The following is a 99,949-nucleotide window of genomic DNA, read 5'->3' on the forward strand; positions in this document are numbered from 1 at the left end:
CATGGTCAGGTCGATGACCACCAGGTTCGGGAAGATCACCAAGTTGCGGGCGCCCTCCATCCTGTCGACCCAGGCGTCGCCGTGGATCTGGCGCAGCCGCCCGAGCCGCTCGGCCTTCTCCCGCCGGCCCTCCTCCGACAGCGGCCGGCCGAACGTGTCGAGGGCGGAGACGGCCCCGGCGATGACGGCGTGGCCGTTGCCCAGGTCGATCGCCGAGGACTTGCCCAGTGCCGAGCCGTCGAGGCTGCCCCGGGCGGCCTTGACCATCTCGAAGTAGCGCTGATGGGCGGTGACCGCGTGGTAGCCGTCGTAGCTGTTCTCGACGAGCAGCTTCCAGTTGGCCCGGACCGAATACTCGTGGGTGCCCTCGATCACCTGCATGCCGACCTCGGACTGGTCACAGATCAGGTCCAGGTATTCGGCGGCACCGGCCAGGTAGGTCTTCAGGTCGACGATGTCGGGGTCGAAGGAGACGAAGACGAACCCGCGGTAGGAGTCGATCCTGGGGGCCGCGGTGAGCGACGGGCGTTCGAAGTCGGGGCCGTAGGACTGGTCGCCGGGCAGCGACACCATCTCACCGGAGATCGAGAACGCCCAGCCGTGGTAGAAGCACGTCATGAATCGGGCGTTGCCCTTCGGCTCCCGGCAGAGAAGGGCACCGCGGTGCGGGCACGAGTTGATCCAGACCTTGATCTCACCCTTGTTGTTCCTGGCGAAGATCAGTGGCCGTCCACCGACCGAACGGGTCTTGAAGTCGTTCGGCTTGGACAGCTCGGACTCGTGACCGACGTACAACCAGGTGTGGTTGAAGATCTTCTCTTTCTCGAGCCTGAAGACCTCCGTGTCCACCATCACCGACCGGTGGACCCTGAATCGCGGTTTGGTCCGGTCATCGTCGATGTACATGGAAACTCGATTCTCCAATCGTGCTCCGGGCTCGGCGGCGGTCATTCGTTCGCCTGCCGCCGTGCCCATGCCAGAGCGAGCTCGGTGGGTCGCGGGACGACCCGGAGGTTCAGCCACTCCATCGCCCTCTGCCAGGAGTCGAAGGAGGCCGCGTGATCGACCGCGTCGCGATCGTCGAGGTGCGGCCACGCCGACCCGTCCGCGTAGCCGACCACCCGCGTGTACACCGGAGCGTCCGCGCGCAGCCTGCGCCGCAGATCGGCCAGCGTGCCGGCGGCCTGTGTCGCGGTGCCGGCGAACAGTCCCAGCCAGGGGACGCGCATGACCGCGGGCCGGTCGAGCAGATGGAGCGCGTGAGCGGCGACATCGGCCGCCGCCGACGAGATGCTGACGACGGCGCCGAGATCGAAACCGAAGGCCGCGGTGAGGGCCACTCGCGCGCCGGTGCCGTAGCCCAGGACCCCGACCTGCTGGTGTTCCCAGCCGCGCTCGGCGAGAACATCGAGCAACGCGCCGATGTCCGCGCGGTGATCCCGCTCCGCCGTGTCGCCGTCGATCTCGGCGACCAGCGGTTCGTACCCCTGCATGAGCAGGTCGTTGGCGACGGCCTCACTGTCCGGGCCGAGGTCGCCCGCGTCGCACAGGACCAGCGCGGCACCCCGGAGGGCACCGCCCAGATGGATCTGTTCGGCCCGGATGGTCCGGGTCCCGACGACGACCGTGCGTCGCGCCGGCTTGATCCGGATCAAGGCGTCCACCTTCGAGGCACTCCTTCGCTCACTCTCCCGGCAGCGGCGGGAGGATCTCGCTGACGTCGTCGGAGAACGGCGACGACGTCACTCTCGCAGTGCGCGGCGTCCCGTTCCATCTACCGTCTCAGCGGCCGGAACTCTGCGGCGAACCGGTGTCCGCTCCCTGTCCGAGCGGGGCGCGGCGCCCGGCAGGTGCCAAGATCCTCATGGCCCGGCACCGGCGCGTGACCTAGGCACCGTGCGGGTTCCAGGGCCAGTACTTGGCCGTGGCGCCCGCGTCGACGGTGATGTTCGTTCCGTTGATCATGGCGGACTCGTCCGAGGCCAGGAAGACCACCGTCGGCACGTAGTCATCGGGCACCGGAAGCCGATGCCACGGCATCAGGCCCGCGAAATCCATCGTGTAGTCGCGGGCCGAGGTCGCCTTGATCTTCGCCGTCCTCTCGATGCTGACCGGGTCGACCGGTTTGGTCGCCGTCGGGGTGAAGGCGTTCACCCGGATGCGGTGCTCGGCCAGTTCCATCGCCGCCGACCGGGTGAAGTTGATCAGACCGCTCTTGCCGGTCGAGTACCCGATGTTGCCCGGCTGCCCCTGCCATGCCGCCGTCGACAGCACGTTGACGACGCTGCCCGGCGAACCGGCGGCGATCATCGCCTTCGCGGCGGCGCGGGTGAACAGGAAGGCGCCGGAGAGAATGACGTCCAGCTGACGCCGGTACTGCTCGATCGGCATCGTCAGGATGCCTTTCTGGTTGAACAGAACGGCGTTGTTGACGAGGATGTCGACCCCGCCCCAGTTCGAGACCGCCAGGGCGACGGCCTCCTCGCTGTGCGCCGGGTCGGTGACGTCGCCGGCCACGGCCAGCGCCTGCCCCCCGGCCTCGACGATGCTCTTCGCGCACGCCTCGGCGGTGTCCGCCGACAGATCCGTGCAGACGACCTTGGCGCCCTCGGCCGCCAGCCCGCGGGCCAGCGCGCCGCCGATGTTCGGGCTGGCACCGGTCACGATCGCGATACGTCCCGCCAACCTGTTCACAGGATGATGCTCACCTTTCCCTGCGGGCGCAGCGTGTCGAGGTCCAGGACCGCCCGTCGCTCGATGAAGACGAAGCCGTGCTCGGCGTCGCGGCGCAGCACGTGCCGGTACCGGCCGACGTAGGTGTCGAACACCCCCGGGCGCGTGCGATAGATCGCGAAGTTGGCGTGCACCGTCAGCCGGTCGTCGCCCTCGTCGACGGCCCGGATGTTGGTGATCAGCCGCCGCGTCTTCGAATGCGGGTACTCGGCGTGCGCCGACCGGGTCAGCAGCGAGTTCACCCGCTGCTCCAGCAGGAACCGGTCGTCCTGCACCAGGAACAGGTGCCGGCTCGGATCTCCGTCCGGCAGGTCGGTTGAGGGCACCAGGTAGCGGCATTCGAGGGCGAAACGCCCGAGCCACTCGTGCAACCGCCATTCGTCGAGCAGATCGGCGTCCTGGAACAGGTACCGCTCCACCGCGCGCAGCTCCGCGTCGGAGACCGGGGCAGCGGCCGGCCTCACGGTTGTCGTCTCAGTCATGGGATGTTCCTCCGCTCAGCGGTAGACGGCGAACGCCTTGTTGGAGTTGAAGACCTCGGTGGTGACGAATTCGCTCCACCGCAGCTCCAGTCCCAGCTCCGACATGGCCCCGAGCAGGCAGAACCAGTTCAGCATCTCGTGCTGGCCCGCCGCGACGACCTCGCCGGTGGTGGCCGCGCGCCAGGTGTCGTAGTCGCCCGCCACCATGGCCTCGTAGAGCCGCAGGTCGGCCTCGGTGTCCGGACGCAGGTGCCAGTCCTTGTCGTTGAGGAAGGCGTGCGACCAGCTCGACGAGGCGACCAGCGCCACTCGCCGACCGCCGGCGCGCACGGACCGGCCGACGGCCCGGCCCAGCTCGAAGCAGCGCAGCGGCGACGGCCCCGGCGGGTCCAGGTCCTCACCGGCGTTGATGTCGGCGAAGCGGGCGATGCCGCCCTGGCGGGCGATGACGTGCTCGCCGTAGCAGTTCACCGCGATCGGCACGATCGGGTACGGGAACTCCTTGCCGACGTTGTCCCAGTCGAGGAAGAGCTGGGTGTTGGCGAAGGCGTGCGGGAAGTTGATCCCGCTACGTTTCTCGTACGAGTAGGCGATGTCGAAACCTGAGTTGATCACGTCGGTGACGAGCCGCTTGGCGAAGTCCGGCCGGCCCCGCATGACGAAGCTCTGGCCCTCGTCGGGCAGGCCCCACGCGTTCGGATGGTTGCGCTTGCGGAGCAGCGCCAGCGGGTCCACGACGGTGTCCTGGTAGGCCAGCACGCAGAACGACGGGACGACCTCCTCGCGGAAGTTCTCGTACTGGTCGTCGCCCCAGACCACCATCACGTCCGGCCGGAACTCGTCGAGCTCGGCCCGGATGCGGTCGAAGCCGGCGCGCAGCGCCTCACGGTGCCCCTGCGCCGCGGCGGCACCGGCGTCGTCGCCCCATTCACGCCGCGCCTGCTCGGACCAGTTCTCCGGATCCTTGCGGTCGGCCGGGATGTCGGGGTCCTTCAGCGTTCCGCGAAGCAGGCTCGCCATGTTCGCGTTGTCCGTGGCCACCATCGGGTAGTGGGTCATGCCCAGACCGATCACGTCTGCCATGTTGAATCCTCTGCGAGTCGGGAACGCGGACCGCCCGGGTCGCGTACGGACGGCCGGTTGTCACGTGGGGCCATGCTCCGGGGTTCCTCGGCAGCAGACCACTTCACGTTCTGGTGTCCGGAACCCATCGAGGGTCATCGAGGGTCATCGAGGGTCAGGGCCTGATCGGCACGTACTGGACCGTGCCGAACCCCACGGACGCGTCGGAGTGCACCTCGGCCAGGAAGTTGACCAGGCCGCGGGTGCTGCCCTGGAAGGTCTTCTTACGCCCGGCCGGAACGTGTACGCCGCGTGGATGGGTGAAGCGGCGCACGACTCCGTCGCCGACGGCGATGGAGTCGGCCGCGGTGAACGCCGGCCTGGACGCGACGGCGTTCGTGCGGACCCGGTAGTCCGGGAGCACGTGCACGATGCCGGTCTCGTCGGCCTCGATGAAGTAGCTGCGCCAAACCCCGTCGTAGAGGGCACAGCTGGAGGCGACGAAGCGCCGGGCGCCGTCGAAGACCATCGGCGTCCAGAAGATGTCGTCGATCCTGATGTCGCGCGGACCCCACGTGTGATCACGCACCAGCAGCCCCGACGCCTCGGTGACCGTGTCACCGCTGAACAGCCTGCCGGTCCATTCGGCGCCGGCCTGGTAGTGGTTCGCGACGAACCAGATGCCCATCTCGCGGGCGCCCGGATCGTCGGCGAACAACTTGGCGGCGAGTTCGGAGACGAAGACCGGGTGGTGCCGGGTCGTCAACTCCACGTCGAAGCCGAATGGCACGTCGCCGTCCTGGGTGAAGTACCAGCCGTCGGCGTCCGGCCCGACGAAGCCGCGGCCTTCGTAGCGCAGCCGCCATCGCCGGAACGGTTCGACGACCTCCACGGTGAGCCCGGGTGAGGCGAAACAGTCCTCACCGGAGCTGTGCGTGGTGGTGGTCGTGGAAACGCCGCCGACGGTCACCCCCGCGCGTACGTCCAGGGTCCCGTCCCGGGCGACGTGCTGCAGGTGCAGGCTGAGGCCCTCGGTCAGCGCGGCGTTGCCGCCGTAGAACGCGTAGTTCTCCTGCCAGGAGCCCTCGCCGGGAACGTGCGCGAACTCGTCGGCACCGGTCAACTCCGCCATCACCTCACACCCCCTTCGCGTTGATCTCGTCGATCAACGTGATCGAATCGTGGTCGAGCAGGGTCTGGCCGAGTCGCCGCACGAGGCCGGCGGCGCGGCGGCGGGCCCGCGGGTTGTCCGTCTTCAGCGAGCCGCAGACGACCACCCCGTAGGAGAAGAACAGCAGCGTCGCGAGCCGGTGCTCCTGCCAGGCCTGTTCCAGGCCGTAGGTGACCCCGTGCCGGCCGAGGGCGGCGCTGTAGACGCCGAGCAGATCCTGCTCGTGGCGTCGCCGGACCTCGGTGTCCATGCAGTGGGTGACCAGGTACGACACGTCCTGGATGCCCTTGGCCCGCATGATGCCCTGCCAGTCGAGGGCGACGAACGCGTCCGGGTGTCCCGGCGGGCCGAACATGAGGTTGTCGAGCCGGAAGTCGCCGTGCACGATGGTGGCGTCCTCCGACAGCCAGGTCTGCAGCGACCGCAGGGCTGCCAGATATTCGTCACGCATGCCGCGCAGCCGCTCCGGCAGCAGGTCGCCGAAGTCGGCGATCATCGTGGCCCAGCCACTCTCGACCTTCGCCGCGATCGACGGCCCGTGGCTCGCGTCGTGCCGGGCGAACGTCCGATGCAGCACCGGATCCTGAGTGCGCCAGTACCGGGCGTGCAGCGAGGCCACCGACTCCAGGGCGAGGGCGGCCTGCTCCACGGTGCACCCGGCGACGTCGTCGCCGGGGATGTGATGCGGGAAGTCCTCCATGACCAGGACGAACCGGGCCCCGTCGTCGTCGATCTCCCGGTGGTGGCACCGAGGTGAGCGCAGCGGGCTGTCGTCGCCGATGGTCTCGTAGAAGCGGAACTCCCGCTTGTACGTCGACATCTCGACGGCCATCTCGATGCGCTTGGGCAACGAACTGGAGAGCTTGACGATGACGCTGTCCGGCCCGGTGCCCGACTCGGACGGGCCGTAGTCGAGGTGCACCCGCGCCACCTGGGACATCTCACCGACGCCCTCCCCCAGGGGTTGGACACGCACACCGGTCGGCGGCGAGGCCACCCCGTCGGCGGCGAGGATCGGGGAAAGCCAGCCGGCCGTGACATCGGCGACGGTCGCCGGCGAGAGGGCGGCATCGTTCTTGAGGTTCATCAGACGTACCTCCATCGCAACAGCACCCGCTCCAGCACGCTGATCACCGCGTTGAGTATCAGCGCCATGACGATGAGCACGAGGATCGCGGCCACCATCGCGGACGGCTGGAAAGCGTTGCTGGACTTCTGGATGAGCGTGCCCAGCCCGTCCTGGGCGGCCATCATCTCGCCGACCACGGCCCCGAGGAACGCGTACGGCACCGAGATCCGCATGCTGGTCACCACCCAGACCAGGCTGGACGGAATCGTGACGCGCCGCAGGATGAGCATCCGCGAGGCGCCCAGCATCTTCAACGCGTTCACGAGGTGCTGGTCGACCTCACGGACACCCTGGTAGGTGTTGTTGAAGACGAGAAAGAAGACCAGCAGGGCGGCGACGGCGACCTTCGACGCCTCACCGATGCCGAACCACATGATCAGCATCGGCGCGAGCGCCAGCTTCGGGATCGTGTTCGCCGCCATGACCAGCGGCCGCAGGATGTCGCCGAGGATGTTGCTGAGGCCCAGCGCGAAACCGGCCAGGACGCCCAGGGAACAACCGATCGCGAAACCGTACAGCGTCTCGCGCAGGGTGATGACGGTGTTCGTGAGCAGCGTGCCGTCCTCGACCCACCCGACGAACGCGGCCCACGCCTCACCGGGGCGGCCGACGTAGAACTCGTCGACGATGGCGAGCCCTTCACCGGGACGACCGGCGAAGACCTGCCAGGCCAGGATGAGCAGTGCCAGGACCCCGATGTTTCCGGCGCCGACGACCAAGGCGCGCGGCGTGATCCGTTCCCGCACCCGGGTGCCGATCGTACGGCGCTGTGAAAGCTTGCCGGGCTCCGCGACCGGCGGCCGGCCGGCGGGCGCCCGCGCCGGTTCCGCCTCCTCGGCCGGCGCGACTCTGCCTTTCATTCGTCCTCCTGAGCCGTGTGGTCCATCCGGTTCCACAGGTCCTGCCACAGCTCGCCGAAGCCCGGGTCGGTACGGAGCGACGTGAGGTCGCGCGGCCGGGGCAGGTTCACCTCGGTGCGGTAGACGATCCGGCCGGGACGCGCCGCGAAGACGACGATCTCGTCGGCGAGCAGCAGAGCCTCGTCCAGGTCGTGGGTGACGAAGACGATCGTCTTGTCACCGGCGCTCCAGGTCTCCAGCAGCTGCGTCTGGAGGCGCTGGCGCATCTGTGCGTCGAGCGCGCCGTACGGCTCGTCCATCAGGATCAGTGACGGCTCGTAGGCGAGCGTACGGGCCAGCAGCACCCGCTTGCGCATGCCGCCGGAGAGCTGCGACGGGTAGAGGGTACGGAAACCTTCCAGGCCGACGCTCTCCAGTGCCCGCTCGACGCGTGCCTTGCGCTCGGCCTTGCCGTAGCCGCGTACCCGCAGCGCCAGTTCGATGTTCGACTCGACGGTCGACCACGGGAGCAGGGTGTCGTGCTGGGTGATGTACCCGGCACCGGTGTTGACGCCGCCCAGTTCCCTGCCGTCGAAGTACACCTGGCCCTCGGTCTGGCGCAGGAGCCCCGCGAAGACGTTGAGCAGCGTCGACTTGCCGCAGCCACTGGGCCCGACGAAGCATACGAACCGCCCGCGCCGGATACCGAGGCTGACGTTCGACAGCGCCTGCACTTCGTTCTTGCCTCGTTTGCCGAATTTGACGGAGACGTTCTCGGCGCGGAGGAAGTTCTCGTCCCCGCCGGCGCCCGATGTCTGGGCGCCGGCGGTGGTGGTCTGCCGCGTTCCGGTGAAGGACATCTCCTATTCCGTCCAAACACCGTCGGCGAAGGTGAGGGTCGACGGCTTGTCGCTGGAGATTTCGTAGATCGCCTTGTTCTTCTCGAAGTAGTTCTCGGTCATCTTGGCGTCTCCCTCGTAGTTCGCCTTGACCATCTCGAACGACTCCTTGACCGACGCCGCGTCGTTCTTCGGCGAGAACGTCAGATACGCCTCAGCGGCCTTGGAGGGGTCACCGGCGAGCAGCTGACGGGCCTCGTTGAGCGAGGCGAGGAACTTCTTGACCGTCTCGCGGTTCTGCTCGACCCACGGACCGGCCGCCATGTAGGCGATGTTGCCCGCGTCCCAGGCACCGGTCTCGGCATAGTCCGCCGGGCCGAGCCAGATCGCGCCGTAGTCGTTCTTGACCGGATTGAGGCCACCGGGCAGGCCGGTGTAGATCGCGTCGACGCGCTTGGCCTTCAGACCGGAGTCCAGGCCGGCGGGCGAGCCCAGGGCGACGAAGCTGTTCTCACCGAACGGAACCTTGTAGTGCAGCAGCAGCGCCCGCAGCGACGCCTCACTACCGGGACCGCGGGAGGCGACGCCGAACTTGGCGCCCTCAAGCGCCTTGATGCGCTCCTCGACCGAAGACGCCTGGGTGACCCCCTTGGCCTCCTGCGCCTTGACGAAGTCGCTGTTGACGAGCAGGACGCCGTTCTGGGTGTTCGACGCCCGGGCGACGGCGACGACGTCACGATCGCTCGCGGTGCCGAAGAAGAGCGCGGAGATCGCCCCGCCGACGATGTCGGTGTCACCCGTGACGGCCGCCTGCACCTGGGTGCCCGAGTTCGCGATGTAGGGGAGGAACTCGACGTTCAGCCCGTTCTTCTCGAAGTAGCCGGCGCTCTTGGCGGTGATCACGTCGGCGAAACCGGTGGTGTCCGCGGCGAGCAGCAGCCGGACCTTGGTTTCGCCGGCGGCACCGGCCGCACCGGTGGCAACCTCGTCATCGGAGCCGCCACAGGCCGCCAGGGTCACGACGGCCAGCAGACCGGCCGTGAGGATTGCTGAGACTCTCTTACGCTTGAACATCCGCTGCCTCACATTTGGAATCGGGGAGCTTCTCACCGCTTCGCGCGGCCCTGCCCCGAGTCGCGTACTGACTTGGATTTCCGAACCTCGCCCCAGGTTCTTTGTCGCCTCTCGGAGGTCGACGGGACCGCGCTGCGCGAGCGCCCCCTGGACCACTTGGGGGGACACTAAGATGACCGAATACGCACAGCCACCAGAAGTTCCGGGCACTGGAACATCGGCGTCACCGGCCCGACACAGCCTCTTGACCGGGGCTGACGTGTCAGAGGGCAGCCTGCTACCACGCCCGGGAAACCTCTCCTCCGGATCGCGGAAACACCACGGGCGCGGCTCTGAGCGCGCAGGTCAGCGCACCGCGCCGGAACCCGACGCCTTGATGATCGACGCGGTCGACACCGGGGCCGTCTGGAACGAGCCGATGCCCGCGGAATCGCCCGAGCGCACGTGCCCGACGTGGTCGACCAGGCCCCAGTTCGGCAGGCCGTTGACGTCCCAGTTACGGGGGGCGCCCATCACCCGGACGACGTCGATGTCGAAGCGGGTCACCCGCTCGTCGCGTACCGCGAGCGAACTGGCGTCGGTGAACACCTCGCCGTGGGCGGTGTTCTGCCGCACGAGGTAGTCGGTGTAGACGTTGACGACCTGGTCGTCGACGGCTTCGGCGGCGAAGCTGTACCAGGTGTCCTCATAGCGCTTGGTCAGCGCGGTGAGGAAGCGCCGCCCGCCGTCGAGCACGACCGGCGTCCAGTATCCGGCGTTGCTGCGGAAGCGGCGTTGGCCCCACGAGTGGTCACGCCACATCAGGCCGCTCGCCTCGATCTTCCGGCCGCCGCTCCACACCGTGCCCTTCCACACCGAGCCGACCTCGTAGTGCTCGGCGACGGTGAAGATGTTGGTCGGGTCGACCGGGAACAGCTCGGTGGTGATCGGCCGCCAAGAGATCGGCGCACAACGGGTGCCGATCTCGATGTCGAAGCCGAACGGGGAGTCCCCCGCCCCGGAGCAGAGCCAGCCGGACTCGTCCAGACCGACCCGGCCACGGCCGTCATAACCGAGTCGCATCTTCTCGAACGGCACGGCGATGTCGACGTCGAAGCCGTCGGCGCCGAAAGCACTGCTGCCCGCCTGCTGCCTGACCGTCGAGGTCAGCACGCCGTCGACACACGAGGCGGCGCGCACGTCCACGAGACCTTCGGCAGGGATGTGCTGGAGATGCAGGTAGACCCCGTTGCCGAACGCCTCGTCCCAGCCGTGGAACAGGTAGTTCTCCTGCCAGGCCTCACTTTGGGGGGGTTCGTGGATCGACTCGTCGGCGGGAAGCAGCATGGATGGTCCTTCGGTTCGTGGTGAGTGGTTCTGCCGTGCTGGGAGCGCTCAGAGCAGATCCCAGGCCTTCCAGTCGTCCATCGCCGTCAACGCGCGGTCGACCAGTCCCTTCTTGCGCGCGATGGCGCGCGGGTCCTTGTTGTTCATGCCCCCGGTGATACCGACGACGATGGAGAAGATGAACAGCATGGCGAGGCGGTAGTGCTCCTCGGCCTCGTCACGGCGGTAGTCGACCCCGGCGTCGTTGAGGGTGCGTACGTAAAGGTCGATCAGCTCGCTCTCGGCGGCGCGCCGGTCGTTCGTGGTCATGCTGTGGGTGACCAGGTAGGCGACGTCCTGGACGCCGCGGCCGACGACACTGCCCTGCCAGTCGAGCAGGACCACCGGATCGGGCCGGCCGGATCGGCCGAACAGCAGGTTGTCCATGCGCAGGTCGCCGTGGACGAAGGTGACCGGTTGCCGCGCCATCAGACGCAGCAACCGGGGGAAGGCCTGGACGTACGCCTGCTCGTAGGCGCGGACCTGGTCGCCGAACCGCGCCTCATGATTGGCGATCATGTTCGGCCATCCCTGGATGACGGCCCGGTGGCGGTTGGCGGCGAAGACGCCGTCGTGGCGAGGGACCCACGCCAGTTCGGGGCCATCGGTGCGGTTCCAGAACGCGGCGTGGACCTTGGCGACCTCGGCCACCGCCAGGGCCGCCTCCCCCGGCGTGCAGCCGCGCACCTCGTCGCCGGGAATATGGTCGGAGAAGTCCTCCAGGACCAGGCAGTAGCGGGCGCTGTCGTCATCGACGGCGGCGAGGTAGGCGTGGGGCACCCGGGCCGGCACATGCGCGGCGAGTTCCCGGTAGAAGCGCACCTCGCGCTCGTAGAGCCGGATGCTCCGGGCCCGCTCGCGGTGGTGCTCGTTGTCGGTGGCGAACTTGGCGATGAGGCTCACGGGTCCGCCCTGGTCTCCGTCGGCGTAGCCGAGGCCGACACGGACGAGGGTTCCCATCTCGCCGACCCCGGACTTCAGGGGGGTCGTCTCGAACGCCACCGGCGCCGCCGCGTCCGGATGGTGTTCGCGGAGCAGCTCGGCCAGCCAGGGCAGAGTGATCTCCGACGAGGTACGGGGGAACGCCATGTCATCTCCTCGCAACGTGCTGCCGGGTGGCTCCCGGTCAGGGTGCGGGCAGTGCGTGCCAGGCCTCAAGCCACCGTTCCGGTTCCCGGAACGAATCCGCGAGGGCCGGTGAGCGCGGTGGTCTCACTCATCCGGTGCTCCCCGCGTCGTCTCAGCCGGTTATCTCAGGAAGTCCGCCATGTACTCCTGGAAGCGGGACTTGGTCACGGCCGACGCCTGTGCCCACGACTCGAATTCCAGCACCGTGTCCAGATCCGCGGCCTGCGACATCTGGACGGCCCGCTTCAGGTCCCGCACCAGCGCGGGGTCACGCCGCGCGTAAAGCCGGGCCAGGCTCGTCGCCTCGGCCAGCGGATCGTCCGCGAGCCGGGTCGCCAGGCCCGTCTCGTACGCCTGCCCGGCGTCGAGCACCTCCGCACCCAGCAGTGCGCACATCGCCCGCCCGGTCCCCATGCTGCGGGTCAGGAACCAGCTCGACCCGCCCCCCGGGTGCAGCCCGATCTCGGCGAAGGTCAGCGCGAACTTCGCCCGCGGGCCGGCTATCACGATGTCGCAGGCCAGGGCGATGTTCACGCCCGCACCTACCGCCACCCCGCCTACCGCCGCGATCGTGGGGATCGTCAGATCCTTGATACCGAGGAACGACGCGTACACCCGCTTGAGGTCCTCGCGGATCTCCGCCGGTCTCCGGTCGATGTCTCCGAACATGGTGTTCAGGTCGGCGCCGGCGCAGAACGCCTTGCCCGCGCCGCTCACCACCAGCGCGCGGGCCTCGTCGTCGGCGGCCACCGTCCGGACCGCCTCCGCGATCTCCCGCAGCATCGGCAGGTTGAGGGCGTTGCGCCGCTGCGGCGCGTCGAGCATCAGGTGCCGGATCGGGCCGTCGGCCGTGAGCTTCGTGAACTCGGTCATCGTTCTTCTTCCTTCTCTCTGCTTCTCTGTCGGACGTCCGCCGACCAGCGGCCGGCGCCTCCCGTCCAGGCGGGAACACCTCCGGCGCGTACCGAGGCCACGTCCAGGTCGTCGGCGTGGCGCAGCACACCCTCATCACACAGCCTCACCGCCGTGGCCACCGCCGCGTCGACGAAACGCCTGCCCAGACCTGCCTCCTCCTCGGTCACCACCGGCTCTCGCGCGAAGGGGGCGGCGGTCAGCGGCGCGGGCCGCAGTCCCGCCACGACCAGCGCCCGCTCGATCACGGCCGGGTCGGTCCCGGCACGGCGCGCCTCGTCGGCGGCGGCCCTCACGGCCTCCGCGACGCGACCTCCGAACCCCTCGCGCTCCCCGTCGGCCAGCGGCACCGCCAGTGCTCCGGTGCGCGCGAGCCGCGCGACGACGTCGTCGACCGGTTCGTCCGCGGCCGCGTACTCGATGACGTATCCGCCGTCGCCCAGGCGGTCCGGGGCTATCCAGAGCACCGGATCACCGGCGGGCGGCTCGACGCCCGGCTCGGCGACGGTGAGCACGACGTTGCCCTCCTCGGCGCGCAGCCGGGACAGCCCTGCGGCGTCACCGTCGCTGACGACGGCCACCGACGCGATTCCGCCGGCGGCGAGTGTCCGGCGGCCCACCGGCCCGGCGACCACCAGCACCGGTGTGCGGGCCGGTGCGTTCCCGGCTGCCTGACGCAGCCGCGATCGGGTCCGGACCGTGTCGAAGAAGGCCACCGCGATGGTCGCCCGCGCCGCGTCGGAGACGACGAGGTCGGCCAGTCCCTCGCTCTCGGCACGCAGGGCCGTGTCGACGTCGGCACTCGCCGCGATGGCCGCGACCTCGCGGATGGTGGCGACGGCGGGGGCGAGGTCGCGCGCCGGTTGCGGCACGACCGGGTCCTCACCGGCCTCGTCACCGAACGCCGCCGGTCGGCCCCGGTCCCACGGCTGGGTCGCGTCGGGGTTGGCCAGAATCCAGGCGCGGGCCTTCTCCAGCGCCTCGGCGCGCGAGGCGGCGAGGTCGTCGATCAGGCCGAGTCCGTGAGCCTGGCGGGCGTTCAGCCTGGTGCCGCCGACCAGCAGTCGCAGGGCACGCGGCAGGCCGATCAGCCGGGTGGTACGGGTGATGCCGCCACCTCCCGGTAGCAGCCCCAGCGTCACCTCGGGCAGCCCCACCATCACCTCGGTGGAGTCCAGCGCGATCCGGTGGTGGCAGACCAGGGCGAGTTCCAGGCCACCGCCGAAGGCGCCGCCCTCGACGAGCGCGACGACAGGGCGTCCCAGCCTCTCCAGCCGTCGCATCCGGGACTTGCGCAGTTCGAGATCGTCGAGGAACGCCTGCCGGTCGGCGGGGCCGATCCGGACGAGCCGTTTGAGGTCGCCACCGGCGAGGAAGCCTTTCTTGGCGGAGGTGAGCACGACCCCGATGACGGTGTCGCGCTCGGCCTCCAACCGGTCGATCACGGCCGCGAACGACCGGATGAACAGCTCGTTGAGTGTGTTGACCCTCTGATGTGGGTCGTCCATGGTGAGCGTGACCACACCATGGTCGTCGCGCTCCCAGCGGATCGCGGTCTCGGCGGTCAAACCGCTGCGCTCCTTCCCGTGCCGACTCTGAGGTGAAACACCGGCCGGATCGCCGGACGGACCGCTGGACGGGCCGTGGGACGGGCTTGATCTCACCGCCCCGCAGTCCGGATCTCTGGACAGTCCGGATCTCAGGACTGCTCGACGAGCGACGCGATCTCGGGGCGGTTCTTCGAGATCCCGGCCGCGTCGGCGGTGGCGCGGGTGATCCGGCCGTCCCGGAGAAACTCCAGGAACAGCGGGTTGAACAGATCTGGGCGGTCGGTCTGCCCCTGGTGACCGCACTCTTCCGGGTAGAAGAACTGGATGTTCGGCAGGACCTTCTCCTGCTCATAACCCCACTCGACGGGGGTGAGCACGTCCTCGGTGCCATAGAGGTAGACACCGGGGATGGTCAGCCGGTCAAGGCGGCCCCGGGTGGTGAGCCTCGCGGCGATGTTCTGGTCCTGCCACGGGATACGCCGGCCGTACTGCAACACGCTCGGCCAGAGCCGGGCGTGCGCCTCACGGTGCCGTTCCGCGGCGGCGTGGCGCATCTTCAGCAGGTCGTCGCTGATCGCCGCCTCGCGGTGGATGATCGCCCCCATGAGGGCGCGCATGCCCTCCTCGGTACCGTCGTACTTGGGGATCGCGACCTTCGCCGGGGGCTTGACGGCGTCATCGGGCACCACATCGCCGACGTCGCCGGCGATCAGCGCGAAGCTGACGACTTTCTCCGGGTGCGCGACCAGGTAGTTGACCGTGTTCATGCACCCCATCGAGTTTCCCGCGAGGTGGAACCGGTCGAGGCAGAGCGCTTGGACGAACTCGTGGACGAAGTCGACGTGGCTCTCCAGGCCGGTGGGCCGGTGCTCCTCTCGGGTGTCGGACAGCCCGAAACCCGGCATGTCGGGACAGTAGACCCGAAATCCATTCTCGCCGAGGAACGGCGCCATGAACCGCCAGCCCGCGGTGCCGGAGGAGCCCGGCAGACCTCCGTGCAGCAGGACCACGGCAGGACCGGTGGTGCCGGAGGTCATGTAGTGCGCCCGTGCGCCACTGGCCAGCCGTACCCAGCGGCTGTGCATGCCGGGAACCTCGATGATGCCTTCCTCTGTCAGTGCCATCTCGTTGTCTCCTCTCGGTTGCCCGTCGCGTGATCCGCCGCCTCGCAGGGGGTGGGAACACGCGTGCGACATGGTGGGGCGCCGCCGATCGCCGGTCGGCGAGGCGATGCGGGTCGGTGTCAGAAGGGCGCGTCGAGCGCGTCGAGCGGTGTGCGCGCCATGACGGCGCGGCGTAACCTCATCAGCAGCCGGGGGTCGTCGACGACGACGGCCGCCACGACCGTGCCGTCCTCGTCGGCGTAGACCGCCGCGGCCTGGTGGTCGTCGGCGGCGGTACGCACCCGCACCGCTCGTCCGAGGCCGGGTCGGCCGACGATCTGGATCCGATGGCCGTACTGGTCGGACCAGACGTACGGCGGCCGCACACGGGGCGCGGGGGCACCGGTGACCGCCGCCGCGACGATCTCGGCGTGCTCGTTGGCGTTGGTCCAGTGTTCGATGCGCATCTCGACGCCGTACATCGGGTGCGGCCACCGGGCGACGTCACCGGCGGCGTAGACGCCGTCGAAGCCACGGACCCGCAGCCGCTCGTCGCAGACGACGCCGTCGTCGACGGGCAGCCCCGATGTGGCGAGCCAGCCGGTGGCCGGGGTCGCGCCGACGCCGACGACGACGAGGTCGGCCGGCAGGGTCCGGCCGTCGGCGAGGGTCACCCCGGTCACCCGGCCGGTGCCCTCGAAGCGTTCGACCTGCGTTCCGGTCAGCAGGGTGACGCCGTTGGCCTCGTGCAGGCCGCCCAGCAGCGCCCCGACCCGCGCGCCGAGCAGATGGGCGAGCGGCACGGGCTGAGCCTCGACGACGGTCACGTCGGCGCCGTGCGACCTCGCCGCGGAGGCGAACTCGGCCCCGATGAATCCGGCACCGATCGCCACCACGTGCCGGGCCGCGGGCAGCGCGGCGCGCACGGCGAGGGCGTCCTCGACGGTGCGCATGGTGTGCACGCCGATCAGTCCCTCGGCACCGGGCAGCGTTCGCGGGGAGACACCGGTGGCGATCACCAGGATGTCGTAGCCCAGTTCCTCGCCGGTGTCGGTGACGACGACGCGGGCCACCGGATCAAGCGCCACCGCGCGTACCCCGACGCGCAGGTCGACGCCGAGGGCGTCGAGTTCCTCGGCGCCGAGCAGGGGCACCGGGGCGCCGTCGGTCTCCGGCAGGATCATGTCCTTGGATACGGGGGGCTTGTCGTACGGAAGGTACGGTTCGGCCCCCACGATGGTGACGGGGTCGGCGAATCCGGACTTGCGAAGGCTCTGTGCGGTTCGCACTCCGGCGATCGACGCCCCGACGATCAGGATTCCCATGGCGGACATCGTCGTGCAGGGCACGATGGCCGGGAAGTGCCGGTGCCAGTCACCGGAACCCTCAGCACTGGACGTAGACCTTGCCGTCCTCGACCTGGACCTCGTAGGTCTTCAGGCCGATGGTCGCGGGCAGGCACAGCGCCGCACCGGTACGGATGTCGAAGCGGGCCATGTGCAGCGGGCAGACGATCTCGGCGCCTTCGAGGTCGGAGTCCTCGCCGAGCGACCATCTGTCGTGCGTGCAGACGTCGTGGGTGGCGTAGAACTCGCCGTCCTCGGTGCGGTAGATCGCGATGGGCTCCTCCCCCGCGCCTTTCCACGTCATGGACGTCCCCGGCTCCAGGTCATCGACACCACAGGCCAAGCGCCACTCCATCAGTCCCCCTTGTCGCCGCTCACGGTCTACTACGCCGCCGATTGTCGGGCACCACGGGTGCCGACTCCGACAGCGTGTCCCGGCAACCGGAACATCCGTGCCGAAGAACCCCGTCCTGGGCTGCTTCAGTAGTCGCGGGGGAACCAGTGTGAGTGACCGTTGGCCAGACCCATGCGGCAGGCCGCGGCGATCCGGGCGGTGGTCTGCCGCAACGCGCCCTCGACCTTGAAGTCGAGCCGGGTGGCCGAGTCGTAGGCGACCGATACGGCGGCGACGGCGGCGTCCTGGACGATGACGGGAACGGCCATGCAGGCGACACCGGCCTGCGACTCGTTCGATTCGTGCGCGCTCTTCTCGGCTCGGATCTTACGGAGCTCGACGAGCAGTTCGTCGATCGTGGCGACCGACGCGGGCGTCAGCCGCGGCAGCGGCGTGGGAAGGAACGCCTCGAGATCCTCGAAGTTCTCCCACGCGAGCATCGCCTTACCGATCGCGGTGCAGTTCGCGGGGAGTCGCGCGCCGACCCGGGAAACGGTGACCGGCGAGTTCGCGGACGCGAACTTCTCCAGATAGACGACGTCGAACTGGCGCAGCACGGCGAGGTGCACGGTCAGCCCGGTCCACCGGTGCAGTGCCGCGAGGAACGGCATCGCCTTGTCCCGCATGCTGCCGGCCGGCGTGATCACACCCATCTCGAAGAGACCAAGGCCGATCTTGTAGCCGCGCCGGTGCTGCTCGATGGCGCCCAGGTCGATGAGGCGGGCGATGATGCGGTGCACCGTGGATTTCGGCAATCCGGCCGCACGCGCGAGTTCACTCAAGGTCATTACTCGGTCGTCGGCGCTGAAAGCCCGGAGAATATCGAATGCCTTGGTGAGAATGGAAGGGGAATCCCCATCGACGGGATCCACCGATTCGAATTCCGCCATCGGCACCCCCGTCGAGCTTGATCCGGCCTGGTAGAGCTACGCCGAGACCCTTTTTCCACAAAATCCCGCATTGTTTCCTACATGTTTCGTGGAGGATAACACAGTCACAGCGGATCTTGCGGAGAGTGTGACGCACGTTACCCGGCCCCGGAGAGATTCCGGTGGTTGGAACAAATCTCCGCAACCGATTTCCGGATGCCCTAACATGCCCGGATGTAAATGGATCAATCAGCAGTGCGACCCTCGGGAGCCGAACCGTCTCCCGGCGACGACCATCGCCTGCTCGCGCCCGCAGCGGAGGAGGCACCATGGGGCAGGAACGCCGGCCTACTGTCGACGTCCACGCGCACTTCCTCCCGGGGCACCTGCCGGGCTGGCCGGGCGAGACCGCGGGACCCCCGTGGCCACGCCTTCGGACCGGCGACACCGAAGGTCAGATCCTGATCGGCGACTCGCTCTTCCGGCGCGTACGCCCCAGCCTCTGGGACGTCACCGAACGCCTGCGCGAACTCGACGAGGCCGGCATCGACCACCAGGTCATCTCCCCCGTACCTGTCACCCTCGTCTACGACGCCGAGCCGGAACCCGCGGCCCGTTACGCCCGCGCCCTCAACGAGGCCCTCGCCCGGACCGCCGGGGCCTCCGGCGGGCGGCTCACCGCCTGGGGCACCGTACCGTTGCAGGATCCCGCCGCCGCCGTCAGGGAACTCGAACACCTCTCCGGCACGCTCGGACTGACCGGTGTCGAGATCGGCACCACCGTCAACGGCCTCGAACTCGACGATGAGGCGCTGACCCCCTTCTTCGCTGCGGCCGAAGCCACCGACACCATCGTGTTCGTCCACCCGATGGACGGCGGCGGCGGCGCCATCCGCCGACGCGGTCAGCCCTACGACTTCGGCCTCGGCATGCTCACCGACACGGCGATGGCCGCCGGAGCGCTCATCTTCGGCGGGGTCATGCAGCGCTTCCCCAGGCTGCGGGTGATGCTCTCGCACGGTGGCGGCACCCTGCCCTGGGCCTGGCCCCGGCTGGCCAGGGGCGCCCGCCTCGGCGACGTCGACCACACCATCGACCTGGCCGCCACCATCCGCCGGTTCTGGGTCGACTCGCTCACCTTCGATCCCGGGCACCTGCGTCTGATCATCGACCGGTTCGGTGCCGACCGGGTCATGACCGGCACCGACCACCCGTTCATCACCCGCCAGATCCATACCGCGACCGAAGACATCGAGACGGCCCGTCGCGACGGGACCATCACCGACGACGAGTCAGGCGCGCTGCGCTCGGCGAACGCGGTGGCCCTGCTCACCGGGCGGAGCGGTGATCGCCTCAACAGCGGACTCGACAGTGGAGAAGAAACACGATGACGCGCGATGACGTGACCGTGGTCGGCGGTGGCCCGATCGGGCTGCTCGCCGCACTCGGCCTGGCACAGGCCGGCATCCCCGTGACCGTCCTGGAAGCCGCGAGCAACGTCGTCCGAGCCCCCCGTGCGATGATCATCCACTGGTCGGTCCTCGACGGCCTCGACCGGCTGGGCATCCTCGACGACGTACTGAGCGCCGGCCTCGTCCAGGACTCCTGGTCACTGCGGATCACCGCCACCGGCGAGACGTTCCGGTTCGACCTCGGGGTCCTCGGCGACGAGGTGAACCGGCCCTTCAACCTGCACCTGGAACAGGACCGGCTGGCCGAGATCCTGCTCAGGCATGCCACCAAGCTGCCCAATGTCACCGTGCACTGGGGCAGCCGGGCCACCGAGGTGACCCTCGACGAGCACGGCGCCACCATCGTCGCGGGCGGCCCCGAGGGGAATCTGCGACACCGCACCTCCTGGGTCATCGGGGCGGACGGCGCCCACAGTGTCGTCCGGCGCGGCATGGGCCTCGGCTTCCCCGGCATGACCTGGCCGGAAAGCTTCGTCGCCACCAACATCACCTACGACTTCGCAGGCCTCGGTGTCCAGCGCTGCACCGGCATGATCGACCCGGTCGACGGCGCGCTCGTCGCCGAGATCGACGGTGAGGGCCTGTGGCGCTACACCTACGCCGAATCGCTGCGCCTGCCCGTGGAGGAGATCGCGCAGCGGATTCCCGCGGCACTGAAACGGGCACTGCCCGGCGGTGACGACATCGAGGTGCACGCCTGGTCGGCGTTCCGTATGCACGAACGGGTCGCCGACCGCTTCCGCGTCGGCCGGGGCATACTGGTGGGCGATGCCGCCCACGTCACCAACCCGTCGTCGGCGGTCGGCTTCGCCGGCGGGTTCTTCGACGTGTGGACGCTGATCGAGACGTTGACCCGGGTGATCATCGACGCCGACGACCCGGCCGTGCTGGACCGCTACTCACAGCTGCGCCGCCAGGCGTTCACCGAGCACGCCTCACCGCTGTCGTCGGAGTTCAAGCAGTTCGTTTTCAACATGGACGATCCACGACGGCTCGACCGGGAGGCGCAACGGTTCCGGCGCGTCGTCGGCGATCGGGACCTGCTGCGCCGCTTCCTGAAGGCCGGCTATGACACGAAGACCCCGACGTTGAGGAACTGACCGGCGCGACAACGCGAATCGGCCGGTTCCCCAGGGCGGGGAACCGGCCGATTCGCGTCGCGCCGGGTCAGCCCCGAGCCTTCTTGGCGAAATCCTTGGCCACGATGACGCGCTGGATCTGACCCGTGCCCTCGAAGATGTCCAGGATCTTCAGGTCGCGGTACCACTTCTCCAGCAGCAGTTCGGTGCTGGTGCCCTCCGGCCCGAGCAGCTGCATGCAGCGCCGCACCACCCGCTCGGACGTGGGCGGGCCGAACGCCTTCGCCATCGACGCCTCGACGCGGTTCTGCAGGTCGTGCTGCCGCATCCACTGGGCGTACCGGTTCAGGTGCCGGTTACGCGTGAGGGCCGCGGCCATGCCCTCCAGCTCTCGCTGGATCAGCGACCAGCGGTCGGCGCGGAACCCCAGCCGCTGCTCGTGCAGCAGCTCACCGGTCAGGTCGAGGGCGGCCTGCGCCACCGTCGTCGACAAGGCCGAGACGTTGGGCCGGTTCTGGTTCAGCACCGACAGCGCACTGAGGCGGGCGCCACCGGCGCCGTTCGCGCCGGCCGACGGGTCGTGGCCGAGCCGGTTCCCCAACGGCACGACGCAGTCCTCCAATCCGATCTGGGTGGTCTCCCACGCCCGCAGACCCAGCTTGTCCTCGTTCTCCTTGAGGATCACCAGGCCGGGGGTGCCCCTTTCGATGACGAACGCCTCGGCCGAGGCGATGCCCTTCTCGGGATCGGTGACGGCGAACGCCACCACGTACTCGGCGGACGCGGCGTGGCTGCAGAAGATCTTCGAACCGTTGATGACCCACGAGTCGCCGTCACGGACGGCCCGGGTCACCAGCCCACTGGTGTCGGAGCCCGCGCCCGGCTCGGAGAGACCGAACCCGGTGACGCCGCCACCGCGCACCACCGGCTCGTACCAGCGGTCGATCTGTTCCGGCGTGCCGAGCAGGCTGACGACGACGTGGCCGATACCGCCGCTCACGTAGCTCTGCGCCCACGTGTCGCCGTAGTTGAGGCCCTCGTACTGGGCCATCACCCGCATCAGCTCACCGTCGGGGAACTTCGGCAGGTCGTTGTCACGGCCTTTGGCGACGTGCTTACTGATCTTCACCGGGCAGGTCTCGAAGATCTCCCGGTAGTTCGCGGGCGGCCGATGGTCGGTGTCGGCCTGGCGCGCGTGCGGCCGGATCCGGGCCACCGACCATTCCTTGAGCTCGCGCTCGTAGCGCTGCAGCTCCGGGCTGAATTCAAAGGCGAGCGTCACTGTGGTTACCTCTCAGACCGCGGGCGCGAAGCTCGCGAAATACGGGTCGGCGTCCAGGGTCGACAGCAGCGCGGCGGCGCGGTACCACAGCTCCGTCGGGTGGTCGGTGAGGAATCCGTGGCCACCGAGCACCTGGATGGCGTTGCGGGTCGCCTCGGTCGCCGCGGCGTGCGTCTCGTTGACGATCCGGCCGACGTCGGCGAGTGCCTTCTCGCGCCCCTGGTCAAGCCCGTTCGCCACCGACAGCAGGCCCAGCCGGGCCGCGTCGAGCCGCATCTGGTCGTCGACGAGGGTGAAGGAGATTCCCTGGAAGTCGAAGATCGGCCTGCCGAACGCGATGCGCTCCGTCGCGTACTTCGTGGCGTACTCCCGGGCCCGGTTCGCGCCACCGAGCGCCACCGCCGGCGCCAGCAGCCGAGTCCGGGCGACGGCGAACGCGAGTGACCGCGCGTCGGCGTCCACGCCGCCGAGCAGGTCGTCCGCCGCGACGAGCACATCCAGGTGGACCCTGGACAGTCGCGCCGCGCTCAGCGCGATGTGCGAGGTGCCGGAGACACGCTTCGTGTCGACGCCCTCCCGGTCGAGGCCGACGACGGCGGCGCGCAGACCGCCTCGCGGATCCACCCCGACGACGAGCAGTTCGGTGACGCCGTCGAGCAGCGCCACCGCGTACTTGGTGCCGCGCACCCGCCAGCCGTCGCCTTCGGCGGTGATGGTGGTGCCGTACTCCTCGGGCGGCAGGCCGTGGCGCTCGTAGAGGGCCGGGGCGGGCGCCGGACGCGCCCCGTCCGCGACCCCGGCGAGCCAGCGGTTCCGCTGCTCCCCGGTACCGGCGGCGTCGATGATCAACGTGGAGCCACCGGCCAGGACGGCGGTACCCACGATGCCCGGGTCGCCGTAGGCGAGGTTCTCGACGGCGCGCAGCTGCGTGACCGCGTTCGGAGTGCCGCCGAGATGCTCGGCCACCGGGGCGGTGAAGCCGAAGTCGCGCAGCCGGCGCCAGAGCCCCTCCGCGATGACGCCGGTCCTGTCCACCTCACGTGCCGCCTGGTCCACGGGGCCGAGTGCCAGCCGACGCGCCGTCTCGGCGATGAGCTGGTCCTCGGTGGACGAGGAAAGAACAAACATGGAGCACCTTTCTTCAAGCGGAGACCGGCCGACGGCTGCTCACCGCGCGTTCGGCAGGACCTTCTCGGTGAACAGCTTCAAACCGGCGTTCACCACCTCGCGGTCGCCGTCGCGGGCGCCCATCAGCACCACCACCCGGTCGAGTCCGGCGGCCTTGAGCGCCTGGAGGCGGTCGACACACGCCTGTGGTGGCCCGGCCACGGCGAAGCGGTCGATGAACTCGGGCTCCAGCACCGTGCCGTGCCCGCTGACACTGCTCGCGTGGTGGATCCGGTCATACGCCTCGGCGGCCCGCCGGTACTGCTCCTGGAGCGCGGGATCCTCGGTGGCGAACCGCGCGGTGGCGGAGAAGCGGGCGATGGTCAGCACCGCGCCGGCCAGCATCGAACGGGCCGCTTCGACGTCGTAGCCGGTCATCACGTTGATGTAGGCGCCGAAGGTGAGGTCGGCGGGATCCTTGCCCGCCTCGGCGCGGCTCTGCCGGGCCCAGGCGATCGCGGCGGCGATCCGCTCCGGGTCGGCGCCGAGGGCGAACATGATGCCGTCGGCCTCACGAGCGGCCATCGCGATGGCCTTGGGGCCGCTGGCGGCCACGTCGACACGCACCGGCGGCAGCGTCGACCTGCCGATCCACTCCGAGCGGCTCTCGAAGCCGTCGAGGTCGACGATCTCGTCGCGCAGGTAACCGCGCACCTGACGCACATACGTACCGAAGTCAGCGAGCTTCGCGGGCTTGCGGTTGATGTAGGTCAGCGACGAGTCACCTCGGCCGATGCCGAGCACGGCCCGGCCACCGGAGGCCTCGTGCACCGACTGCACGGCCGCCGCCATCACCGACGGGTGACGGGTCACCGGGTTGGAGATACCCGGGGCCACCAGCAGCCGTTCGGTGGCCTCCGCGGCCAGCGCCATGCCGACGAACACGTCGCCGGTGAGGCACTGGGTGTCACCGAAGGCCAGACCGTCCCAGCCCGCGTCCTCGGCTCGTTTGGCCATCCGGCCGGTACGACCTGGAATGGGAAAATTGACCTGCCAGATCTCCATCGCAACGCCCTTGCTCTTTCGGCGCACGCAAAAACATGCACGGCACGGGCCTGCCGGGAGTGCCGATACGGCGTTTCCGGCGGCCGGACTGGTGACTCGAATGCAAAAACTAGTCGCCGACATGGCGGGAACTGTGTTTCTGTTCCAACGACTGGAACGGAGGTGCCTGTCGCGCTTCCGGCCAGATGGCACGCTATTTTCTGAATCGCACGGCGCCGGTTGCCGCCGGACGGAACTCGGCGACGCCGACGGGATGCCGACGGGATTCAGGCCCCGGGCGACAGTAGGGTGTCAGCGTGGATCTCCGGCTCATAGAGTATTTCATCGCCGTCGTCGATCACGGTGGGGTCACTCGGGCCGCGCAGGCGCTCTACATCGCGCAACCGTCGCTGTCACAGGCGATCCGCACCCTGGAACGCCGGCTCGGCGTGCAGCTGTTCGACCGGACCGGACGGCAACTGCGGCTGACCGACGAGGGAGAGGCGTTCACGGTGTCGGCGCGCCGGATCCTCGCCGATGTGGTCCGGGCCCGGCAGCGGGTGGCGGCGGTGCGGGAGTTGCGCAGCGGACGCCTCGACATGGCCGCGCTCTCCACCCTCGCCGTCGAACCGCTGCCCCGGCTGGTCAGCGCGTTCAACCGGGAGCATCCCGGAGTGCTGGTCAGCGTCAGCGACCCGGGCAGTCCGGCCGGGGTGGTGTCCATGGTCCGCCAGGGAGGCGTCGAGCTGGGACTCTCCGAACTGCCGGTGCGCAGCGACACGCTGCGGTCCATGGAGCTGTTCACCCAGGAGATCTGCCTGGTGCTGCCGCCCGCACTGGCACAGCGGCTGCCCGATCCGGTGCCGGTGGCCCGCATCGCCGAGATCCCGCTCGTCCTGGAGGGGTCGGCGGGGCCCAACCGGACTGCGGCACACGCCGTACCGGCCGGGGTGACGTTGCAGGTCGCGGTGGAGTGCGTCCACCGGCAGGCCATCTGGGCGCTGGTGGCCAACGGCGCCGGGGCGACCCTGCTGCCGCGCCAGGTGGCCGAACAGGAGGTCACCGGAGTCGTGGTGCGCTCGACGACGCCGCGTCTGGAGCGTCCGGTGGGCCTGGTGTTCCGGCCGGGAGCGCTGTCACCCGCCGCGCAGGCGTTCATCGACTGTGTGCGGCGGCTGTATCCGCCACCTGCTCCCGTACCAGCTCGATGAAGGCCCGTCCGACCGGCGACAGCGCCTCCGGGTCGAACAGCAGCCCGTAGGGGCGACTGAAACAGGGGTCGACCGCCCGGACCACCGCCCCACGGGCGGCGGCGGCTTCGGCCGTGGATCGTTCCATGAAGGTTCCGCCGAGCCCGGCCAGCACGAACGCGAGCCGAGCCTCCCGGTGCGCGATGATCGCGGCGGGCCGGCGCAACCGCCCCGCCGCGGTCACCGCGCGTTCGATCTCGGTCGCCCAGGAGCTGCCCGGCGGCACGACGATCAGGGGTACGTCGGGCAACTGGGCCCTCGGCAGCGGATCGGCCCGCGACACCTCGGTGCCGGGCGGGAAGACCGCCCAGAACTCCTGCACACCCAGCGGCAAGGTGTCCAACCCACCGGTCGCCGTGGGCAGATAGCAGACGACGATCTCGCAGTGCCCGTCGACGATCAGCGATGCGGCGGCCTCCTCGTCCTGCAGGTCACCGATGCGGATGTGCACCTGGGGACTACGTTCCCGGAACCGGCCGATCAGTTCGGCGAGCGACCCGGCCGACAAGGTGGCGTACGCGACGATGTCGAGCCGCCCGCGCAGCCGGCCCGCCGCGTCGACCACAGAGCTCTCGGCCGCGACGACGTCGCGCAGGATCTGCCGGGCAGGGCCGACCAGGGAGTGCCCTGCCGAGGTCAGCACCATGCCCCGGCCGATGCGGTGGAACAGTTCGGTGCCCAGCTCGCGTTCGAGGCCGCGGATCGACTGGGAGATCGTCGGCTGGGACAGGTGCAGACTCTCCGCGGCGGCGTTGATGCCCTGATGGTCGACGACCGCGAGGAAGTACTCAAGGTTGTGCAGGTCCACTCCGAGAACCCTACTGTCCGGCACGCGCCCCACCACGGTGAGCCGGCACGTCAGCGGGGTGCCATCCGGATGGCACCGTCGAGGCGGATGGTCTCCCCGTTGAGGTAGCCGTTCTCCAGGATGGTGGCGGCGAGCTGCCCGAACTCGTCGGTGCGCCCCAGCCGGGCCGGGTTCGGCACGGTGGCCTCCAGCGACTTCTTGACGTCGTCGCGCAACCGGGCCAGCAGCGGCGTGTCCATGATGCCCGGGGCGATGGTGCAGACCCGGATAGCGCGGCCGGCCAGGTCGCGGGCGGCGACGATGGTCATGCCGACGATGCCGGCCTTCGACGCGGTGTAGGGGATCTGGCCGATCTGACCTTCGAACGCCGCCACCGAGGCGGTCATCACGATCGCGCCGCGTTCACCGTCGACGAGCTCCTGGCGGGCGATGCGCTCCGCGCCAAGGCGCAACGCGTTGAACGAGCCGATCAGGTTGAGCCTGATCGTCCATTCGAAGTCCTCCAGGCTGCCGGGGCGGCCCTCCCTGTCGATGACACGCACCTTGCGGGAGGCCCCGGCGCAGTGCACGAGCCCGCGCAGCCCGCCGCGCGCGTCGGCGACGTCGAGGGCGGCGGCGAACGACTCCGGGTCGGTCACGTCGCCCGGCGCGAAGTGCGCCCGCTCCCCCAGCTCCTTGGCGACGGCGGCCCCGTCGGAGGTGGGCAGGTCGATGACGGTGACCGTCCCGCCGGCGGCGATCAGCCGGCGGGCGGTGGCCAGGCCGAGGCCGGACGCCCCCCCGGTGACGGCCGTGTTGAGTCCATCGAGATTCATTGTCTTCCCCTTGTGACCGTCAGAGCCCGAACGACTTCGCGATGATCGTCTTGAGTACCTCGGTGGTGCCGCCGTAGATGCGGGTGACCCGGGCGTCGGCGTAGAGCCGGGCGATCGGGTACTCGCGCATGTAGCCGTATCCGCCGTGCAGCTGAAGGCAGCGGTCGACGACACGGGACTGCATCTCGGTGCAGAAGATCTTGATCTTGGCGGCGTCGACGGGGCCGAGCTCGCCCGCCTCGTGCTCCGCCAGGCCCTTCTCCAGCAGTGCCCGGCCCGCCTCGATCTCCACCGCGCACGACGCGAGCTCGAACTTCGTGTTCTGGAACGACGCCACCGGCACACCGAACGCCTTGCGGTTCGCCACGTACTCCAGCGCCGCCGCCAAAGCCGCCTCCGCCGCGCCCTGCGCGGCGACGGCGATACCGAGACGCTCCTGCGGCAGGTTGCCGGTCAGGTAGCCGAAGGCCCCGCCCTCCTCACCGAGCAGGTTCGCCGCCGGCACCCGGACGTCGTCGAAGAACAACTCGGCGGTGTCCTGCGTGCGCAGACCCACCTTGTCGAGGTTGCGGCCCCGGGTGAAGCCCGCCATCTCCTTCTCGACCACCAGCAGCGACAACCCGTCGCGACGTCCGCCGCCCTGGCCGGTGCGTGCCACCACCACGACCAGATCGGCGTGGATACCGCCGGTGATGAACGTCTTCACCCCGTTGAGCACCCAGTGCTCACCGTCGAGCCGCGCGGTGGTGGCGATACCGGCCAGGTCCGAACCCGTTCCCGGCTCGGTCATCGCGATCGCCGTCATCAGCTCGCCGGACGCCATGCCGGGCAGCCAGCGCCGCCTCTGCTCCTCGTTCGCGTACGACAGGAAGTACGGCAGCACGACGTTCATGTGCACGGCCAGGCCGCCCAGGTTCACGTACGCGCGCTGGGTCTCCTCCATCCAGACCGCCGAGAACAGGAAGCTGTCCTGCCCGCCCCCGCCGTACTCCTCCGGGATCTGGACACCGAGCACGCCCAGCTCACCCAGCCTGCGGAAGATGCCCCTGGGAACGATCTTCGCCTCATCCCAGTCGAGATAGTGCGGCACGACCTCCCGGTTGAGGAACTCACGCGCCGTCGCGCGAAACGCCTCGTGATCGGGGCCGTACAGGGTGCTCTTCATCGTCTCGTCTCTTCCAGCGCCGTCTACAGCAGTTCGAGGATCGTGGCATTCGCCAGGCCGCCGGCCTCGCACATCGTCTGCAGGCCGTAACGGATGCCGTTGTCACGCATGTGGTGCACCATCCGGGTCATCAGCACCCCGCCGGAGGCGCCCAGCGGGTGCCCGACCGCGATCGCCCCGCCCAGCGGGTTCAGCCGCTCGGTCCTCGCCCCGGTCTCGGCCTGCCAGGCCAGCGGCACCGGCGCGAACGCCTCGTTGACCTCGAAGACGCCGATGTCGTCAATGCTCAGGCCCGCCCGGCGCAGCGCCTTCGCGGTCGCCTCGATCGGCGCGGTCAGCATCATCACCGGGTCGTCGCCGGCCAGCGCCACCGTGTGGATCCGGGCGATCGGCCGCAGACCTCGCGCCGCCGCCAGCTCACCGGTGGTGATCAGCAACGCCGCCGCCGCGTCGGAGATCTGCGACGAGTTACCGGCGGTGATCACACCGTCCTCGCGGAACACGGTGCGCAGCCCGGACAGCACCTCGGTGGTGCTGCCCCGGCGCACCCCCTCGTCGGCGGTGAGCAGCCCGTTCACCGAAACGAGCTGCGCGTCGAGGGCTCCCGCGTCGATCGCCGTCGCGGCCAGCCGGTGCGAACGCACCGAGTATTCGTCGAGCCGGGCGCGCGACAGCTTCCACTTCCGGGCCACCAGCTCCGCGCCGATGCCCTGGTTGAAACCGCCGACGCCGTAGCGTTCCAGCACCGACTCCGGGTACTGCTGCCCGTCTTGCACGTTGGAGCCCATCGGTACCCGGCTCATCGACTCGACGCCACCGGCGATCGCGATGTCGTAGTGCCCGGCGATCACCGACGCCGCCGCGAAGTGCACGGCCTGCTGTCCCGAGCCGCAGCGCCGGTCGACGGTGGTGCCCGGGATCGACTCGGGCCATCCGGCGCTGAGCACCGACACCCGCCCGATGTTGCCGGACTGCTCGCTCACCTGCGTCACGCAGCCCCACACCACGTCGTCGATCTCGGTGGGGTCAAGGCCGTTGCGCTCGGCGATCGCACGCAGCACGCACGCCGACAGATCACCCGGATGCAGGCCGACCAGAGCACCGTTGCGCTTACCGACCGGCGTACGGGCCGCGTCGACGATCACCGCGTCTCTCATGGTTCTTCCCTTACGGTCGTGGCCTCGCGGCGGTCGACGGTGTGGTGCGACTCGTCACTCATCTCACTCATCGGCGAGGAACGTCTCTCGCACCTCGCTGCGCCGCAGCTTGCCGGCACCGTTGCGGGGCAGCTCCCCCCGGAACTCGAAAGCCTTGGGCACCTTGTATCCGGCCAGCACGGCTCGGCAGTGCTCGGTGAGCTCCTCTGCGAGCGCGTCGCCGGCCCGCGTACCGGGCTCGGGCTGTACGACGGCGACGACCCGCTGCCCCCAGTCGGGGTCGGGCACGCCGATGACCGCGACGTCGGCGACGGCCGGGTGGGTGATCAGCGCCACCTCGATCTCGGCGGGGTAGACGTTCACCCCGCCGGAGAGGATCAGGTCGACGCGCCGGTCGACGATGTACAGCCAGCCGTCGGCGTCCAGGTAACCCAGATCACCGGCGGAGAAGAACCCGTCACGCATCGCCGAGGCGGTCTTGTCCGGATCGTTGTGGTACTCGAACGGCACCGGCGGCATGAAGTACACGTTGCCGATCTCTCCGGTGGGCAACTCGACGCCGTCGGCGTCCAGGATCCGCAGCCGCATTCCCGGCAGGGGATGTCCCACGCTCCCCGGCTTGCTCAGCCACTCCTCGGAGTTCAGCGCGGCCGCCGACCCCTCGGTGGTGCCGTAGAACTCACAGACGACCGGCCCGAACCAGGCGATCGCGGCCCGCTTGACCTCCGGCGGGCACGACGCGCCGGAGAGCACCATGGCACGCATACTGGACACGTCGTAGCGAGCGCGGACCTCCTCGGGCAACCGCAGCAGCCGATGCACGACCGTCGGCACGGTGAACGTCACCGACACCCGATGCCGCTCGACGAGGGCGAGGATCTTCTCCGGACGAGGGCGCTCGGCGACCACGACGGTGTGCCCGAACTGCAGGGCCATGAACGAGAACGTGCCCGGTCCCGCGTGGTACAGCGGGCCGGCCGCCAGGTGCACCTCACGGCCGGGACGGATCCCGAGGCGCCCCATGAATCCGATGGTGAACGCCGACACGGCGGGCGCCCTCCCCGACAACCCCTTGCGGACGCCCTTGGGGCGGCCGGTGGTGCCGGAGGTGTAGCCCATGTACTCACCGGCGATCGGATCTTCCAGCGGCGCCGTCGAATACCGGGCCAGCAGTGCCTCGTAGTCGACCCAGCCGGGAGCACCGCCGACGGAGATGCACCGCCGCGGATCCAGGTCCACCTCGGCGAGGGCCGGCGCGACGACGTCGATCAGTGACGCGTCGAGGACGACGGCACCGGCGCCGCTGTCCCGCAGGATGTATGCGATCTCCGCCGCGGTGAAGTGGTGGCTGACCGGGGTGAAGTAAAGCCCGACCTGGAAGGTGGCCAGCCGCAACTCGTAGTACGCACGCCGGTTGGGCAGCATCGCCACAACACACTCTCCGGGCCGCAGGCCGCTCTCCCGCAGTGCCCGGGACAGCTGGTTGACCCGCCGCGCCAGCTCGCCGAAGGTCATCGACGTGCCGTCGGTGTCGATGACGGCGACACGATCCGGATCGGCGGCGGCGACGGCGGCGAAACCGACGGGGGCGGCTGCGGTGCTGCTCGACATGCCTGACACTTCCCTTCCGCCGAAGGCGCACAGACCTTGACGTCTCTCCAGCCGACCATCCTCGACAGCAGTTCACGGCACGAGCCACCGGAACGTCAAAGAGCAACCGTCGAACATTCGGATAGGCGCCGCCTATGGCGTCGAAGAACGCGGACGTATTCGGCGCTCTCATAGGTCGCTCCTATCCGAATGTTTGCGAGAACGTCTTTGTCACCCGGATAAACGGTGTGCTGTAGTCGGCGGCGACGCGCTTTGAGGATCCTCACGCGTTTTTCACGAAAAAACTGCCACCGATCAGGGAGGCACGGTGCTCGGCAATCTTGTCCCTCCGGCTCTGGAGGAGACGTCAGAGATGACGGCTCTCCGCCTTGAGGTTCGAAGTTTCCTCCGAGAGATCGCTCAGAAAGGCGTTTTCACCCCCGGGGTGGACACCTGGCTCACCGGCTGGGACGAGGACTTCAGCCGAACGCTGGCCGCCCACGGCTGGATCGGCATGACCATCCCTACCGAGTACGGCGGCCGGGGCCGCACCCATCTGGAACGGTTCGTCGTCACCGAGGAGCTGCTCGCCGCGGGCGCCCCGGTCGCGGCGCACTGGATCGCCGACCGGCAGATCGCGCCGTCACTGCTCGCGTTCGGTACCGAGGAACAAAAACAGCGCTACCTTCCGAAGATCGCCGCCGGCGAGGCGTACTTCGGGATCGGGATGAGCGAACCCGACTCGGGCTCGGACCTGGCCAGCGTACGAACCAGGGCGGTCAGGGTCGACGGCGGCTGGCAGATCACCGGCAACAAGGTGTGGACATCGAACGCGCACCGCTCACACGCCTTCTTCGTACTGGCCCGCTCCGCCCCGCAGGACCCGAAGAACCGTCACCAGGGGTTGAGCCAGTTCATCGTCGACCTGCGTTCGCCGGGTGTCGACATCCGGCCGATCGTGTCGATGGGCGGTTCACACCACTTCAACGAGGTCTTCCTCCAAGACGTGCTGGTCCCCGACGAGTCGGTGCTCGGCACCATCGGCGAGGGCTGGAAGCAGGTCAACCACGAACTCGGCTTCGAACGCAGTGGCCCGGAGCGACTGCTCTCGACCTACCAGCTGTTCACCGAGGTCATCGACGGGATGCGTGACGGCTCACTACGCCGCGACGCGAACCTGGGACGGCTCTTCGCCCGGCTCACCGGGTTGCACCGCATGTCGCTGGCGGTGGCGGGCGCCCTGCAACGGGACGAGCCCGCGGACACGGCGGCGGCGCTGGTGAAACTACTCGGCACGACGACCGAGGGCGACCTGGCGGAGTTCGCCGACCTGATCTCGGACGACACACTGGGCGCCGAACGCTACGAGCGACTACTGCGCGAGAGCCTGATCCAACGGCCCGGTTTCACACTGCGCGGCGGCACGAACGAGGTACTGCGCGGCGTGATCGCCCGCGGATTGGGGATGCGCTGATGTCCGGCCACGACAACGCCGAACTACTCGACATGATGCGGCAGGTCTTCAAGGATCACACGCGGACCGCCGGCGCACGGACCACCGAGCGCACCTTCAACACCGAGCTGTGGAACACCCTGGAATCGCTGGGCCTGACCCGGCTGACCGGCCGCGAGTCCGACTCCGGCAGCGGCGCGGGCTGGCCGGAGGCGGCGGCGCTGCTCGCCACCGCCGCCGAACACGCCGCGACGGTGCCGCTGGCCGAACACGATCTGCTGGCCGGCTGGCTGCTGGAGACGGCCGGGCTCCCCGTCGACAACGCTCTGCGCTCGGCGTGCGTGCTGAACGCCGACGGGACGGCCACCGCCGTGCCATGGGCTCGCCACGTGCGGTCGCTGGTGGTGCTCTGGTCCGACGGCGGCACCTGGTACGCCGCGGACGTGGCACTTGCCGAGGTCTCCCTGCGTCCCGGGCACAACCTCGCCGGGGAACCCCGCGACCATGTCACGGTGGCCACGGACCGGCTCGCCGGGGTTCCGATCGCCGACGAGGTCGTCGCCGAGTTCCGGCTGCGAGGAGCACTCGCACGTACGGTACAGATGTGCGGCGCGATGGAGAAGATCCTCGAACTGTGCGTCGAGCACACCACGCAACGGGTGCAGTTCGGACGCCCGCTGGCGAAACTGCAGGCGGTGCAGCAGCTCGTCAGCGATCTCGCCGCGGAGACGTCGCTGGCACGGGCGGCGACCGACGCCGCCGTGCGGGTCGCGACGAAGTCGCTGCTGACCGACGAGGCCCTATTCGCGGTGGCCGTGGCGCGCTCCTGCGTCGGGCACGCGGCGTCGGTGGTGGTGCGCAACTCCCACCAGGTGCACGGGGCGATCGGCACGACCGCGGAACACGACCTGCACCTGTTCACCACCCGGCTTCTGGCATGGCGCTCCGAGTTCGGGGCGGTACGTCACTGGGACGACTGGCTGACCGATGCCGCCCTCACCGGCGGCACCGGCGGCACGTGGGCGCTGCTGACCGCTGTCGCGGATTAGGCGGCACACGGTGTCCACGGCGAAACTGCACGGCACGGCACGCCCCCGGGGCTCCTACCGGCTGATGTTCGACGCGCGCTACGGAGTGTACTTCTGGACCAACACGTGCGCCGCGACCGGACTGTGGATCTTCAGTATCGTCACCGCGATCCTGGCGTACGAACTGACCGACTCCGCCTCCGTCGTCGCCCTGGTGGTCGTGGCACAGAACGTCCCGCAGATCTTCTCACTGCTGAGCGGCAAACTCGCCGACCGCCGGCATCTCGGCCGGCTCATCGCGCTGGGCCGGCTGGTGTCGGCGGTCGGGCCGCTGACGATGGCGATCTGGCTGTGGGCGTTCGATCCGGTCGGCAGCGTCGAGGGCACCGTCTTGATGTGCGTCTCGGCGGCGCTGATGGGCTTCGGTCTGGTGCTCGTCGGCCCGGCCAGTCAGACGATGATCCCGCTGCTGATCCGCCCCGGCGAGATGCCGGCGGCGATGGCGTTGAGTAGCGTGCCGATGACGTTGTCCCGGGCGATCGGGCCGGCGGCGGGCGCGTTCCTGGCCCTGCATCTTGGACCGGTGGCGGCACTGCTGGTGGCCGCGGCGGGATACCTCATCCACGCTGTCGCGGTCCTGACACTGCAGGTGCGGCGGGCCACCACGCCCGTCGGGACCGATATCGACGACCTGTCGGTGACCGCGTCGCTGCGCTATGTCCGCGACCATGCGCCGCTGCCGGCGTTGCTGCTGGCGGTGGCGGCGATCGGGGTCGCCGCGGAACCGTCGGTGACCCTGTCCCCGACGATCGCCGCCGACCTCGGTGGCGGCTCCGCACTGGCGGGCTGGCTGACGTCCGGCTTCGGCATCGGCGCCTGCGTGGGTTTCCTGCTGTTCGGGGTGATCCGCCGCTGGGTCAGCATGCAACGTCTCACCGGTGCCAGCATGCTGCTGATGGCGGTGGGGCTGCTCGCGCTCGCGGTCGCCTGGATCCCGCCGGTGGCGCTGGGTGCGTTCGGACTCAGCGGCATCGGCATGACCCTCGCCTTCATCTGCGTCACGACGCTGATCCAGGAAAAAGCGTCGGACTCGGTCCGGGGCCGGGTGATGGCGCTGTGGTTCCTCGCCTTCCTCGGTGTACGCCCGATAGCCACCACCGCCACCGGGGTACTCGCCGACACGGCGGGACTGCCGACGTCACTGATCGTGGCCGCCGTCGTCATCGCAGGCGCCGCCTACCTGTGCCGACCGGCGGTGCTCGGCCCGGACTCCTCCCCGGCCACCTGATCCGGTCCTCGTACACCGGCGCAGCGCAGGCGGCTCCGGCGTGCCGCCGTGATCACGCGGACGTTACCGCGGCTCGCCCGGGTTGAGCACGCCCGCCTCGATCAGTTCGGCGATGCGCTCCTCGCTGTAGCCGCTGCCGCGCAACAGATCAGGACCGTCGCCCCCCAAGGGGCGCAGTTCCAGCGTCGGATCGGCCGGGGTGTCACTGAACCGGACCGGCGGGCGCGGCGAACGCACCTCACCACCGACCGGATGTGTCCACTGACGCAGCAGACCGACCTGCTCGACGTGTTCGTTGCGCACCACCTGAGAGGTCTCCAACACCGGCCCACAGGGCACCCCCGCGTCGTTCATGCGCTTGATGAAGTCCTCCTTGGGAAACTTCAGCGCCTCCTCGCGGACAATCGTTTCGAGCGCGTCGAGATTCTCGCGCTTGATCATTTCGCTCTGCGTGGCGAACCGCGGGTCGGTGCGCAGGTCGGACCGGTTGACGGCGTCGAGCAGACCGAGCCGCTGCTTCAGGGCGATGGCCATGTAGACGACGAAGCCGTCGGCGACCTCGGTGAGCCGCAGCGTCTTGACCCCCATCCGGCCGGCCTCGAAGTCGCCGACGAACGTTTGGTCCGCCATGCCCTCGGGCCACAGGAAGTAGACGGCCGAGTCGAGCATCGGAATCTCCAGCCGCTGCCCCAGACCGGTGCGCTCGCGCGCGTAGAGCGCCGCGCTGATGGCGTTGGCGGCGAACAGCGAAGTGATCTTGTCGACGATCATGTTGTGGATGACGTCCGGCGGCCCGCCGGCGGCCGGCCGCTGCAGGGCGATCATGCCGGCCAGACCCTGGATCACCGGATCGAACGCGGGCATGTCCCGGTACGGGCCGCTCTCCCCGAAGCCGGTGATCTCGGCGACGACGACCCGCGGGTTGCGAGCGTGGATCGCCTCGTAGTCCAGGCCCATCGCCGTCAGCACACCCGGCCGGAAGTTCGCGACCACCGCGTCCGAATCGGCGATCAGCGTGAGTGCGGCCTCGCGCCCCTCGGGCGAACGAAGATCCAGGGCGATGGACTTCTTACCCCGGTTCGTGTTGATGAAGAAGGCCTCCACACCGTTACGGCTCGGCTGCCCGATCCGGCGGTCGAAGCTGCCGTTGACATCCTCGATCTTGATGACTTCCGCGCCGAGGTCGCCCAGTATGAGAGCTCCGAACGGCGCCGACGCGACCCGGCCGAGGTCGATGACCCTGACGCCTTCCAAAGGACCTGACATATGTGACTGTTCCCTTCCCTCCGTACCGACGCCGCCCGGTGGACCGGTCTTCCTTTCCAGCTTGGTGGTATGTCACCGCATGGTCAGGAATCGGTGAAGTCCGAAGGCCCGCGCCCGACGAACGCGCGAGCGCCTTTCTTCGCGTTCCGGCCGGCCCGCACGATCGACGAGCGCCGACACCGCGTCGCCGGCCGTCACGTCCGGACACTAATGTGGCTGTCCGCACCGCACTCCTCACAGTTCCGACAGTTGGAACACCTCCGGTGTTCTTCACCGGACCGCGCCCTTTACAATGTAGATTCATAATCTGTGATCGCGAGATCCGGCACCTTCCGAACGGCGAGCCCGGGGCGCCGGCCAGGAGTGACGGAAAACGCTTCCGCAGCCATCGGCCGGGGTTCCCCCGGTGTGACAGGATCTATCACAGTGCCTCAGGTCGGCGTGGCGATCCTGTCCCGCCGTCGTGACGCACCACGTTGGCAAGCCCTCAGTCGTCAGGATTCCCACGATGCTGAAAGCCGGTCGCTCCCAGGAGGAGATTCGCCGGCACAACCTTGGCGTTCTGCTCCGGCACGTCCACCTGGGCGGCCCGCTCTCCCGCACGGCACTGGCCGACCGGATGGGCCTGAACCGCAGCACGATCATGGGACTGACCGCGGACCTCACCTCGGCGGGCCTGGTCCGCGAAGAGCTCCCCAAGGACACCGGCAAGGCGGGCCGGCCGTCGCTGCTGGTCCGCCCGGAGTCCGGCCGGTTCCACGTGATGGCCTTCGACGTGCGCGTGGACCGGCTGGTCGCCGCCAGGGTCGGGCTGGGCGGAACGATCCTGGACCGCAGGGAGGCGGTCCGGCCCCGCGCCGGCGCCGACCTCGACGACGTGGTCGGCACCCTCGCCGCCTTCGCCCACGAGATGGACCGCGAGGCACCCTCGGACTCGGTGTGCGTCGGGGTCGGCGCCGCCTACTGCGGCATGATCAGGCCCGGTGACGGGATGGTGCGTTTCGGGCCGAACATGGGCTGGGTGGACCAGGCCTTCGGCACCGAACTCGGGCTCAGGCTGGGACTCGGGCTCCCGGTGGCGGTCGGCAACGAGGCCCACCTGGGCGCGCTGGCCGAGCTCGAACGCGGGGTGGGCGTCGGCTTCCAGAACCTGGTCTACCTGCACGGGGACGTCGGCGTGGGCGGCGGGATCATCGTCGGCGGCAAGCTGCTCGACGGCGACGGCGGGTACGGCTGCGAGCTCGGGCACATGATGGTGAACCCGTACAACGGACGGCCCTGCGGGTGCGGCTCGCGCGGCTGCCTTGAGGCGGAGGTCGGCGAGCAGGCCCTGATCGACGCCGCCGGCCGCTCCTCCGAGCTCACCGGCCGCGAGGGCGTACGGGCCGTGGTGGAGGCCGCCGACCGAGGGGACCCCGCGGCCACGGAGGCGCTGCTCCGGATCGGCGACTGGCTCGGCATCGGGGTGGCGAACCTGATCAACCTCTTCAACCCCGGCCTGGTGATCTTCGGCGGGATGTTGCGCGAGGTCTACCCGGGCGCGGCGGCCCAGGTGCACAGGCGGGTGGAGGCGAACGTGCTGGTGATCTCCCGGGAGAGGGTGCGGCTGCGCGTCTCGGCTCTCGGGGACGACGCCACCCTGGTCGGCGCGGCCGAACTCGCCTTCTCCGAGCTCCTCGCCAACCCCCTGGAGGTGCTCGCCACAAGGACCGGCCGGACCGAGACGGAGGCGGCGCCCCCCACGCCGCGGTGACCGGCCTCGCTCCGGGGTGCCGGAGTGAGGCGGCCTCACTCCGAATCGGGGACCGCGAGGTGCCATCTGAGCCATTCGACGACGTTCTTGACGAAGGTCACCCGGTTCGGGATCTGCCGGATCTCGTGCCCCTCGTCCTCGAACAGCAGCAGCTCGCAGGGCACCTGACGGGCCCGCGCCGCCTGGAGCACCTGCTCGGCCTCGTACAGGGGGACGTTGGTGTCCTGGGCGCCGTGCACGACCAGCAGCGGAGCGGCGAGCCGGTCGAAGGAGTGCAGGGGTGACAGGGCCCGCAGCAGCTCGCGGTCGGTGACGGGGTGCCCGTACTCGCTGACCGCCGCCGCGGCGATCCACGGCTCGGTCCGCTCGTAGAAGGTCTCGAAGTCGGCCATGCCGCAGACGTCGACTCCGGCGCGGAAGAGGCGCGGGTGGGTGACGAGGGCGGCCAGCGTGAGATAACCCCCGTAGGAGCGGCCCATGCAGGCGATCCTGGCCGGGTCGGCGATGCCCGCCCGCGCCAGTTCCAGGGCGCAGTCGGCGACGTCGTTGATCGCGTCGAAGCGGAGGGCGTGGTTGTCGGCGTTGCGGAAGGCCCGGCCGAAACCCGACGAGCCGCGGATGTTCGCCGCGAACACCCCGATCCCGGCGGCCAGCAGGTTCTGGAACAGCGGGTTGAAGGTGGGTCTTTCCTGGCTCTCGGGGCCGCCGTGCAGGTAGACGACGAAGGGCGCGGGGCCGGGGACGCCGGGGACGCGGTAGAGCCAGCCGGTCAGCTCCATGCCGTCGCCCGCCTGGAAGCGCATCAGCTCCGCGCCGGCCGCCTCGGGGATCCGGTCCGATCCCGCGATCCGCCGGTAGCCGCCCACCTCCAGGTCGCAGAGCAGCACGTGGGAGGGGTGGCCGGGCCCTTCGGCGGCCAGGACGGCGAGGCTGCCGTCCAGGGACACCCTGATCGAGGACACCACCTCGGCGGGCAGGGGCGGGAGCGGACGCGTCCGGCCGGTGTCCAGCTCGATCACCTCCAGCCCCGAGCGGCCGGAGTCGTTCCACACCAGCACCGCGCGGCGGCCGTCGGAGCTCAGCGCGAACTGGTCCAGCTCGGCGTCCGAGCGCTCGGCCAGCACGACGCCCACCCCGTCCTCGCCCACCGCGACCAGCGCGGCCCGGTCGCGGCCGACGTCGGACAGCAGGTAGGCGGTGCTCCCGTCGGGAGAGAGGATGCCGTAGTCGGTGGTGCCGGTCAGCCCGGCCAGCAACGGCAGCTCCCCGTGGCCCGGCAGATCACCGGCGGCCTCGTCGGGAAGGCTCGCGGGCAGGCCGGGCGGGACGTCTTCGAGATGGCCCGCGGGAAGATCGACGCGAATCCCGGCCGGAGGGTCGGCGGGCAGGCCGGGCGAGAGATCGGAGAGATCTTCGGTGGGCAGGTCGAGGTGAATCCCGGCGGGAAGGTCGGCGGAGAGGTCACCGGACGGGTCCGCGGCGAGATCCCCGGGATGGGACAGACCGGGAACGAGGGCGCCGGGACCCGCGGGATCGCCGGCGAGGGCGGGAGGGTGGCCCGTGGGGTCGCCGGCGAGGGCAGGAAGATCGGCCACGTACATCCGGCGCACGCCGCGCGGGCCGCGCCGCAGCAGCATCCGCCGGTGGTCACGGCTCACCGCGGCCGGGTGCATGAGCGCCCCCGCCGCGATCACCTCCCGGCTTCCCGAGCCCGCGTCGATCAGCACCGCGTCCGTACGGCCGGAGGAGGAGACCTCCGCGACGAGGAGGACCTCCCCCTGGCCCGTCCAGCGCACGAACGACGCCGACCCGCCCTCGGGCGCGGCCAGCGGGCGCAGGTCGCCGCCGTCGGCCCGCACCGTCCAGACCTGCGTGTGCTCCCCGCCGCCGGGCACGACGAGGACGGCGAGCCGCCGGGCGTCGGGGGACCAGCTCACGTCGGCGACGGGCTCGGCCCCCGTGTCGATCGGCCAGGCGCCTCGGTCCTCCTGGTGGAGATCCAGGAGATCCTCGAGCTCCCCGGGAGGCCACGCCTCCAGGTCTCTTCCGAGGGGCTGGATCCAGACCCTCGGCGAGCCGTCCCGGTCGCCGATGAAGGCGACGGCGCTCAGGTCGGGCGCCAGGGCGGGCGCCCGGCAACTCCAGGCGGTCAGGCCCGTGCCCATCGAGGGGCGGGAACGGGCGCCGAGAATTTCGGTCATCAAACTCCTTGTGCCTGCAACCACAGCTCCAGGAGTCCGAGTTGCCACAACGCGTTCGCACCCAGGGTAGTGCGGTGTTCGTCCGGAGCCGCCAGCAACTTGTCGACATATGGCTGGTCGAACAGGCCGCGGGCCCTCGCGGCGGGGCCGGTCAGCGCCTCCCTGACGAGCTCCAGATACGGACCGTGGATGTGCCTGATGGCCGGGACCGGAAAGTACCCCTTGGGCCGGTCGATGATCTCGGCGGGCAGCAGCTTGCGCGCGGCGCCCTTCAAGATGCCCTTGCCGCCGGAGGCGAGCTTGAGCTCGGGCGGGCAGGCCGCCGCCAGCTCGACGAGTTCGTGGTCGAGGAACGGGGTCCTGGCCTCAAGCCCGAAGGCCATGGTCATGTTGTCCACGCGCTTGACCGGGTCGTCGACGAGCATGACGTTCGTGTCCAGGCGCAGCGCCGCGTCGAGCGCGGTGTCCGCGCCTGGCCTGGCGAGGTGACGGCGGACGAAGTCGCCGCTGACGTCCTCGTCCAGCAGGTACTCGGGGGACAGGATCCCGGCCAGCGCCGCGTGCGAGCGGTCGAAGAACTCCCTCTCGTAGACGGCGGCGGCGTCCTCGCGCGACACGCCGGCGAGCGGCGGATACCAGCTGTAGCCGGCGAACACCTCGTCGGCGCCCTGGCCTGACTGGACGACCTTGACGTGCTTGGAGACCTCCTCCGACAGCAGGTGGAAGGCGACGCAGTCGTGGCTCACCATCGGCTCGCTCATGGCGAGCACCGCGTGCTCCAGGGCGGGCAGCATGCGGGTGTCGTCGATGAGGATGCGCCGGTGATCGGTGCCGAACTCCCTGGCGACCAGGTCGGAGTAGACGAACTCGTCCCCCCGCTCCCCTCCCGCCGACGGGAACCCGATGCTGAAGGTCGCGAGGCCCGCCTGCCCCTCCTCGGCCAGCAGCGCGACGATCAGGCTGGAGTCCAGGCCCCCCGACAGCAGCACGCCCACGGGCACGTCCGCGACCATGCGCCTGCGTACGGCCGTCCGCAGCTGGTCGAGCACGGCCTCGCACCACTCGTCCGGGGTGAGCCCGGCGTACTCGGGCAGGGCCGAGCGGGTGTGCGGCGGCTGCCAGTAGAGGTGGTCGGTGACGGTGCCGTCGGGCTCGACGGTGCGCACCGTGGCAGGGGGGAGCTTGCGCACCCCGGCGAGGATGGTGCGCTCGGCGGGCACCACCGAGTGGAACGTCATGTAGTGGTGCAGGGCGACCCGGTCGATGCCGGTGTCCACCCCGCCCCCGGCGAGCAGCGCGGGCAACGACGAGGCGAAACGCAGCCGCCTCGCGTCCTGGGTGACGTACAGCGGTTTTATCCCCAGCCGGTCTCTGCCGAGGGTGAGCCTGCCGGTGTCGCGCTCGGCGACCGCGAAGGCGAACATGCCCCTGAAGCGGTCGACGCAGCCACTCCCCCAGCGGTGGAAGGACTTCACCAGCACCTCGGTGTCGGAGGTGGAGAAGAAGCGGTAGCCCAGACCCTCCAGCTCGCGCCGTAACTCACGGTAGTTGTACAGGCATCCGTTGAAGACTCCCGTCAGGCCGAGGTCGCTGTCCACCATCGGCTGGGCACCCCGGTCCGACAGATCGATGATCCTCAGGCGCCGGTGGCCGAGGGCGACCGGCCCCAGCGACCACAGGCCGGCCCCGTCGGGGCCCCTGTCGTGCATCACATCGTTCATCCGGGCCACTGCGGCGACGTCCGCCGGGCGGCCGTCGAACCGGAGCTCACCGCTCAAACCACACATCGAAACCCCCCGGTGACCGGCTCACGCCGGAGCTCACCGCTCAGATCGCACATCTCACGCCTCGGGCTCGCGCCTGAGCTCATCGCTCAAGCCCCACCTCGACGTCCCCACTCGGCAGCCAGGTGTCCTTGGAACCACCCCCCTGGGAGGAGTTGACGATCATGCTGCCGGCCGGGGCGACGCGGGTCAGCGCGGTCGGCGGCACCTTCGCGGTCTCGCCGAAGCAGACGAAGGCCCGAAGGTCGACGACGCGCGGGCTCAACCGGTCTCCGTCGAAGGTCGGGTGCGTCGACAGCCGGACCGTCTCCTGGGCGACCCAGCCCTCGGGGGCGGCGAGGATCGTCTTCCTGACCTGTTCGAGCTCGTCGGCGGAGGCGTCGGGGCCGACGACCACGCCTTGGCCGCCGAACCCGTCCACCGGCTTGACGACCAGCTCGGCCAGCCGGTCGAGCACCTGCTCGCGGTCCGCGGCGTCACGGCACAGGTAGGTGGGGACGTTGTCGATGAGGGGTCGCTCGCCGAGGTAGTACTCGATGATGCGCGGCACGTACCGGTACAGGCACTTGTCGTCGGCCACGCCGTTGCCCGGCGCGTTGGCCAGGACGAGCGCGGAACGCTCGACGGCGTCCATGATCTCCAGCCCGAGGCGCCCGCCGAGCAGCGCGCTCTCCTCGATCCTGCGGTAGAGCACCTCGATCCTGCGCCCGTCGATCTCCAGATGACCGTTCTTGAAGGACAGGTCGGCCGGTACGGCGAGGACCACTCCCAGTTCCTCGGCGAGCATCCTGTGCTCGTAGTAGGCGGAGTCCTCGGGTCCCGCCGAGACGACGGCGAGGGCCGACGGGTCACCGGAGCCCGCCGCGAGCAGTGCCTCCCGCAGGATCCGCAGGCCCGCGCCCGGGTCGGCGACCTCCTCGCCGGGGGCGAGTTCCGGCATCAGCTCGTTGATCAGCCGCCTGTTGGTCACGGCGTATCCGAGCCCGGAGGGCACCCGCAGGTTGTCCTCGAGCACCGCCCAGCGGCCGACGTTGTCGCGGACCAGGTCCAGTCCGGCCACGGCACAGCGTACGGTGCCCTGCGGCACCCTGCGGCCCGGCCTGCGGTAGCCGGGGGACTCGTCGACCACCCACGCGGGGATCGTGCCGTCCCTGATGATCTCGCGTCCCTCGTAGACGTCGTGCAGGAACGCCTCCAGCGCGCGCACCCGCTGCGGCAGCGCCCGCTGGATCCCCGTCCACTCGCCGGGCGGGACGAGCCGGGGAACCATGTCGAACGGGTAGATCCGGCTCTCGCCGCCTCCCTCGACCTGGAAGGTCATGCCGTTGTCGCGCTGGTAGGCGTCGCGCCTCTCCTCCCGCTCGCGCAGTCCATCGAGGCCCAGGCGGTCGAGGACCCGCAGCACCGGCTGGTAGGACTCGCGCACCGTGCCCTCGATGATCGCCTCGTCGCCCGGGGCCTCGTAGCCGTCCAGGAGGCTGGTGTGCATCCTGGGCGTCGGCCCGCCGAAGGCGGTCTCCCACTCCTGTGATCGCGTCTCGGCGATGACGAGGTCGACCACGTCGGACAACTGGCCGCCGCGGGCGTACGCCTGCCGCTGGCGGGCCGCCGAACTCCCCCTGGCGAGTGACTCCGTGGCCAGGGAGGTGACGAGCTCCCAGTCGCCGTACTGCTCCAGCTGCGGGCGCAGGCTGTTCACCATCCGCCGGATCACCTCGGCGGCCGGTCGTGGGGTGCCTTCGACCGGGTCGACGAGGTCACCCTCCAGCCCGGAGCGCGAGGCCCGCCACGACGCGGCGCGGACCATCTCCAGGCGGACCGTGCGCTCGGGGCCGTTCTGCGCCGCGTCCAGCTCCCTGGCCACCAGGGCCCTGAACAGTCCGGCGATCAGCACGATGTCGCCCACGCGGGGGCAGGCGTCGCAGACCCTCAGCTCGATGGTGGGCAGGTGCGCCGAGGGCCGGATGTCGAAGTAGATCATGCCGGGGTCGGTGATCACCCCGGAGGCGACGAGGTCGCGCACCACCTGGTCGTACTCGGCGGCCGACTCGAACCTGGGTACGGGGCCGGCGGTGGGCCAGCGCTGCCACAGCAGCGGGCGGTAGCTGGCATACCCGGTGTCGGACCCCAGCCAGTACGGCGAGCTGGAGCTGAGGGCGAGCAACGGGGGCAGCCACGGGGCGAGGCGATGGGCGACGGCGACGGCCAGGTCGCGGTCCTCGACGTCGGCGTGGAACTGCGTCCCGCAGATCAGCTGCTCGCGGGTGAGCAGCTGGTAGTCGGCGAGCATCTGCTCGTAGCGGGGGTCAGGGGAGATCTTCAGCGCCTCCAGATCCACCATCGGTACGCTGCCCGCCGCCACGATTCCCAGGCCGAGTCCGTCCGCCGCCTGGATCACCGTGCGGCGTAGCGCGGTCAGGTCGTGCCCGAGGTCCTCCAGGTGCATGAAGGGCCTGCTGTTGGCCTCGACCACGGAACGCTGCAGCTCATGGGTGAAGCGCTCGGCCGGCAGCTGTTCCAGCAGGACACCGGCCCGTGGGACCAGGTGCCGGGTGTCGACATCGACGACGTGGAACTCCTCTTCGACGCCGACCGCGATCGGCCCCGCCAGACCCGCCATTGCCTCATCACCCCTGAACTACGCCGGTTAATGCGTTTTTTGTTCTTTGCCCGAAAAAGGGAGTTTCGCACTTCACCGCACACTTTGGGCGAAAGTGAAACTGTGCGCCCGTCTCCCCCGCGATCGGGACACACCCGCTTCCCCTCCGACGGGAAGACTCACCTGTTTCCGCGGAAAGATCTCACCGGAGTTTCGGACAAAGCACCGTCGGCGACCGGCCACGGTGAAGGTCCGCCCAATCCGTCCAATCCCTCCAAGGGGGCCTCCTTCAGGAGGCTCCGCCCAAGGCGGTCCCTTCCAAGGGCCCGTGTCCAAAGGGCTCCGCCCACAAGGCTCCCTGCGCGCGGGTGCGGCCCCGTCCGGCCCGGCTCGATGACCGGAGACGACCGGGAAGTCCCCGGAACCTACGCCGGTTGCGACCCGGCCGGAGAATCCCCGTCTCCTGACGGCCCGGCGTCCGGCCGCTCCCGCACGGGAGAGGCCCCGGACCGATCCGGCGGCCCGAGCGGACCCTCGCGATCGGACGGGCCCGCGGGCGGCTCGGCCTCTTCCAGCCGTGACTCGATCATACGCGGCGGTCTGGACGCGTCCTCCGGCTGCGTCCCGAACGTGTCGGGAAACGCGTGAACCCCGAGTTCCTCCGGCCGGTCACCCGACGGGCCGGGCGGATCGAGAAGCTGCCGTACGGGCGGGCTGTCGAGGAACGTGGAGACCGCGTCGACCACCCCCTCCCCCAAGGGACGGAACGCGTCGACCACGGCCTGGGCGGGCGGGCCGAGGCGGGCTCCGACCTCCTGAATGAAGTCCTCCAGCACCTGCGGCAGCGGCGGCACCGGCAGGCCGAGCTGGGGCTTCGGCCGTGCCTTCTCCGGCGGTGTCCAGCGCATCGAGTCGTCGCTCATCGCGAGCCATTCGTCGACCGCACCGTCGATGGAGTCGAGCACGTGATCGGAATCGTCTGGCATGGCGGCTCCCCTCATGACCGGGATCCGATAAGACGACGGTACCTCGCCTCGCCTTCCCGGGGCAGAGGAGGGTCGCGACCGTCACCGACGGTGAACCACACCGCCGCCGGAACGCCCGTTTCCTTCGCCCGGCGGACCGGCACCTGTACGGCGACCGTACGGCGGTGGAACCCCGATCATCGAAGCCCGTATCTGGCATAACCCCCTCAACAGGGGGAATAAGCTGTCGATGCTCTCTCAAAATCGTCCTGCCGGTAGTGACACGTTCACATTCCTCGGTGCGATCATGCGTAATCCCCACCAGCTGGGGGCGATCGCTCCCAGTTCGAAGGCCGTCGCACGCCTGGCGGCTTCGATCGTTCCCACAACCCCCGGAGCCACGGTCGTCGAACTCGGCGCCGGCGGCGGAGTGATCAGCGACGCGATCCGCGACCGTCTCCCCGTGGGAGGGCGGCAGCTCGCCATAGAGCTCAACGAGGGCATGGTGCACCACCTGCGGCGCAGCAGGCCCTGGCTGGAAGTGATCTGCGGGGACGCGGGTGACCTCGGCAAGATACTGCGGGAGGCCGGTCTGTCCCACGCCGACGCGATCGTCTCCTCGCTCCCCTGGACCCTGTTCGAGGAGGCCCAGCAGAAACGCGTTCTGGAGGAGATCGCGGCCTGTCTCGCCCCCGGCGGCGCCTTCAGCACGATCACGACGCTGACCGTGATGCCGTTCCAGCGTTCCCGGCACTTCCGCGGCCTCATGAACAGCACGTTCACCACCGTCGACGCCCTGGGGCCGATCTGGCGCAACGTACCTCCCGCCCTGGTGTACGCCGGGGTCGTGGCGGACGACCGGCTGGCCGGGGATGCGGCCGGCGGCCTGGCGGCCGGGGACACCGGCGGGTGAACGGCCGGTCGGACACCGCCCGGCGCCTCGGACACGCCCGCGATCTTTTCACCACCGGCGCACCCTCCGCGCCGGTGGGCGAGAGGCGACCGGCCTGGACGCCGCCCGGCGTTCCGGGCGGCGGGCACGCGATGACCTCGCGATGATCTCCCAGTGACTTCCCGTTGACCTCACGGTGACGGTGGCCCGCGACGGGCCGCCGTCACCGTGAGGTCAGAACCGGTCCCGTCCAGGTGAGATCGTCCAGGTTGACCACGATGGCGTCCTGGGTGCTGCGGGCGATGACCACGATCGCCTCCAGGTCGGGGTCGGGATTCTCCTCCCGGTGGGGGACGAAAGGCGGCACGAAGATGTAGTCGCCGGGTTCGGTGTCGATGCGCACCTCGACGGGCTCCTCCCCCTCGACGTCGGCGAAGACGAACGAGGGGTGGCCGCTGACGACGTAGATGGCGGTCTCGGACTCGCCGTGGTGGTGGTTCGCCGAGGCGGTGGCGGGCGCCACGTGGGTCTGCCCCATCCACAGACGGCTGGAGCCGACGGTGGCTCCGCTGATGGCCGCGCGGCGGCGCATACCACCGGTCTGGGCGGTCTCGGAGGTGAGACCGCCGGGCGCGATGTGGTGCAGGCGGCGGTGGAAGGGGTCTTCGGGAAGGACGATCGGCATCAGTCACTCCTGGCTCGGTCGGAAGGGTGCGGCGCGAGCGCGCCGAAACCTCCATCGTGGTACAGCAGCGGAGGGTGGGCGGGATCGGTGTGCCCCTCCACGACCCGGCCGACGACCAGCCGATGGTCCCCCGCGATGAACCGCTCCTGGGTGCGGCAGAGCAGCCACGCGGCCACCCCGTACAGCAGGGGTTCCCCTCCGGGGAGGGGTTCCCAGCGATCCCGGTCGGCGAACCTGTCGGCGCCCTTCCTGGCGAACAGCTCCGCCACGTCCCGCTGGTCTCCGGCGAGGATGTGGACGACGAACGCGTCCGCGTCCCGGATCGCCGGCCAGCTCGACGAGCCGACCGAGATGCCGAACGACAGCAGCGGCGGATCGAGCGACATCGAGGTCAGCGAGGTCGCGGTGAAACCGGCGGGACCCGGGGCGGTGACGACGGCGACCCCGGCGGCGTGCCTGCGGAAGGCGGACAGGAAGACATCGCGCGGCTGCCCGCCGCCGACCGCCTCGGCGCTCATCGTGCCACCACCTCCTGTGCCGTGTCCCTGGTGATCGGTTCGCCGCGAGTGTCCTGCCCTGCCCGGCCGGAGGCGCCCGGGCTGCTCGGGGCCGGCACCCCTGGCCTCGCGTGTCGCGCTCACGCGCCCACGCCCGCGGGTTCGCGCCGCTCGGCCCCCTGCCGCAGCAGCGGCACCAGCTCGTCGCCCCAGCGCACGACGTCGTCCACCGGGTCGAAGCCGCGGATGAGGAAGGTCGTGACGCCGAGGTCGTGGTACTTCAGCAGCGCCTCGGCGACCTGCTCGGCGGTGCCGACCACGGCCGTGGAGTTGCCGCCGGGACCGATCAGGTTGGTCACGCCGTACCAGAGCCGCTCGTCGTGCACCTCCCGCTCGGCGCCCTGCTCCTGGAGCCTGGCGGCTCCGACGGAGGTCGACTCGCTCTTCCCCTTGCTCCAGCCGAGTCCGCCGCCGGAGACGCGCGCGGCGGTCGCGGCCCTGATCCGCTCGGCCCGCTCCCACGCCTCGGCCTCGGTCGCGGCGACGATCGGCCGGGTGGACAGGCTGAAGGTGATCTCCCGGCCGTGCCTGGCCGCCTCCTGCCTGACGCGCCGGATCCGCTCGGCGGTCTCGGCCAGCGGCTCGCCCCACAGCATGTAGACGTCGGCGTGCTCGGCCCCGGTCTGGACGGCCGCCGGGGAGGCCCCGCCGAAGTAGAGCGGAATGTCGGCCCTGACCGAGCTGTAGGCGCCCTCGAACCGGTAGAACTCGCCCTCGTGGTCGAACGGCTCGGCCGAGGTGAGCGTACGGCGCAGCACGGACATGAACTCGCCGGTACGCCGGTAGCGGCCACCGTGGTCGAGGAAGTCGCCGTCGCGGCGCTGGTCGGCCTCGTCGCCGCCGGTGATGTGGTGGATGGCGACCCTGCCTCCCCCGGTGAGCTGGTCGAGGGTGGCGAGCTTCCTCGCCACCACCGTCGGGGCGACGAAGCCGGGCCGGTGCGCGATCAGCACGCGCAGCCGCTCGGTGGCGTGCAGCACCGACGCGGCGACGGCGAACCCGTCGGGCGAGGACGAGCCGTAGCCGATCAGCACCCGGTCGAACCCGGCGGCCTCGTGGGCGCGGGCGAACGTGGCCAGGTAGGGAACGTCGATGGGCGGGCCGTCGACGAATGAACCGTGGGTCTCTGAGAAGTCCTTCGTACCGACCATGCCGAGAATCTCGATGGACATGCGTGTACTCCTTAGCGGGCGACGAAGCGGGGAACGGAACCGGAGGCCGGATCGGGGACGGGAGCGGAGGCGAGGTTCGGTGCGGGACCGGGACCGCCCGCGGACCCGCGGAAGGAAACGGAGCCGGGAGCAGGGCTTTTTGGAGCAGGGCTTTCGGAAAGAGGGCTTTCGAGGGCGGAGCCGCGGCCGGGAACGGCCACCGGGACGGGATCGGGGGCGGGCGTCGACGCGGCGGCCCGTGCGGGCCAGGTGCCGGTGTGGTGGCAGGCGACCGCGCGCCCGCCCCTGACGACCGGTTCGGGAACGACCGCGCAGGTCTCGGTGGCGAACGGGCAGCGGTGGGCGAAGACGCAGCCACCGACGGCACCGATGGCGCCGTCGGTCGGTGCCGCCCGCAGCCGCTCCAGGCTGTGGCGGGCGGCACCGGCCACGCGTGGGGCCGAGGCGACGAGCAGCGCGGTGTAGGGGTGGCGGGGGTCGTCGAAGACCTCGCCGATCGGGCCCTCCTCGACGATCCGGCCCCGGTAGAGGACCGCGACCCGGTCGGCGACGCCCGCCAGGGAGCTGAGGTCGTGGGAGATGACGACGACACCGGCGCCGAGCCTGCCGCGCAGGTCGTCCAGGAGGCGCAGGATGTGGTTGCGGTTGGAGGCGTCCAGCGCGCTGACCGGCTCGTCGCAGATCAGCAGCGACGGCTCCGCGACGATCGCGCGGGCGATCGAGACGCGCTGCCGCTGCCCGCCGGAGATCTGGCCGGGCGTCCTGGCCGCGAGGGCGGGATCCAGGCCGACCAGCTCCAGTGCCGCCCGCACCCTGGCCGCGCGTTCGGCCGGGGGCACGCGCCGCACGGCCAGCCCTTCGCCGACGACGGTTCCCACGCTGTGGTCGGGGTCGAGCGAGCGGAGCGGGTCCTGGAAGACGAACCGCACCTTTCCCGTACGGCGATGCGCCCGCAACGCCCTGCCTCTCAGCGAGGAGATCTCGACCCCCTCCACCTCGACCGAACCTGAGTCGGGGCCGACCAGGCCGACGACGGCCCTGGCCAGGGTCGTCTTGCCCGAGCCGGTCTCCCCCACGATCCCGAGGATCTCCCCGGCCCTGACGGTGAGGTCGACCTCGCTGAGGATCCGCACGGCGGGTCTGCCGAGTGACACGTTCAGGCCCCGCACGGCCAGCAGCGGCGTCCCCGCCGGGCCGGTGCGGGGGGTGGCCGCTGAGCCGTCCGCGGTCGCCCTACCCGTCGCGGAGGTGCTCGCGGGACCGGCCGCGGTCGCGGGAGTCCACCCGGAACCGGTCACCGGGGTGCTCTCGGGGCCGCTCACAGGTCGCTCCCCCGCGCTCCGGCGCCGACGCCCACCGCGTCGCGCCCCACCGGCTCCTGGCGCAGCAGGCAGCGGACCTCGCGCCCACCGGGGTGGGCGGTGAGGGGAACGGGAGCCGCCGAGCATGCCTCCTCGGCGAAGGAGCAGCGGCCGGCGAAGCGGCAGCCCGGCAGCGAGGCGCCCGCGGGCGGCGGCTGGCCGGGGATGACCTCCAGCGTCCGTCTGCCCCAGTCTCCGGCCGAGGCGACCCGCAGCAGAGCCTCGGTGTAGGGATGCGCCGGACTGTCCAGGACCTCTCTCGCCGGCCCCGACTCGACGATCTCGCCGCCGTAGAAGACGACGATCCGGTCGCAGAGCGCCGCGATGACCGCCAGGTCGTGGGAGACGCAGACGATGGACAGGCCGCGCTCGGCGCGCAGCCGGGCGAGAAGTTCGAGCACCTCGGCCTGGACGGTCACGTCGAGGGCGGTGGTGGCCTCGTCGGCGATCAGCAGTTCGGGATCGCAGGAGACGGCGACGGCGATGAGGACGCGCTGGAGCATGCCGCCGGACAGCTCGTGCGGGTACTGGCCGTGGACCCGGGCCGGATCGTGCAGGCCCATCGCGCCCAGCAGTTCCACGGCGCGCTCGCGGGCGGCGCGCCGCCGCAGGCCGAGTTTGACCCGCAGCACCTCGGCGAGCTGGTCGCCGACCGGCAGGGACGGGTTCAGGTAGGAGGCGGGGTCCTGGAAGACCGCGCCGATCCTGCTCCCGCGGATCCCGAGCCACTGCCTGCGGCTCGCCCCCGTCAGGTCGTGGCCGCCGAACTCGATCTCGCCGGAGCTCACCGAGCAGCCGGGGGCGAGGGCGCCGAGGACCGCACGGCAGGTGAGGGTCTTGCCGCTGCCCGACTCGCCGACCAGGCCGACGGCCTCGCCGGGGGCGACCTCGAAGGAGACCCCGCGCACGGCCTCGGCCCGGCCTCCGGAGACGGTCACGCGCAGGTCGCGCACGCTCAACAGCGCTTCAGCGGGCATGGACTTCCTCGCTCTCGTCGATACGGTGACTGTCGGTGTGCAGGCCGGTCGTGTCGCGTACGGCGTCGGCCAGGGCGTTGAGCGCGCCGACGGTCAGCATGATCACGACGGCGGGCGCGAGCGGGGCGAGCGGCCGCTGGTGGAGGTAGCCCAGGTCGCTGGCGAGCATCCCGCCCCAGGTGGGGGCGGGGGGTTCGACACCGATGCCGAGGAAGGCGAGGGAGGAGACCACCAGCAGCGCCGCGGCGGACGCCCCCGCCGCGGTCACCGCGACCGTCGGCAGCACCTTGCCCGCGATGTGGGTGCGCAGGATCCGGGAGCGGGACGCGCCGAGCAGTTCGGCCGCCTCGACGTACTGTGCGCGGGTGAAACCCAGCGCCGCCGTACGGGTGACCCGGTAGAACACCGGCGCGAGCAGCAGTCCGATGGCGGCCATCGCCTGGTGCGGGCCGTTGCCGAGGATCCCGGCGACGGCGATGGCGAAGATGACGAACGGCAGCGTGAGCAGCGCGTCCACCAGCCGCATCGTCGTCCACTCGAAGACCTTGCCGAAGAACACCGAGGCGAGGCCGGGGATCGCCCCCAGGAGCAGCCCGATGGCGACCGCCTCCGCCGCCGCGGCGATCGAGAGACCGGTCCCGGCGAGCAGCCGGCTGAGCACGTCGCGGCCGAGGTAGTCGGTGCCCAGGAGGTGCTCTCCCGACGGTCCGAGCAGGCGCAGCCGGGGGTTCTGCGCGAGCGGGTCGTGCGGAGCGAGCAGGTCGCCGAACACTGCGACGAGGAGCACGACGGTGAGGATCGTCACGGACAGCTTGACGGAGGGCAGCCGCCACGCCCTGCGGAAGGAGCTCATCGCGCACCCCGCAGCCTGGCGACGGCCGCGTTGACGGTGACGTTGGAGACGAGCACCAGCGCGATGGTGGTGAGCAGCGCGCCCTGGATCACCGGCACGTCGTGCTTGAGCGCCGCCTCGCCGGTGAGCTGGCCGAGACCCGGCAGGGCGAAGACCGCCTCGGTGACCACCGCGCCGCCGATCAGGCGTGGGATGTGCATCCCGAGTACGGTGAGCGCCGGGCCCGCGGCGTTGCGCAACGCGTGCCGGAACAGCACCCGCCGCGCCGGGAGCCCGCGGACCACCGCGCCGGTCACGTAGTTCTCCCGCAGGGCGGCCACCAGGCCGGTACGGAGCTGCCTGGCGAGGTCGGCGGCGGCGTCGAGGCTGAGCGCGATCGCCGGGAGGGTTATCAGCCTCAGCCACTGGACGGGATCCTGGGTGAGCGGCACGTACCCGCCCGAGGGGAACACCGGGACGATCACGGCGAAGACCACGATCAGTCCGATGCCGACGACGAACGCGGGCAGGGTGGAGGCGACCGCGCAGACGGCGGTCACGATCCGGTCGAACCTGCCGCCGTTGCTCACCGCCGCGCCGACGCCGGCCGCGCCCCCGGCGAGGATCGCGATGAGCACCGCGAGGCCGGTGATCGACAGGTCGACGGGCAGGCGCTGCGCGATGCTCTCGGCGACCGGGAGCCGGGTGAACCAGGAGCGGCCCAGGTCTCCGGTGAGCGCGTTGCCCAGCCAGGTGACGTACTGCTCCAGGAAGGGGCGGTCGAGCCCGAACTCGTGGCTCATCCTGGCGATGTCCTCGGGGGTCGCGGTCTCTCCCAGCACCGCCGCCGCCGGATTGGCGTCGCCCAGCGCGCCCAGCCCGTAGGTGACGAAGGTGGAGGCGAGCGCCACGACCACCAGGGCGGCCGATCCGCGCGCCACCGCGCGCCACCGGGCGGTCCCCGCGCTCCGGCGGACCCGGGAGGGTCTTGCCGAGGGCGCGGTCACGACGGGCCGGCCGACCTCTTCGTCCCCTCCGCCCTTCCCGGCTCCCCCGGTTTCCCCGTCTTCCCCCGCTCCCCGCGCGGACGCGGGGGCGCGTGATCCCAGCGCGGTCACGGGTTCGTCACCCGTACGCCGTCGAAGCGCTGCACCGCGAGGTTGGTGGGAAGCTCGGAGACCCTGGGGCTGCGGGCGAAGATGCGCGGTGTGGAGAACAGCCAGACGTTGGGCAGTTCCCTGACCCCGATGGCGACCGCGTCCTGGACGGTCTTGGCGTAGCCGGGATCGTCCGGCGGCGTGACGCGGACCCTGTCGAACTGCTCCAGCAGCGCCTTGGGGGTGTTGCGGCCGGGGTTCATCAGGCCCTCCGGCCCGTAGACGACGCCGAGCGCCTGCAGCGGTGACTCTCGGCCGACGAAGGCGTCGGGGGCGAGGGCCACGTTGTGCTGGACGTAGACGAGCTGGGTGTGCTGCGCCGGGGCGATGAGTTTGATCGTGGTCCTGATGCCCGCGGCCTTGAGCTGCTCCTGGACCTGCTCGGGCAGGCCCTCGGGGTCGGCGGTGGTCAGCGGGACGTCGACGCCGTCGGGGAACCCCGCCTCGGCGAGCAGCTTCCTGGCCTTGGCGGGGTCGTGCGGGTAGAGGTTCTCCAGCTCGGGGTTGTAGCCGAGGTGGCCCTTGGGGAACGGCTGCGTGTTCACCTCGCCGACGCCGAATCCCGAGGTCTCCAGCAGTGCCTCACGGTCGACCGCGTACTTCAGCGCCTCGGTGACCTTGGGGTTGTCGAACGGCGCGATCTTGTTGTTGACGTCCAGGACCCGGACCATGAGCGACGGGATGAGGTCGACCTTCAGCCCGGCCGCCTTGGCCGCGTCGATCTGGGCGGCGGGCAGTATCGCGACGTCGAACTGGCCGGACTGGAGTCCGGCGACGACGGTGGCGGGCTCGGAGACGGTCTTCAGCTCGAACTTGGCCAGGTGGATGTTCGCGACGTCGTAGTAGGACGGGTTGCGGTCCAGGTTGGCGTGCGAGCCGGGAACGAGCTGGGTGAGGGTGAAGGGTCCCGCGCCCGCGGGCTCGGCGCTGACGGCCCTGGCGTCCGCCTCGAAGGCCCGGGGGTTGACGATCATCCCGGTCTTTCCCGCGAGCAGGTTGGGGATCTGGTGGTCGGGCCGGTCGAGCAGGATCCCGAACTCGGTCGGTGAGACGACCTCGACGTCCTTCACCCCGCGCAGCTGGGAGGCGATGAGCGAGTCCTTCTGGTCCCGGCCGCGCAGGAGGTTCTTGCGTACGGCCTCGGCGTCGAGCGGGGAGCCGTCGGAGAAGGTCAGCCCGGCCCTGAGGGTGAAGGTGACCCTCTTGCCGCCGTCGGTGTACTTCCAGGCGGTGGCCAGGCCACCGACGGCGTCGCCCCTGTCGTCCAGGCGGGTGACGGCACTGTAGACGAGGGACAGGGCGTTGACGTCGTTACCGGCGCTGGAGGTGACGGGATCCCACGTTGTGGGAAGGCTCCAGCCCCATTTGAGGGTGCCTCCCTCCGCGCCGGAGGCGCTGCCCACCGACTGGGTGCCGCCGCCACAGGCGGTCAACGCGAGAACGACCGAGATGAGCAGGGCCAGTGGTCGCAGAAGCCGACGGACAGGCATGACGGGGGTCCTCTCAGGGGAACGAGCCAGATCCCACATGGCAAGATCTTCATTCCACATAGTAGTAATTCCCTAAAAACCCGTCAAGAGTGTAGGAAATAGCTCTCCGCCCTAAGCTGGAACGGTGGACCCGATGAAGCCGAAGCTTGAAGACGCCGCCCGCAGGGGCACCCAGGCGATCGAACGCGCCATCGCGGTGCTGCGCGCGTTCGAGCGGTCGACGACGCTCTCCCCCACCGAGGTGGCGCAGCGGCTTCACCTGCCGGTCAGCACCGCCCACCGCATCGTCCGCGCCCTGCACGCGGCGGGCATGCTCGGCCAGGATCCGGTGACCGAGCGCTACCACCTCGGGATCACCACCGCCACGCTGGGCCGCCTCGCCCTGGAACGCCTCGGCGCGACCACGATGCTCCCCGAACTCGAGGCCCTGCGCGACCTGACCGGGGAGGCCGTCAACCTGGGGGTGCGCATCGGCGACGAGGTGGCCGTGCTGCTCCAGGTCCCCTCAAGACAGCCGCTCCGCTACGAGCAGGAGCCCGGCCAGCGCAACCCGATCCACGTGTGCGCGATGGGCAAGGCCCTGCTCGCCTTCGGGGATCCGAGGGTGGGCATGGCGGAGCCCTTCGCCCGCTACACCGACACCACGATCACCACCAGGGCCGGCCTGGAGACCGAACTCGACCGCATACGCGCCCGGGGCGCGGCCGTCAACTTCGAGGAGCGCGTCGCCGGGGTCCGGGCCGTGGCCGTCCCGGTCCGCGACGGCCACGGCAACGTGCTGGCCGCGCTCGCCATCCAGGGCCCGGCGGTACGGCTGGGTGACGACCGGCTCCCGGAGCTGACCGCCCGGCTCACCGCCACCGCCCGACGACTCGGCTCCTTCGGCCACGACCTCCAGGTCCCCGCACCCGCGCACGCCTCCGCGAGCGGCTCGTGAACACCCCGCACGCCTGCTTTCGCGGCTCGTGAAACGCCTGCCGGGTTTCCCCGCGCCCGCCTGCCGCGTCTTTCCGCCGGCTCACGGGTGCGCGGCGGGGCGTCGAGGTGACGGCCCGACCGTACGGCACGAGCCCACCCGGCACGGCACAACACGACGCGACACGGCACGGCACGGCACGGCCCACGGGGGCAAATGTCCCGAATGCCGATTTTAATGAAATTTAATGAGAAAAAACCCATAAGAAGTAAAACAACCGAGACTCGCCGACCATCTCCTCACACCGATCACCACACGCGTTAACCGTGGCCGCAATCTGCCACTCCACCTGCATCCGAGGTCTTGCGCCCCTGCCGTGAACAATGATTAGGTCACTTACATGAAGGGCGTGCCAACATATACGGCGATTGAAATTCAGGGCGAATTAGCCGTGACTCGTCCACGACGACCCTCCTCCAGACCCTGATCGCCAGACCGACCTCAACCACTTGATCAAGGGTGGCGAGGCATTCTCGCACCATCTTCCACCATCACTCATCGACACCCCTCGATATTGGACCGTTCCACACACCGGGAACGGCCGGTGACGGCACGAATGCCGCCTAGCGTCCCCCGACGTCGAGGACCTCTTTCTCGATCGACGCATCACCGAAGACCACGCGTTTATTCGCGAGAACCCTCACGTGATCGCCGGGAGTTCGATTCACCGTCTCCGAGCTCCCATTCAGGCACGAACATTTGGGAGTTCTCGACCTCGGGTCATTTGGAGGCCCCTCCATGACGAGTTCGCTTTCCGATGTCCAGAGTTCCTTTCCCGAGCCGACGGCTCCCGAGCCGGCGACCGGCGAAGGCTCCCGTTCAGCCATGCCGGGCCTCACCGCGGCCTTCGACCCCGAGCGTTTCCACAACGGCGCCATGGACATCGTCGGCCGTCTGACGACGTATCTGGGCGACCGGTCGGTCCGGGGACTCGACCTCCTCGATCCCGCGGTGCTGCTGAAGGCCGCGCGCGAGCTGATGACCCGGGAACGGCGGCGCATCGCCGACTTCGACGCCGAGCGGGTGAACCAGATCGTCGACCTGTACACGGGGACCGGCATCCCCGTCTACTCACCCGGCTACATGGGACGGCAGTTCTCCGGCGTGGTGCCGCTGGCCAGCCTCATCGACCTGGTCGGCTCGGTGGTCAACCAGCCCTCCTCCTTCTACGAGGCCGGGCAGCTCCCCAGCGTCGCCGAGCGGCTCATGGCCGAGGAGCTCAACGGGTTCATCGGCTGGGACCGTGACCGGTTCGCCATGGTGACGACCTCGGGGGGTTCCCTCGCCAACCTGACCGCGCTGCTCGCCGCCCGCAACCGCGCCTTCCCGCAGATCTGGACCCGCGGCGCGGGCGCCCTGCCCGGTCCCCCGGCCATCGCGGTCAGCGAGGAGGCCCACTACAGCGTGACCCGGGCGGCAGGAGTTCTCGGCATCGGAGAAGGACAGATCATCCGTCTCCCCGTCGATCAGGCCGGGCGGATCCGCCCGGAGCTGGCCGGTCCGGCGCTGGACGAGGCCTACCGGCGCGGTCTGCGGCCGTTCTGCCTGGTGGCCTCGGCCGGGACCACCTCGGTGGGCGCCTTCGACCCGCTGGAGGAGCTCGCCGCCGTGGCGCGCCGGCACGGGCTCTGGCTCCACGTGGACGGGGCACACGGGGCGAGCCTGCTGCTGTCGGACCGGCACAGGCACCGGCTACGCGGCATCGAGCAGGCCGACTCCCTGACCTGGGACGCCCACAAGATGCTGTTCATGCCGTCGCCGTGCACGCTGCTCTTCTACCGCGACGGCGCGGCGGCGCGCGGCGCGTTCCGGCAGCGGGCCAGCTACGTCTTCGACGAGGAGCCCGACGTCTACAGCGCCTACGACAGCGCGGACAAGAACCTCGAGTGCACGAAACGCCCGATGATCATGCCGCTCTGGACGGTCTGGTCGGTCTACGGCCCGGCGCTGTTCGCACAGCGGATCGACCGGCTGTGCGAGGTGACCCGGCAGGCGCACCGGATGCTCGCCGCCGAACCGGACTTCGCCGTGGCGCACGAGCCGGAGTCCAACATCCTGTGCTTCCGATACCTGCCGGACGACCTGGAACCGGCGATCGCGCATCGGCTGCAACTGGAGATCCGCAACCGGATCCGGGGCGGCGGGCGCTTCTTCATCTCCAAGGTCGACATCGACAAGGTGGCGGCGCTGCGCGTGGTGGTGATGAACCACCTGATCGACGCGGGCCACCTGACCATGCTCATCGACGAGATCAGGGACATCGGGCAACGGGTGCTGCGTACGAGCGCCACGACCCGCGACGACCAGCGGAACAGGAGCCAATCATGACCATGACGGATGTGGACCTCGCCACCTCGGCGGAGCTGGCGGCACGACTGATCCCCGAGGAGGAGCTGCGGCCCCGCTCGGTGGACGACGTCATCGGGCTGCCGTCGTTCGCGGGCAAGCTGGAGGAGTGCGGGCGGCTCACCGGAGCCCCGTACTGCGAGTCCCCGCTCGACCTGCAGAACGCGCTGGTGTTCCGCCGGCTTCAGCAGCTCGTCGGCATCGCCCTGCTCAACCCGCTGTGGCGCGAGCGGCTGCACTACTTCGGGATCCGCGACGCCCCCGCCGACATGTCCGAGTGGGAGCGGATCCCCCTCTCGGACAAGACCGTGCAGCGTGACATGTTCATGGGCGCGCGGGCCGGGATGGTCGTGCCGCTCGACCGGGGCGGGTTCGAGGTGGTGGCCAGCGGCGGCACCGGTGACGGCATGCCCCTGGAGATCGTGTACTCCCTGCGGGAGCTGCGCGACACCTACCGCATCTCCGGGGCGTTCATGGGCGCCTACCAGCTCGGCCGCTATCTGCGCGGTCCCGCGCCGCGCTGGCTGTTCACCACGCTGGCCGACTACCAGATGTGGAGCAGCGGGACCATGGTCGGCGGCGTCCTGTCCCACGTCCCCGAGGTCAACTACATCGGTGCGGGCCCGGTGAGCGCGCCGGTGCTGGAGCACATGTTCTCCTACCCGGGCCACAAGGCGCTGATGGGCATCACCGCGGGCATCGCGCTCCTGCCCGAGCTGGGCGCGGGTCTGTCCCCGCAGGCCAGGGCGAGCTTCCGGGTCGCGATGTACGGCAGCGGCTCCCTGCCCCAGCGCAAGCGCGACGAGTTGCAGGCGTTCTTCCCCAACGTGTCGATCCTCAGCTACTTCGCCGCGACCCAGGCCGAGTGCGTCGGGCTTCAGCTCGACCACGCCTCGCCGGCGCTCTCCGCCGTGCCGGGACTGCACCTGGTGGAGATCGTGGACGAGCACGGCCGGGCCGTCGCCGAGGGTGAGGAGGGCGAGCTGGTCGTCACCCGGCTGCACTCCGACGAGACGCCGCTGCTGCGGCTCAAGCTCGGCGACCGGATGATCCGCCGCCCCGCCCTGAACGGGCCGGGGCTGCGCACCGAGCGGTTCGAGTTCGCCGGGCGCACCGCCGACGTGCTGCACCTCAACGACAGCCAGTACTCGGCGACGCTCGCGTACGCGGCCCTGCGCGCGCGGCTGCGCTCGACGACCGGTGTCGACCTGGACCTGGTCGCGCACGAGGTCCAGTTCCACAACCACCGCGAGGACCGGACCCTCACCCTGCTGGTCGCGGTGGACGACGCCGAGGGGACGGCCGCCGCCGTCGAGCACGCCCTCGGCCCGAGCGGGACGCGGCAGCTGTTCACCCAGGCTCTGCCGAGCTCCCTGTCGCTCTTCAACGACCGGGAGGCGACCGCGGCGGCGATCGAGCAGACCGGATACGGGTTCCGGCTGGTGTTCGTGCCCCGCTCCTCACCACAGATCGAGCGGACCACCGTCGGCAAGACGCCGCTGGTCAGGGACCGGGGCTGAGTGGTGGCCCGCAGACCCGAATCACATCCGACAAGGGAGGATCGATGCAAGACAGGATCAGCATCGTCGTGATGGTCGACGCCGTCGGGGCGTTGTCCGACCGGACGCTGCACAACGGCAATATCTCGCTCGTCGACGACAGCGCGGCGGGAAGCAGGCACAAGGGGACCCCCGACCTCGTCACGGTGGTCGCCCCGGGGCAGATCGTCCAGTGGACGCCCATCCACGTGGACGTGCAGACGCCGGTCGAGATCCAGGCCATCGAGTTCCTGTCCGGTGCCCCGGCCGCGCCCGCGGCCGGCCAGGCCGCGTCACCGCACCCGGTGGGCCACTCCGCCGTTCCGGCACCCGGTGTCGTGTCCGGGGCGGCGGTCGACGCCATGGGCTCCAACGGATACGAGAACCACGACCTGCTGGTGTGGGAGGGCGTCGTGCCCTACGACATGACGCCCGGTGTCCCGTACCGCTACCGGCTCTCCGTCAGGCTCCACGAAGGACCCAACAGCGTGTTGTCCATCGACTCGCCCGCGCTGCTGCGCGTGTGAGCCACGTTTCGCGAAAGGCGGTCTCATGGCCCAGCAACACGGGATCATCGTGCTCTTCGACGTCGAGAACGCGCTCAAGACGCGGTCGCTCAACGGCAACACGTACTGGTTCGACAACATGAAGCTGTTCGGCTCGACCGGGGTGGGCACCGAGCAGCTGGTGACGATCGTGCCCGGCACCCATTTCCTCGACGGGTCGCAGGCGACCGAGCAGGTGCTCAACTGGTTGCCCGCGGCGCTGGGTTCGATCCCGCCGACGGTGCCGCGCAACTACCTCGCCGAGCAGGAACGCGCCGACGACCAGCGCACGCTGAACGAGCTCGCCTCGCTCAACGCCGAGGGTGGCGTGAGCGAGGGCGACCTCAAGCGGCTGCAGCGGCGGGTCGGCAAGCACGCGGAAAAGCGCGGTGGCGGGCGCGGTCTCACCGACGCCAAGCTGCTGGACGTCACCGGCAAGACCACCAGCGGCTCCGGCGCCTACAACTACCCGGCCCCGGTGATCACCGACATCACCGGCCAGGCCGTGAGCGAGAAGATCATGTATCCGGCCCAGTACGGGTCCCCCGACATGATCTACGACGGCTGGTACTGGGCCGCGACCGTGGACACGAGCCGGCCCGGGGTCTATCCGTACACGATGCACATCCAGCTGCACGAGCTGGTCGAGCGGGGCGGCGAGATGGTCTGGGAGTCCGTGGACCTGACCTGCGAGTCCAGCCTCAAGATCATCAACGATCCGAAGCGCAACGGGTTCACCGGTGCCGGACTGGGCGTGCTCCCCCTGCCACCCGTCCCCGCCGCCGGCTGACCCCGTCCGAATCGGAACACCTTCGAGCGGAGGAACCACATGCCCCCGAGGAACAAGCAGCAGGAAAGCCGGACCGCCAAGCCCACCCGGCCCGTGACGATCACCGCGGTGGTCGACCCCGTGGCCGCGCTGGCGTCGGAGAACCTCGACGACAACCTCTACTGCTACGACACCAACAAGACCGCGGGGTCCACCGGTTTCGGCACCCCCGCGCTGCACAGCCGGGTGCGCAAGGGCGACACCCTGCTGTGGAACGTGATCCCCCTGGAGTGCGAGACCTACGTCTCCCTCGCCGGCATCGAGATCGACCCGCGAGTCGCCGAACCCACGCAGAAGGTGTATCCCGGCACCGACATCGTGTTCTGGACCGCCGAGGTGAAGCAGGACCTCACCGAACCGGTCCCGTACCGGCTCTCGTTCCTGCTCGGCACCGTCAGCACGCCGTTCACCGCCACCGCCCGACCGGCCCTGGCCGGTCCCGTCACCGAGGAAAAGGAGGGCCGATGAGCCAGGCGTACGCGGCCACCGACTTCACCGATCGTGGCCAGCTCAACTCCGTCCAGCTGAACGTGGTGACCCTCGTCGACATGGAGAGGGCCGCCGCGACGAAGTCCCTGGACGGTTGCCTCTACATGATGGACAACAGCGTCGGCGGGGTCGGGCAGGGCACCGACCACCTGGAGACCATCTGCAAGCAGGGGCAGGTGATCAACTGGATCATCCGCCCCATCGACATGCACCGCCGCGCGGACGGCACCTGGCCGCCGATGCCGAAGATCAACAACTTGGTCTTCCTCGACATCGAGAAGGGTGACGAGGACGACGTCGCCGAACGCCGGATCATGACCGAGCTCAAGGTCTACGGCGCCCCCGACCGGATGCGCGACCAGTACACCGCCGTCTACTACTACTGGGCCGGGGCGGTGATGAGCGAGGCCCGGCCGGGCCTCTACCGCTACCGGTTCGTCCTGGAGCTGGAGAAGGAGCACGGCACCGACAAGCTGTACCTGAACTCGCCTCGCTACCCCGCCCTGCGGGTCCTGCCCGTCTGACCGTCCCGCGGGGTCGTGAGCGCGACGTGACCCCGTGAGAGCACCGGAGAGCGCAGGTGGGAGGTCATGGTCGCCGGGCGGCGGCCATGACCGGCGGGTGCGGGACACGCGAGATCCTCGCGGCCTTTCCTACTGGGAAGGCCGTCCTCTGGGAGATACGCTCGATCGGAGATCGGCCCGCGTCTCGTTCGGCCCGCGTGATCGAGGCTGTGATCAAGACGATGCCCGGCCGTGCGACGAACGGAGCCGCCATGACGACCACCATCACCGTGATCGGCGGTCCCACGGCCCTGCTGGAGCTCGGCGGGCTGCGCATTCTCACCGATCCGACCTTCGATCCGCCGGGTGACCACCCCGTCGGGCCGCTCACGCTCACCAAGACCATCGGCCCGGCTCTCTCCCCCGCCGACGTCGGCCGGGTGGACCTGGTGCTGCTCAGTCACGACCAGCATCCCGACAACCTGGACAGGCTGGGCCGTCAGGTGATGTCCGCGGCGCCGCTGACCCTGAGCACGCCCGAGGCAGCCGAGCGCACCGGGGTCACCCCACTGCGCCCCTGGCAGCACCACGATGTCGGCCGCCTCCGCGTCACCGCCGTTCCCGCCCTGCACGGCCCGCCGGGATGCGAGCCCTTCGTCGGTCAGGTCACCGGCTTCGTGCTCACCGGCGACGGGCTGCCCACCGTCTACGTCAGCGGGGACAACGCCTCGCTGGAGTGCGTGGAGCTCATCGCCGGACGGTTTCCCGCCGTCGACGTCGCCCTGCTGTTCGGCGGCGCCGTCCGCACGCCCATGATCGACGACCGGCTCACCCTGAACGCCACCGAGATGGTGACCGCCGCGCGCCTGCTGGAGGCCCGGCAGGTCGTGCCGCTCCACGTCGAGGGCTGGACCCACTTCACCGAGAACCGGGCGGACGTGCTCGCCGCCTTCTCCGAGGCCGGTCTCGGCCACCTGCTCGTCTCCCCCGACCCCGGACGACCGGTCCCGCTGGGCCTGCCCGAGGGACGATCATCCCGGGTGCGGTAGGCGATCCCGCGGTGCGATGAGACGAACCGGTCGGCCGTGCCCGGCGGCTCACCCAACGGCGACGCCACGACGAACCGCCCGCGGACCCCGACAGCTCACCCAACGGCAGGCCACGACGAACCGCCCGCAGAGCCGGACAGCTCGCCCAGCGGCGACGCCACGACGAGCCGACCGGCGGAACCCGGCGGCGATGCCGGGTGACCGGCAGAAATAAACCTCCGCCTCGCCCGGTTGCCGCCTACATGGCTGATGACGACATCCGCGGGACGGCCCGCGGCTCTTCCGAGGTGCCCCTGTCGATCCTGGAGCTGGCGACCGTCGGTTCCGGCGTGACACCCACCGAGACCCTGCGAGCGAGCACCGAGCTGGCCAGGCGTGCGGAGGAGTGGGGCTATCACCGGATCTGGGTGGCCGAGCACCACGGCATGCCGTCCGTGGCCAGTTCCTCGCCCGCCGTGTTGATCGCCCATCTCGCCGCCGCGACCAGGAGCATCCGGCTGGGGTCCGGCGGTGTCATGCTGCCCAACCACGCCCCGCTCGTCGTCGCCGAGCAGTTCGGCACTCTGCACGCGCTGCACCCGGGCCGCATCGACCTCGGGCTCGGCCGGGCCCCAGGCACCGACCCCGCCACGGCGAGGGCCCTGCGCGGGCGGCACGGCCTGGACGCCGACGACTTCCCCGAGCAGCTGGCCGAGCTGACGGCCTTCCTGGACGGCGCGTTCCCGCACGGCCACCCTCTGGAGCGGGTCGTCGCGGTGCCCCGCTCCCCCGAGTCGGGCCGCCCGCCGATCTGGCTGCTCGGTTCCAGCGGCTTCAGCGCGCGGCTCGCCGGGAGGCTCGGCCTGCCGTTCGCGTTCGCGCACCACTTCAGCGGCGAGAACACCATCCCCGCCCTGGACCTGTACCGGTCGTCCTTCGAACCCTCCGCCGTGCTCGACCGGCCGTACGCGATGATCGGCGTCTCCGCGGTCGCCGCCGACACCCCGGAGCAGGCGCTGCGCCTGGCCCGCTCCGGCGGGCTGTCCATGCTGCGGCTGCGGCGCGGCGCCCCGCAGCCGATCCCCACGCCCGAGGAGGCGGAGAACCACCCGTACAGCCCGATGGAGCGCGACTTCCTCGACGACTATCTGTCCAAGCTGGTGCTGGGGGACGCCGCCGGAGTACGGCAGGGGCTGGAGGATCTTCGCAAGCGCACCGAGGCCGACGAGTTGATGATCACCACGATGGTCCACGACTCCGCCGCCCGGATCCGCTCCTACGAGCTCATCGCGCAGGCGTACGACCTCACCCGCGGCTCCTGACCGGACTGCGGCGCGGAGCACGCGCATCTCCGGATTCCAGGCATATGCGCCGATAAAGACCTCAATCTCCATCGAAACTGCACAGAGGACCGTTACGCTCCGGGCATGATCAGATCGAGATGGGTGAGCCTGCTGGTCTGGCCGGCGGTGCTGCCCTTCGCGGCCTGGGCGTTGCTCAGGGTCGGCGGCTGGACCCCGATCTGGCAGTGGGTCGCCCTGGTGGCGTTCACGCCGTACGTGGCGGCGGCCTCGGTGATCCCGCTACTCCTCGCCCTGGGCCTGCGCCGCTGGGCGGCCGCGGCCCTCGCGCTGGTCACGAGCGCGACGCTGGCGACGATCGTGCTCCCCCGCCACTTCGGCGACGACGACCAGCCCACGGCCGACGGAGGACGGCTCCGGGTGCTCGCCGCGAACCTCGCCGTCGGCGCGGGCGACACCGACGCCCTGATGAGGCTGGTGGGCTCCCTCGGCCCCGACGTACTCGCCCTCCAGGAGGTCACCCCGGCCGCGCGCGACCGTCTGGAGGCGGCCGGGCTGCGCCGTCGCATGCCCCACGTCGTGGACCGCGCGGTCGACGGGGTGGGGGGCTCGGGCATCTACTCCAGGCACCCCATCACCGAGAAGCCGCTGATCGCGCTGGGCGGGTTCCGGCAGGCGCGAGGGGTGATCCAGCACCCGAGCGGCCACGAGATCGAGGTCGTCTCGGTCCACCCCTGCGCGCCCCGGTACGGCGGCAGGGTGCCGTGCTGGGAACAGGGACTGCGGGCACTGCCCAGGGCGGGCGGCGAGCTGCGGGTGCTCGCCGGAGACTTCAACGCCACCCTCGACCACCGGCCGGTACGCGATCTGCTCGACAGCGGTTACCGCGACGTGGCCGACGCCACCGGGCACGGCCTGACGCCCACCTGGCCGCGGCAGGGCTGGAACGTCCCCGGTGTGACGATCGACCACGTGCTCGCCGACTCACGCATGGCGATCAGGACCTTCGGCGTCCATCACCTCCCGCACACCGATCATCGTCCGCTCTTCGCCGAACTGGGCCTGCCCCGCTTCACCAAGCGCTGACCTTTGCCCGACTCGCCAGGCCGGGGTCCGACGGGTCCGTCCGCACCGAACGGCACCGGCGCGGACCGGCGATCCTCTCCGGCGAGGATCGCCGGTCCTGCAGGAGCGGCCCGCCCCATGGACGCCGATCCCGGCCGATCCGACGGGAGCGGCGATCCTCATGGACCGCCGAGCGTGGACCGGGTGGTCGCGGCCCTCCTCGAACGGGACCCGCCGAGGAACAGAAGCAGGGCGAGGACGGCGTACGGCACCGCGGCGGCGGTGAAGATCGCGGCATGGCCGACGAGCGCCGAGGCCGCGGCGTACGCGCCGTAGACGAGGACGGCGCCCAGTTCCGTACCCAGCCCGGCCAGCGAGGTCACGGTGGCGCGTGCCGGGCCCGTGATGCTCTCCTGAAGCCGCACGTCGGCCAGCACGGTCGCCATCTGGAAGACGCAGAAGGCCGTCGCGAGGGCGACGAACCCCACCGCGACGCCGCTGAACGCGCCCGCGCCGAGCGCGAGCGCCCCGAACGCGAGAAGCGCGGCGAACTCCCGGTCGGTGAAGCTGCGCCCGGCCGCCGCGAGCACGCCACCGGCCGCGACACCCACGGAGACCAGAAGCACCAGGAGCGGCACGACGTGCGTGGTGACGCCGGTGCCGACCGCGAGCAGCGGGGTGTACTCCTCCAGCGAACCCCACAGGGCCGTCACCGCCGGTACCAGCAGCAGCGCCCGGCGCGCCGGCCGGTCGGCGCGCGCCGCCCGCAGCCCCTCGCGCAGGATCGCGGCGTAGCCACCGGCCGGCGTCTCCTCCCCACCGGCCTCCTCGCGTTCCTCCCCGGGGCGTACGCGGCGCTCGGGAAAGGCGAGCGCGGCCACCGCGGCGAGCACGCACGCCAGGACACTGCCCGCGGCGACCAGCGGGTAGCCGCCGACGGCGAACACCGGGGCGGCCACGGCCATGGACAGCATGACGGCGCCCGTGCCGATCGCGCGGGCACGGCCGATGACCGCGGCGTAACGGCCGGTCGCGCCCAGGCGGTCGAGTTCGGTGTAGACCAGAGCCTCCAGCGCGCCCGACTGCAGCGCTCCCGAGGCACCCCACAGCACGAAGCCCGCGGCGAACACCCAGTAGGAGGGGGCCGCGACCCACAGGAGGAAACCGGCCGCGGCGAGCAACGGTGCCAGGGCGAGCAGCGCGCGCCGCGAGACGGCGTCGGCCCACACCCCCGAGGGGACCTCCAGCACGACGGAGGTGACCGACCAGATCGCCAGGAGCGAGGAGATCTCGGCGGTCGACAGACCCGTGTCGACGAACAGCAACGCGTAGAACGGGTAGAACAGGACGAACTCATCAAGGAAGGTGTAGACGTAGAGCGTCGCGGCGAGGCGCTTCGCACGCCCTTCGGGCGCACGAAAAAAAGCACGGAGAAAAGAAGAAGTGGTCATGAGGTCCTTCTCGCGAGGGCTGGCGGACTTCGGGATGCTCGGCATCTCCGGAGGTCCACGGCAGCTCGCGCCGGACCGACCGATCGTTCAGGATCAATGTCGCCAGGTCATGTCACAGACCATACAGTCGCCCAGCCCGCTGCGGCCTCCCCTTTTTTCCTCTTCAGGACGAAGCGTCACCCGGTCGTGGAGGCGGCGTCGCGGGCACGGCGGGCGGGTCCGTCTCGCCTCCGCCTTTCGGGTGCGCGGGTGTGTGCGGGAAACCCGGCGGGGCCGGTCAGAACTCGTCGTGCCCGGAGACCTGGCCGATCGGGAAGACGTGCCTGCTCGCGGCGCAGACGGTCTCCAGGACGTGGACGGGGACGTCCTCGTCGGAGTAGCCGGTGCGAAGGATGTGAACGACCCACTCCCCCGGTTCGAGCTCCAGGGTCTCGTACTCGAAGGAGGTCGGCGGGCGGGCCGTCAGGCTCTCCTCGGCGCGGCCGAAGGTGTGGCCGAGGGCGATCAGCGCCGCCTGCAGTGACGGCTTCACGAACCCCGGCTCGGCGAGGCGGGTGCCCCCGAACAGGTCCGCCCGGAAGTAGCTGGTGGCGACGCGCACCGGGATCCCGTCGGCGGTCATCATCTTCCTGCGGGCGATCACCTCGGCACCGGGTTCGACGCGCAGGCGCGCGGCCACGTGTTCACCGGCCGGTTCCGGCCCCACGTAGAGCATTCTGCGGCCGGGCGTGACGCCCTGCCTTTCCGCCTCGGCGAGGAACAGGGACGCCGAGCCTCGATCGGCGGGGTCGGTGGGCAGCGCCCGCCGCACCACGACCTTCGGCTCACGGACCGTGGGACCCTCGGGGACCCGCGCCGCCGGCCCCTTCCTCATCTGGGAGATGCGGCCGGGGGACACGCCCAGGCGCGCCGCTATCTCCTCCAGGCTCATCCCGGAGTCACGGGCCTCGGCGATCGCCTGACGGCGCATCTTCGCCGCCTCCGCGACGAGTCCCTGCTCTTCGGTCACGAGGCGGCTCAGAACCCGCGCGCGCTCGATGGGGTCGCTCAGCCCGGAAACCTCGTGCAGCGTCTTCAGGTCCATCGGGGGCCGCCTCCTCGCGCTCGACACCACCGGGAATTTTAGCCCCCCTATTTTGGCGCGGTGACACTGCCTCGCGCACCGGAAAGGCTGTCGGACCCGCCCGTTCACTCCGAGGAGGGGGTTCGCGGTCAATGGGCATTCTGGCCCGGTGGTTACACCATGCCGACCGTCAGATCAGTTGCCGACGCCGCAGCCGGGTGCGGAAACTGGATGGTCGCCCGCGTCACGCGGGTGGCGGTGATCCGACGGGGCGCCACCTGGAGCGGTGGTACGGGAGACCGGTTGGGAGGGATGGCGCTCCGGCCTGCCCTGCCCCGGACGGCTCTCACCTCGTCAGAACACCGTGAGGAGCGTGCCGCCTGCCGATGCCCCCTGACACCGGAAACACCTCAGCCAGCACCAACAACACCGACAATACCGACAACACTCACGCCTCCGCCACCAACCCGGCATCCCTGACTTCGCGCCCCCTCCCCTCGCGCCGCGCCGGGACGGGCTCCCTGTGGCGACTGAAGTCCTACCTCCGCCCGTACGTCGGCCGCCTTGTCACCATCTGGGTGTTGTCCCTCACCGCGGTCGCGATCGGCATCGCCATCCCGCTGATCGGCAGAGAGATCATCGACGGTCCCGTCGCCCGCGGCGAGGCGGGGGCCGTGCCACCCCTCGCGCTGCTCGCCTGCGCGCTGGGCGTGATCGAGGCACTGCTCGTCTTCCTGAGGCGGTGGCTGCTGGCCGCCGCCGTCCTCGGCCTGGAGACCAGCCTCCGCGACGACATCTACCGCCACCTCCAGCGGCTGCCGATGGGGTTCCACTCCTCCTGGCAGTCGGGCCAGCTGCTCTCCCGGGTGACGACCGACCTGTCGACGATCCGGCGTTTCCTCGGCTTCGGCCTGCTCTTCCTCGTCCTCACCACCGTCCAGATCGCGACGGTGACCGGGCTGCTGCTCCACATGTACTGGCCGCTCGGGCTGCTGGTCGTCGCCTCGGCGGTGCCGATCATGGTCACCACCCTGCGCTTCGAACGCGAGTACATCACCATCTCCCGGCGGGTCCAGGACGAGCAGGGCGACCTCGCCACGGTCGTCGAGGAGTCCGCGGCCGGCATCCGCACGATCAAGGCGTTCGGCCGCGGCCCGTACGTCTCCGGAATCTTCGAGAAAGGGGCGTTGAAGGTCTACGGGACCTCGATGGAGAAGGTCCGCCTGTCGGCCAGGTTCTTCACCTTCCTTGAGGTGATCCCGAACATCACCCTCGCGCTCGTGCTGCTGCTCGGTGCCCTGGCGGTCGGCTCCGGCACGCTGACGCTGGGCACGCTGGTGGCCTTCGCCACCCTGATGCTGCAACTGGTCTGGCCCGTCTCCGCGCTCGGCTTCATCCTCACGATGGGCCAGGAGGCGATGACCGCGGCGGACCGGGTGATGGAGGTGCTCGACACCGAACCGGAGATCGTCGGAGGTACCGCCGTGATCGAACGGCCCCGAGGGCACCTGCGCTTCGAGGGAGCGGGGTTCACCTTCCCCGGTGACGGGAAACCCGTGCTCCACGACGTCTGGCTGGAGGTGCGTCCGGGAGAGACGCTCGCGGTCGTGGGCGCGACGGGGTCGGGCAAGACCACGCTGACCTCCCTGGTGCCACGGCTGCACGACGTCGGCACCGGCCGGGTCACGATCGACGGGGTCGACGTCCGCGACCTGCCGCTGCCCACACTGCGCTCGATGGTCGCCACCGCCTTCGAGGAACCGACGCTGTTCTCGATGAGCGTCAGGGAGAACCTCACGCTGGGACGGCACGACGCGAGTGAGGAGGAGATCGAGCAGGCGCTGCGGATCGCCCAGGCCGGGTTCGTCCACACACTGCCGTGGGGGCTGGAGACCAGGATCGGCGAGCAGGGCATGTCCCTGTCCGGCGGCCAGCGCCAGCGGCTCGCACTGGCACGCGCGGTGCTCAGCCGTCCCAGGATTCTCGTGCTGGACGACACGCTGTCGGCCCTCGACGTCGAGACCGAGGCCCTGGTGGAGGAGGCGCTCCGGCATGTGCTGCGCGAGGCGACCGGGATCGTCGTCGCCCACCGGGCCTCCACCGTACTCCTCGCCGACAGGGTGGCCCTGCTGCTCGACGGCACGATCGCGCACGTCGGCGAGCACCACGAACTCATGGCGAGCGTGCCCGAGTACCGCGCGCTGCTGTCGGCCGCCCCGGAGGCCGAGGAGGCGCGGCTGTGAGCGCGACCGAACCCTCCACCCATCCCTCGGCCAAGCCTTCCGGTGCCGAGAACGCGAACGGGTCCCGGGAGTGGCGGGGCGTCGCGGCCGAGAACCAGGAGGAGCTGTCGGCGCAGGTGTCGTTCCTGCTGCGTGACAGGTCCAGGCGGCTGCTGGGCGACCTGCTGCGCCCGTACCGCGGGAGACTCGTCCTGCTCGTCGTCATCATCGTGACCTGCAACGCCGCCTCGCTCTCCATCCCCTACCTGGTCAAGGTGGGCATCGACGCGGGCATCCCGCCGATACTGGCGGGCGCGGGGCCGCGAACGCTGGTGACGGTCGTCGTGGCGATCCTGGCGGCGGCGGCCGTCCAGCTGGTGACCCGGCGGATATTCCTCAGGATGGCCGGGCACATCGGCCAGAGCATCCTGCTGGAACTGCGGCGGCGGGTGTTCGTCCACTTCCAGAGGCTGTCGCTCTCGTTTCACGAGGACTACACCTCGGGCCGGGTCGTCTCCCGGCTCACCTCCGACATCGACGCCATCTCCGAGATGCTGCAGTCGGGTTTCGACGACCTCGTCACCGCCGTGCTGACACTGGTCGGCACGGCGGTCCTGCTGCTCGTCCTGGACGTCCACCTCGGCGTGGTCGCGCTGCTGCCGCTGCCGGTCCTGATGCTGTTCACCGGCTGGTTCCGGCGGCAGTCGAGCATCGTCTACCGCAGGACCCGGGAGACCGTGGCGCTGGTGATCGTCCACTTCGTGGAGTCGATGGCCGGCATGCGCGCGGTCCAGGCGTTCCGCGGGGAGCCGCGCAACCAGGCGATCTTCTCCCAGCTGAACGCCGACTACCGCGACGCCAACCGGCGCAGCATGCACCTGGTCGCGATCTTCTCTCCGGGCGTCAAGCTCATCGGGAACGTGACGATCGCGGCCGTCCTGCTCTACGGGGGCACGCTCGCGATCCAGGGCGAGGTCACGGTGGGAGTGCTGGCCGCCTTCCTGCTCTACCTGCGCCAGTTCTACGAGCCGATGCAGGAGATCTCGCAATTTTATAACACGTTCCAGTCGGCCGGTGCGGGGCTGGAGAAGCTCTCCGGCGTTCTGCAGGAGCACCCCATGGTGGCCGAGCCCGCTGACCCGGTGGCGCTGGAGCGGCCACGCGGAAGGATCGAGTTCCAGGGCGTGGAGTTCTCCTACCTGGACGGCACCCCCGTGCTGCCCCGGCTGGATCTGGTGGTCCCCGCCGGGCAGACCGTGGCGCTCGTCGGCACCACGGGGGCGGGCAAGACCACGCTGGCGAAGCTGACCTCCAGGTTCTACGACCCCGTCGCGGGGCGGGTGCTGCTGGACGGGGTCGACCTGCGCGACCTCGGCGAGCAGACGCGGCACGCCGCGGTGGTCCTGGTCACCCAGGAGAACTTCCTGTTCAGCGGGTCGGTGGCGGACAACATCAGGTTCGGCCGACCCGGCGCGAGCATCGCGGACATCGTGGCGGCGGCCCGCTCGATCGGCGCCGACACGTTCGTCTCCGCGCTCCCCGACGGGTACGACACCCAGGTCGGCAAACACGGCGGCCGGCTGTCGGCCGGGCAGCGGCAGCTGGTGGCGTTCGCCAGGGCGTTCCTCGCCGACCCGGCGGTGCTGATCCTCGACGAGGCGACGTCCAGCCTGGACGTCGCCGGCGAGCGGCTGGTGCAGCGGGCGATGCGGACGATCCTCGCGGACCGGACGGCCCTGATCATCGCGCACCGCCTGTCGACCGTCGAGATCGCCGACCGGGTGCTGGTGATGGAGGGTGGCAGGATCACCGAGGACGGCCCGCCCGGCGAGCTCGTCGAGCGGGCGGGCCGCTACGCCGACCTGCACCGCGCCTGGCTCGACAGCGTCTCCGACCACCGCGACGCCCCCGGCTGACCCACCGGCGGCGGGGAGGGCTCACACTCCCGAACCGCCTTCCCTCGCTCCCCGGTCCCGGAATTCCGTGCCCCGCCCGCAGAACCGGCGCCCGGAATTCCGGGCACACGATTTCCGGCGAACCCTGAACCGCGGGAAGGGGACCCGCGTATCTCAGGGCGGAACGGCACGAATGATCCTTCCCACCCGCAGGAAAGGGGCAGTGATTTCGATGAGCACCCGGCGGTCGCGCAAGCGACGGTCTCTGACCGCCTCCTTGCTGGTCTCCGCCATGCTGGCCGCCGGGTGCTCGTCAGCGGCCATGACCGCCGAAACCCCCGTCCAGGCGGTGGGACTCGCCGGCGATCGGGCCGACGCGGACGTCCGTTTCTCCCAGGAGATGATCCCCCACCACCGGCAGACGATCCAGCTCGCCGACCTGGTGACCGGCCGGAGCGAGAACCCGTACGTGAACGACCTCGCCGCGAAGATCAAGAAAAAGGAGGCGGCCGACATCGACCTGATGTCGGGCTGGCTGCGGTCGTGGGAGGTCGAGGTACCGGCCGAGGGCGACCACTCCGCGCACGACATGCCGGGCATGCTGTCGGCCACCCAGATCGCCTCCCTGGAGAAACGGTCCGGCGCCGCCTTCGACAAGCTGTGGCTGAGCGTGCTGGGCAAGCACCTCAACAGCGGTGTCCAGATGGCCCAGGTCGCGATCGCGCTGGGCAGGCACCGGCCCACCACCCTCCTGGCGGAGAAGATGGTCACCGAGCAGCGCGCCCAGATCGCCGAGATCGGCGAGAAGCTCGCCTGACCCGTCTCCGGCTTCCGCCGAATCCACTTCCGGTCGACTCGGTGTCCCTCTGACCTCGTCTCCGGGTCCGCCCGGGCTCTTCGTTCCTTCAAAGCGGCGGGTTGTCCGGGAACGACCCGCCCTCCGTGGGTACACAGCCTCCCAAAAAGGGCATAAGCGCGAGGCGCAACCGGGTCGCGGTGGCGGCGGTGACGCCGAGCGGCGTCCGGTGTGGCGAGCAGAACGGTGGCAGACCGCCCGATCCCCCGCTGGAGGTCTCATGAGCACGACCCGAAGGCGCCCTGTCCTCGCGGACTCCGTCCGGATCACCGAGGACGCCGTGGAGATCCTCGACCGCCGGGTCTATCCCTTCGAGCACCGCTGGGTGCGCTGTGCCACCAGCGAGGACGTCGCGGTGGCCATCGAGCGGATGGTCACCCAGAGCACCGGCCCCTCGTTCGCGGCGACCGCCGGGATGACACTGGCCGCCCGCGAGGCGCGGGGCGAGCCGCCGGGCCGGGCCGCGGTGCGGCTGCGCGAGGCGGGCGACCGGCTGATCGCGACCCGGCCCACGAACAACCACATCCGCGACGCCGTGGAGGCCGTCCTCGCCGCCACGGTGAACGGGCCACTGCCGCAGGCCTGCGGGGACGAGCTGGTGGAGGCCGTGACCCGGGCGGCGTCCGAGCACGACGCGGCCTACCTGGCGAGCAGCGCGGCCATGGGCAGGCACGCGGCCGCGCTGCTCGACGACGGCGCCCGCGTCCTCACCCACTGCTGGGCGGACGCCTACCTGATAGCCACCGTCGAGGCCGCTCAGCAGGCGGGCAAGCGACTGGAGTTCATCTGCACCGAGACCCGGCCCTACCTGCAGGGGGCACGGCTGACCGCGCCGACACTCGTGGAGATGGGCTACCGGCCCACCCTCATCACCGACGGGATGGTCGCCTCGGTACTGTCCGACGGGCTCGCCGACGTGGCGCTGACCGCGGCGGACCGGGTGACGATGGACGGGCACGTGGTGAACAAGGTCGGCACCCTCGGGGTGGCGCTCGCCGCCCGCGCCTTCGACGTCCCGTACTACGTGGTGATCCCGGCACCCGATCCGCGGGCACCGGGTATCGGCGACGTCGTCATCGAACGGCGGAACGGCGACGAGGTCCTGCACGTTCTGGGGACCCGCACCGCGGGCGAGGGCGTGACCGGCCACTATCCCGCCTTCGACGCCACCCCGCCGCACCTGGTGACGAGAATCGTGACCGAGAACGGCGCCTACCCCGCCGAGCGCGTGTCGGAGCACTTCGGCCCGTCGGGGCGTCCGCCGGCGGACGCCCCGGCCCACCCGCTGTAGCCGTTCCGGCCCGGGGTGCGGTCCGGTCCGCGGTGCCGACGCCGTACGCCGGACGCGACACGGAAGCCACGTGAACACCTAACGCGACAGATCGACCACAGAGAGTAGTGTGCGCTGTGAAGTTGATCTACGAGGACATCCCTCACGACAGAACGGGAGTTCGACGTTGGTGTCACAACGATCCAGATCCGCGCTCACCGCGTTGGCCTGCGCCCTGCTGGCGCTGCTGGCCGTACCGGGGACACCCGCGACGGCCGACACCGGTGCGCACGCCACCGCCACCGCCACCGCGCGCCAGGACGTCAAACGAGCCGCCGCGCCGTGCGTCCGGCAGGGACAGGCGACCTACCCCGTGGACTACTACTGGAAGAACGCGCTCGGCATGAGGCTGGGCAGCGGGTCGGTCCCGGTCGTCACCTCCCCGCCCCTGTGGGGCGGACAGATCGCACCGGGCGGCATCTTCACCATTACGCTGGCGCACCGCACGGCCCAGTGGCCGCTGCTGGTCAGCCGCTACACCACCACCTGGGACCTGTCGTCGCTGCTCGCCCACGCCGACGTCATCGGCCAGTCGGGGACCGGCACCATCAGTGGCACCACCCTGACGATCGCCTCCTCGGGGACCAAGACCGACCCGCCCGCGAAGGTGATCACCTTCCAGGTGAGGCAGGGCACCGCGGGGGGAGCGATGACCATCCGGCCGACCGGGATCAGCAGCGTCATCGCCGCGCCGGGCCAGCTCGGGAACAACACACCCGCCCCCCCGATCCAGATCGCCACCGGGCAGTCCATCTCACCCACAAGAGCCACCGACGACACCGCCACCACCGGCCAGGGCACGGCCGTCAGCGTGCCCGTCCTGGCCAACGACACCGCGACCTCACCGACGATCAGCGGCGTCACCCAGCCCGCCAACGGCACCGCGACGATCTCCGGTGGCACCGTGGTCTACACACCCGCGGCGAACCTCGGTGGCACCGACACCTTCACCTACACCATCACCACCGCCTGCGGAACCAGCACCGCCACGGTCACGGTCACGGTCACCTGTGCCTACACACCGGTCAACCTGGTCAACGGCGGCTTCGAGGCACCGCCCGTGGCCACGGTCGACTGGTCCATCTCCGACGCCTCCGTCAACCCCGCCGTCGGCTGGCGCACCACCGCCACCGACAACAAGCTGGAGTTCTGGCCCGGCGGCGCGAGCGGGATCCCGGCCGCCGAGGGCCGGCAGTTCGCCGAGCTCAACGCCAACCAGGTCTCCACCCTCTATCAGGACCTGCCCACCGTTCCGGGAACACCGATGACCTGGTCGCTCTATCACCGGGGCCGTCTCGGTACCGACGTGATGCGGGTGCTCATCGGCGCACCGGGCGCGACCGTGGCCCAGGTCCCCACCGGGGCCTCCTCCCCGGACATCTCCGACGACAACACCGCCTGGCGCCAGTACACCGGGACGTACGTCGTCCCTCCCGGACAGACCACCACACGATTCGCCTTCGAGTCGGTGTCGGCCGCGGGAGGCACCCCGACGGCCGGCAACTTCCTGGACGGCGTGGTGTTCCAGACGCCGCCCTGCCTGCCCATGACCAAGAGCCCGTGAAGGCGGGCGGCGTCCCGGGGACGCGTACCACGAACCGACCGGCCGTCCCGCCCCTCCCGGAGTCCTGACCGTCACGCGCGACCTCAGGACGAGGACCGGACGGGCACAAACGCGTGAAGGCCCCTCTCGCTTCGTGCGAGAGGGGCCTTCACGCGTGCGGTGCGCCGGAGGACGCCGCCGGGGTCAGCTCGCGGTGCCCGCGGTCTCCTGCTCCGCGGCGCGGCGCTTCTCCTCCTCCTCGATCGCCTCGACCGTCTCGTTGTCCCGGTCGCGGCGGTACTCACGGACCGAGTAGGCGATGGCGGCGGCCCACAGGACGGCGATGGTGATGTAGGCGGCGGTCTGGACACCACCGGAGGCGTCGATCCAGTCGCTGCGCAGCAGGGTCCTGATGTTGGTCAGGACGATGATGCCGCCGACGGCGGAGCCCAGGATGCGCGGCGGGATGTGACGGACGAGCCAGGCGGCGATGGGAGCGGCGATGACACCACCGATCAGCAGGACGGCGACCCAGGAGAAGTCGATGTTCTCGGAGCCGATGCCGACGAAGAAGCCGACGCTGGCGGCGATGGCGACCAGGAACTCGCTGGCGTCGATGGAACCGATCACCTTGCGCGGCGCCAGGCGGCCGCTGGCGAGGATCGCCGGGGTGCCGACGGGCCCCCAGCCGCCACCACCGGTGGCGTCGACGAACCCGGCGACCAGGCCGAGGGGGGCGAGGAAGCGCTTGCGGAGCGGCTTGCCCAGGTTGCCGCGCGGGAGGCCGAAGGCCGTGAAGCGGATCAGGACGTAGACACCCAGCGTGAGCAGGATGATCGACATGATCGGGGCCGCGACCTCGGTGGAGAGGCCGGACAGGAAGGTCGCTCCCACGAACGCGCCGATCGCGCCGGGAACACCGATCTTGGCGACGACTTTCCAGTCGATGTTGTTGAAGCGCCAGTGGGAGATGCCGGAGGCGAGGGTGGTGCCGATCTCGGCGAGGTGGACGGTGGCCGAGGCGGCGGCGGGGTTGGTACCTATGGCCAGGAGCAGAGTCGTCGAGGTGACACCGTAGGCCATGCCGAGGCTTCCGTCGACGAGCTGCGCCGCGAAGCCGACCAGGCCCAAGAGGATGAGCGCACGCACAAAGCCCCCCTTCCTATTTTTCCCACTCTGTTGATAGGAATTATGGTGAATGAAGGCCAAGGCGACGTCAAGTCACGTTTCAAGCAAGGCGTCTCAAAGGATGGGAATCTTCGTCCCACGCACGAGGTCACCCCCTGCGCCGACCGCCGGTCCGGGTCGCCGGCGTCAGGAGGGCCGCCAGGCTGACGGTGTCGACGATGGCGCTTATCGAGGTCTCGATGTTCAGCCACACGGTTCGCAGTCGCGCCGCCTCTCCGAAGTAGGCGACGTCACCGGCCGGCGCTCCCCTCACCGAGGTCAGTTCGCCGCCGACCGCGCGCAGCACGTCCCCGACCGAGATGTCGACGGGCGGCCGGGCGAGCGTGAAGCCGCCCTCGTGCCCCCGCTGGGCGAAGACGAGATCGGCGCGGCGCAGATCGGTCAGGATGCCGCGCAGGAAACTCGCCGGGATCTCCTGCGCCTGGGCCATCGTCTCCGACTTGACCGGGTCGGGATCGCTCAGCGCGATGACCAGCATCGCTCTTATGGCGTAGTCGCTCCGAGCCGTGACGTGCATCCGAAAGTCCCCCCGACAGTGCGCCTCTGCCTCCGGCCGCCGACCTCATACGGGCTGGTCTCGATTAAATCTACTATCTCTATAGGTTAACCGTGAAATGTTCTCGTGGCTGCGCGAGACCCGGTCGCCGCGGGCGGCGACACCTGACCGGCGGGCGAGGGGTCAGCGAGGCGGTGAGGTTCGCCGAGGTCCGATGAGGTCAGCCGTCGGCCGCGTCCGAGTCGATCGCGGCGGCCTCCCCCCGGTCGAGGGAGGACAGCTCGGCGACCTCCTCGGAGGTGAGGGTGAAGTGGAAGATGTCGGCGTTGCCTCTTATCCGGTCGGAACTGGACGACTTCGGCACGGTGATCAGCCCGAGTTCGATGTGCCAGCGCAGCACGATCTGGGCGGGGGGCCTGCCGTGCCGCTCGGCGACGGCCGTGACGACCGGATGCTCCAGCAGGTCGCCCCCTCGCCCGATGGGACTCCAGGACTGGGTGACGATCCCGTGCTCGGCGTTGTAGGCCCGGGGCTCGTCACGGGTGAGGAACGGGTTGAGCTGGATCTGGTTCACGTCGGGCACCACGCCGGTCTCGGCCAGCAGCCGCTCGATGTGGGCCGGTTTGAAGTTCGACACGCCGATCGCCCGCACGCGACCGTCCCTCAGCAGCTTGACCATGCCCTTCCACGCCTCCACGTAGCGATCCTTGCGCGGCCGCGGCCAGTGGATCAGGTAGAGGTCGGCGTAGTCGAGGCCGAGCCGGTCCAGGCTGGCCTGGTAGGCCTCCTGCGCGGCGTCGTATCCGTGCCACTCGTCGTGTAGCTTGGTGGTGACGAACAACTCCTCCCTCGGCACGCCGGAGGCCCGCAGCCCACGCCCCACCCCGGTCTCGTTGTAGTAAGCGTGGGCGGTGTCCACCAGCCGGTAGCCCATCTCGACGGCGGCGGCGACCGCGATCTCCGCCTCCGCGTCCGACATGGGCCAGGTTCCCAGGCCGACCTGCGGGATGTCCGCGCCGTTGACCAGTTTCACCGTTGGAATGTCCAGAACAGTCATGATTGACAGCCTTCCACGCAGCCCCCTACCGGCTGTCACCGGGCGCGGCGGGGAGTTCGGGTGCGAGTCCTATCGGCCAAGTACGCGGAGACGCCGGAAAACAGCCCTCGAGCCTCGTTCCACTGCGGTGGGACACGGGTCACCGTTGTTCCTCCGGGGGGCGCGGTCGCGAGGGGGAGGAAACCGGAAGTGTCAGGACCATGGTGAGACCGCCGCCCGGTGTCTCCTCAGGCATCAGGGTGCCCGCCATCGCCTCGGCGAGCCCTCGGGAGAGCGCGAGCCCCAGGCCGACGCCGGTGTGGTTGTCGCGGTCCCCGAGCCGCTGGAAGGGCATGAAGACCCGGTCGTAGGCGTCACGCGGGATGCCCGCCCCCCGGTCGACGACGCGGAGCTCCACGTGGTCGCCGTACTCGCCGGCCGTGACGAGGACGTTTCGGCCCTCGGGACTGTGGCGGACGGCGTTGGACATGAGATTGACCAGGATTCGTTCCAGCAGCACCTGGTCGGCGACGACCTCGGGCAGATCGTCGGAGAGGTCCACCTCGATCCACCGGGACAGCGGGCCGAGGTCGTCGACGGCGCGTGGCACGACGTCCTCGAACGCGGTCGGCTCCAGTGCCAGCCCGAGCACTCCCGCCTGCAGGCGGCTCATGTCGAGCAGGTTGGTGACCAGGCGGTCCAGCTTGACCAGGGATTCGTCCGCCGTGGCGAGCAACTCCCGCCTGTCCTCGGCGGACCAGTCGACGCCGGTGTTGCGCAGGCTCTCCACGGCGGCCTTCGCCGAGGCGAGCGGGGTGCGCAGGTCGTGGCTGACCGCGGCGAGCAGCGCGGTGCGCATCCTGTCGGCCTCGGCGAGCGGCCTGACCCGCTCCGCCTCCCGCGCCAGCCGGTCCTGCCGCAGCGCCACCCCCGCCTCTGCGGCGAACGCCTCCAGCAGCCGCCGGTCGGACGCCTCCAGCAGCCTGCCCCGGATGGCCAGGACGAGCCGTTCGTCGACGACGACGTCGGTGTCCGCGACTCCCGGGCAGGTGCAGGGCGCGTCACCGGCGGTGGCCACGATCCGCCACGCCTCGGGGTCGGACTGGTCGTCGGGTCCCTGCTCGCCGACGCGTTCCAGCATGGTGACCGAGGCCAGCACGAAGGTCTCCCTCAGGCGGGCGAGCAGCGAGGCGAGCGCGTGCTCGCCGCGGAGCACGTGCCCGGCCAGGGTGGAGAGGACCTCCGCCTCGGCGCGGGCGCGGGCCGCATCCCGGGTACGGCGGGCGGCGACGTCCACGACCGCGCTCACCATGACGGCCACCAGTACGTAGACGCTCAGCGCGAACAGGTTCTCCGGGGCTGCGACGGTGAGGCGATCGACGGGCGCGGTGAAGAAGTAGTTGAGCAGCAGGAAGCCGAGCACGGCGGCGGTGACGGCCGGCCACATGCCGCCGACCAGGGCGACCACGACCACCATGAGCAGGAAGAGGAGTATGTCGCTCGGCAGGTTCACGGCGCCGTGGAAGGGCCGCAGTGCCAGTGTCAGGAGCGGCAGCCCGAGAACCGCGAGGAGCCAGCCCGCCACCCGGCGGGTGCGGGTCAGCGCGGCCCGTGACGGAGCGCGGGCACGTGTCCTTTTCACCTCGTCGTGAGTGATCATGTGAACGTCGATGGACCCGGAGCGCGCGGTCGTGGTCACCCCGACCCCCCGCGAGAGGATCTGGGCGAACCGGCCACGCCGGGACGCCCCCAGCACCAGCTGGGTGGCGTTCACGCCGCGCGCGAAGTCCAGCAGTGCGGTCGGTACGTCGTCGCCGACGACCTGGTGGTAGGTGCCGCCCAGGTTCTCCACCAGGGTGCGCTGACGGGCCGTGCTCGCGGGGTCGGCTCCAGCCAGGCCGTCGGAGCGTGTGACGTGCACGGCCAGCAGGTCGGCCCCCTGGCCCCTGCCCGCGACCCTGGCGGCCCGCCGTATCAGCGCGTCGCCCTCCGGGCCACCGGTCAGCGCGACCACGACGCGCTCGCGCGCCTCCCAGGTGCCCGCGATGCCGTGCTCGGCGCGGTAGCGGTCGAGCTGCTCGTCGACCTTGTCCGCCACCCACAGCAGCGCCAGCTCACGCAACGCGGTCAGGTTGCCGGCCCTGAAGTAGTTCGACAGTGCCGCGTCGACCTTCTCCGGGGCGTACACGTTGCCGTGCGCCATCCGCCGCCGCAGCGCCTCCGGGTCCATGTCCACCAGCTCCACCTGGTCCGCGCGGCGCACCACCTCATCAGGCACCGTCTCGCGCTGGGCCACCCCGGTGATCTCCTTGACCACGTCGTTGAGCGACTCCAGGTGCTGGATGTTGACGGTGGAGATGACGTCGATGCCCGCCTCCAGGATCTCCTCGATGTCCTGCCAGCGTTTGGCGTTGCGCGAGCCCGGCACGTTGGTGTGGGCCAGCTCGTCGATCAGGGCCACCCTGGGCCTCCTGGCGATGACGGCGTCCACGTCGAGCTCGGTGAACACGCTTTCGCGGTGGACCATGCTCTTGCGCGGGATCGCCTCCAGGCCGTCGAGCAGCTCGGCGGTGCGGGGACGGTCGTGGGTCTCGACGAGGCCCACGACGACGTCGGTGCCCCTCGCGAGGCGGCGGTGCCCCTCGCAGAGCATCATGTACGTCTTGCCGACACCCGGAGCTGCCCCGAGATAGACGCGCAGCCGCCCTCGCCCCCTGCTCATCGGTCGAGGGCCAGGTTGAGTTCGAGGACGTTCACCGCCGGTTCGCCCATGAAGCCGAGGGGACGGCCGGTGGTGTTCTCCATGATCAGCCCCCTCACCGTCTCCACGGGAAGGCCGCGCTCCCTGGCCACCCGGGGTGCCTGAAGGTCGGCGTACGCGACGGAGATGTCCGGGTCGAGGCCGGAGCCACTGGCGGTGACCGCGTCTGCGGGCACCACGGCCCTCGCCGTGCCGCGGACCGGGACGGTGCGCCCGGCCGTGTAATCTTCGCCCGGCCTGCCGCACTCGACCCTCACACCACGATACTCGGCGACGAACGGGCTCGCGGGACAGGCCTGGTTCACGCTCACGACCCGGGAGGGGATGCCCGCGACGGGAAAGACCTTCAGCACGGCGCCCACCCCGTCGGGCGCGCAGTACGGCCGGGCGCCACTGACCCCCTCCAGCTCCCCGACGGCCCTGGAGCGGGCGCAGACCTGGGTGAGCAGGCTCCGCCTGCCGTCGGCGCCGTTCGTCCCGGGGACGGGCAGGACGTCCACGACATCCTCGGGCCCGAGGTTGCTCGCGGCGGTGGCGAGCATGTCGTAGCCGGCACCGGCCACCGACGGCCTGCTCTGGAAGTAGCGGCCGACCGGTCTGCCGTCGGCGCCGGTGAAGCTCTGGCCGACGATCGCGCTTCCCACGTCCTTTCCGTCCTTCTGGACGAGGGAGCCGTTGGCGCCGGCGTGGAACACCGTCTGGGCGATGCCGGTGACCACGAGCGGGTAGAAGGCCCCGGTGACGAGGGTGAGGACGAGCAGCGCGCGGAGCGCGGCGAGATGCCGGAGGATCCAGCTGGGCAGGCGTTCCATTTAAGACATCCCCGGAAGAAACTGGACGATCAGATCTATCAACTTGATGCCGACGAAGGGCACGACGATCCCGCCCAGACCGTAGACGTAGAGGTTGCGGCTGAGCAGCCTCGACGCGCTGGAGGGGCGGTAGCGCACACCGCGCAGGGCGAGCGGTATCAGCGCCACGATGACGACCGCGTTGAAGACGACCGCGGACAGGATCGCCGACTGCGGACTGGACAGGCGCATGACGTTCAGCGCGTCCAGGCCCGGGTAGACCGCCGCGAACATCGCGGGAATGATCGCGAAGTACTTGGCGACGTCGTTCGCGATCGAGAAGGTCGTCAGCGCGCCGCGGGTGATGAGCAGTTGCTTGCCGATCTCGACGATCTCGATGAGCTTGGTCGGGTTGGAGTCGAGATCGACCATGTTGCCGGCCTCCTTCGCGGCCGAGGTGCCGGTGTTCATCGCCACCCCGACGTCGGCCTGAGCGAGCGCGGGCGCGTCGTTGGTGCCGTCTCCGGTCATCGCGACCAGCCTGCCGCCCTCCTGCTCCGATCTGATCAGGGCGAGCTTGTCCTCGGGCGTGGCCTCGGCGAGGAAGTCGTCCACACCCGCCTCGTCGGCGATGGCCCTCGCCGTCAGCGGGTTGTCGCCCGTGATCATGACGGTGCGGATGCCCATCCTGCGCATCTCGTCGAAGCGTTCGCGCATGCCCTGCTTGACGACGTCCTTGAGATGGACGACCCCCAGGACCCGCGCCCTGCCCACTGCGTTCCCGGTGTCCCCGGCGTTCCCGGTGCCCCCGGCCTCCCCCGTGACCTCCCCGACGACCAGCGGGGTACCGCCGGAGCCGGAGACCGCGTCGACGATGCCGCCGACCTCGTCGGTGGGGTGACCGCCGTGCTCGCGTACCCATTTCATGACGGCGGTGGCGGAGCCCTTGCGGATCCGGCGGCGGTCGAGGTCGACCCCGCTCATCCGGGTCTGCGCGGTGAACCCGATCCACTCCGCACCCGCCAGCTCTCCCGGCCCGCGCTCCCTCAGGCCGTACGCCTGCTTGGCGTAGACCACGATGGAACGGCCCTCTGGGGTCTCGTCGGCGAGACTGGCCAGCTGCGCGGCCGCGGCCAGCTCGTCGGCGGAGACCCCGGGGGCGGTGAGGAACTCCGACGCCTGCCGGTTGCCCAGCGTGATGGTGCCGGTCTTGTCCAGCAGCAGGGTGTTGACGTCTCCCGCGGCCTCGACCGCGCGGCCGCTCATCGCGAGAACGTTGCGCTGCACGAGCCGGTCCATGCCGGCGATGCCGATCGCCGAGAGCAGCGCCCCGATGGTGGTCGGAATGAGGCACACCAGCAGCGCGACCAGCACGACACCGGTGACACCGTCCCCGGTGAGGGCGAGTGAGTCAGGTACGCCGGGATTCTGGGCCTTGGCGTAGATCGCCAGCGGCTGCATGGTCGCGGTCGCGACCAGGAAGATGATCGTCAGGGCCGCGAGCAGGATGTTGAGGGCGATCTCGTTGGGCGTCTTCTGCCTGTCGGCGCCCTCGACCAGGGCGATCATCCGGTCGATGAAGCTCTCGCCGGGCCGCTGGGTGATCTGGACGACGATCCGGTCGCTCAGCACCTTCGTGCCGCCGGTCACCGCCGACCTGTCGCCGCCGGACTCGCGGATGACCGGGGCGGACTCACCGGTGATGGCCGACTCGTCCACCGAGGCGATGCCGTCGACCACGTCGCCGTCACCGGGGATGATCTCCCCCGCCTCCACGACGACGAAATCACCCCGCAGCAGTTCGGAGGCTCCGACGACGTCCCAGCCGGTGGAGTCGCGTCCGCGCAGCCGCCGCGCCGTGGTGTCGCGCTTGGCGGCGCGCAGCGTGGCCGCCTGGGCCTTGCCGCGCCCCTCGGCGACCGCCTCGGCCAGGTTGGCGAAGATCACCGTGAGCCAGAGCCAGACCACGGTGGCCCAGGCGAAGAACGACGGGGTGAGCACGGCGAGCACCGTGGTGAAGGCCGCGCCGGCCTCGACGATCAGCATCACCGGGTTGCGCCAGAGCGTGGCCGGGTTGAGCTTCCTGACCGCCTCCGGAAGCGAGGTGAGCAGTTGCCGGGGATCGAGGAGGCCGCCGCCCACCTTTCCCTCCCCCGGTGCGGGGGCGGTGCCCCGCACTTCGAGCGTCCGGGGCGTCACTGGATTCCCTCCGCGAGCGGGCCGAGCGCCAGGGCCGGCAGGAAGGTCAGCGCGACGAGGATCACCGTCACGCCGACGGCCATGCCGACGAACTGCGGGCGGTGCGTGGGCAGCGTGCCCGCGGAGACGGGCACCGGCGCCTGCCTCGCCAGGGATCCGGCCAGGGCGAGAACGAAGACGATCGGCAGGAAGCGGCCGAAGGCCATGCACAGGCCGAGGGCGACGTCGTACCACGGCGTGTTGGCGCTGAGGCCGCCGAAGGCGGAGCCGTTGTTGTTGGAAGCGCTGGTGAAGGCGTACAGCACCTCGGAGAAACCGTGCGGGCCGCCGTTGAGCATGCTCGCCCGCCGCTCGGCCGAGCCCATCGCCAGCGCCGTGCCGGTCAGCACGAGCAGCGGCGTGACCAGGAAGTACATCGCGGCGAACTTGATCTCGCGGGAGCCGATCCTCTTGCCCAGGTATTCGGGGGTGCGGCCGACCATGAGGCCGGCCACGAAAACCGTGATCACCGCGAGGACGAGCATGCCGTACAGGCCCGCGCCCGCGCCGCCGGGGGCGACCTCGCCGAGCATCATGTTGAACATCGTGAGCATGCCGCCGAGCGCGGTGAACGAGTCGTGGGAGGAGTTGACCGCTCCGGTGGAGGTGAGCGTGGTGGCCGCGGCGAAGGCGGCGGAGCCGGGCACGCCGAAGCGCACCTCCTTGCCCTCCATCGCCGCGCCCACCGACTGCGGGACCGTGCCGCCGTGGGCGGTCTCCAGCGCGGTCAGCAGCGCGACGCTCGCCAGCGCGATCGTCCCCATGATCGCGACGATCGCGTGGCCCTGCCGGGGGTCGCCGACCATGCGGCCGAACGTGCGGGGCAGCGCGAACGGGATCAGCAGGATCACGAAGATCTCGAACCAGTTGGTCCAGGCGGTGGCGTTCTCGAACGGGTGGGCCGAGTTCGTGTTGTAGAACCCGCCGCCGTTGTTGCCCAGCTCCTTGATGATCTCCTGACCGGCCACCGGACCACCGGTGATCGTCTGGGTGCCGCCGGTCAGGGTGGTCACCTCATGTGGGGAGGTGAAGTTCTGGATCAGGCCGCCCGCCAGCAGCACGACCGCGCCGACGAGGGCGAGCGGCAGCAGGACGCGGACGACGCCGCGGACCAGGTCCACCCAGAAGTTGCCGATCTCCTCGGTCCTCCTGCGGGCGAAGCCGCGAACCAGCGCGATCGCCACCGCCATGCCCACCGAGGCGGACACGAAGTTCTGCACCGCCAGACCGGACATCTGCACCAGGTAGCCCATCGTCGACTCACCCGGGTAGGCCTGCCAGTTGGTGTTGGTGACGAAGCTGACGGCGGTGTTCCAGGCGACGTGGTCGGGCACCGGGGCGAGCCCCAGCGACAGGAACAACCTGTCCTGCAGCCGCTGCAGACCGTAGAGGAACAGGACGGATGTCACCGAGAACGCCAGCAGGGCTCGGGCGTAGACGCCCCACCTCTGCTCGACGTCCGGCCGGACACCCACGAGCCGGTAGATCACGCGTTCGGCGGCGAGATGTCTCGTACCGGTGTAGACGCGGTACATGTGGTCGCCCAGCGGCCGGTGGACCAGCGCGAGGGCGGCGACGAGGGATCCGATGAACCAGATCCCCGCCGTGGTCGAGGACATCAGAAGCGCTCCGGGAAGAGCAGGGCCGCGACCATGAAGACCACCAGGGCGGCGACCACGACCAGACCCACGGCGTTGACGGCGCTCACAACCGTTCCACCGCTCTGACGGCCAGCCCGAGGATCGCGAAGACCGCGATCGTCAGGGCGACGAAGATGACGTCAGCCATCCCCACTCCTCGCATCCGGGGTTTGTCCGCCATCACCCGACGGGTGAGGCATACGCAAGGAAACCGCCGTTTTCCGCGCTTCCCGCGCGTCTTGACGGGTTCCATACGCCCCGGTGCCAAGACTTGACGCCTTCCCTACGCGAGCCCCGGGCCACCTCCGGACGACCGCGTCCCCCTGCCCCGGACGCGGGCGCGCTCCCGGAGGGTTCCCCGGCCTCCGGCACGTCGAGCCGAGCGTCCCCTCCCTGCGGTCATCCCCGATATACCGCGGCCGAAGGGAGGCGGACCGCTCTCCTCCCCCGCGCCTACCCGCCCGCCATCGCCCCCACGACCATGAACGGCTCGGCGCCTGTCGCGACCGGCTCGGGCAGCGGGGTGTCCGGCGGCTCGTGGGACAGGTCCAGCTCGCAGGCGAAGAACCGCACGAAGGGGCGGCGCCGCTGCGTGACGTGGTCGCGGATCGTCCCGCGCAACATCGGGTAGCGGGCCTCAAGCGCGTCGAGGACCGAACGTTGCGTCACCTGCCCCTGAACATGGAGCTCCACCTCGCCTCCGGTGCTCGCGAGGTTGCGCAGATGCGCCGGGAGCACGACGCGGATCATGGCAGCGTCTGGACTTCGACGGACAGCACGGCCGGCAGGTCCCTGGCGATGGGCATCCAGTTGTCGCCGGAGTCGGCCGAGGCGTACACCTGCCCGCCGGTGGTGCCGAAGTAGACGCCGCACGAGTCCAGCGAGTCGACGGCCATCGCGTCCCGCAGCACGTTGACGTAGCAGTGGCTCTGCGGCAGGCCCCTGGTGAGCGGCTCCCACTCGTTTCCGCCCGTCCGGCTGCGGTAGACGCGCAGCCTTCCCTCGGGCGGGTAGTGCTCCGAGTCGCTCTTGATCGGGACGACGTAGACGGTGTCCGGCTCGTGCGCGTGGACGGCGATCGGGAACCCGAAGTCGCTGGGCAGGTCGCCGCTGATCTCGTGCCACGACTCACCGGCGTCGTCACTGCGCATCACGTCCCAATGCTTTTGCATGAAGAGCACGTCAGGGCGCGAGGGGTGCATCGCGATGTGGTGGACGCAGTGGCCGACCTCGGCGTCCTGGTCGGGAATGCCCTCCGAGCTCAGACCCCGGTTCTTCGGCTGCCAGCTCTTGCCGGCGTCGTCGGTCCTGAACACGCCCGCGGCCGAGATCGCCACGGTGATGCGCCCGGGATCGCGCGGGTCCGCGACGACCGTGTGCAGGCACATCCCACCGGCACCCGGCTGCCAGGAAGGCCCCGAGCGATGCTCGCGCAACCCGGGCAGCTCCTGCCAGCTCTGCCCTCCGTCGGCCGAGCGGAACAGGGCGGCGTCCTCGACACCCGCGTACACCGTGTCCGGGTCGGTGAGCGACGGCTCCAGGTGCCAGACCCGGGCGAACTCCCACGGGTGCGGCGTGCCGTCGTACCACTGGTGGGTGCCGGGGACGCCGTCGTACTGGAAGTGATTACCGACCGGCTCCCAGGTCGCGCCGCCGTCGTCGGACCGCTGGATCAGCTGCCCGAACCAGCCGCCGGACTGCGACATGTAGAGGCGGGACGGGTCGGCGGGGGATCCCGTGAGGTGGTAGATCTCCCAGCCCCCGAAGTGGGGGCCGCTGATGTCCCACCGCTCGCGTCTGCCGTCGGACGTCAGAATGAACGCGCCCTTGCGCGTGCCGACCAGCACTCGTACACCACTCACCGGGGTTCCTTTCCGATCCCGGCGCCGACCCGTGCCGGCACCGCGCCACACTCCCGATCGTCCGGCCGGGCTCGGAGTCGACTCCGCTCGCGACACACCCGCCACGGTCGTGGGCACCGACGCTACGACAGCCCACCGACAAAACCGCCGCCGACACTCGCCGGAACGGTCGGCAGGGTCCACGAACGACGGACACCCCGCCGATAGCCGCCCTCGCCCACACCCTCACCTCGGTTCGTCCGACAGACCGGGCCGAAGACCGAGGCGCACCGGACCGGCCCGCTTTACGGGATGCCGGAAGTGGTTCACAATCCCTGCGGGGGGTCACACGCCGACGCGATCCGATAGGGGCATCATGCAATCCGGCAGGCGATCCCTGGGGGCGGTCCTCCTCACCCTCGGACTTCTCACCCTGGCCTTACTCATCGCGGCACCGACGATCGGCCCGGCCGGAGAGACGGCCCTGGCCGCCGCCCCGGCGAGAAACGCCCCTCATTTCGCCGTCCCGGCAGGGGCGACCGACGACACCACGCCACCGACACGTCCCACCGGAACGCGGCCCTGCCCGGTTCCGGGCATCCCCACCTCGACCGGTTACGCCTCCATCTGCTGGAATCCCTCGACGGACGACACGGGGGTCGCCGGCTACGACCTGTACCGCCTGGGGGTCGACGGCTTCGTCCTCGCCACCACCACGACCGGCACGGTCGGCGGCTTCTCGGGCGAACTGAACCGCTCGTACACGATGTACGTCGTGGCCAGGGACTCGGCGGGGAACATCAGCCCGCCCTCCGCTCTGATCACGGTGTCCGCGACGGTCGGCATGACGCCGAGCGCCTCGCCGACCCCCCCGCCGGGCGACCGCGTGCCCCCGTCCAAGCCGACCGGCCTGAACGAACCCTGTCCGTGGGACTACCGGGGCGTCGCGTTCTGCTGGCAGCCGTCGAGCGACAACGTGGCGGTGACGGCGTACGACGTCTACCGCGAGACCGCGACGGGATACGTCAAGGTCGGCACGACCACCCATCCCTCGTACCAGAGCTCCGGCGAATCCGGCCTGGTCATCGGGGAGCGCTACACCTACGTCGTGGTCGCCAGGGACGCGGCCGGCAACCTCAGCGTTCCGTCGGATCCGCTGTCGGCCCTCGCCAGGGGTGGTCTCCCCTCCCCCACCCCCAGCCCGTTGCCGCCGTCGTGCACGGTGTCGTACCACGCGACGACGTGGGATTCCGGGCTGAGCGCGCAGATCACCGTGCGCAACGTCGGCACGACCGCCTTCGACGGCTGGAGGCTGACGATCGACTACCCGACATCGGCCGTACGCCTCGTCTCCGGCTGGTCCGCGGGCTGGACCCAGACCGGCTCACGGCTCACCGCCACGAGCGAGAACTGGAACAGGGTCATCCCCGCGGGCTCGACGGCACAGGTCGGATTCGTCGCCTCCCACAGCGGTCCCGCGCCCACCCCCGTGCGCTTCAGCCTCGACGGAAGGGACTGCGGCGTCGGCTGACCGCCTCCGAGCGGCGTCTTCGCGTGAACCGCGCCCCACGCGAAGACGCCGCTCGTCGGCATCTCCGGACAGGAACGTGTCTCAGCCGGTGGGGGCCGGGCTGATCTGGAACAGGGCGGCTCGCCACTCGCCGTCGCGGCGGGTCAGCGCGGTGGTGGCGAAGACCCTCATGGTCTGCTTTTCCGTGCCGCCGACGAGCACGTCGATCTCCACGGTGACGGTGTGCGTCGCGCTGCCGTCACCCAGGACGATCACCCGGTGGTCACTCAGATCCGTACGCGTGTACGGGTTGCGGTTCTCGGCGAACCCCTTCAGGATCGCCTCCCGGTCGTCGACGATCCCCCACTGCGACACGCTCAGCGGTGCCTCGGTGAGGAGGCGGTCGTAGAACTCCGCGTCGCCGTTCCTGTTGGCCTCCCATGCCCGCTCGGACAGTTCGACCAGCTCACGCTCGATCGACTCGCGCTCGGTCCGCTCACGCTCAGGGCTCATCGCCGTACCCTCTCTCTCACTGACACCGGTTTAACCGGTGTCAGTGTTACACTCGACCCATGACCCTGGCAAACGGCATGGAGCTCACCGCGCCCGGCAGGAGGAGCTTCAGGTTCGACGCCGGCACGCTCTGCCTGGAGCTTCTCGTCACCGGGGGCGAGGGAGAGCTCGCGCGGTGGGAGCGGCTCCACACACCCGGCGACCTCGCCTCCTGGATCCCGTACTCCCGGGCCGGTCTCGGCGACCTCGTCAAGGTCTCCGCCGGCGACCTCTCCGCCACGCTCCGCCTGCGCGCCGCCCTCCAGCGGCTCGCCGCGACCGCCGCCTCGGGCTCGCGCGCCTTCTCGGCGGCCGATCTCGCCACGCTGAACGAGGCCGCCGCCGCGCCGCCGCCCGTCCCGGTCATCGGCCCCGCCCTGGAGCGATCCTGGGCCTCCCCCGTCACCGGGGCGCAGTTCCTCTCCGCCGTGGCCCGCGACGCCGTCGAGGTGTTCGGCGGACCGGCCCTCGACCGGATCAGGATGTGCGGGGGCGAGCGCTGCTCCCTGCTCTTCCTCGACACCTCGCGTCCCGGGGTGCGGCGCTGGTGTTCGATGGAGCGCTGCGGCAACCGCCACAAGCTCCGCACCCGCCGCGACCGCCACCCGGCGGGCTGACGCCCCTTCGATGGCGCGTCTCCGGAGGCATGCCCTCCGAGGCACGCCGACCGGCCCGAGTAGTCTCCTGTCCGACACTCGCGTCGTGACCCGCAGGGACCTGACGGACCGGTCCCGGCGGGTCACGACGTGGACCCCCTTCCAAGGAAGTGCGATGACCTCACAGACGGCGGGACGTTTCGGGCTGGTCGGCAGCGGGTGGCGTTCGGAGTTCTTCGTACGCCTGGCCAGGCAGCTGCCCGAGCGGTTGTCGGTGTCCGGCGTGGTGACCAGGTCGCGGGAGCGCGGCGCCGAGGTCGAGGCCGCCTGGGGTGTGCCGGCGTTCCGTTCCGTCGAGGAGATGCTCGCGGCCGGACGTCCCGAGTTCGTCATCCCGTCGGTGCCGTGGCCGGTCACCCCCGAGGTGACGAAGGAACTCGTGGGGTTCGGCGTGCCGGTGCTGGCCGAGACGCCTCCCGCGGCCGACCTGGACGGGCTGCGCGACCTGTGGGCGGCCGTCGGGTCCAGCGGCCTGGTGCAGGTCGCCGAGCAGTACTCGTACATGCCGGGGCACGCGGCGAGGTTGGCGCTCGTGCGTGAGGGGGTCATCGGGCAGGTGACCTCCGCGCAGATCTCCTCGACGCACCTGTACCACGCCGTGTCCCTGATCCGGCACCTGCTCGGGGCCGGTTTCGGGGAGACCACGGTGACGGCGCGCTCGTTCACCGCCCCGCTGGCCGACCCGCTGTCCAGGGACGGCTGGACGGGCGACTCCACGCCGAAGGAGGCGGCCACCACGATCGCCACCCTGGGGTTCGCCGAGGGGATGGGGCTCTACGACTTCACCGACAACCAGTGGTGGAACCCGCTGCGCGCCCGGCGCGTCGTCGTCCGGGGATCGCTGGGAGAGATCGTGGACGACAGCGTGGTGCGCCTGGCCGACCCGAGGACCCCGGTGGAGTCGCGGCTCACCCGGCGCCAGACCGGGATCGACCTGAACCTGGAGGGCCGCGAACTCGACCACATCAGCTTCGACGGGCGCGTGGTCTACCGCAACGAGTACCGGGGCGCGCACTTCTCCGAGGACGACCTGGCCGTCGTCTCGCTCCTGTGCCGGATGACGTCCTGGTGCCGGGGCGAGGGCCCGGAGCCCTACTCCCTGGCCGACGGCTGCCAGGACCACCTGATCGGCCTGGCGATCGGGGAGTCGCTGCGTACCGGCGCCGACGTGACCACCGGCCGCGAGGCCTGGGCACGGTAGCCTTCGCCGGGCCGCCCGACACGACCGGGTGGCCATGGCCTCGTGCGTCTCCGGCGCGTGCATCGGGGTCCGGATGACGCGGGGCACCGGAACGCATCGCCGTACTGGACCCCGCGGTCGGTCCCGCGCGCCTACCAGCGCAGCTCCCCGTTCTCGTCCTGGAATGTTAAGGACTCCGGCGAACCGGCGGTGAGCGCCATCCCGAACGGGACCGTGACGCGGCCGGGATCCCGTCCGGAAGGCGTGCGGGAAGAAGGTGGAAAGCGCCGCCCGCCCGGGGGGTGTAAGGCACAGGCGGGCGGCGCCGTCTAGGTGCCGCTCAGCGCAGGGAGAGCTGGAGCAGCAGGTCCTTGACCTCGGTGGCGGCGATCCGGTCGCTGGCCACGGACGGATCCGAGCAGAGCAGCACCGGGCCGTCGAGGGGGTTGTCGGGCAGACGACCGTGCGAGCCTCGGATGGCACGGGCGCCCGCGTCGAGGCCGACGACGTTCATCGTGTAGCGCATGCCGGTCTTCTTGCGCAGCAGCGCCATGGCGGCGCGGCGCTTGGCGGCTCCGGGATCCGCGGGGTCGAAGAACAGCTCCGCCGGGTCGTAGCCGGGCTTGCGGTGGATCTCGACCAGGTTGGCGAAGTCGGGGGCGCGGGTGTCGTCGAGCCAGTAGTAGTAGGTGAACCACGCGTCGGGCTCGGAGACGAGGACGAGTTCCCCCGCCCGGGGGTGCGCCAGCCCGTTCCTCGCCTTGCCCTCCTCGTCGAGCACCTCGGCGACTCCGGGCAGGCCCGCGCAGAGCTTGGCCACGGCCGGGATGTCGGCGGGGTCGGCCACGTAGACGTGGGCCACCTGGTGGTCGGCGACGGCGAACGCCCGGGAGGTCCAGGGGTCGAGATACTCCATGCCGTCCTGGGTGTAGACCTCGAGCAGGCCCTCGGTCCGCAGCATCCGGTTGATGTCGACCGGGCGGGAGACGTCGGTGATGCCGTACTCCGACAGTGCCACCACGGTGGTCCCGCGCGCGGCGGCGGCGTCCAGCAGAGGGGCGAGCACGGTGTCGAGCTCGGAGGCGGCCGCGGCCGAGCGCGGGTCGGACGGGCCGAACCTCTGCAGGTCGTAGTCCAGGTGCGGCACGTACGCCAGGGTCAGGTCGGGGTTGTGGTCCTTCATGATCTGCTCGGTGGCGCGGCAGATCCAGGTGGAGGAGGCGATCCCCGCGCCCGGCCCCCAGTAGGTGAACAGCGGGAAGGTGCCCAGCTTGCCGGTGAGCTCCTCGTGCAGGCCCGGCGGGTAGGTGTAGCAGTCGGGGTCCTTGCGCCCGTCGGCACGGTAGATGGGCCGGGGGGTGACCGTCCAGTCGACGTCGGCGCCCATCGCGTACCACCAGCACACGTTGGCCACGGTGAAGCCCGGCCGCTCGCGGCGGGCGGCGTGCCACAGCTTGTCCCCGCCGACCAGCGCGTTGTGCTGGCGCCACAGGAACACCTCGCCGAGCTCGCGGAAGTACCAGCCGTTGCCGACGACGCCGTGCTCGGTGGGCGCGACGCCGGTGAGGAAGGTCGACTGGGCCGAGCAGGTGACGGCGGGAAGTACGGTGCCGAGTTCGGCCTGGAAGCCGCCGTCGGCGACGGCGCGCAGCCTCGGCATGTGCGCCAGCAGCCTCGGGGTCAGTCCCACCACGTCGAGGACGAGCAACGATGTCATGCTTTCACTCCCAGATCGCGCATCGCGGCGCGGGCGAAGTCAAGCTCGTCGGCGATGCCCGCGGCGAGCCGGTCGGGGGTCTGCGGGCGCAGCGCGGGCGGCAGTACCCCCCAGGTGTAGGTTTCCACGTCGAAGTGGTCGCAGAGCGGCTCGGGACCGCCGACCAGCTCCGCGAGGGCCTCGCGGAGCACCGGCACGGTGGTGCCGAGCGGTGCCTGCGGCGCGACGTGCAGGGGCACGTGGTAGTGGACCCGCCACGGTCCTGGCAGCTTCCGCTCGAACGCCTCGTCGAGGTCGTCGGCCTCGTCGCCGGCCGCGTTGCGGGTCTGGTGCAGGAAGCGCGGCTCGACGTACTCGCGCAGGGTCTCCGGGTCGTCGCTCTCCAGTGCCGCGGAGACCTGGACCTTGACGACGGGCAGTCCGGCCTCGGCGTACCGGCGCAGCGCGTCGGCGGGCCGCTCCCAGGCGCACGCCAGGTGGGCGAGGTCCAGGCAGATGCCGAGCCGGTCGGTGTCGACACCGGACAGCGCGCGTACGGCCTGGTCGGTGGTCTCCACCACGCAGCCTGGCTCGGGTTCGAACGCCACCCGGATGACGCGGCCGGTGGCGGACTCGACGGCGGCGAGCCCGGTGGCGAGCTCGTCGAGCCTGCGCGTGGCCAGACGGGACATGTCCTCGTCCCACGGGTCGCGCCAGGCGAGCGGGAGCGTGGAGATCGACCCCCTCGCGGCGTCGTCCGGCAGGAGAGCGGCCAGGACGCGTGCCAGGTCGAGGGTGTAGGTGAGCCGTTCCGGAGTGGTCCAGTCGGGGTGGTAGACCGCCTGCTTGACCACCGGGTCCTGGAACGAGCGGTAGGGGAAGCCGTTGAGCGTCACGACCTCCAGTCCCCGCGCGTCCAGCTCGCGGCGGAAACCGGCCAGCAGCCCGGGGTCGGCGGCGAGCGCGGCGGCGACGGGCGCGGCCAGCCACAGCCCGAGCCCGAGCACGTCGGCGCCGAGGCGGGCACGGATCGGCACCGCGTAGGTGTCGAGCTGCCCGACGATGCCACCGAGGTCCTCCGCCGGGTGCACGTTGGTGCAGTAGCTCAGGTGCAACGCCCGCCCACCGGGGTGAAGCAGCCGCATCAAGACCCTCCGCGCTTGATGGAGCTGCCCTCGAAGGTCGCCTCCCGCGCCCCGGCGACCTCGGAAAGGTCCAGGCGTCCCGACTGGCCGTAGAACTCCACGGGGTTGCGCCAGAGCACCCGGTCGACGTCGTCCTCGCTGAACCCGGCCGCCAGCATCGCCTTTCCGGTCTCCAGGGTGAGCAGCGGGTCGGACACGCCCCAGTCGGCGGCGGAGTTGACCAGCACCCGCTCCAGGCCGTGCTCGCGCAGGATCTCCACCATGCGGGGCGGCGACATCTTGGTCTCGGGGTAGATGGAGAAGCCCATCCAGCAGCCCGAGTCGTGCACGATTCCCGCGGTGACCTCGTTGAGGTGGTCGACGGCGACCCGTCCGGGCTCGATGCCCGAGGCGGCGACGACGTCGAGGGTGCGCCGGGTGCCGGCGGCCTTGTCGCGGTGCGGGGTGTGCACGAGCGCGGGCAGCTCGTGGTCGACGGCCATCGCGAGCTGCCGTTCGAAGGCGTCGTCCTCCTCGGGGGTCATCGAGTCGTAGCCGATCTCGCCGACCGCGACGACCCGGTCCTTCTCCAGGTAGCGCGGGAGCAGGTCGAGCACGGGCCGGCAGCGCGGGTCCCCCGCCTCCTTGGGGTTCAGCGCGATGGTGGCGTGGTGCGCGATGCCGAACTGCCCCGCGCGGTACGGCTCCCAGCCGATCAGCGAGTCGAAGTAGTCGGTGAACGAGCCGGGGTTGGTACGGGGCTGGCCCAGCCAGAAGGCGGGCTCCACGATGGCGAGCACCCCGGCGGCGGCCATTCTGGCGTAGTCGTCGGTGGTGCGTGACGTCATGTGGATGTGCGGGTCGAAGATCCGCATCATGCCTCCTTCTCGCTGTTCAGACGGTCGAGCAGTGCGGTCGCGTCCGCGGGGACGTCGCGTCCGGCGGCGGTGCGTTCCTCGGCGAACGCGGCCAGCATCCCGGCCAGCTCGGCGTCGGCCCGCTCCTCCAGCCGGTCCACGGCGGCGAGCGGCACACCCATGAACACGCACTTGAGCACCGCCTGCCGCCACATGGTCTGGTCGAGGTGGCGGGCGTACGGGCCGAGTGCGGCGGCCACGAGGCGGGTGTCGTTGGTGCGGATCGCGTCGAGCAGCAGTGGTACCGCCTCCGCGCCGACGGGCAGCATCGGCAGGGCCTTGAGGACGGCGCGCTTCTCGTCGGCGTCGCCGTACCGGTAGAGGTCGGCGGCCTGCCCGGCCACCTCCTCCGGCGGGAGCGCGGCGAGCAGGACGGCCCTCGCCGCCTCGTCGGCACTCCAGCCGGGCGCGTCCGGCAACGGCGCCCGTCCGGCGCGACGGCCCGCGGCGGCGAAGTGCCGGGTGACACTTCCCGGTTTGGCGGCGACGCTCGCGCGCGCGTCGGCGAGCCACTCCTGGCCGAGCGCCGCCAGCAGGCTGTCCGTCTGGTTACTGGGTTCGGAGGTCATGCGTTCGTCCCTTCGGCGGCGGTGCGCAGGAAGCTCAGGGATCGGGCGGCCACCTGGGGGGCGGCGTGCGAGTGGCGGGGCAGCTCGACCGCGACCAGGCCCCGGTAGCCGCAGCGGGCGAGGGCACGCAGCACGGGCGGGAAGTCGATCTCCCCCTCGCCGAACTCCAGGTGCTCGTGCACCCCTCGGCGCATGTCGTCGATCTGCACGTTGACCAGGTGGGCGGCGACGGCCGTGACACAGTCGGCGACCGGATCCGGTTCGAGGCAGCGGCAGTGGCCGATGTCCAGCGTGATGCCGAACCCCGGCGGTTCGCCGAGTTCGGCGTGCAGCTTGCGCCATCCGGCGATCGTCTCGACGAGCATGCCGGGCTCGGGCTCGAAGCCCAGCGGCACCCCGGCGGCGGAGGCCGTCTCGGCGAGCCGGGCGCAGCCGTCGACGAGCCTGGCCCAGGCCGTGGCCTCGTCGACCGTCTCCGGGCGCACACCCGCCCAGAACGACACCGCCTCGGCTCCCAGGTCGGCGCCTATCGCGACCGCCCGGTTCAGGAAGTCCAGGCGCTTCTCGCGCTCGTCGTGCAGCAGCGTGGGGGCGTGCTTGTGCCAGGGGTCCAGCAGGTAGCGGGCGCCGGTCTCGACGACCACGCCGAGGCCGAGATCGCGCAGCAGGTCGGCCGCGGCCGCGACCCTGCGGGCCAGCCCTTCCTCGTAGGGGTCCAGGTGGTCGTGGTCGAGGGTGAGAGCGACCCCCTGGTAGCCGAGGTCCGCGATGACCCGCAGCGCGTCGTCCAACCGGTGGTTGGCGAACCCGTTGGTGCCGTAGCCGAACCTCAGCCCGGCACTCGTCACAGTGCCCGTCCCAGTGCCCGTCACAGTGCTCGTCTCGGCGCTCGTCTCGGCGCCATCGGGGCTCATGTGGGAGAGACCTTCCTGGCGAGGGCCCGGCCGAGCGGGACGGCCGCCGCGACCGCGATCCCCTCACGGGTGGCGCCGCTGCGGGCGACGAGCGCGCCCTGCAGGGCGGGCAGCGCGACGATGCCGGTGCCGACGGCGGCCCGCAACCGGGAGGCCGAGGGCTCGGCGACCGCCTGAGCCTGGGACATGCCGAACCTGGCGGCGTACCAGCCGGTCAGTCCCGCCTGCACGGCCCGCACCACCCGCGCCGCACGCGCGCTCTGCGGAGTGGGCGAGGCGTCGCCGCGTCCCAGGGCGGTGGCCACGGCGAGCGCGACGGTTCCGGCCAGGGTCGCCGCGGGCAGGCTCCGGTCCGAGCCGGACACCTCGGCCCGCGACAGCGCGGTGAGCAGGTAGGTGTGGGCGGCGACGGTGAGCGCCGAGGGCAGCGCGTCGGCGACGCTCCGTCCCGGGGTGGCACCCAGCAGCACGTCGAGGCCTCGGCAGAGCGCCATCACCAGCGGTCCCGCCGCCGTGTTCTTGGCCACCAGGTCGTACGACCATACGGCGGCGGCGAGCGGGACGGCGACCGCCAGGGCTCGGCGACCGCCGGAGAGCCCGGCCGCCGCCAGGCCCGCGGCGGTGAGCCCCGCGGCCACGCCGAGCGCGGCGCCCGGCGACACGCGGCCCGAGGGGATCGGCCGCTCCGGGCGTTCCTCCGCGTCCAGGTGACGGTCGGCCCAGTCGTTGGCGGCCATTCCCGCCCAGTACAGGCAGACCGAGGAGCACGCCAGCCCGAGGGTCCTACCGCCCAGCACCTGGGCGGCGGCGGCTCCCGCGACGACGTCACCGGGGACGGAGAGGGCGGCGGGGGCGCGCACGAGCTCCGCGAGGTCGCGCGGCGACGGCATCAGACCCGCTCCCCTTCGCCGAGGGTGTCGGCGAACGCGAGCAGCACCCGCCACTGGTCGGCCAGCGCGTGCGGCGCCTCGCCGAGCGGGTCCTTGAAGAAGAAGGCCAGCTCGCCCAGCGGCCCGGTGCGGCCAAGGCGGTGCGCCGCCGCCGTGAGCCTCGCCAGGTCCAGAATCAGCGGCGCGGCGAGGGCGGAGTCGCAGCCGTGCCAGCTGAACTCCATGCGCATGGACGTCCCCAGGAACCCCTCGAAGGTGACCAGGTCCCAGGCGGTCTTGAAGTCGCCGATGTCCTCCACGTACTCGATGCGGGTCTCGCCCTGCGGGGTGTAGCCGAGCGTCTCGCCCAGCACCCGCTGCTTGCTGGCGGCCTTGGCGGCGTTGGCCGCGGGGTCGGCGAGGTTGGCGCCGTCTCCCCCACCGAGGAGGTTCATCCCCGACCAGGTGCGAACCCGGAGATTGCGCTGGGCGAACATCGGGGCGAGCACCGACTTGACGAGCGTCTCGCCGGTCTTGCCGTCGTGACCCCCGTACGGCAGCCCCATCAGGTCGGCGAGCCGGTCCAGGGCGGGCAGCCTGGCGCCCGTCGAGGGGGTGAAGTCCAGGTAGGGGCAGCCCGCGCGGAAGGCGGCGTACGCCATCAGGGCGCTGGGCGGCAGCAGGTCCCTGGAGGCCGCCAGCTCGGACTCCAGCAGTTCCAGGTCGGCGTGGGCCGGACGCGGCTCGGGGGCGGGCTCGGTGGTCGAGACGTTGATGACGACGACCCGTTCCAGACCGTGCCGCAGCCGGAACTCGGTGATGTCGGCGCCGATCAGCTCCGCGGTCGCGGCCTGGTTCTCGGCGGCCGGCACCTGCCTCAGGTTCTCCTCGACCCTGGCGAGCTCGTCGCGCAGGGGTTCGAGCAGCCTGGCCGGTACGATCCCGGCTCCGGCCAGCGCGGCCGCCTTCTTCTCCAGCGGGGTCGGCACGATGTCGTGCCCGCCGAACACCAGGTCTCCCAGCCCTGGCAGTCCTGCGCCTCGGAACTGGGGGAGCTCCGTGACGCAGCCCGTCGGCTGGGCGAGACCGGCGCGTACCGCCAGCGCTCCGATGACGCTCGTGACGGCGACGGAGCCTCGTGCTCCTACCAGCCACACTCCCGTACGCATCTGGCCTCCTGTGGTGAGTCGACTCCTGGGGGATGACGGTTTTCATCCGCCCGGCCGGGGCCGGGCGGCGCCGGTGGCATCCGTCGCGGCCGTCCGGTCGGAGGGGATGTCATCGGCGGGTACTACGTGGTCGTTAGAACGAAGGAGACGACCCCGCGACGGGCCGAACCTGACGGTCCGACCCGCTTGTGCAAGGAATCGTACGTTATGCGGATATTACGGATATATGCCTCAGGGCCATGTGTTTCCGTCAGACCAGCTCAACTCATGAAAACAACTCATGAAATTAAGTCAGGGATTCCTGTCAGAGACATCGGCCGAGGACCCGGGCCGAGAATTACGGCCCGAGCTCCTGTCCGATTCCTGTTCCTCAGAGTTCCGGCCGGGGCTTCCCGTTGCCAAGCCCTCGGCCGGAGGATCCTCCCGGTCGGAAGGCCCCAGGCTCTCGGTCCCGAGACCTGGGGCCGGCCGACTCAGTCGGAGGAGAAAGCGGCGTCGAAGGCGGTGGAGGGCGGGGTGATGGAGTTCAGCTTGCGGATGATCTCCAGGGCGTCGGGGGCGCCGTCCAGACGGTCCATCCCCGCGTCCTCCCACTCGATGGAGATCGGCCCGTCGTAGCCGATCGCGTTGAGGGCTCGGAAGCAGTCCTCCCAGGGCACGTCGCCGCGTCCGGTGGAGACGAAGTCCCAGCCGCGACGCAGGTCCGCCCAGGGCAGGTGGGAGGCGAGCCGGCCGCGGCGGCCGTCGCCGGTACGGACCTTGGCGTCCTTGCAGTCGACGTGGTAGATGCGGTCGGCGAAGTCCAGGATGAAGGCGACCGGGTCGATCTCCTGCCAGACCATGTGGGAGGGGTCCCAGTTGAGGCCGAACGCGGGGCGGTGGCCGATGGCCTCCAGGGTGCGCACGGTGGTGTGGTAGTCGTAGGCGATCTCGCTGGGGTGGACCTCGTGGGCGAAGCGGACGCCGACCTCGTCGAAGACGTCGAGGATGGGGTTCCAGCGGTCGGCGAAGTCGGCGTAGCCGTCTTCGATCATCTGGGGCGGGACCGGGGGGAACATGGCCACGGTGTGCCAGATGGAGGAGCCGGTGAAGCCGACCACGGTGTCGACGCCGAGCTTGGCGGCGGCGCGGGCGGTGTTCTTGATCTCCTCGGCCGCGTTGCGGCGGACCTGCTCGGGATCGCCGTTGCCCCAGATGCGGGCGGGCAGGATGCCCTGGTGGCGAGCGTCGATGGGGCTGTCGCAGACGGCCTGGCCGACGAGGTGGTTGGAGATGGTGTAGACGCTCAGGTTGTGCTTGGCGAGCATCTCCTGCTTACGGGGGATGTAGTCGTCGTCGCTGAGAGCTTTGTCGACCTCGAAGTGGTCGCCCCAGCAGGCGATCTCCAAGCCGTCGTATCCCCAGCCCGAGGCGAGACGACAGACCTCCTCGAACGGCAGGTCGGCCCACTGGCCGGTGAACAATGTGATGGGCCTGCTCATATTCCCTCCACAGATGTAAGGCGGCTCTGGTCGTCGGCGCTGCGTTCGACCGCGGCCAGCACGCGCTGGACGTTCAACCCGTCGTCGAACGACGGAGCCGGAGCGACACCGGAAGT

86 protein-coding genes (1 of these 86 cut by a window edge) are annotated in these 99,949 nt (G+C 70.5%); 26 read left to right on the forward strand and 60 right to left on the reverse strand.

Annotation, left to right across the window (positions count from 1 at the left end):
* The 18 genes from AB0B90_RS08735 to AB0B90_RS08820 form a co-directional block, all read right to left on the reverse strand.
* Positions 1-906, reverse strand: partial view of an aromatic ring-hydroxylating dioxygenase subunit alpha gene (locus AB0B90_RS08735; RefSeq protein WP_350948776.1) — the 5' portion only. It extends 411 nt beyond the left edge of the window; the window shows 906 of its 1,317 coding nt (coding positions 1-906); its start codon is at positions 904-906; its stop codon lies off the left edge, out of view.
* 41 nt (positions 907-947) lie between these two features.
* The gene (locus tag AB0B90_RS08740) at positions 948-1,664 is read right to left on the reverse strand and encodes a hypothetical protein (protein ID WP_362921723.1); all 717 of its coding nucleotides are present in this window, start codon (positions 1,662-1,664) and stop codon (positions 948-950) included.
* 223 nt (positions 1,665-1,887) lie between these two features.
* Positions 1,888-2,694 carry an SDR family oxidoreductase gene (locus AB0B90_RS08745; RefSeq protein WP_350948778.1) on the reverse strand — a complete coding sequence of 269 codons (807 nt, stop codon included), beginning with the start codon at positions 2,692-2,694 and terminating at the stop codon, positions 1,888-1,890.
* Positions 2,691-3,215: an aromatic-ring-hydroxylating dioxygenase subunit beta gene (locus tag AB0B90_RS08750; RefSeq protein ID WP_350948779.1), complete on the reverse strand. Its 525-nt coding sequence runs from the start codon at positions 3,213-3,215 to the stop codon at positions 2,691-2,693. The genes AB0B90_RS08745 and AB0B90_RS08750 overlap by 4 nt, the downstream gene beginning before the upstream one ends.
* Positions 3,216-3,230: 15 nt before the next feature.
* Positions 3,231-4,298 carry a hypothetical protein gene (locus AB0B90_RS08755; protein ID WP_350948780.1) on the reverse strand — a complete coding sequence of 356 codons (1,068 nt, stop codon included), beginning with the start codon at positions 4,296-4,298 and terminating at the stop codon, positions 3,231-3,233.
* A 154-nt stretch (positions 4,299-4,452) separates the two neighbouring features.
* Positions 4,453-5,409, reverse strand: a complete 957-nt coding sequence (locus AB0B90_RS08760) for a hypothetical protein (RefSeq protein WP_350948781.1) — start codon at positions 5,407-5,409, stop codon at positions 4,453-4,455.
* Positions 5,410-5,413: 4 nt separating this feature from the next.
* Positions 5,414-6,535 carry a phosphotransferase gene (locus AB0B90_RS08765; RefSeq protein ID WP_362921726.1) on the reverse strand — a complete coding sequence of 374 codons (1,122 nt, stop codon included), beginning with the start codon at positions 6,533-6,535 and terminating at the stop codon, positions 5,414-5,416.
* Complete coding sequence (locus AB0B90_RS08770) at positions 6,535-7,437, reverse strand: ABC transporter permease (RefSeq protein ID WP_350948783.1); 903 nt, start codon at positions 7,435-7,437, stop codon at positions 6,535-6,537. The genes AB0B90_RS08765 and AB0B90_RS08770 overlap by 1 nt, the downstream gene beginning before the upstream one ends.
* Positions 7,434-8,276: an ABC transporter ATP-binding protein gene (locus AB0B90_RS08775; RefSeq protein WP_362902901.1), complete on the reverse strand. Its 843-nt coding sequence runs from the start codon at positions 8,274-8,276 to the stop codon at positions 7,434-7,436. Before AB0B90_RS08775 ends, AB0B90_RS08770 begins: the two co-directional genes overlap by 4 nt.
* 3 nt (positions 8,277-8,279) lie before the next feature.
* Complete coding sequence (locus AB0B90_RS08780; protein WP_350948785.1) at positions 8,280-9,329, reverse strand: ABC transporter substrate-binding protein; 1,050 nt, start codon at positions 9,327-9,329, stop codon at positions 8,280-8,282.
* A gap of 345 nt (positions 9,330-9,674) precedes the next feature.
* A complete protein-coding gene (locus AB0B90_RS08785) occupies positions 9,675-10,655 on the reverse strand; it encodes a hypothetical protein (RefSeq protein WP_350948786.1) in 981 nt (326 codons plus the stop codon).
* 48 nt (positions 10,656-10,703) lie between these two features.
* Positions 10,704-11,783 carry a phosphotransferase gene (locus AB0B90_RS08790; protein ID WP_362921729.1) on the reverse strand — a complete coding sequence of 360 codons (1,080 nt, stop codon included), beginning with the start codon at positions 11,781-11,783 and terminating at the stop codon, positions 10,704-10,706.
* 159 nt (positions 11,784-11,942) lie between these two features.
* The gene (locus AB0B90_RS08795; protein ID WP_362921731.1) at positions 11,943-12,695 is read right to left on the reverse strand and encodes an enoyl-CoA hydratase; all 753 of its coding nucleotides are present in this window, start codon (positions 12,693-12,695) and stop codon (positions 11,943-11,945) included.
* Positions 12,692-14,302 carry an enoyl-CoA hydratase-related protein gene (locus tag AB0B90_RS08800; RefSeq protein ID WP_362921733.1) on the reverse strand — a complete coding sequence of 537 codons (1,611 nt, stop codon included), beginning with the start codon at positions 14,300-14,302 and terminating at the stop codon, positions 12,692-12,694. Before AB0B90_RS08800 ends, AB0B90_RS08795 begins: the two co-directional genes overlap by 4 nt.
* Before the next feature lie 131 nt (positions 14,303-14,433).
* Entirely contained in the window at positions 14,434-15,408 is a 975-nt protein-coding gene (locus tag AB0B90_RS08805) for an alpha/beta hydrolase (protein WP_362921735.1), read from the reverse strand.
* A 119-nt stretch (positions 15,409-15,527) separates the two neighbouring features.
* The gene (locus tag AB0B90_RS08810) at positions 15,528-16,712 is read right to left on the reverse strand and encodes an FAD-dependent oxidoreductase (RefSeq protein ID WP_362921737.1); all 1,185 of its coding nucleotides are present in this window, start codon (positions 16,710-16,712) and stop codon (positions 15,528-15,530) included.
* Positions 16,713-16,773: 61 nt separating this feature from the next.
* Positions 16,774-17,088 carry a non-heme iron oxygenase ferredoxin subunit gene (locus AB0B90_RS08815; protein ID WP_362902913.1) on the reverse strand — a complete coding sequence of 105 codons (315 nt, stop codon included), beginning with the start codon at positions 17,086-17,088 and terminating at the stop codon, positions 16,774-16,776.
* 125 nt (positions 17,089-17,213) lie between these two features.
* Complete coding sequence (locus AB0B90_RS08820) at positions 17,214-18,017, reverse strand: IclR family transcriptional regulator (protein ID WP_362921739.1); 804 nt, start codon at positions 18,015-18,017, stop codon at positions 17,214-17,216.
* 308 nt (positions 18,018-18,325) lie between these two features.
* Here AB0B90_RS08820 and AB0B90_RS08825 point away from each other — a divergent pair, with 308 nt between their 5' ends.
* Together AB0B90_RS08825 and AB0B90_RS08830 are read left to right on the forward strand one after the other, a co-directional pair.
* A complete protein-coding gene (locus AB0B90_RS08825; RefSeq protein WP_362921741.1) occupies positions 18,326-19,387 on the forward strand; it encodes an amidohydrolase family protein in 1,062 nt (353 codons plus the stop codon).
* Positions 19,384-20,568 (forward strand): NAD(P)/FAD-dependent oxidoreductase, encoded by a 1,185-nt coding sequence (locus AB0B90_RS08830; RefSeq protein ID WP_362921743.1) that lies wholly within the window; start codon positions 19,384-19,386, stop codon positions 20,566-20,568. The genes AB0B90_RS08825 and AB0B90_RS08830 overlap by 4 nt, the downstream gene beginning before the upstream one ends.
* A 67-nt stretch (positions 20,569-20,635) precedes the next feature.
* Here the strand turns inward: AB0B90_RS08830 and AB0B90_RS08835 are convergent, their stop codons facing one another.
* The 3 genes from AB0B90_RS08835 to AB0B90_RS08845 are packed head-to-tail and all read right to left on the reverse strand — an operon-like array spanning position 20,636 to position 24,001.
* Positions 20,636-21,829 carry an acyl-CoA dehydrogenase family protein gene (locus AB0B90_RS08835; protein WP_350948795.1) on the reverse strand — a complete coding sequence of 398 codons (1,194 nt, stop codon included), beginning with the start codon at positions 21,827-21,829 and terminating at the stop codon, positions 20,636-20,638.
* 12 nt (positions 21,830-21,841) lie between these two features.
* Positions 21,842-22,957 carry an acyl-CoA dehydrogenase family protein gene (locus AB0B90_RS08840; RefSeq protein WP_350948796.1) on the reverse strand — a complete coding sequence of 372 codons (1,116 nt, stop codon included), beginning with the start codon at positions 22,955-22,957 and terminating at the stop codon, positions 21,842-21,844.
* A 39-nt stretch (positions 22,958-22,996) separates the two neighbouring features.
* Positions 22,997-24,001 (reverse strand): LLM class flavin-dependent oxidoreductase, encoded by a 1,005-nt coding sequence (locus tag AB0B90_RS08845; RefSeq protein WP_362921746.1) that lies wholly within the window; start codon positions 23,999-24,001, stop codon positions 22,997-22,999.
* Positions 24,002-24,297: 296 nt separating this feature from the next.
* Between AB0B90_RS08845 and AB0B90_RS08850 the strand changes: the two genes are divergently transcribed.
* Positions 24,298-25,191 (forward strand): LysR substrate-binding domain-containing protein, encoded by an 894-nt coding sequence (locus AB0B90_RS08850; protein WP_350948798.1) that lies wholly within the window; start codon positions 24,298-24,300, stop codon positions 25,189-25,191.
* Here the strand turns inward: AB0B90_RS08850 and AB0B90_RS08855 are convergent.
* The 5 genes from AB0B90_RS08855 to AB0B90_RS08875 all read right to left on the reverse strand — a co-directional run bounded on the left by AB0B90_RS08855 (position 25,136) and on the right by AB0B90_RS08875 (position 30,786).
* The gene (locus AB0B90_RS08855; protein WP_350948799.1) at positions 25,136-26,062 is read right to left on the reverse strand and encodes a LysR family transcriptional regulator; all 927 of its coding nucleotides are present in this window, start codon (positions 26,060-26,062) and stop codon (positions 25,136-25,138) included. The two genes, AB0B90_RS08850 and AB0B90_RS08855, sit on opposite strands and share 56 nt — an antisense overlap.
* A gap of 26 nt (positions 26,063-26,088) precedes the next feature.
* Positions 26,089-26,853: an SDR family NAD(P)-dependent oxidoreductase gene (locus tag AB0B90_RS08860; protein WP_350948800.1), complete on the reverse strand. Its 765-nt coding sequence runs from the start codon at positions 26,851-26,853 to the stop codon at positions 26,089-26,091.
* Positions 26,854-26,872: 19 nt separating this feature from the next.
* Complete coding sequence (locus AB0B90_RS08865; RefSeq protein ID WP_350948801.1) at positions 26,873-28,018, reverse strand: acyl-CoA dehydrogenase family protein; 1,146 nt, start codon at positions 28,016-28,018, stop codon at positions 26,873-26,875.
* Between the two features lie 23 nt (positions 28,019-28,041).
* Entirely contained in the window at positions 28,042-29,175 is a 1,134-nt protein-coding gene (locus tag AB0B90_RS08870) for an acetyl-CoA C-acyltransferase (protein WP_350948802.1), read from the reverse strand.
* A 63-nt stretch (positions 29,176-29,238) separates the two neighbouring features.
* Positions 29,239-30,786 (reverse strand): AMP-binding protein, encoded by a 1,548-nt coding sequence (locus AB0B90_RS08875; RefSeq protein WP_362921750.1) that lies wholly within the window; start codon positions 30,784-30,786, stop codon positions 29,239-29,241.
* A gap of 352 nt (positions 30,787-31,138) precedes the next feature.
* Here AB0B90_RS08875 and AB0B90_RS08880 point away from each other — a divergent pair, with 352 nt between their 5' ends.
* The 3 genes from AB0B90_RS08880 to AB0B90_RS08890 are packed head-to-tail and all read left to right on the forward strand — an operon-like array spanning position 31,139 to position 34,534.
* Complete coding sequence (locus AB0B90_RS08880; protein ID WP_350948805.1) at positions 31,139-32,239, forward strand: acyl-CoA dehydrogenase family protein; 1,101 nt, start codon at positions 31,139-31,141, stop codon at positions 32,237-32,239.
* Positions 32,239-33,267: an acyl-CoA dehydrogenase family protein gene (locus AB0B90_RS08885; protein ID WP_350948806.1), complete on the forward strand. Its 1,029-nt coding sequence runs from the start codon at positions 32,239-32,241 to the stop codon at positions 33,265-33,267. The genes AB0B90_RS08880 and AB0B90_RS08885 overlap by 1 nt, the downstream gene beginning before the upstream one ends.
* A 10-nt stretch (positions 33,268-33,277) precedes the next feature.
* Positions 33,278-34,534, forward strand: coding sequence for an MFS transporter (locus tag AB0B90_RS08890; RefSeq protein WP_362921753.1), 1,257 nt, complete (start codon positions 33,278-33,280; stop codon positions 34,532-34,534).
* Between the two features lie 63 nt (positions 34,535-34,597).
* Here the strand turns inward: AB0B90_RS08890 and AB0B90_RS08895 are convergent, their stop codons facing one another.
* Positions 34,598-35,800 carry a CoA transferase gene (locus AB0B90_RS08895; protein ID WP_350948808.1) on the reverse strand — a complete coding sequence of 401 codons (1,203 nt, stop codon included), beginning with the start codon at positions 35,798-35,800 and terminating at the stop codon, positions 34,598-34,600.
* 508 nt (positions 35,801-36,308) lie between these two features.
* Between AB0B90_RS08895 and AB0B90_RS08900 the strand changes: the two genes are divergently transcribed.
* Entirely contained in the window at positions 36,309-37,553 is a 1,245-nt protein-coding gene (locus AB0B90_RS08900; RefSeq protein ID WP_362921755.1) for an ROK family transcriptional regulator, read from the forward strand.
* A gap of 35 nt (positions 37,554-37,588) precedes the next feature.
* On the opposite strand, the gene AB0B90_RS08905 is transcribed toward AB0B90_RS08900, so the two are convergent.
* The 4 genes from AB0B90_RS08905 to AB0B90_RS08920 all read right to left on the reverse strand — a co-directional run bounded on the left by AB0B90_RS08905 (position 37,589) and on the right by AB0B90_RS08920 (position 45,123).
* Complete coding sequence (locus AB0B90_RS08905; RefSeq protein WP_362921757.1) at positions 37,589-39,754, reverse strand: prolyl oligopeptidase family serine peptidase; 2,166 nt, start codon at positions 39,752-39,754, stop codon at positions 37,589-37,591.
* Positions 39,754-41,541 carry an N-acetylglutaminylglutamine amidotransferase gene (locus AB0B90_RS08910; RefSeq protein ID WP_362921759.1) on the reverse strand — a complete coding sequence of 596 codons (1,788 nt, stop codon included), beginning with the start codon at positions 41,539-41,541 and terminating at the stop codon, positions 39,754-39,756. Before AB0B90_RS08910 ends, AB0B90_RS08905 begins: the two co-directional genes overlap by 1 nt.
* 79 nt (positions 41,542-41,620) lie before the next feature.
* Positions 41,621-44,158 carry a carboxylate--amine ligase/circularly permuted type 2 ATP-grasp protein gene (locus AB0B90_RS08915; protein ID WP_350948812.1) on the reverse strand — a complete coding sequence of 846 codons (2,538 nt, stop codon included), beginning with the start codon at positions 44,156-44,158 and terminating at the stop codon, positions 41,621-41,623.
* A gap of 404 nt (positions 44,159-44,562) precedes the next feature.
* Positions 44,563-45,123, reverse strand: a complete 561-nt coding sequence (locus AB0B90_RS08920) for a hypothetical protein (protein WP_350948813.1) — start codon at positions 45,121-45,123, stop codon at positions 44,563-44,565.
* Positions 45,124-45,409: 286 nt separating this feature from the next.
* On the opposite strand from AB0B90_RS08920, the gene AB0B90_RS08925 reads away from it, so the two are divergent.
* Positions 45,410-46,015, forward strand: coding sequence for a methyltransferase domain-containing protein (locus AB0B90_RS08925; protein ID WP_350948814.1), 606 nt, complete (start codon positions 45,410-45,412; stop codon positions 46,013-46,015).
* Between the two features lie 202 nt (positions 46,016-46,217).
* On the opposite strand, the gene AB0B90_RS08930 is transcribed toward AB0B90_RS08925, so the two are convergent.
* From AB0B90_RS08930 to AB0B90_RS08965, 8 genes are all read right to left on the reverse strand, one after another.
* On the reverse strand, positions 46,218-46,679 hold the full coding sequence (locus AB0B90_RS08930) for a cupin domain-containing protein (protein WP_350948815.1): 462 nt from the start codon (positions 46,677-46,679) through the stop codon (positions 46,218-46,220).
* Positions 46,679-47,197 (reverse strand): flavin reductase family protein, encoded by a 519-nt coding sequence (locus tag AB0B90_RS08935; RefSeq protein WP_350948816.1) that lies wholly within the window; start codon positions 47,195-47,197, stop codon positions 46,679-46,681. The genes AB0B90_RS08930 and AB0B90_RS08935 overlap by 1 nt, the downstream gene beginning before the upstream one ends.
* 119 nt (positions 47,198-47,316) lie before the next feature.
* Positions 47,317-48,408: an LLM class flavin-dependent oxidoreductase gene (locus tag AB0B90_RS08940; RefSeq protein ID WP_350948817.1), complete on the reverse strand. Its 1,092-nt coding sequence runs from the start codon at positions 48,406-48,408 to the stop codon at positions 47,317-47,319.
* An 11-nt stretch (positions 48,409-48,419) separates the two neighbouring features.
* Positions 48,420-49,730 carry an oligopeptide/dipeptide ABC transporter ATP-binding protein gene (locus AB0B90_RS08945; protein ID WP_362921762.1) on the reverse strand — a complete coding sequence of 437 codons (1,311 nt, stop codon included), beginning with the start codon at positions 49,728-49,730 and terminating at the stop codon, positions 48,420-48,422.
* Positions 49,727-50,746, reverse strand: a complete 1,020-nt coding sequence (locus AB0B90_RS08950; RefSeq protein ID WP_350948819.1) for an ABC transporter ATP-binding protein — start codon at positions 50,744-50,746, stop codon at positions 49,727-49,729. Before AB0B90_RS08950 ends, AB0B90_RS08945 begins: the two co-directional genes overlap by 4 nt.
* Positions 50,736-51,599, reverse strand: a complete 864-nt coding sequence (locus tag AB0B90_RS08955; protein WP_350948820.1) for an ABC transporter permease — start codon at positions 51,597-51,599, stop codon at positions 50,736-50,738. Before AB0B90_RS08955 ends, AB0B90_RS08950 begins: the two co-directional genes overlap by 11 nt.
* On the reverse strand, positions 51,596-52,519 hold the full coding sequence (locus AB0B90_RS08960) for an ABC transporter permease (protein ID WP_362921764.1): 924 nt from the start codon (positions 52,517-52,519) through the stop codon (positions 51,596-51,598). Before AB0B90_RS08960 ends, AB0B90_RS08955 begins: the two co-directional genes overlap by 4 nt.
* A 173-nt stretch (positions 52,520-52,692) precedes the next feature.
* Entirely contained in the window at positions 52,693-54,225 is a 1,533-nt protein-coding gene (locus AB0B90_RS08965; protein ID WP_362921766.1) for an ABC transporter substrate-binding protein, read from the reverse strand.
* Positions 54,226-54,358: 133 nt separating this feature from the next.
* Between AB0B90_RS08965 and AB0B90_RS08970 the strand changes: the two genes are divergently transcribed.
* The 10 genes from AB0B90_RS08970 to AB0B90_RS09015 all read left to right on the forward strand — a co-directional run bounded on the left by AB0B90_RS08970 (position 54,359) and on the right by AB0B90_RS09015 (position 64,866).
* Positions 54,359-55,162, forward strand: coding sequence for an IclR family transcriptional regulator (locus AB0B90_RS08970; protein WP_362921768.1), 804 nt, complete (start codon positions 54,359-54,361; stop codon positions 55,160-55,162).
* A 777-nt stretch (positions 55,163-55,939) separates the two neighbouring features.
* Positions 55,940-57,529 (forward strand): pyridoxal-dependent decarboxylase, encoded by a 1,590-nt coding sequence (locus AB0B90_RS08975; protein WP_362921770.1) that lies wholly within the window; start codon positions 55,940-55,942, stop codon positions 57,527-57,529.
* Positions 57,526-59,067, forward strand: coding sequence for a hypothetical protein (locus AB0B90_RS08980; RefSeq protein ID WP_350948825.1), 1,542 nt, complete (start codon positions 57,526-57,528; stop codon positions 59,065-59,067). Before AB0B90_RS08975 ends, AB0B90_RS08980 begins: the two co-directional genes overlap by 4 nt.
* Positions 59,068-59,111: 44 nt before the next feature.
* Positions 59,112-59,612 carry a hypothetical protein gene (locus AB0B90_RS08985; protein ID WP_350948826.1) on the forward strand — a complete coding sequence of 167 codons (501 nt, stop codon included), beginning with the start codon at positions 59,112-59,114 and terminating at the stop codon, positions 59,610-59,612.
* A gap of 25 nt (positions 59,613-59,637) precedes the next feature.
* Positions 59,638-60,420, forward strand: a complete 783-nt coding sequence (locus tag AB0B90_RS08990) for a hypothetical protein (RefSeq protein ID WP_350948827.1) — start codon at positions 59,638-59,640, stop codon at positions 60,418-60,420.
* A 39-nt stretch (positions 60,421-60,459) separates the two neighbouring features.
* Entirely contained in the window at positions 60,460-60,927 is a 468-nt protein-coding gene (locus AB0B90_RS08995; protein WP_350948828.1) for a hypothetical protein, read from the forward strand.
* On the forward strand, positions 60,924-61,472 hold the full coding sequence (locus tag AB0B90_RS09000) for a hypothetical protein (protein ID WP_350948829.1): 549 nt from the start codon (positions 60,924-60,926) through the stop codon (positions 61,470-61,472). Before AB0B90_RS08995 ends, AB0B90_RS09000 begins: the two co-directional genes overlap by 4 nt.
* A gap of 251 nt (positions 61,473-61,723) precedes the next feature.
* Entirely contained in the window at positions 61,724-62,500 is a 777-nt protein-coding gene (locus AB0B90_RS09005) for an MBL fold metallo-hydrolase (protein WP_350948830.1), read from the forward strand.
* A 242-nt stretch (positions 62,501-62,742) separates the two neighbouring features.
* Complete coding sequence (locus AB0B90_RS09010; RefSeq protein ID WP_350948831.1) at positions 62,743-63,801, forward strand: LLM class flavin-dependent oxidoreductase; 1,059 nt, start codon at positions 62,743-62,745, stop codon at positions 63,799-63,801.
* A gap of 105 nt (positions 63,802-63,906) precedes the next feature.
* Positions 63,907-64,866: an endonuclease/exonuclease/phosphatase family protein gene (locus tag AB0B90_RS09015; protein WP_362921774.1), complete on the forward strand. Its 960-nt coding sequence runs from the start codon at positions 63,907-63,909 to the stop codon at positions 64,864-64,866.
* A gap of 158 nt (positions 64,867-65,024) precedes the next feature.
* Here AB0B90_RS09015 and AB0B90_RS09020 read toward each other — a convergent pair whose 3' ends face one another.
* Positions 65,025-66,296 (reverse strand): MFS transporter, encoded by a 1,272-nt coding sequence (locus tag AB0B90_RS09020; RefSeq protein ID WP_362921776.1) that lies wholly within the window; start codon positions 66,294-66,296, stop codon positions 65,025-65,027.
* Positions 66,297-66,573: 277 nt separating this feature from the next.
* On the reverse strand, positions 66,574-67,380 hold the full coding sequence (locus tag AB0B90_RS09025; RefSeq protein ID WP_350948834.1) for a UTRA domain-containing protein: 807 nt from the start codon (positions 67,378-67,380) through the stop codon (positions 66,574-66,576).
* 365 nt (positions 67,381-67,745) lie between these two features.
* Here AB0B90_RS09025 and AB0B90_RS09030 point away from each other — a divergent pair, with 365 nt between their 5' ends.
* The 5 genes from AB0B90_RS09030 (at position 67,746) to AB0B90_RS09050 (ending at position 75,226) form a co-directional block, all read left to right on the forward strand.
* On the forward strand, positions 67,746-69,602 hold the full coding sequence (locus tag AB0B90_RS09030; protein WP_362921778.1) for an ABC transporter ATP-binding protein: 1,857 nt from the start codon (positions 67,746-67,748) through the stop codon (positions 69,600-69,602).
* Positions 69,599-71,497 carry an ABC transporter ATP-binding protein gene (locus tag AB0B90_RS09035; protein WP_362921780.1) on the forward strand — a complete coding sequence of 633 codons (1,899 nt, stop codon included), beginning with the start codon at positions 69,599-69,601 and terminating at the stop codon, positions 71,495-71,497. Before AB0B90_RS09030 ends, AB0B90_RS09035 begins: the two co-directional genes overlap by 4 nt.
* Before the next feature lie 211 nt (positions 71,498-71,708).
* Positions 71,709-72,293 carry a DUF305 domain-containing protein gene (locus AB0B90_RS09040; RefSeq protein WP_350948837.1) on the forward strand — a complete coding sequence of 195 codons (585 nt, stop codon included), beginning with the start codon at positions 71,709-71,711 and terminating at the stop codon, positions 72,291-72,293.
* A gap of 259 nt (positions 72,294-72,552) precedes the next feature.
* A complete protein-coding gene (locus AB0B90_RS09045) occupies positions 72,553-73,623 on the forward strand; it encodes an S-methyl-5-thioribose-1-phosphate isomerase (RefSeq protein WP_362921783.1) in 1,071 nt (356 codons plus the stop codon).
* A 169-nt stretch (positions 73,624-73,792) separates the two neighbouring features.
* On the forward strand, positions 73,793-75,226 hold the full coding sequence (locus tag AB0B90_RS09050; protein ID WP_350948839.1) for an Ig-like domain-containing protein: 1,434 nt from the start codon (positions 73,793-73,795) through the stop codon (positions 75,224-75,226).
* A gap of 183 nt (positions 75,227-75,409) precedes the next feature.
* Here the strand turns inward: AB0B90_RS09050 and AB0B90_RS09055 are convergent, their stop codons facing one another.
* The 10 genes from AB0B90_RS09055 to AB0B90_RS09100 form a co-directional block, all read right to left on the reverse strand.
* Positions 75,410-76,354, reverse strand: coding sequence for a sulfite exporter TauE/SafE family protein (locus AB0B90_RS09055; protein WP_350948840.1), 945 nt, complete (start codon positions 76,352-76,354; stop codon positions 75,410-75,412).
* A 127-nt stretch (positions 76,355-76,481) separates the two neighbouring features.
* Positions 76,482-76,910 carry an Rrf2 family transcriptional regulator gene (locus tag AB0B90_RS09060; protein WP_362921786.1) on the reverse strand — a complete coding sequence of 143 codons (429 nt, stop codon included), beginning with the start codon at positions 76,908-76,910 and terminating at the stop codon, positions 76,482-76,484.
* 199 nt (positions 76,911-77,109) lie between these two features.
* Positions 77,110-77,946, reverse strand: coding sequence for an aldo/keto reductase (locus tag AB0B90_RS09065; RefSeq protein ID WP_362921788.1), 837 nt, complete (start codon positions 77,944-77,946; stop codon positions 77,110-77,112).
* 139 nt (positions 77,947-78,085) lie between these two features.
* Positions 78,086-80,647, reverse strand: coding sequence for a sensor histidine kinase KdpD (locus AB0B90_RS09070; protein WP_362921790.1), 2,562 nt, complete (start codon positions 80,645-80,647; stop codon positions 78,086-78,088).
* Complete coding sequence (locus tag AB0B90_RS09075; RefSeq protein WP_350948846.1) at positions 80,644-81,498, reverse strand: potassium-transporting ATPase subunit C; 855 nt, start codon at positions 81,496-81,498, stop codon at positions 80,644-80,646. Before AB0B90_RS09075 ends, AB0B90_RS09070 begins: the two co-directional genes overlap by 4 nt.
* A complete protein-coding gene (kdpB, locus tag AB0B90_RS09080; RefSeq protein ID WP_362921810.1) occupies positions 81,499-83,619 on the reverse strand; it encodes a potassium-transporting ATPase subunit KdpB in 2,121 nt (706 codons plus the stop codon). It abuts the gene before it with no gap.
* Between the two features lie 53 nt (positions 83,620-83,672).
* Positions 83,673-85,334: a potassium-transporting ATPase subunit KdpA gene (gene kdpA / locus AB0B90_RS09085; RefSeq protein WP_350948847.1), complete on the reverse strand. Its 1,662-nt coding sequence runs from the start codon at positions 85,332-85,334 to the stop codon at positions 83,673-83,675.
* The gene (kdpF, locus tag AB0B90_RS09090) at positions 85,334-85,423 is read right to left on the reverse strand and encodes a K(+)-transporting ATPase subunit F (RefSeq protein ID WP_350948848.1); all 90 of its coding nucleotides are present in this window, start codon (positions 85,421-85,423) and stop codon (positions 85,334-85,336) included. Before kdpF ends, kdpA begins: the two co-directional genes overlap by 1 nt.
* 385 nt (positions 85,424-85,808) lie before the next feature.
* Positions 85,809-86,093: a MoaD/ThiS family protein gene (locus AB0B90_RS09095; protein WP_350948849.1), complete on the reverse strand. Its 285-nt coding sequence runs from the start codon at positions 86,091-86,093 to the stop codon at positions 85,809-85,811.
* Between the two features lie 8 nt (positions 86,094-86,101).
* Positions 86,102-87,217, reverse strand: coding sequence for an exo-alpha-sialidase (locus AB0B90_RS09100; RefSeq protein ID WP_350948850.1), 1,116 nt, complete (start codon positions 87,215-87,217; stop codon positions 86,102-86,104).
* A gap of 355 nt (positions 87,218-87,572) precedes the next feature.
* On the opposite strand from AB0B90_RS09100, the gene AB0B90_RS09105 reads away from it, so the two are divergent.
* Entirely contained in the window at positions 87,573-88,727 is a 1,155-nt protein-coding gene (locus tag AB0B90_RS09105; protein WP_362921793.1) for a cellulose binding domain-containing protein, read from the forward strand.
* Between the two features lie 81 nt (positions 88,728-88,808).
* On the opposite strand, the gene AB0B90_RS09110 is transcribed toward AB0B90_RS09105, so the two are convergent.
* Positions 88,809-89,219 carry a nuclear transport factor 2 family protein gene (locus tag AB0B90_RS09110; protein ID WP_350948852.1) on the reverse strand — a complete coding sequence of 137 codons (411 nt, stop codon included), beginning with the start codon at positions 89,217-89,219 and terminating at the stop codon, positions 88,809-88,811.
* A 59-nt stretch (positions 89,220-89,278) separates the two neighbouring features.
* Between AB0B90_RS09110 and AB0B90_RS09115 the strand changes: the two genes are divergently transcribed.
* Positions 89,279-89,875: an ABATE domain-containing protein gene (locus AB0B90_RS09115; RefSeq protein ID WP_362921796.1), complete on the forward strand. Its 597-nt coding sequence runs from the start codon at positions 89,279-89,281 to the stop codon at positions 89,873-89,875.
* Between the two features lie 154 nt (positions 89,876-90,029).
* On the forward strand, positions 90,030-91,115 hold the full coding sequence (locus AB0B90_RS09120; RefSeq protein ID WP_362921798.1) for a Gfo/Idh/MocA family oxidoreductase: 1,086 nt from the start codon (positions 90,030-90,032) through the stop codon (positions 91,113-91,115).
* 319 nt (positions 91,116-91,434) lie between these two features.
* Here the strand turns inward: AB0B90_RS09120 and AB0B90_RS09125 are convergent, their stop codons facing one another.
* The 8 genes from AB0B90_RS09125 to AB0B90_RS09160 all read right to left on the reverse strand — a co-directional run bounded on the left by AB0B90_RS09125 (position 91,435) and on the right by AB0B90_RS09160 (position 99,833).
* On the reverse strand, positions 91,435-92,811 hold the full coding sequence (locus AB0B90_RS09125) for a nucleotide pyrophosphatase/phosphodiesterase family protein (RefSeq protein ID WP_350948855.1): 1,377 nt from the start codon (positions 92,809-92,811) through the stop codon (positions 91,435-91,437).
* Positions 92,808-93,935, reverse strand: coding sequence for a metabolite traffic protein EboE (gene eboE, locus AB0B90_RS09130; protein WP_350948856.1), 1,128 nt, complete (start codon positions 93,933-93,935; stop codon positions 92,808-92,810). The genes AB0B90_RS09125 and eboE overlap by 4 nt, the downstream gene beginning before the upstream one ends.
* On the reverse strand, positions 93,935-94,789 hold the full coding sequence (locus AB0B90_RS09135) for a TatD family hydrolase (protein ID WP_350948864.1): 855 nt from the start codon (positions 94,787-94,789) through the stop codon (positions 93,935-93,937). Before AB0B90_RS09135 ends, eboE begins: the two co-directional genes overlap by 1 nt.
* On the reverse strand, positions 94,789-95,400 hold the full coding sequence (locus AB0B90_RS09140; protein WP_350948857.1) for an EboA domain-containing protein: 612 nt from the start codon (positions 95,398-95,400) through the stop codon (positions 94,789-94,791). The genes AB0B90_RS09135 and AB0B90_RS09140 overlap by 1 nt, the downstream gene beginning before the upstream one ends.
* Positions 95,397-96,314, reverse strand: a complete 918-nt coding sequence (locus AB0B90_RS09145; protein ID WP_362921801.1) for a sugar phosphate isomerase/epimerase family protein — start codon at positions 96,312-96,314, stop codon at positions 95,397-95,399. Before AB0B90_RS09145 ends, AB0B90_RS09140 begins: the two co-directional genes overlap by 4 nt.
* Positions 96,311-97,204 (reverse strand): SCO3242 family prenyltransferase, encoded by an 894-nt coding sequence (locus AB0B90_RS09150; RefSeq protein ID WP_362921803.1) that lies wholly within the window; start codon positions 97,202-97,204, stop codon positions 96,311-96,313. The genes AB0B90_RS09145 and AB0B90_RS09150 overlap by 4 nt, the downstream gene beginning before the upstream one ends.
* Positions 97,204-98,352, reverse strand: a complete 1,149-nt coding sequence (locus AB0B90_RS09155; RefSeq protein ID WP_350948860.1) for an inositol-3-phosphate synthase — start codon at positions 98,350-98,352, stop codon at positions 97,204-97,206. The genes AB0B90_RS09150 and AB0B90_RS09155 overlap by 1 nt, the downstream gene beginning before the upstream one ends.
* Positions 98,353-98,825: 473 nt before the next feature.
* Positions 98,826-99,833, reverse strand: a complete 1,008-nt coding sequence (locus AB0B90_RS09160; RefSeq protein ID WP_350948861.1) for a sugar phosphate isomerase/epimerase family protein — start codon at positions 99,831-99,833, stop codon at positions 98,826-98,828.
* Positions 99,834-99,949: the final 116 nt, after the last annotated feature.

Origin of the sequence: Streptosporangium sp. NPDC049078, from assembly GCF_040648855.1 — a bacterium.
Lineage (GTDB): Bacteria > Actinomycetota > Actinomycetes > Streptosporangiales > Streptosporangiaceae > Streptosporangium.

What these genes read in the sequence shown, in the direction of transcription:
- eboE (WP_350948856.1), bottom strand. Translation starts at nt 93,935, where the DNA reads ATGCGGCTGCTTCACCCCGGTGGGCGGGCGTTGCACCTGAGCTACTGC.
- AB0B90_RS08920 (WP_350948813.1), bottom strand. Translation starts at nt 45,123, where the DNA reads ATGCCAGACGATTCCGATCACGTGCTCGACTCCATCGACGGTGCGGTC.
- AB0B90_RS08860 (WP_350948800.1), bottom strand. Translation starts at nt 26,853, where the DNA reads ATGAATCTCGATGGACTCAACACGGCCGTCACCGGGGGGGCGTCCGGC.
- AB0B90_RS08755 (WP_350948780.1), bottom strand. Translation starts at nt 4,298, where the DNA reads ATGGCAGACGTGATCGGTCTGGGCATGACCCACTACCCGATGGTGGCC.
- AB0B90_RS08805 (WP_362921735.1), bottom strand. Translation starts at nt 15,408, where the DNA reads ATGGCACTGACAGAGGAAGGCATCATCGAGGTTCCCGGCATGCACAGC.
- AB0B90_RS09045 (WP_362921783.1), top strand. Translation starts at nt 72,553, where the DNA reads ATGAGCACGACCCGAAGGCGCCCTGTCCTCGCGGACTCCGTCCGGATC.
- AB0B90_RS08785 (WP_350948786.1), bottom strand. Translation starts at nt 10,655, where the DNA reads ATGCTGCTTCCCGCCGACGAGTCGATCCACGAACCCCCCCAAAGTGAG.
- AB0B90_RS09115 (WP_362921796.1), top strand. Translation starts at nt 89,279, where the DNA reads ATGACCCTGGCAAACGGCATGGAGCTCACCGCGCCCGGCAGGAGGAGC.
- AB0B90_RS08925 (WP_350948814.1), top strand. Translation starts at nt 45,410, where the DNA reads ATGCGTAATCCCCACCAGCTGGGGGCGATCGCTCCCAGTTCGAAGGCC.
- AB0B90_RS08765 (WP_362921726.1), bottom strand. Translation starts at nt 6,535, where the DNA reads ATGAACCTCAAGAACGATGCCGCCCTCTCGCCGGCGACCGTCGCCGAT.
- kdpA (WP_350948847.1), bottom strand. Translation starts at nt 85,334, where the DNA reads ATGTCCTCGACCACGGCGGGGATCTGGTTCATCGGATCCCTCGTCGCC.
- AB0B90_RS08975 (WP_362921770.1), top strand. Translation starts at nt 55,940, where the DNA reads ATGACGAGTTCGCTTTCCGATGTCCAGAGTTCCTTTCCCGAGCCGACG.
- AB0B90_RS08750 (WP_350948779.1), bottom strand. Translation starts at nt 3,215, where the DNA reads ATGACTGAGACGACAACCGTGAGGCCGGCCGCTGCCCCGGTCTCCGAC.
- AB0B90_RS08940 (WP_350948817.1), bottom strand. Translation starts at nt 48,408, where the DNA reads ATGTCCATCGAGATTCTCGGCATGGTCGGTACGAAGGACTTCTCAGAG.
- AB0B90_RS08760 (WP_350948781.1), bottom strand. Translation starts at nt 5,409, where the DNA reads ATGGCGGAGTTGACCGGTGCCGACGAGTTCGCGCACGTTCCCGGCGAG.
- AB0B90_RS09005 (WP_350948830.1), top strand. Translation starts at nt 61,724, where the DNA reads ATGACGACCACCATCACCGTGATCGGCGGTCCCACGGCCCTGCTGGAG.
- AB0B90_RS08820 (WP_362921739.1), bottom strand. Translation starts at nt 18,017, where the DNA reads ATGGCGGAATTCGAATCGGTGGATCCCGTCGATGGGGATTCCCCTTCC.
- AB0B90_RS09150 (WP_362921803.1), bottom strand. Translation starts at nt 97,204, where the DNA reads ATGCCGTCGCCGCGCGACCTCGCGGAGCTCGTGCGCGCCCCCGCCGCC.
- AB0B90_RS09135 (WP_350948864.1), bottom strand. Translation starts at nt 94,789, where the DNA reads ATGCGGATCTTCGACCCGCACATCCACATGACGTCACGCACCACCGAC.
- AB0B90_RS08905 (WP_362921757.1), bottom strand. Translation starts at nt 39,754, where the DNA reads ATGACCGAAATTCTCGGCGCCCGTTCCCGCCCCTCGATGGGCACGGGC.
- AB0B90_RS09000 (WP_350948829.1), top strand. Translation starts at nt 60,924, where the DNA reads ATGAGCCAGGCGTACGCGGCCACCGACTTCACCGATCGTGGCCAGCTC.
- AB0B90_RS09015 (WP_362921774.1), top strand. Translation starts at nt 63,907, where the DNA reads ATGATCAGATCGAGATGGGTGAGCCTGCTGGTCTGGCCGGCGGTGCTG.
- AB0B90_RS08825 (WP_362921741.1), top strand. Translation starts at nt 18,326, where the DNA reads ATGGGGCAGGAACGCCGGCCTACTGTCGACGTCCACGCGCACTTCCTC.
- AB0B90_RS08980 (WP_350948825.1), top strand. Translation starts at nt 57,526, where the DNA reads ATGACCATGACGGATGTGGACCTCGCCACCTCGGCGGAGCTGGCGGCA.
- AB0B90_RS08795 (WP_362921731.1), bottom strand. Translation starts at nt 12,695, where the DNA reads ATGACCGAGTTCACGAAGCTCACGGCCGACGGCCCGATCCGGCACCTG.
- AB0B90_RS09030 (WP_362921778.1), top strand. Translation starts at nt 67,746, where the DNA reads ATGCCCCCTGACACCGGAAACACCTCAGCCAGCACCAACAACACCGAC.
- AB0B90_RS09140 (WP_350948857.1), bottom strand. Translation starts at nt 95,400, where the DNA reads ATGACCTCCGAACCCAGTAACCAGACGGACAGCCTGCTGGCGGCGCTC.
- AB0B90_RS08880 (WP_350948805.1), top strand. Translation starts at nt 31,139, where the DNA reads ATGACGGCTCTCCGCCTTGAGGTTCGAAGTTTCCTCCGAGAGATCGCT.
- AB0B90_RS09120 (WP_362921798.1), top strand. Translation starts at nt 90,030, where the DNA reads ATGACCTCACAGACGGCGGGACGTTTCGGGCTGGTCGGCAGCGGGTGG.
- AB0B90_RS08845 (WP_362921746.1), bottom strand. Translation starts at nt 24,001, where the DNA reads ATGGAGATCTGGCAGGTCAATTTTCCCATTCCAGGTCGTACCGGCCGG.
- AB0B90_RS09025 (WP_350948834.1), bottom strand. Translation starts at nt 67,380, where the DNA reads ATGGACCTGAAGACGCTGCACGAGGTTTCCGGGCTGAGCGACCCCATC.
- AB0B90_RS09110 (WP_350948852.1), bottom strand. Translation starts at nt 89,219, where the DNA reads ATGAGCCCTGAGCGTGAGCGGACCGAGCGCGAGTCGATCGAGCGTGAG.
- AB0B90_RS08870 (WP_350948802.1), bottom strand. Translation starts at nt 29,175, where the DNA reads ATGAGAGACGCGGTGATCGTCGACGCGGCCCGTACGCCGGTCGGTAAG.
- AB0B90_RS09065 (WP_362921788.1), bottom strand. Translation starts at nt 77,946, where the DNA reads ATGACTGTTCTGGACATTCCAACGGTGAAACTGGTCAACGGCGCGGAC.
- AB0B90_RS08775 (WP_362902901.1), bottom strand. Translation starts at nt 8,276, where the DNA reads ATGTCCTTCACCGGAACGCGGCAGACCACCACCGCCGGCGCCCAGACA.
- AB0B90_RS08995 (WP_350948828.1), top strand. Translation starts at nt 60,460, where the DNA reads ATGCCCCCGAGGAACAAGCAGCAGGAAAGCCGGACCGCCAAGCCCACC.
- AB0B90_RS08965 (WP_362921766.1), bottom strand. Translation starts at nt 54,225, where the DNA reads ATGCCTGTCCGTCGGCTTCTGCGACCACTGGCCCTGCTCATCTCGGTC.
- AB0B90_RS08885 (WP_350948806.1), top strand. Translation starts at nt 32,239, where the DNA reads ATGTCCGGCCACGACAACGCCGAACTACTCGACATGATGCGGCAGGTC.
- AB0B90_RS09125 (WP_350948855.1), bottom strand. Translation starts at nt 92,811, where the DNA reads ATGACATCGTTGCTCGTCCTCGACGTGGTGGGACTGACCCCGAGGCTG.
- AB0B90_RS08865 (WP_350948801.1), bottom strand. Translation starts at nt 28,018, where the DNA reads ATGAAGAGCACCCTGTACGGCCCCGATCACGAGGCGTTTCGCGCGACG.
- AB0B90_RS08910 (WP_362921759.1), bottom strand. Translation starts at nt 41,541, where the DNA reads ATGTGTGGTTTGAGCGGTGAGCTCCGGTTCGACGGCCGCCCGGCGGAC.
- AB0B90_RS09010 (WP_350948831.1), top strand. Translation starts at nt 62,743, where the DNA reads ATGGCTGATGACGACATCCGCGGGACGGCCCGCGGCTCTTCCGAGGTG.
- AB0B90_RS08900 (WP_362921755.1), top strand. Translation starts at nt 36,309, where the DNA reads ATGCTGAAAGCCGGTCGCTCCCAGGAGGAGATTCGCCGGCACAACCTT.
- AB0B90_RS09105 (WP_362921793.1), top strand. Translation starts at nt 87,573, where the DNA reads ATGCAATCCGGCAGGCGATCCCTGGGGGCGGTCCTCCTCACCCTCGGA.
- AB0B90_RS09040 (WP_350948837.1), top strand. Translation starts at nt 71,709, where the DNA reads ATGAGCACCCGGCGGTCGCGCAAGCGACGGTCTCTGACCGCCTCCTTG.
- AB0B90_RS08875 (WP_362921750.1), bottom strand. Translation starts at nt 30,786, where the DNA reads ATGTCGAGCAGCACCGCAGCCGCCCCCGTCGGTTTCGCCGCCGTCGCC.
- AB0B90_RS08770 (WP_350948783.1), bottom strand. Translation starts at nt 7,437, where the DNA reads ATGAAAGGCAGAGTCGCGCCGGCCGAGGAGGCGGAACCGGCGCGGGCG.
- AB0B90_RS08790 (WP_362921729.1), bottom strand. Translation starts at nt 11,783, where the DNA reads ATGGCGTTCCCCCGTACCTCGTCGGAGATCACTCTGCCCTGGCTGGCC.
- AB0B90_RS08935 (WP_350948816.1), bottom strand. Translation starts at nt 47,197, where the DNA reads ATGAGCGCCGAGGCGGTCGGCGGCGGGCAGCCGCGCGATGTCTTCCTG.
- AB0B90_RS08895 (WP_350948808.1), bottom strand. Translation starts at nt 35,800, where the DNA reads ATGTCAGGTCCTTTGGAAGGCGTCAGGGTCATCGACCTCGGCCGGGTC.
- AB0B90_RS09070 (WP_362921790.1), bottom strand. Translation starts at nt 80,647, where the DNA reads ATGAGCAGGGGGCGAGGGCGGCTGCGCGTCTATCTCGGGGCAGCTCCG.
- AB0B90_RS08810 (WP_362921737.1), bottom strand. Translation starts at nt 16,712, where the DNA reads ATGGGAATCCTGATCGTCGGGGCGTCGATCGCCGGAGTGCGAACCGCA.
- AB0B90_RS08950 (WP_350948819.1), bottom strand. Translation starts at nt 50,746, where the DNA reads ATGCCCGCTGAAGCGCTGTTGAGCGTGCGCGACCTGCGCGTGACCGTC.
- AB0B90_RS09075 (WP_350948846.1), bottom strand. Translation starts at nt 81,498, where the DNA reads ATGGAACGCCTGCCCAGCTGGATCCTCCGGCATCTCGCCGCGCTCCGC.
- AB0B90_RS09145 (WP_362921801.1), bottom strand. Translation starts at nt 96,314, where the DNA reads ATGAGCCCCGATGGCGCCGAGACGAGCGCCGAGACGAGCACTGTGACG.
- AB0B90_RS08930 (WP_350948815.1), bottom strand. Translation starts at nt 46,679, where the DNA reads ATGCCGATCGTCCTTCCCGAAGACCCCTTCCACCGCCGCCTGCACCAC.
- AB0B90_RS09060 (WP_362921786.1), bottom strand. Translation starts at nt 76,910, where the DNA reads ATGCACGTCACGGCTCGGAGCGACTACGCCATAAGAGCGATGCTGGTC.
- AB0B90_RS08985 (WP_350948826.1), top strand. Translation starts at nt 59,112, where the DNA reads ATGCAAGACAGGATCAGCATCGTCGTGATGGTCGACGCCGTCGGGGCG.
- AB0B90_RS08780 (WP_350948785.1), bottom strand. Translation starts at nt 9,329, where the DNA reads ATGTTCAAGCGTAAGAGAGTCTCAGCAATCCTCACGGCCGGTCTGCTG.
- AB0B90_RS08840 (WP_350948796.1), bottom strand. Translation starts at nt 22,957, where the DNA reads ATGTTTGTTCTTTCCTCGTCCACCGAGGACCAGCTCATCGCCGAGACG.
- AB0B90_RS08970 (WP_362921768.1), top strand. Translation starts at nt 54,359, where the DNA reads ATGAAGCCGAAGCTTGAAGACGCCGCCCGCAGGGGCACCCAGGCGATC.
- AB0B90_RS09020 (WP_362921776.1), bottom strand. Translation starts at nt 66,296, where the DNA reads ATGACCACTTCTTCTTTTCTCCGTGCTTTTTTTCGTGCGCCCGAAGGG.
- AB0B90_RS08815 (WP_362902913.1), bottom strand. Translation starts at nt 17,088, where the DNA reads ATGGAGTGGCGCTTGGCCTGTGGTGTCGATGACCTGGAGCCGGGGACG.
- AB0B90_RS09160 (WP_350948861.1), bottom strand. Translation starts at nt 99,833, where the DNA reads ATGAGCAGGCCCATCACATTGTTCACCGGCCAGTGGGCCGACCTGCCG.
- AB0B90_RS08990 (WP_350948827.1), top strand. Translation starts at nt 59,638, where the DNA reads ATGGCCCAGCAACACGGGATCATCGTGCTCTTCGACGTCGAGAACGCG.
- AB0B90_RS08830 (WP_362921743.1), top strand. Translation starts at nt 19,384, where the DNA reads ATGACGCGCGATGACGTGACCGTGGTCGGCGGTGGCCCGATCGGGCTG.
- AB0B90_RS09155 (WP_350948860.1), bottom strand. Translation starts at nt 98,352, where the DNA reads ATGCGTACGGGAGTGTGGCTGGTAGGAGCACGAGGCTCCGTCGCCGTC.
- AB0B90_RS08915 (WP_350948812.1), bottom strand. Translation starts at nt 44,158, where the DNA reads ATGGCGGGTCTGGCGGGGCCGATCGCGGTCGGCGTCGAAGAGGAGTTC.
- AB0B90_RS08955 (WP_350948820.1), bottom strand. Translation starts at nt 51,599, where the DNA reads ATGAGCTCCTTCCGCAGGGCGTGGCGGCTGCCCTCCGTCAAGCTGTCC.